At 31.7% G+C, this 115,343-nt stretch carries 98 protein-coding genes, 2 tRNA genes and 1 riboswitch (1 of these 101 running past the window's edge); of the genes, 53 read left to right on the top strand and 47 right to left on the bottom strand.

The genetic code is table 11. From position 1 onward, the window contains the following. The 12 genes from FVF61_RS04270 to FVF61_RS04215 form a co-directional block, all read right to left on the bottom strand. Window positions 1-1,137: the 5' portion of an NAD(P)/FAD-dependent oxidoreductase gene (locus FVF61_RS04270; RefSeq protein WP_148453720.1), read on the bottom strand. 420 nt of this gene lie to the left of the window's left edge; the window shows 1,137 of its 1,557 coding nt (coding positions 1-1,137); its start codon is at window positions 1,135-1,137; its stop codon lies off the left edge, out of view. Between the two features lie 85 nt (window positions 1,138-1,222). After that, window positions 1,223-4,804: a M1 family aminopeptidase gene (locus FVF61_RS04265; RefSeq protein WP_148453718.1), complete on the bottom strand. Its 3,582-nt coding sequence runs from the start codon at window positions 4,802-4,804 to the stop codon at window positions 1,223-1,225. Window positions 4,805-4,825: 21 nt separating this feature from the next. After that, entirely contained in the window at window positions 4,826-5,710 is an 885-nt protein-coding gene (locus tag FVF61_RS04260; protein WP_148453716.1) for an ABC transporter ATP-binding protein, read from the bottom strand. Between the two features lie 198 nt (window positions 5,711-5,908). Next, a complete protein-coding gene (locus tag FVF61_RS04255) occupies window positions 5,909-6,811 on the bottom strand; it encodes an alpha/beta fold hydrolase (RefSeq protein ID WP_148453715.1) in 903 nt (300 codons plus the stop codon). 1 nt (window position 6,812) lies between these two features. Further along, window positions 6,813-7,778 carry a DUF6340 family protein gene (locus tag FVF61_RS04250; protein ID WP_233586688.1) on the bottom strand — a complete coding sequence of 322 codons (966 nt, stop codon included), beginning with the start codon at window positions 7,776-7,778 and terminating at the stop codon, window positions 6,813-6,815. Window positions 7,779-7,927: 149 nt separating this feature from the next. Beyond that, the gene (locus FVF61_RS04245) at window positions 7,928-8,836 is read right to left on the bottom strand and encodes a dihydrofolate reductase (RefSeq protein ID WP_148453711.1); all 909 of its coding nucleotides are present in this window, start codon (window positions 8,834-8,836) and stop codon (window positions 7,928-7,930) included. Between the two features lie 2 nt (window positions 8,837-8,838). Continuing rightward, window positions 8,839-9,357: an energy transducer TonB gene (locus tag FVF61_RS04240; protein ID WP_148453709.1), complete on the bottom strand. Its 519-nt coding sequence runs from the start codon at window positions 9,355-9,357 to the stop codon at window positions 8,839-8,841. Between the two features lie 15 nt (window positions 9,358-9,372). Then, window positions 9,373-10,197, bottom strand: a complete 825-nt coding sequence (locus tag FVF61_RS04235) for a thymidylate synthase (RefSeq protein WP_148453707.1) — start codon at window positions 10,195-10,197, stop codon at window positions 9,373-9,375. A 170-nt stretch (window positions 10,198-10,367) separates the two neighbouring features. Beyond that, on the bottom strand, window positions 10,368-12,080 hold the full coding sequence (locus tag FVF61_RS04230; RefSeq protein WP_148453705.1) for a nucleoside transporter C-terminal domain-containing protein: 1,713 nt from the start codon (window positions 12,078-12,080) through the stop codon (window positions 10,368-10,370). 17 nt (window positions 12,081-12,097) lie between these two features. Continuing rightward, complete coding sequence (locus FVF61_RS04225; protein WP_148453703.1) at window positions 12,098-12,715, bottom strand: bifunctional nuclease family protein; 618 nt, start codon at window positions 12,713-12,715, stop codon at window positions 12,098-12,100. A gap of 161 nt (window positions 12,716-12,876) precedes the next feature. Then, window positions 12,877-13,836, bottom strand: a complete 960-nt coding sequence (locus FVF61_RS04220; RefSeq protein WP_148453702.1) for an electron transfer flavoprotein subunit alpha/FixB family protein — start codon at window positions 13,834-13,836, stop codon at window positions 12,877-12,879. 22 nt (window positions 13,837-13,858) lie between these two features. Continuing rightward, window positions 13,859-14,605 (bottom strand): electron transfer flavoprotein subunit beta/FixA family protein, encoded by a 747-nt coding sequence (locus FVF61_RS04215; RefSeq protein ID WP_148453700.1) that lies wholly within the window; start codon window positions 14,603-14,605, stop codon window positions 13,859-13,861. 161 nt (window positions 14,606-14,766) lie between these two features. Between FVF61_RS04215 and FVF61_RS04210 the strand changes: the two genes are divergently transcribed. Together FVF61_RS04210 and FVF61_RS04205 are read left to right on the top strand one after the other, a co-directional pair. Beyond that, a complete protein-coding gene (locus FVF61_RS04210; protein WP_148453698.1) occupies window positions 14,767-15,744 on the top strand; it encodes a pyruvate dehydrogenase complex E1 component subunit beta in 978 nt (325 codons plus the stop codon). A gap of 64 nt (window positions 15,745-15,808) precedes the next feature. Continuing rightward, the gene (locus tag FVF61_RS04205; RefSeq protein ID WP_148453696.1) at window positions 15,809-18,310 is read left to right on the top strand and encodes a DUF5686 and carboxypeptidase-like regulatory domain-containing protein; all 2,502 of its coding nucleotides are present in this window, start codon (window positions 15,809-15,811) and stop codon (window positions 18,308-18,310) included. Window positions 18,311-18,313: 3 nt separating this feature from the next. On the opposite strand, the gene FVF61_RS04200 is transcribed toward FVF61_RS04205, so the two are convergent. Continuing rightward, complete coding sequence (locus tag FVF61_RS04200; protein ID WP_148453694.1) at window positions 18,314-20,539, bottom strand: M1 family metallopeptidase; 2,226 nt, start codon at window positions 20,537-20,539, stop codon at window positions 18,314-18,316. A 196-nt stretch (window positions 20,540-20,735) separates the two neighbouring features. Next, window positions 20,736-21,464, bottom strand: coding sequence for a hypothetical protein (locus tag FVF61_RS04195; protein WP_148453692.1), 729 nt, complete (start codon window positions 21,462-21,464; stop codon window positions 20,736-20,738). Window positions 21,465-21,611: 147 nt separating this feature from the next. Here FVF61_RS04195 and FVF61_RS04190 point away from each other — a divergent pair, with 147 nt between their 5' ends. Both FVF61_RS04190 and FVF61_RS04185 read left to right on the top strand, forming a co-directional pair. Then, window positions 21,612-22,139 carry an inorganic diphosphatase gene (locus FVF61_RS04190; RefSeq protein WP_148453690.1) on the top strand — a complete coding sequence of 176 codons (528 nt, stop codon included), beginning with the start codon at window positions 21,612-21,614 and terminating at the stop codon, window positions 22,137-22,139. Between the two features lie 118 nt (window positions 22,140-22,257). After that, a complete protein-coding gene (locus FVF61_RS04185) occupies window positions 22,258-24,705 on the top strand; it encodes a sodium-translocating pyrophosphatase (RefSeq protein WP_148453688.1) in 2,448 nt (815 codons plus the stop codon). A gap of 68 nt (window positions 24,706-24,773) precedes the next feature. On the opposite strand, the gene FVF61_RS04180 is transcribed toward FVF61_RS04185, so the two are convergent. Further along, a complete protein-coding gene (locus FVF61_RS04180) occupies window positions 24,774-25,388 on the bottom strand; it encodes a deoxynucleoside kinase (protein ID WP_148453686.1) in 615 nt (204 codons plus the stop codon). 6 nt (window positions 25,389-25,394) lie between these two features. Then, a complete protein-coding gene (locus tag FVF61_RS04175; protein ID WP_148453684.1) occupies window positions 25,395-26,171 on the bottom strand; it encodes a hypothetical protein in 777 nt (258 codons plus the stop codon). Between the two features lie 161 nt (window positions 26,172-26,332). Here FVF61_RS04175 and FVF61_RS04170 point away from each other — a divergent pair, with 161 nt between their 5' ends. From FVF61_RS04170 to FVF61_RS04155, 4 genes are all read left to right on the top strand, one after another. Further along, window positions 26,333-27,205: a GLPGLI family protein gene (locus FVF61_RS04170; protein WP_148453682.1), complete on the top strand. Its 873-nt coding sequence runs from the start codon at window positions 26,333-26,335 to the stop codon at window positions 27,203-27,205. 54 nt (window positions 27,206-27,259) lie between these two features. Beyond that, window positions 27,260-29,965 (top strand): TonB-dependent receptor, encoded by a 2,706-nt coding sequence (locus FVF61_RS04165; protein ID WP_148453680.1) that lies wholly within the window; start codon window positions 27,260-27,262, stop codon window positions 29,963-29,965. Window positions 29,966-30,160: 195 nt separating this feature from the next. Then, window positions 30,161-31,717 (top strand): M20/M25/M40 family metallo-hydrolase, encoded by a 1,557-nt coding sequence (locus FVF61_RS04160; protein ID WP_148453678.1) that lies wholly within the window; start codon window positions 30,161-30,163, stop codon window positions 31,715-31,717. A gap of 199 nt (window positions 31,718-31,916) precedes the next feature. After that, window positions 31,917-31,998, top strand: a tRNA-Tyr gene (locus tag FVF61_RS04155). 456 nt (window positions 31,999-32,454) lie between these two features. Here the strand turns inward: FVF61_RS04155 and FVF61_RS04150 are convergent. The 3 genes from FVF61_RS04150 to metK form a co-directional block, all read right to left on the bottom strand. After that, entirely contained in the window at window positions 32,455-34,740 is a 2,286-nt protein-coding gene (locus FVF61_RS04150; RefSeq protein ID WP_148453676.1) for a DUF2357 domain-containing protein, read from the bottom strand. Between the two features lie 3 nt (window positions 34,741-34,743). Further along, a complete protein-coding gene (locus FVF61_RS04145) occupies window positions 34,744-36,339 on the bottom strand; it encodes an MrcB family domain-containing protein (protein WP_148453674.1) in 1,596 nt (531 codons plus the stop codon). A gap of 216 nt (window positions 36,340-36,555) precedes the next feature. Next, window positions 36,556-37,809 (bottom strand): methionine adenosyltransferase, encoded by a 1,254-nt coding sequence (metK, locus tag FVF61_RS04140; RefSeq protein ID WP_148453672.1) that lies wholly within the window; start codon window positions 37,807-37,809, stop codon window positions 36,556-36,558. A 276-nt stretch (window positions 37,810-38,085) separates the two neighbouring features. Next, window positions 38,086-38,211, top strand: a riboswitch (SAM riboswitch). 122 nt (window positions 38,212-38,333) lie between these two features. Here metK and FVF61_RS04135 point away from each other — a divergent pair. The 7 genes from FVF61_RS04135 to FVF61_RS04105 all read left to right on the top strand — a co-directional run bounded on the left by FVF61_RS04135 (window position 38,334) and on the right by FVF61_RS04105 (window position 47,722). Beyond that, complete coding sequence (locus FVF61_RS04135; RefSeq protein WP_148453670.1) at window positions 38,334-39,509, top strand: trans-sulfuration enzyme family protein; 1,176 nt, start codon at window positions 38,334-38,336, stop codon at window positions 39,507-39,509. Further along, window positions 39,496-40,578: a homoserine dehydrogenase family protein gene (locus FVF61_RS04130; protein ID WP_148453668.1), complete on the top strand. Its 1,083-nt coding sequence runs from the start codon at window positions 39,496-39,498 to the stop codon at window positions 40,576-40,578. The genes FVF61_RS04135 and FVF61_RS04130 overlap by 14 nt, the downstream gene beginning before the upstream one ends. Window positions 40,579-40,584: 6 nt before the next feature. Further along, on the top strand, window positions 40,585-41,610 hold the full coding sequence (locus FVF61_RS04125; RefSeq protein WP_148453666.1) for a homocysteine S-methyltransferase family protein: 1,026 nt from the start codon (window positions 40,585-40,587) through the stop codon (window positions 41,608-41,610). Window positions 41,611-41,620: 10 nt separating this feature from the next. After that, on the top strand, window positions 41,621-44,734 hold the full coding sequence (locus FVF61_RS04120; protein ID WP_148453664.1) for a vitamin B12 dependent-methionine synthase activation domain-containing protein: 3,114 nt from the start codon (window positions 41,621-41,623) through the stop codon (window positions 44,732-44,734). Between the two features lie 155 nt (window positions 44,735-44,889). Beyond that, on the top strand, window positions 44,890-45,846 hold the full coding sequence (gene metF, locus FVF61_RS04115) for a methylenetetrahydrofolate reductase [NAD(P)H] (protein ID WP_148453662.1): 957 nt from the start codon (window positions 44,890-44,892) through the stop codon (window positions 45,844-45,846). Between the two features lie 34 nt (window positions 45,847-45,880). Further along, window positions 45,881-46,972, top strand: a complete 1,092-nt coding sequence (locus FVF61_RS04110; RefSeq protein WP_148453660.1) for an acyloxyacyl hydrolase — start codon at window positions 45,881-45,883, stop codon at window positions 46,970-46,972. 3 nt (window positions 46,973-46,975) lie between these two features. Continuing rightward, the gene (locus tag FVF61_RS04105) at window positions 46,976-47,722 is read left to right on the top strand and encodes a head GIN domain-containing protein (protein ID WP_148453658.1); all 747 of its coding nucleotides are present in this window, start codon (window positions 46,976-46,978) and stop codon (window positions 47,720-47,722) included. 1 nt (window position 47,723) lies between these two features. On the opposite strand, the gene gldA is transcribed toward FVF61_RS04105, so the two are convergent. Beyond that, window positions 47,724-48,620, bottom strand: coding sequence for a gliding motility-associated ABC transporter ATP-binding subunit GldA (gene gldA / locus FVF61_RS04100; RefSeq protein WP_148453656.1), 897 nt, complete (start codon window positions 48,618-48,620; stop codon window positions 47,724-47,726). A gap of 276 nt (window positions 48,621-48,896) precedes the next feature. Here gldA and FVF61_RS04095 point away from each other — a divergent pair, with 276 nt between their 5' ends. The 12 genes from FVF61_RS04095 to rlmN all read left to right on the top strand — a co-directional run bounded on the left by FVF61_RS04095 (window position 48,897) and on the right by rlmN (window position 62,376). Then, on the top strand, window positions 48,897-49,721 hold the full coding sequence (locus tag FVF61_RS04095) for a prephenate dehydratase (protein ID WP_148453654.1): 825 nt from the start codon (window positions 48,897-48,899) through the stop codon (window positions 49,719-49,721). Continuing rightward, window positions 49,721-50,863 carry a pyridoxal phosphate-dependent aminotransferase gene (locus FVF61_RS04090; protein ID WP_148453652.1) on the top strand — a complete coding sequence of 381 codons (1,143 nt, stop codon included), beginning with the start codon at window positions 49,721-49,723 and terminating at the stop codon, window positions 50,861-50,863. Before FVF61_RS04095 ends, FVF61_RS04090 begins: the two co-directional genes overlap by 1 nt. Window positions 50,864-50,867: 4 nt before the next feature. Continuing rightward, entirely contained in the window at window positions 50,868-51,719 is an 852-nt protein-coding gene (locus tag FVF61_RS04085) for a prephenate dehydrogenase (RefSeq protein WP_148453651.1), read from the top strand. Between the two features lie 10 nt (window positions 51,720-51,729). Next, window positions 51,730-52,812, top strand: a complete 1,083-nt coding sequence (locus FVF61_RS04080; protein ID WP_148453649.1) for a bifunctional 3-deoxy-7-phosphoheptulonate synthase/chorismate mutase type II — start codon at window positions 51,730-51,732, stop codon at window positions 52,810-52,812. Between the two features lie 71 nt (window positions 52,813-52,883). After that, window positions 52,884-53,831 (top strand): ribosome small subunit-dependent GTPase A, encoded by a 948-nt coding sequence (gene rsgA / locus FVF61_RS04075; RefSeq protein WP_148453647.1) that lies wholly within the window; start codon window positions 52,884-52,886, stop codon window positions 53,829-53,831. A 106-nt stretch (window positions 53,832-53,937) separates the two neighbouring features. Beyond that, window positions 53,938-54,390, top strand: coding sequence for a D-aminoacyl-tRNA deacylase (gene dtd / locus FVF61_RS04070; RefSeq protein WP_148453645.1), 453 nt, complete (start codon window positions 53,938-53,940; stop codon window positions 54,388-54,390). Between the two features lie 75 nt (window positions 54,391-54,465). Continuing rightward, window positions 54,466-56,367 (top strand): DUF3857 domain-containing protein, encoded by a 1,902-nt coding sequence (locus FVF61_RS04065; protein ID WP_233586686.1) that lies wholly within the window; start codon window positions 54,466-54,468, stop codon window positions 56,365-56,367. Between the two features lie 7 nt (window positions 56,368-56,374). After that, window positions 56,375-58,402 carry a DUF3858 domain-containing protein gene (locus FVF61_RS04060; RefSeq protein ID WP_148453643.1) on the top strand — a complete coding sequence of 676 codons (2,028 nt, stop codon included), beginning with the start codon at window positions 56,375-56,377 and terminating at the stop codon, window positions 58,400-58,402. A 2-nt stretch (window positions 58,403-58,404) separates the two neighbouring features. Then, on the top strand, window positions 58,405-58,731 hold the full coding sequence (locus tag FVF61_RS04055; protein WP_148453641.1) for a nucleotide pyrophosphohydrolase: 327 nt from the start codon (window positions 58,405-58,407) through the stop codon (window positions 58,729-58,731). A 4-nt stretch (window positions 58,732-58,735) separates the two neighbouring features. After that, the gene (locus FVF61_RS04050; protein WP_148453639.1) at window positions 58,736-59,965 is read left to right on the top strand and encodes a 3-phosphoshikimate 1-carboxyvinyltransferase; all 1,230 of its coding nucleotides are present in this window, start codon (window positions 58,736-58,738) and stop codon (window positions 59,963-59,965) included. A gap of 103 nt (window positions 59,966-60,068) precedes the next feature. Continuing rightward, complete coding sequence (gene queA, locus FVF61_RS04045; protein WP_148453637.1) at window positions 60,069-61,118, top strand: tRNA preQ1(34) S-adenosylmethionine ribosyltransferase-isomerase QueA; 1,050 nt, start codon at window positions 60,069-60,071, stop codon at window positions 61,116-61,118. A gap of 217 nt (window positions 61,119-61,335) precedes the next feature. Continuing rightward, window positions 61,336-62,376, top strand: coding sequence for a 23S rRNA (adenine(2503)-C(2))-methyltransferase RlmN (gene rlmN / locus FVF61_RS04040; RefSeq protein ID WP_148453635.1), 1,041 nt, complete (start codon window positions 61,336-61,338; stop codon window positions 62,374-62,376). Between the two features lie 52 nt (window positions 62,377-62,428). Here rlmN and FVF61_RS04035 read toward each other — a convergent pair whose 3' ends face one another. Continuing rightward, complete coding sequence (locus FVF61_RS04035) at window positions 62,429-63,250, bottom strand: T9SS-dependent choice-of-anchor J family protein (protein ID WP_148453633.1); 822 nt, start codon at window positions 63,248-63,250, stop codon at window positions 62,429-62,431. Window positions 63,251-63,407: 157 nt separating this feature from the next. Here FVF61_RS04035 and FVF61_RS04030 point away from each other — a divergent pair, with 157 nt between their 5' ends. The 4 genes from FVF61_RS04030 to FVF61_RS04015 all read left to right on the top strand — a co-directional run bounded on the left by FVF61_RS04030 (window position 63,408) and on the right by FVF61_RS04015 (window position 66,916). Next, on the top strand, window positions 63,408-64,385 hold the full coding sequence (locus FVF61_RS04030) for a polyprenyl synthetase family protein (protein ID WP_148453631.1): 978 nt from the start codon (window positions 63,408-63,410) through the stop codon (window positions 64,383-64,385). A gap of 129 nt (window positions 64,386-64,514) precedes the next feature. Next, window positions 64,515-65,078 (top strand): RNA polymerase sigma factor, encoded by a 564-nt coding sequence (locus FVF61_RS04025; protein ID WP_148453629.1) that lies wholly within the window; start codon window positions 64,515-64,517, stop codon window positions 65,076-65,078. Continuing rightward, window positions 65,065-65,805 (top strand): hypothetical protein, encoded by a 741-nt coding sequence (locus FVF61_RS04020; RefSeq protein WP_148453627.1) that lies wholly within the window; start codon window positions 65,065-65,067, stop codon window positions 65,803-65,805. The genes FVF61_RS04025 and FVF61_RS04020 overlap by 14 nt, the downstream gene beginning before the upstream one ends. A gap of 28 nt (window positions 65,806-65,833) precedes the next feature. Beyond that, window positions 65,834-66,916, top strand: a complete 1,083-nt coding sequence (locus tag FVF61_RS04015) for a porin family protein (protein WP_148453625.1) — start codon at window positions 65,834-65,836, stop codon at window positions 66,914-66,916. A 118-nt stretch (window positions 66,917-67,034) separates the two neighbouring features. Here the strand turns inward: FVF61_RS04015 and FVF61_RS04010 are convergent, their stop codons facing one another. After that, the gene (locus tag FVF61_RS04010) at window positions 67,035-67,313 is read right to left on the bottom strand and encodes a hypothetical protein (protein ID WP_148453623.1); all 279 of its coding nucleotides are present in this window, start codon (window positions 67,311-67,313) and stop codon (window positions 67,035-67,037) included. 357 nt (window positions 67,314-67,670) lie between these two features. On the opposite strand from FVF61_RS04010, the gene dnaG reads away from it, so the two are divergent. Next, entirely contained in the window at window positions 67,671-69,629 is a 1,959-nt protein-coding gene (gene dnaG, locus FVF61_RS04005; RefSeq protein WP_148453621.1) for a DNA primase, read from the top strand. On the opposite strand, the gene FVF61_RS04000 is transcribed toward dnaG, so the two are convergent. Continuing rightward, entirely contained in the window at window positions 69,626-70,255 is a 630-nt protein-coding gene (locus FVF61_RS04000) for a response regulator (RefSeq protein ID WP_148453619.1), read from the bottom strand. The genes dnaG and FVF61_RS04000 overlap by 4 nt on opposite strands. Before the next feature lie 90 nt (window positions 70,256-70,345). Next, window positions 70,346-71,134: an NAD(+) synthase gene (nadE, locus tag FVF61_RS03995; RefSeq protein ID WP_148453617.1), complete on the bottom strand. Its 789-nt coding sequence runs from the start codon at window positions 71,132-71,134 to the stop codon at window positions 70,346-70,348. 93 nt (window positions 71,135-71,227) lie between these two features. On the opposite strand from nadE, the gene gldB reads away from it, so the two are divergent. Together gldB and gldC are read left to right on the top strand one after the other, a co-directional pair. After that, complete coding sequence (gene gldB, locus FVF61_RS03990; RefSeq protein ID WP_148453615.1) at window positions 71,228-72,190, top strand: gliding motility lipoprotein GldB; 963 nt, start codon at window positions 71,228-71,230, stop codon at window positions 72,188-72,190. Continuing rightward, window positions 72,190-72,522 carry a gliding motility protein GldC gene (gene gldC / locus FVF61_RS03985; RefSeq protein ID WP_148453613.1) on the top strand — a complete coding sequence of 111 codons (333 nt, stop codon included), beginning with the start codon at window positions 72,190-72,192 and terminating at the stop codon, window positions 72,520-72,522. Before gldB ends, gldC begins: the two co-directional genes overlap by 1 nt. Window positions 72,523-72,568: 46 nt before the next feature. Here gldC and aqpZ read toward each other — a convergent pair whose 3' ends face one another. The 14 genes from aqpZ to FVF61_RS03920 form a co-directional block, all read right to left on the bottom strand. Beyond that, on the bottom strand, window positions 72,569-73,258 hold the full coding sequence (gene aqpZ, locus FVF61_RS03980) for an aquaporin Z (protein ID WP_148453611.1): 690 nt from the start codon (window positions 73,256-73,258) through the stop codon (window positions 72,569-72,571). A 147-nt stretch (window positions 73,259-73,405) separates the two neighbouring features. Beyond that, window positions 73,406-74,206, bottom strand: coding sequence for a DUF2490 domain-containing protein (locus FVF61_RS03975; protein WP_148453609.1), 801 nt, complete (start codon window positions 74,204-74,206; stop codon window positions 73,406-73,408). Window positions 74,207-74,540: 334 nt separating this feature from the next. Beyond that, on the bottom strand, window positions 74,541-74,852 hold the full coding sequence (locus tag FVF61_RS14315; RefSeq protein ID WP_233586684.1) for an alkaline phosphatase family protein: 312 nt from the start codon (window positions 74,850-74,852) through the stop codon (window positions 74,541-74,543). Window positions 74,853-74,958: 106 nt separating this feature from the next. After that, window positions 74,959-75,951, bottom strand: coding sequence for a sulfatase-like hydrolase/transferase (locus FVF61_RS14310; RefSeq protein ID WP_233586681.1), 993 nt, complete (start codon window positions 75,949-75,951; stop codon window positions 74,959-74,961). Between the two features lie 55 nt (window positions 75,952-76,006). Continuing rightward, window positions 76,007-77,167: a DUF6515 family protein gene (locus FVF61_RS03965; RefSeq protein WP_148453607.1), complete on the bottom strand. Its 1,161-nt coding sequence runs from the start codon at window positions 77,165-77,167 to the stop codon at window positions 76,007-76,009. A gap of 30 nt (window positions 77,168-77,197) precedes the next feature. Then, a complete protein-coding gene (locus FVF61_RS03960; protein ID WP_148453605.1) occupies window positions 77,198-77,923 on the bottom strand; it encodes a DUF2092 domain-containing protein in 726 nt (241 codons plus the stop codon). A 54-nt stretch (window positions 77,924-77,977) separates the two neighbouring features. Then, on the bottom strand, window positions 77,978-78,556 hold the full coding sequence (locus tag FVF61_RS03955) for a DUF4136 domain-containing protein (RefSeq protein ID WP_148453603.1): 579 nt from the start codon (window positions 78,554-78,556) through the stop codon (window positions 77,978-77,980). Window positions 78,557-78,654: 98 nt separating this feature from the next. Further along, window positions 78,655-79,932 carry a rod shape-determining protein RodA gene (rodA, locus tag FVF61_RS03950; RefSeq protein WP_148453601.1) on the bottom strand — a complete coding sequence of 426 codons (1,278 nt, stop codon included), beginning with the start codon at window positions 79,930-79,932 and terminating at the stop codon, window positions 78,655-78,657. Beyond that, on the bottom strand, window positions 79,932-81,791 hold the full coding sequence (gene mrdA, locus FVF61_RS03945; RefSeq protein WP_148453599.1) for a penicillin-binding protein 2: 1,860 nt from the start codon (window positions 81,789-81,791) through the stop codon (window positions 79,932-79,934). Before mrdA ends, rodA begins: the two co-directional genes overlap by 1 nt. Next, window positions 81,791-82,294: a rod shape-determining protein MreD gene (gene mreD, locus FVF61_RS03940; RefSeq protein ID WP_148453597.1), complete on the bottom strand. Its 504-nt coding sequence runs from the start codon at window positions 82,292-82,294 to the stop codon at window positions 81,791-81,793. The genes mrdA and mreD overlap by 1 nt, the downstream gene beginning before the upstream one ends. Continuing rightward, complete coding sequence (gene mreC / locus FVF61_RS03935) at window positions 82,287-83,108, bottom strand: rod shape-determining protein MreC (RefSeq protein ID WP_148453596.1); 822 nt, start codon at window positions 83,106-83,108, stop codon at window positions 82,287-82,289. The genes mreD and mreC overlap by 8 nt, the downstream gene beginning before the upstream one ends. 6 nt (window positions 83,109-83,114) lie before the next feature. Beyond that, window positions 83,115-84,143 carry a rod shape-determining protein gene (locus FVF61_RS03930; protein WP_109681297.1) on the bottom strand — a complete coding sequence of 343 codons (1,029 nt, stop codon included), beginning with the start codon at window positions 84,141-84,143 and terminating at the stop codon, window positions 83,115-83,117. Between the two features lie 169 nt (window positions 84,144-84,312). After that, a complete protein-coding gene (gene purH, locus FVF61_RS03925) occupies window positions 84,313-85,845 on the bottom strand; it encodes a bifunctional phosphoribosylaminoimidazolecarboxamide formyltransferase/IMP cyclohydrolase (RefSeq protein WP_148453594.1) in 1,533 nt (510 codons plus the stop codon). A gap of 166 nt (window positions 85,846-86,011) precedes the next feature. After that, window positions 86,012-86,464: a GAF domain-containing protein gene (locus FVF61_RS03920; protein WP_148453592.1), complete on the bottom strand. Its 453-nt coding sequence runs from the start codon at window positions 86,462-86,464 to the stop codon at window positions 86,012-86,014. 90 nt (window positions 86,465-86,554) lie between these two features. On the opposite strand from FVF61_RS03920, the gene xrtF reads away from it, so the two are divergent. The 7 genes from xrtF (at window position 86,555) to FVF61_RS03885 (ending at window position 92,101) form a co-directional block, all read left to right on the top strand. Continuing rightward, entirely contained in the window at window positions 86,555-87,100 is a 546-nt protein-coding gene (xrtF, locus tag FVF61_RS03915; RefSeq protein ID WP_233586678.1) for an exosortase family protein XrtF, read from the top strand. Next, window positions 87,097-87,525 carry an exosortase F system-associated membrane protein gene (locus FVF61_RS03910; RefSeq protein WP_148453588.1) on the top strand — a complete coding sequence of 143 codons (429 nt, stop codon included), beginning with the start codon at window positions 87,097-87,099 and terminating at the stop codon, window positions 87,523-87,525. Before xrtF ends, FVF61_RS03910 begins: the two co-directional genes overlap by 4 nt. A 57-nt stretch (window positions 87,526-87,582) precedes the next feature. Then, a complete protein-coding gene (locus tag FVF61_RS03905; protein WP_148453586.1) occupies window positions 87,583-87,996 on the top strand; it encodes an HYC_CC_PP family protein in 414 nt (137 codons plus the stop codon). Window positions 87,997-88,073: 77 nt separating this feature from the next. Then, the gene (locus FVF61_RS03900; protein WP_148453584.1) at window positions 88,074-88,802 is read left to right on the top strand and encodes a heavy-metal-associated domain-containing protein; all 729 of its coding nucleotides are present in this window, start codon (window positions 88,074-88,076) and stop codon (window positions 88,800-88,802) included. Next, window positions 88,799-91,036, top strand: a complete 2,238-nt coding sequence (locus tag FVF61_RS03895) for a TonB-dependent receptor plug domain-containing protein (RefSeq protein WP_148453582.1) — start codon at window positions 88,799-88,801, stop codon at window positions 91,034-91,036. The genes FVF61_RS03900 and FVF61_RS03895 overlap by 4 nt, the downstream gene beginning before the upstream one ends. A gap of 31 nt (window positions 91,037-91,067) precedes the next feature. Next, the gene (locus tag FVF61_RS03890; RefSeq protein WP_148453580.1) at window positions 91,068-91,424 is read left to right on the top strand and encodes a heavy-metal-associated domain-containing protein; all 357 of its coding nucleotides are present in this window, start codon (window positions 91,068-91,070) and stop codon (window positions 91,422-91,424) included. 71 nt (window positions 91,425-91,495) lie between these two features. Further along, entirely contained in the window at window positions 91,496-92,101 is a 606-nt protein-coding gene (locus FVF61_RS03885) for a hypothetical protein (protein ID WP_148453578.1), read from the top strand. Between the two features lie 86 nt (window positions 92,102-92,187). Here the strand turns inward: FVF61_RS03885 and groL are convergent, their stop codons facing one another. The 8 genes from groL to miaB all read right to left on the bottom strand — a co-directional run bounded on the left by groL (window position 92,188) and on the right by miaB (window position 100,373). Next, window positions 92,188-93,819 (bottom strand): chaperonin GroEL, encoded by a 1,632-nt coding sequence (gene groL, locus FVF61_RS03880; protein ID WP_148453576.1) that lies wholly within the window; start codon window positions 93,817-93,819, stop codon window positions 92,188-92,190. A gap of 104 nt (window positions 93,820-93,923) precedes the next feature. Further along, complete coding sequence (locus FVF61_RS03875) at window positions 93,924-94,199, bottom strand: co-chaperone GroES (RefSeq protein WP_148453574.1); 276 nt, start codon at window positions 94,197-94,199, stop codon at window positions 93,924-93,926. Between the two features lie 142 nt (window positions 94,200-94,341). After that, on the bottom strand, window positions 94,342-94,707 hold the full coding sequence (secG, locus tag FVF61_RS03870; RefSeq protein WP_148453572.1) for a preprotein translocase subunit SecG: 366 nt from the start codon (window positions 94,705-94,707) through the stop codon (window positions 94,342-94,344). Between the two features lie 5 nt (window positions 94,708-94,712). After that, complete coding sequence (locus FVF61_RS03865) at window positions 94,713-95,645, bottom strand: tetratricopeptide repeat protein (RefSeq protein ID WP_148453570.1); 933 nt, start codon at window positions 95,643-95,645, stop codon at window positions 94,713-94,715. Between the two features lie 4 nt (window positions 95,646-95,649). Next, window positions 95,650-96,159 carry an LptE family protein gene (locus FVF61_RS03860; protein WP_148453568.1) on the bottom strand — a complete coding sequence of 170 codons (510 nt, stop codon included), beginning with the start codon at window positions 96,157-96,159 and terminating at the stop codon, window positions 95,650-95,652. Between the two features lie 90 nt (window positions 96,160-96,249). Further along, on the bottom strand, window positions 96,250-97,620 hold the full coding sequence (locus FVF61_RS03855; protein WP_148453566.1) for a DUF7507 domain-containing protein: 1,371 nt from the start codon (window positions 97,618-97,620) through the stop codon (window positions 96,250-96,252). Window positions 97,621-97,664: 44 nt separating this feature from the next. Next, the gene (locus FVF61_RS03850; RefSeq protein ID WP_148453564.1) at window positions 97,665-98,927 is read right to left on the bottom strand and encodes a sigma-54 interaction domain-containing protein; all 1,263 of its coding nucleotides are present in this window, start codon (window positions 98,925-98,927) and stop codon (window positions 97,665-97,667) included. After that, a complete protein-coding gene (miaB, locus tag FVF61_RS03845) occupies window positions 98,928-100,373 on the bottom strand; it encodes a tRNA (N6-isopentenyl adenosine(37)-C2)-methylthiotransferase MiaB (protein ID WP_148453562.1) in 1,446 nt (481 codons plus the stop codon). 162 nt (window positions 100,374-100,535) lie between these two features. Here miaB and FVF61_RS03840 point away from each other — a divergent pair, with 162 nt between their 5' ends. The 8 genes from FVF61_RS03840 (at window position 100,536) to FVF61_RS03805 (ending at window position 111,073) form a co-directional block, all read left to right on the top strand. Beyond that, window positions 100,536-101,300, top strand: coding sequence for a hypothetical protein (locus tag FVF61_RS03840; RefSeq protein WP_148453560.1), 765 nt, complete (start codon window positions 100,536-100,538; stop codon window positions 101,298-101,300). A gap of 142 nt (window positions 101,301-101,442) precedes the next feature. Further along, window positions 101,443-103,947, top strand: coding sequence for a type I DNA topoisomerase (gene topA / locus FVF61_RS03835; RefSeq protein ID WP_148453558.1), 2,505 nt, complete (start codon window positions 101,443-101,445; stop codon window positions 103,945-103,947). Window positions 103,948-103,974: 27 nt separating this feature from the next. Beyond that, entirely contained in the window at window positions 103,975-105,141 is a 1,167-nt protein-coding gene (locus FVF61_RS03830; protein WP_148453556.1) for a formimidoylglutamase, read from the top strand. A 169-nt stretch (window positions 105,142-105,310) separates the two neighbouring features. After that, on the top strand, window positions 105,311-106,675 hold the full coding sequence (porK, locus tag FVF61_RS03825) for a type IX secretion system lipoprotein PorK/GldK (protein ID WP_449404193.1): 1,365 nt from the start codon (window positions 105,311-105,313) through the stop codon (window positions 106,673-106,675). A gap of 61 nt (window positions 106,676-106,736) precedes the next feature. Next, on the top strand, window positions 106,737-107,375 hold the full coding sequence (gene porL / locus FVF61_RS03820) for a type IX secretion system motor protein PorL/GldL (protein ID WP_148453552.1): 639 nt from the start codon (window positions 106,737-106,739) through the stop codon (window positions 107,373-107,375). 56 nt (window positions 107,376-107,431) lie between these two features. Next, window positions 107,432-108,982, top strand: a complete 1,551-nt coding sequence (porM, locus tag FVF61_RS03815) for a type IX secretion system motor protein PorM/GldM (protein WP_148453550.1) — start codon at window positions 107,432-107,434, stop codon at window positions 108,980-108,982. Between the two features lie 49 nt (window positions 108,983-109,031). Further along, complete coding sequence (porN, locus tag FVF61_RS03810; protein WP_148453548.1) at window positions 109,032-109,931, top strand: type IX secretion system ring subunit PorN/GldN; 900 nt, start codon at window positions 109,032-109,034, stop codon at window positions 109,929-109,931. Window positions 109,932-110,023: 92 nt separating this feature from the next. Then, window positions 110,024-111,073 (top strand): NAD(P)/FAD-dependent oxidoreductase, encoded by a 1,050-nt coding sequence (locus tag FVF61_RS03805; RefSeq protein ID WP_148453546.1) that lies wholly within the window; start codon window positions 110,024-110,026, stop codon window positions 111,071-111,073. On the opposite strand, the gene FVF61_RS03800 is transcribed toward FVF61_RS03805, so the two are convergent. Next, entirely contained in the window at window positions 111,063-111,440 is a 378-nt protein-coding gene (locus FVF61_RS03800) for a DUF983 domain-containing protein (RefSeq protein WP_148453544.1), read from the bottom strand. The two genes, FVF61_RS03805 and FVF61_RS03800, sit on opposite strands and share 11 nt — an antisense overlap. Before the next feature lie 85 nt (window positions 111,441-111,525). Here FVF61_RS03800 and FVF61_RS03795 point away from each other — a divergent pair, with 85 nt between their 5' ends. From FVF61_RS03795 to FVF61_RS03780, 4 genes are all read left to right on the top strand, one after another. After that, entirely contained in the window at window positions 111,526-113,430 is a 1,905-nt protein-coding gene (locus FVF61_RS03795) for an ABC-F family ATP-binding cassette domain-containing protein (protein WP_148453543.1), read from the top strand. Between the two features lie 116 nt (window positions 113,431-113,546). Continuing rightward, window positions 113,547-114,368 carry a leucine-rich repeat domain-containing protein gene (locus FVF61_RS03790; protein WP_148453541.1) on the top strand — a complete coding sequence of 274 codons (822 nt, stop codon included), beginning with the start codon at window positions 113,547-113,549 and terminating at the stop codon, window positions 114,366-114,368. A 66-nt stretch (window positions 114,369-114,434) separates the two neighbouring features. Continuing rightward, the gene (locus FVF61_RS03785; RefSeq protein WP_148453539.1) at window positions 114,435-114,617 is read left to right on the top strand and encodes a CPXCG motif-containing cysteine-rich protein; all 183 of its coding nucleotides are present in this window, start codon (window positions 114,435-114,437) and stop codon (window positions 114,615-114,617) included. 120 nt (window positions 114,618-114,737) lie between these two features. After that, window positions 114,738-114,810 (top strand) — tRNA-Met (locus tag FVF61_RS03780). Window positions 114,811-115,343 lie beyond the last annotated feature (533 nt).

Raw genomic sequence — 115,343 nt, 5'->3', positions numbered from 1 at the left:
CTGGTATTCTAAACCTTTTAAAACACCAAAGTGTTCGTATTTTGGGAAATCTCTTTCTACATTTAATTCTACTACTATGCCAGAATTTGCAAATTGGTTGTTTCTTCTAGATGGAGACATGCCATTTACAACTACTTCGCCATTGGCAGTAGCTGCTGGAACTATAAAGCCTCCAGGACACATACAAAAAGAATACACACCTCTATTGTTTACTTGTTGTACCAAACTATAGGAAGCAGCCGGAAGTAATTCGTCTCTTTGTCCAGTACAATGATATTGAATAGAATCTATAATATGCTGTGGGTGTTCTACACGAACTCCCATGGCAAAAGATTTCGCTTCTAAAGCTATTTTCTTTTTATGTAATAGATAATAAATATCTCTTGCCGAATGTCCAGTTGCAAGAATCACACGATTTGCTGAGAGTTCCTCGCCATTAAGTAATTGGATGGCTTGAATTTTATTGTTCTTGATTTTAAAATCGGTTACACGAGTTTCAAAATGCACTTCTCCACCATATTTTAAAATGGTTTCACGAATATTTGTAACCACTTTTGGGAGTTTGTTAGTGCCAATATGTGGATGAGCATCAACAAGAATTTGGTCTGTAGCTCCATGAAAAACTAGGTTTTCAAAAATGCGTCTTACATCGCCACGTTTTAAACTACGTGTATACAATTTCCCATCGCTATATGTTCCTGCTCCACCTTCGCCAAAGCAGTAATTGGAATCTTCGTTAACAAAATGGTCTTGATTGATAGCTTTTAAATCGCGACGTCTGTCTTGCACATTTTTACCTCTTTCTAAAACAATGGGTTTAAAACCTAACTCGATACAACGTAAAGCAGCGTATATACCTGCTGGACCAAAACCAATAATATGTATGGGTTTAGCTTTAGAAACATCTTTATAATCGAAGGTGTATTCTGATTTTTCTGGAACTGGTTCGTTAATGTAAACAGCAACCTTATAGTTTAAAATTATTTTGGGCTTGCGTGCATCGATAGATTTTCGAAGCACTTTAATGCCAGAAATTTTATCTCTGGACATGCCTAAGTTTTCAGCAGATTTAATTAAAAGAATATTTGGAATTTTTTCTTCTTTTAAACTAATACGTAACTGAAGATCTTTTATCATGTGGCAAAATTAAGGAATATTAAAATAAATAAACACCCTAAACCAGATTCATGATTTAGGGTATTTTGAAATTGTTTAAAAAATACTAATCTTCTAATTTTAAACTTTTAATATTATCGTTATATACACGATCTATTAATATATGTCTTGGGTCAATTGCAGCTTTAACAGGTAGTGAATCTAATTGAACTGTGATTGAGGATTTATCTTTGTTAAATTTCACGCGTTGTTGTTGGTATAGCCTGTTCTCATCATTATCCATAAAGAAACCAATATCAATCCAATCGTTAATGGCAACTTTTGTTTCGTTACCAAGACTATCCGATTTCACTTTTGAACTTTCAATTTCCATGGTTACTTCAAACTTACCATTGTCTAAAGTCTTATATGTTGCATCTATTAATCTATTGTCATAAAGAGTTATTTCTTTAAACCAATCTTTAATTATATAGTTTAATGAATCTGGTACTTGTGGTTCTAAATAGCGTAAGAAGTCATATGAACTTGGATAAGGAGGTCCATTGTAACGGTATTCTTCTAGAAAGCCTTTCATTGCAGTATTTACACTGTCTTCACCAATATAATCTTGTAACGCATATAAAATAACACTTCCTTTTCCATAGTGAATATAGCCTTGATTTTCTACTTGGTATAAAGGCAATTCTTTTTCGCGTTCGCCACTTCGTCCGCGTAAATAGCGATCGTGATTATATTTAAGAAATTCTCGCATTTTCATAGGATTTTCATTAATGCTTTTTAAGGTCATTAATGCAGAATATTCAGAAAAGGCTTCACTAAGCAAAGTGCTCCCTTGCATATAGGCTCCAATAACTTGATGTGCCCACCATTGGTGAGCCATTTCATGCGCTATGACTTCATCGACAATATTGTTTTCAGTTTCGTCTTCTAAATTGATTATAAAACCAATGGCTTCAGAATAAGGCATTGTTCCTGGGAATGCTTGTGCAAAAGAGGCATAACGTGGAAACTCTATAATACGACATTGCTTATGAAAATATGGTCCAAAATTTTTGGTGTAATATGCTAATGAGCGCTCAATAGCATCTAACATCATTTCTACGTTTTCAGGATGCTTTTTATCATAATAGATTTCAAGATCTATACCATTCCATTTTCGTCTTGCTATTTCAAATTTTGCTGACATAAATGAATAGAAATTTAAAGAAGGCGTGTCGGTTTTATAATGGTAATAATTACGTCCATTTTCTTCCCATTTTTTTATTAAAGAACCAGGTGCAATTGCTGTTTGTTCAACAGAAGTTGAAACTACGGTTTCAACATCAATAAAATCTGATTGTCCATTAAAAATATAATTACCCATATGCAATTCGGTAACACCTGCTGTAAGTTCTGGCATGCGTTCTTTTTCAGGGAGGTCGTATTTTTTACGTGTATTATTATCGCCTATTTCATAACCATCATTATAACCCATAGTTGGTAGAATAGCATTATTATTAAAGAATGTACCATTCTTAACAATCATTGTATTCCCTTGACCATTACTAAATCCTTTTGTAATGTATTTGTTATTTACAGTCATAGTTATTTTTTCTCCAGGTTGTAAAGGAGGACTCAATTTGTAGATTGTAAACAAATAGGTTGTGTCTTTGTAAACGGCCTTTGAATTAGGTATAATTAACTTGGTGTCCCAACCTTCATTATTATAAAAATGAAGTGAATCAATAGGTTTATCAGAAGCATTGGTTAATTCTAAATCGGCCTTGACATGAATATCTCTTTTATTAGGAAAAATATCTATGTAATACTTTGCATCTGTAACTTTAGGAGATATAACTTCTCTGTACTTGCCATATTTTTTTTCGTATTCAGCTGATAATTGTTCTAAGTTATCACTCGAGAGGTATGGATTTAAAATTTGTGTATTATAATAAACAAATGCTGCTACACTTAACCAAGCAACTGCTGTAATAAGTATAACACCTCTATAACTTTTAGGCACTTCCTTTCTTGCTGTTTTTATGCGATTCCACAATGAGTTTTTAGAACCTCTACTCCATAAAGCACCTGCAATTAATAATCCTAAAAGGGATAATAGAATCCAATATAAATTAAACCATAATGTGCTTTTTAAACCAGGTCCAAAGGCATTCATATCTGAATAGAATACAGAAGCACTTCCTCCAATATTTAACATATTAGAAGTGATGTCTAAAATATTCAAGACTATACTCCAAACTAATAAAACAAGTATAGATATAAAGTAACCAATGTATTTATTACTAGAAAGCACTTGAATCATAATCATAATACCTCCAAAAATGATGTATAGCGCAAGATTTTCATAGAAGAAATCTAATAGATAGACATCTAATTCAATACGTGTAAATCCATGAAGAAGCTGATAAACAATTGCAATGCCAATAAAAAATAAGTTTAAAATTGAAGTAATACAAACAAGTGATAAGGCTTTAGCTGCCATGGATATAAACGATGTGTGTGCTGTAGCATCAACAACCTCATTTATTTTATAATCCCTATCACGCCATATTAATTCACCACTAAAGAATATGAGAATAATGATGGTAAAGATATTTGTATTGCCTTTAATTGAGTCTATAAGTTTGTAGGTAAGTGGATAAGATTGAAGCCCAAAATATTCAAATCCGACACTTAAATCTGCAACTAAAATGATAATACAGAATAAAAATAATATTTTAAAAGTGATGCTCTTTACAATGCTCAAGAAGTTGGTGTAAAAGAAGCTCTTGAATTGAATCCAGTTCGTATTGGCATTAAATGAAGGATTTAATTTTGGTAAAGTAAAAACCGTTTCTTTTTCCGATTTAGATACTTTCTCCTTCTTAATTTTTTTATTTTTCTCTTTAAAAGAAAAACTAAAATAAGAGATTAATAAAATAATAATTCCAACACTAGTCCAGATTAATCGATTCCAAAACAGTACACCAGAAAACCCAGGACTAACTGTGTTTTTTTCAGCTGGTGTAAAATATTTGGTTTCAATAGCGTAGGTGTTAATACCGAATACATCTGATAAAGCAGCAATAGTTTCGTTATCAACATCAGACATTAACGAACCGGAAACTATGTAAGTTATAATAATTAACAATCCACCTACAAAAGAAATAACTGTGCTTTTCCATTTATTTGCCATGGCAAAAATGACAGCTCCAGCGAGAAACATGTTCGGTAAGACAAACAATAAGTAGTTGTTTACAAAGGTTTCAAGGTAAAATGGGCCAAAGCGTTCTACATCAATCCATCCAAAAATTGTATTCATATAAGTACCTATGAGAACACCAATAAAAACACCTATAAGTGGTAAAGTTGAAACGACTAAAGCGCCAAAAAAACGACCAAAAAAGTATCCTGATTTGCTTAAAGGGGTTGTAAATAGAATTTCATTAAACTCATTATTATGGTCACGTAAGGCTGCATTATTAAAAAAAGCAACAGCCATTAATAAACTAAATATGCAAAAAATAGTCACATGAAGTGTAATCGTATATGGCGAATTTCTATAGACATTACCAATTGCTCCTCCAACCTGTACGTTATCACTAACTGTTGCAAAGAACTCCATTAATGCTAAGAAGAATATAAAAATATACACCATTGGTTGTCTAAGTGTATATTTTAATTCCGATAAAAAGAATGTTTTAAACATGATTAAAATGGTTAGTAAAGATTAAACAAGTACGTTAGATGTGTTGATTTTAGAAAAGAAAACATCCTCTAGGTTAGGTGTTACTTGTTCAAATCCATTTTGTGGATTTTCTTCACTATATATGTGAATTAGAGGTCTTCCAGCAACCATTTTGTTAGAGATAATTTTGTACTCGTTCGCATAGGTTTCAAGTTCGTCTCTGTTCACAATTTTTTGGAATACTTTGCTTCTTAAGTCATCAATTGCGACTTGTGGAGATCCATGAAAAACAATTTCTCCCAAGTTCATTATGGCCATATTCGTGCATAATTCTCTTACATCGTCAACAATATGGGTTGAAAGAATAACTATAACATCTTTGCCAACATCGGCAAGTAAGTTATAGAATCGGTTACGTTCACCAGGATCTAAACCAGCAGTAGGCTCATCAACAATAATTAATTTGGGGTTTCCAATAAGTGCTTGAGCAATACCAACGCGTTGTTTCATACCACCAGAAAATCCTTTGACAGATTTATTGCGCTTGTCGTATAAATTAACTTTGTCGAGTAAATATTTTACCAACTCTTTTCGTTCTGATTTATTTATTATGCCTTTCAAAATAGCTAAATGAGTCAATAATTGTTCGGCAGTAATTCTTGGATAAACACCAAATTCTTGAGGTAAGTAGCCTAAGACTTTACGTAATTCTGCTGGTTGATTTAGAATGTCAATATCATCTAAAGTGGCACTTCCATAATCGGCATCCTGCAGTGTCGCAAGTGTTCGCATTAATGATGATTTTCCCGCGCCATTTGGTCCTAAAAGGCCAAACATGCCGTTCTCTAGTTCTAAACTAACATTATCTAATGCTTTAACACCATTAGTATACGTTTTTGATAAATTACTGATTTTTAATGTACTCATTGAAAGGCGATTTTTGGTTGGTTAATGTAAATAAGACGACATATAACAAAAAACGTTACATGATAGCTGTTGTCTCGACAAGATACTACTTTATATATTAGACGTAATTTATAGATAAATGGTTGCCTGAATGAAGAATGAAATACCTGTATTTAACCTTAGTGTATTGAATGCAATTTTAGTAAAATGTAATATTTATTACTTGTTAGATAAAAACGCTTCTATAGCTTGATAGTAAATTTCTGGTTGCTCCAGCCAACCATAATGAGCGCATTTATCTATAAAAACTAATTGAGAATTTGTTAATAGTTCATGTGCTGATTTAGCAATGGAAACATCCATAACGTCTTGCTTTCCTTGAATAATTAGAACAGGCTGTTTAAAATTTTTATAAGCTTCAGTACAATTAAAATCAATGGCTCTTATGTTTTGCCAGATCAAAGTATTTATTGTTCTGTTTCCTTGAGTTAAACGTTCTGCTATAATAGGTGTATGCTTTTTATCATAAATATAAGCTGGAGCTAAATATTTTCCCCTGTTGTATCTAGCTTGATACGTTGTGTCTCCTTGACTAATTTGCCTGTTCCAATAGTTTAGAGAATCACGTTCAGTTTGACTAAGCTTAGATAGTAAATTTAGATTTCTTGTGATGCTTAAATCATAACCACCAGAACCTGAAAGGATTAAAGCTTTAATGTTTTCATAATGTTTAGAAACATAATATGATGCTAACATACCACCAAATGAATGCCCTAAAACAATCCATTGTTTAAAATTAAAATGATTGCGTATAGCTTCAATATCTTTTACCATGAGATCCATAGTCATGGTTTTTGTACTGACTTCAGAAATGGTAGAATTACCTGTTCCTCGTTGATCGTATAAAATAGCAAGGTTGTTTTTTCCTAATTCTTTAGCCAAAGACGTAAAACCTTCGCTATTCATTCCTGGACCACCATTGATAATTAGAATGGGTTCGCCTTGGCCATAAGTGGTAATATGTAAATTTCCATCTGGAATTGTAATGTTATAAGTGGATTGTGCTATTCCATTAAAATAAGTCGAAAGTAAAAGAAACACATATATACATTTGTTTGCCATATTATTGTGCTTGTTCTTGTAGCTTAATGTTTGTGGTTTGTCTATTTCTAAGAATTTTTAGATATCTCAATGCATTTTTGTCTTCGTAATCTGTGTATGATTTAGAAGCCCATGTTATTGCTGATTCCAAATTGCCATTTATTTCATTAATAATAGCCATGTTATAGCATGCTCGACCAGCAATTTTACCTTTAGGATTGTTCAGTTCCTGTTCCCATAATTCTGCTGCACCATCCCAATCACCAGTTTGAGCACGACGTTTACCAATCTCAAAATTTTCTGTACCTTTTACATAATATTGTCTGGTTACGCGAATTTTAAATGGGTAGGTTCTGTTTACATAATCCTGACCAATCTTTGTGCTTTCCTGTAATAGCGCTTCTTTTCTGCCAATAATGGCTTCAATGGCTTTAGAAGGGTTAATGCCTTTGCCTATTGAAGTAATCCATCTGTCTGTAACTATTTCGTCTCGAATAATTTTATTGACATTATCATAAATACGAAAACCTGCTTTTATATTGGTATTAATTGTTGCTTCATGTTCTATCATGGGTATTTTTATACCAAAAGCATTTAGCTGTTCAACAGTTCTAGTTTTGTATGAGATATTTGCATCTGTATCGTAAAATGATAAAGAGACTATAGCATCTATATTGTTTTCAGTACATAAATTATTTACTGTTCCCCATGTTAAGGCACTTGGGAAAATTCCCATACCTGGATTTTCTATTTTATCAGACGATACCATTTTAATGGTACTATATTGTTCATCTTTTTCTAAGACATCCATAATGCCTTGAAGGGTATAATTAGCACCTATTATGTCTAGATTCTTTCCTTCAATCGAAAAAATTTGATCAATATTATCTAGTGGTTTGTTTTTGTCTGATGCCAAACTTCGATTTAAAAGACCTATGTTTTTAATAGTAGATGGAATATAAACAGGAGCAGGTTCTGTTACACTCATGGTTAAATTATTCATAGATTGGCATGAAAAAAGAAGTAAACCAAATAATAATATAATTGTAAATATGTTAAAACGAAACTCTTTCATAAGGCTTAGATTTGGGATTCTAATTTAGCTAATGTAGTGAATTGTAATTAATTAACTGTTTTTTACTTGCGTAAATAGGTAATAAACGAAAAGTCGTACTGGTGATTTTTGTCTTTAGCATGATAGGTATTACTAGTTTCTTTCCAGATATTTGAATCTATTTTAGGAAAGGAAGTATCAGCCTCAAAATTTTCATGAACTCTAGTAAGCTCAATTTTATCAGCAAATGGCATGGCTTGTTTGTAAATTTCACCTCCACCAATAACAAATGGTTGTTTGTCTGACTTGGCAGCATCGAAAGCATCTTCCAGATTATTAACCAAAATCACACCAGAAGGCACTTGATAATTTTCTTGTCTGGAAATTACAATATGTATTCTGTTTGGTAAAGGTTTTGGAAAACTTTCAAACGTCTTTCTTCCCATTATAATATGATGTCCATTGGTAAGCTTTTTAAAGCGTTTTAAGTCGTCACTTAAATGCCAGATTAGTTGATTGTTTTTTCCAATAGCATCATTTTCTCCAGCAGCAACTATTAAAGTTATTTCAGATTTCTTCGAGGTTGTTTTTGTTATCGGAGTTTTTTTTTCGGTTGGAAGAGGATGTTCTTTATCTACTTGCTGTTGAAGTTTAGCAATACGTGTTTTTTGTTTTTCAACCAATTTATTCAGTTGTTCTTGCTCCCAAGTATCACCTAAGAACTTGTGAGTAAAATATACGTTGAAAGCATGATATAAAAATATTAAAAGCCAAGCAATAATAGCGTATACAAACCAATCTATTCCAAAAGGTTTCAAGGTTTCACCAACTCCAATAACCAGACTTGCAACAATCATTGCTACAGAGCCAATTAAAAACAATACAAAATGTATGTACAGGCTCTTTTTTTGCTTGATACGTTTTTGAGCTGTTTTAATTAACTCTAATTGCTCTTTATCTATTAATGGTCTATCTTTTTTCTTTCCGAACATGTTTAACTTTTGTTGTTTTGTTTATCAAGTTTTCTTTGTTCTTTTTTTGATAATGGTTTTTTGTTTTCTATAGTAAATACTATTGGTAAAGTGTAAGGAACTACAACTGCTTTTCCACGAAGATAACCTGGTTTTTCTAAATCTGGAATTAGTTTTATTACCCTTAAAGTTTCTTTCTCTAGTACTTTATGAGGTGCATTTACTTTAATATCTTTAATTTCACCATTAACACCAATTTTAAAGAAAGCCATAATTCTAACTTTACCTTCGGGTAAATTCAAATTTCTAGCTATGTTAATGTTGAAATTTCTACTTACTATACTAGATATTTGCGAGCCCATACATTGCTTAAGAGCTTGGTTTCCCATGTTCTCATCGCAACCATGATATACAGGAACTTGTTCAATAATGGCAAAAGGGACTTCTGCAGAATCTTGAATAGAATCTAATTCTTGAATGTTTTCCTGTGTAAAAGAAATTAAGCTAGTAAAAAAAAGTAATAAGAATATATTAAATTTCATGATTTAGATTTTAAATTATATAGCAACAACTCCTTTAATGTGTGGATGCGGATTGTAATTTACTAATGTGAAATCTTCAAATTTGAAATCGAAAATATCTTTTACATCAGGATTAATAATCATTTTTGGTAATGTTTTAGGGTCTCTAGATAACTGTAATTCTAACTGCTCTATATGATTGTTGTAGATATGAGCATCTCCAAATGTGTGGATAAATTCTCCAGCTTGGTAGCCACAAACTTGTGCCATCATCATGGTAAATAAGGCATATGACGCAATATTAAAAGGTACTCCTAAAAAAATATCTGCACTGCGTTGATATAACTGACAAGATAGTTTTCCATCTGCTACATAAAATTGAAAAAAGGCATGGCAAGGAGGAAGTGCAGCTTTTCCGTTAGCTACATTCTCGCTAAAACTTTTAGACGTGTCTGGTAAAACTGAAGGATTCCAAGCAGAAACTAACATACGTCTGCTATTTGGATTCTTTTTTAAAGTGTCGACTATTTCTTTTATTTGATCAATCTCGTCGTTATTCCAGTTTCTCCATTGATGTCCATAAACAGGTCCTAAATCACCATTTTCGTCAGCCCATTCATTCCAGATACGAACGCCATTTTCAGTTAAATAATCAATGTTTGTATCCCCTTTTAAGAACCACAATAATTCATGAACAATCGATTTTAAGTGTAATTTTTTGGTAGTTACCATTGGAAAACCTTCGTTTAAATCAAAACGCATTTGATAGCCAAACACACTTTTTGTTCCGGTTCCAGTTCTATCTCCTTTTTCATTTCCGTTTTCTAAAACGTACTTAACTAGATCTAAATATTGTTTCATATTCACTTCCCACTAAAGCAGGAATCACTTTAAATTAAACTTAAAATTTTAGAAAATAAAAATAAAAAAAAGCTTCAAATCAAAAGGATAGAAGCCTAGTTTTATATTAAAAGTTATTAACTTATTATTATACTTACTAATAGTAATAATTTATCTGTGTCGATTTGCCACTAGCCGATTATCATTCCAGCAATAGTTGCAGAAATTAAAGAAGCAATTGTTCCGCCAATTAGGGCTTTCATTCCAAATTCTGATAAGGTTTTACGTTGTCCTGGAGCTAGGGAGCCAATACCACCAATTTGAATGCCAATTGATGCAAAGTTGGCAAAACCACAAAGCATGTAGGTAGCCATAATAATAGATTTATTATAATTTAAATGCACTTCGTTGGCAACGTTTTTCAAGTCGGCTAATTGTATATAGCCAACAAATTCGCTGGCTGCTAATTTTATACCTAACAATTGTCCCATCATCATAATATCTTCACTTGCCACTCCAATTAACCACATTAAAGGCGCGAAAATGGTTCCTAGAATAGCTTCAAGAGAAAGAGCAGGATAAGGTGTGTTTGCAGCCATCCATGTATTGATGATAGAAAAATCTCCAATCCAACCCAAAATACCATTTATCATAGCAATAAAAGCAACGAATACTAAAAGCATGGCTCCAACATTTACAGCTAATCTTAGGCCTTCTGTTGTTCCATTAGCAATGGCATCTAAGATATTTGATCCAATTTTTTCTGAAGATACTTCTACTTCAGTATTTATTTTTTCAGTTTGAGGATATAATATTTTTGATATAACAATTGCTCCAGGAGCAGCCATTACAGATGCAGCTAATAAGTGTTTTGCATAAACCAACCTTAAAGCAGGATCATCTCCTCCAAGAAAACCTATATATGCTGCAAGTACAGCTCCAGCAACAGTTGCCATACCTCCAATCATAACCAGAAGCATTTCACTTTTAGTCATTTTTTCTAGATAGGCTTTAATTAAAAGAGGCGCTTCCGTTTGACCTAAAAAGATGTTTCCAGCAACACTTAAACTTTCTGCTCCAGATATTTTTAAAAGCTTGGTTAAAAGCATGGCCATTAATTTAACGGCTTTTTGTATGACGCCTAAGTAAAATAAAACAGAAGTTAAAGCTGAAAAGAAGATGATTGTTGGAAGCACTTGAAATGCAAATATAAATCCAAAGGTATCCATGTCAACAACCAAACCTTCGAATAGGAACTTACTTCCAGCTCTTGTAAAATCTAAAATACTGATAAAAACTTGCCCTACAGATTCGAATGCGCTTTGAATAAAAGGTACTTTTAAAACACCAATAGCAATTAATAACTGAAATGCTAAACCAATTCCAACTGTTTTCCAGTTAATGGCTTTTTTGTTAGAACTGAATAAAAAAGCCATAAATATTAATGAAATCATTCCTAATACACCTCTCCAAAGACTGTTAAAAGAAAATCCTTCACTAGGTTTTATGCTATTTTCAGTTCCTTCAGCTATGGCTTCGTTAAAGGATGTTTTTGCACTTGAAAAAAAGTAGGTATAATCTCTTTCTTTAAAAACTAATGTGGAATCTGTAAGTTCATTAATTCTGTATCTTTTTACAGAATCAGAAGGATTATTATAATAAAATACCAATAGATTGTTTTGGTAGATATAATCGCCATATGCTTGGATTGAATCTGAGCTAACTGAAAACCTGAAGACTCCTTCATTAAGTTCTAAAGCGTCAGTGTTTTTATTAACAGTTAGATTTTTACCAGTTTGATCTTGAATGCTTTCAAGTTGCCAATTTTTTTCTATTTCTTGTGCTTCTATGGTTGAAGTAATTCCGAAAAAAACAGCAAAAATTGCTAGTAAAAATTGTTTCATCTGTAAGGTTTGGTTAGTTATCGCTTAGAAATTTCATCACGAATCTTTGCAGCTTTTTCATAGTCTTCATTGGCTACAGCTTCATCTAATAAATTATGAAGTTCGTCAAGCGTTTTACTTTTGTAAATATTTTTTGTAGTTCCGGTTTCTAATTCTTCTGCAATAAAATCATCCACTAAAACGCTGTCTTCTTCGTCTTCTTCACCTTCTTTTTTAGGATTCACTTTTAAATAAATTCCAGCTTTATCTAAGATGTTTTTATAAGTGAAAATAGGAGCGTTAAAACGAAGGGCTAATGCTATAGCATCGCTAGTTCTGGCATCAATAATTTCTTCAATTTTATCTCTTTCGCAGATTAAACTGGAATAAAAAACACCATCAACTAATTTATGAATAATGACTTGTTTGACTACAATATCGAACCGATCTGCAAAGTTTTTAAATAGATCGTGTGTTAGTGGTCTAGGAGGTCTAATTTCTTTTTCAAGAGCAATAGCAATAGATTGAGCTTCGAAAGCACCAATAACAATAGGTAATTTTCGGTCACCATCTACTTCATTTAAAATAAGTGCATAGGCACCATTTTGCGTTTGACTGTATGAAATTCCTTTGATATTAAGACGTACTAAACTCATAAAATTTTAAAAAACAAAGAACCGTTTAAATTAGGACTTTACCAACTGCTTTAGTCATATTTAAAGATTTTGATATTTTGATTTTACAAAACCTGAGCTGTTATTGTAGTAAATACGTAATTTAAACAGTTCTTAATAACTATACAAGTTAAAAAAAATATTTATTGCTGAGCTTTAAAAGCTTTCAATTTTTCAATTAATTTAGGAACTACTTCAAAAGCATCACCAACAATTCCATAATCTGCTGCTTTAAAGAAAGGCGCTTCTGGATCTGTATTGATAACTACTTTTACTTTACTAGCATTAATTCCTGCTAGATGTTGAATGGCTCCAGAAATACCAATAGCAATGTATAAATTAGAAGCTACAGGTTTCCCAGTTTGTCCTACGTGTTCGCTATGTGGTCTCCAGCCTAAATCACTTACTGGTTTAGAACATGCTGTAGCAGCACCTAACACAGAAGCTAATTCTTCAACCATTCCCCAGTTTTCAGGGCCTTTAAGTCCACGACCTCCAGATACAACTATTTCTGCATCTGCAATAGTTACTTTTCCTGTTACTTTGTCAACAGATTCAACTTTAACTCCTAATTCTGGGATTGAAGGTGAAAAATCTTCAGCAGTTGCACTTCCTGAATTTTCTTTAACTCCAAAAGCATTTTTAGATACTGCAACTAATTTTACATCTGTATTAATAGATGTCATATTAAAAGCTTTATTAGTAAAAGCTGTTCTTTTAACTGTAAAAGGAGAGATGCTCGATGGAGCTTCAACTACGTTCGATGCAAAACCTGCATTTAAATCTATAGCCAATAGAGGAGCTAAATATTTGCAATCTGCACTAGAGCTTACTATTACCACTTTGGATTCTTCTTTTGCTGCTGCTTGAGCTATTACATTGGCATAACCATTTGCGTTAAAAGATTCTAATTGCGAGTTGTTTACTTTTAAAACTTTATCTACACCATGATTTCCTAGAACAGACGTGTCTTCTGCATTAATAGTAATGGCTGTAACAGTTGTTCCCATTTGGTCTGCAACTGCTTTGGCATAAGAAGCAACTTCTAAAGCTGTTTTTTTAAATTTTCCTTGTTCGGATTCTGTATATACTAAAACTGACATTGTTTTTAATTTTGTATGATTATTAAATCACTTTTGCTTCGTTATGAAGTAAGTTTACTAATTCTTCCACATTATCTGCATCCACTAATTTAACAGCACCTTTTGGAGCTGGTTTTTCAAACTTCACAGATTCAGTTTCAGCACTTGCATCAATTGGTTCAAGAACATTTAATGGTTTTTGTCTAGCCATCATAATCCCTCTCATATTCGGAATACGTAAATCACTTTCTTCTACTAACCCTTTTTGACCACCAATTACAAGTGGAAGAGATGTAGAAACAGTTTCTTTTCCACCATCAATTTCACGAGCAGCTGTTGCATTCGTTCCTTCAACTTCAAGGCTAATACAATTATTCACAAAATTTGCTTTTAATAAACCAGCAAGCATTCCTGGAACCATTCCTCCATTATAATCAATAGATTCACGACCAGCAATTACCAAATCGTAACCACCATCTTGAACTACTTTTGCTAATTGTTTTGCTACTGCAAAACCATCTGTAGCAGCTATATTTACTCTAATAGCTCCATCTGCTCCAATAGCCAAAGCTTTACGTAAAGTTGGTTCAGTTTCAGGACCACCAACGTTCACTACATCAACACTTGCTCCTTGTTTTTCTTTGAACCACATAGCACGAGTTAGGCCAAATTCATCATTCGGATTGATTACAAATTGAACACCATTTGTGTCGAATTTTGTGTCTCCTTCAGTAAAATTAATTTTTGAAGTCGTATCAGGTACATGACTAATACATACTAATATTTTCATATCGGAATTCTTATTTAAATATGTGTAATTATTTTGAGGTTACGAAGTTAATTATTTTATTCTGAATATTTACTATGCGTGCATAATAAATTTTAAATAATTCTTTTTAATAAAGTCTTTGATTTATTGTTATTTTTGCTGTCTATATAAAAGTTATACAAATGAAAACAATTCAATTTAGAGAAGCTATATGTGAAGCCATGAGCGAAGAAATGCGCAGAGATGAGAGCATTTACTTAATGGGAGAAGAAGTAGCTGAATATAATGGTGCTTACAAGGCATCTAAAGGTATGCTTGATGAATTTGGTCCCAAACGTGTTATTGATACTCCTATTGCTGAGCTAGGTTTTGCTGGTATTGCTATTGGTTCTACCATGACTGGAAACAGACCAATTGTAGAGTATATGACCTTTAACTTTTCTTTAGTTGGAATTGATCAAATTATAAATAATGCAGCCAAAATAAGACAAATGTCTGGTGGACAATTTAAATGTCCAATTGTATTTCGTGGGCCAACAGCTTCTGCTGGACAATTAGCTGCAACACACTCTCAAGCTTTTGAAAGTTGGTTTGCTAATACGCCAGGTTTAAAAGTAGTTGTGCCTTCAAATCCTTACGACGCAAAAGGACTTTTAAAATCTGCTATTCGTGATGACGATCCTGTTATTTTTATGGAAAGTGAGCAAATGTATGGAGATAAAGGCGAAGTGCCTGAAGGCGAATATACCATTCCATTAGGAGTTGCTGAAATTAAAAGAGAAGGTAAAGATGTTACTATCGTTTCTTTTGGAAAAATTATAAAAGAAGCTTATAAAGCTGCAGATGAATTAGAAAAAGAAGGTATTTCTTGTGAGATTATTGATCTTAGAACGGTTCGTCCTTTAGATAAAGAAGCCATTTTAACTTCGGTTAAAAAAACAAACAGATTAGTTATTTTAGAGGAAGCTTGGCCTTTTGGAAATGTGTCTACAGAAATTACATACATCATTCAAGCAGAAGCCTTCGATTATTTAGATGCACCAATTATAAAAATTAATACAGCAGATACACCTGCACCTTATTCACCAGTTTTATTAGAAGAGTGGTTGCCAAATAGTGATGAAGTGATTAAGGCTGTAAAAAAAGTATTGTATAAATAAAAATTTATTATTTTAGATTAAATTGACTTCATTGGCAATATTGTTGATGAAGTTTTTTGTTAATATGAAGTTTAAGTTACTAGTTTTATTTTTTTTCTTTGGCATTGGCTTATTGTTTTCTCAAACAAAAGTTAGTGGTCATGTTTTCGATGAAAACAATGAGCCAGTAGCTTATGCTAATATCATTTTTAAAAATTCTTCACAAGGAACTATTACAGACGAAAACGGAAAATTTTATTTAGAATCTTCAGATACATGGAATACATTAATTGTCTCTTTTGTTGGATACGAAACCATAGAGTATCCTTTAAATAAAAAGGTAAATTACGAGCTTAAATTCACTATAAAAGAAGAAGCTGCTGCACTTAACGAAGTTTTAATTATTGCAGGAAAACAATCAAAAAAAGCCTCAGAAAATCCAGCCATTGTTATTTTACAAAAAATATGGGAGCGTAAACGGAAAAATGGATTAAGACAGTTTAAACAATATAATTACGATAGATACGAAAAGGTAGAGTTTGATATTAATACTATTGATAGTGCTTTAATAAACGGTAAACTGTTTAAAGGCATGGAGTTTGTTTTTGAGCATGTAGACACTTCAAGAGTAACAGGAAAAACGTATCTCCCATTTTTTATTAATGAAGAAGCTGCAAAAGTGTATGGAGATAATATTTTAAAGAAAGAAAAGGTAGAAATAAAAGGAAATAAAAATTCTGGATTTGAAAATAACCAAGCCATTATAGATTTTGTAAAAGATTTATATTCAGAATACGATGTCTATGATAATTACTTAAAATTTTTCGATAAAAGTTTCGTAAGTCCCATTTCTAGAACTGGAATAAATACTTATAACTATGTGCTTGCAGATAGTGCCTTTATTGATAATAAGTGGTGCTATAATATTATATATTATCCAAGGCGTAAAAACGAATTAACATTTAAAGGAGATTTTTGGGTTGCAGATACCACCTTTGCAATTAAGGATATTAATATGCATGCCTCAAAGAGTGCTAATATAAATTGGGTAAAAGACATTTATATTGAACAAGAGTTTGAAGTATTAAACGATTCCGTGTTTTTAGTAAAACGCGACTATTTTATGTCTGATTTTACATTAAACAAAAAGGAAGAATCACGAGGTATTTATGGCAAGCGTACCACACTTTATAATAACTATGAATTTAATAAAGTAAAGAAAGAAGGGTTTTATAAAAAAGAAGTTTTCGATTACAATAAGGATGCTTATAATAGAGATGATGCGTTTTGGGATGAAAATAGAATGGAAGCCTTATCTAAAGACGAAAAAGGTGTTTACAAAATGCTAGATACCTTAAAAACAGTTAGTAAATTTAAAAGACTTTATAATTTGGGCTCTATTTTATCTTCAGGATTTATAGAAATTGATAAATGGAATATAGATATAGGACCTATTTCATCAACTTTTGGATATAATGATGTAGAAGGTTTAAGAATGAGAGCAGGCGCAAGAACCTATTTCGGTCAAAATGATTTATGGCGAGCTCAAGGATTTTTAGCTTATGGATTTAAAGATAATAAGTTTAAATATGGGCTTTCTGCTAAGTGGTTAATCAACAAAGAAAATAGATTAATTATTTCTGCAGGTCATAGGCGAGATATCGAGCAAATAGGAGCTAATTTAACAAGCTCTACAGATGTTTTAGGAAGAAGCTTAGCTTCCAACGATGTGTTTTCTGTAGCACCAAATGATAAACTTACTAATATTAATTTAGGGGCTTTAGCTATAGAAATGGAGCCATGGCAGAATGTGGTAATTAGAGTTGGCGGAAGTTATCGAACTTTATCTTCAGCTTCATCATCATTTAGTTTAGATTATGTAGATCCAGAATCTCCAACAGGTATTTCGTCTGAAATACAACAGTTTGAAAGTACCTTTTCAGTAAACTATTATCCACAAAGAAAAATGACTGGACATGGTGTTGAAAGATTGAATGCCAATGATGATTATGCATCGTTATTTACTCAATTTAGTGTAGGCACAAAAGATTTTTTTAATAGCGATTTTGATTATACGAAAGTGCAGTTTTCTTATATTCAACCATGGCAAATTGGTGGACTTGGTCAGCTTAAATCTACTTTTGAAGCAGGAAAGACTTTTGGAGATGTACCTCTTGGATTGTTAAGTATAGTTCCTGGAAATCAGTCGTATTTTTCATTTTACAAGTCTTTTGCTCAATTAGATTATTACGAGTTTGTCACAGACACCTATGTGGCTTTGTTTTTAGAACACAATTTTAATGGTAAGTTCTTTTCAAGAATTCCTTTTTTAAGAAAATTAAATTGGCGTGAAATTGTTGGAATTCGTGGTGTTTGGGGAGATTTATCTGACAGTAATATAGCATTAAGCAGTCCTACAAATATTCCTTTGTTGGCTCCAAACAAAGAAATTTATTACGAATACAGCGTTGGTGTTGGAAATATATTCAAACTCATGAGAATAGATTTTAACTTTAGAGGAAATTATTTTGATAATCCAGGAGCCAGAGATTTTGGAGTATCTATTAATTTCGGATTTAGATTCTAAACTCTAATTCTTGCTTTTTTCTTTAAAAGCATCAAAATCTGAAGCTGATTCAACTTTTGGAAAACTATTATTTTTCATATCTGTATCGGCAAATTCAAAATTAGGATCTAAATTTATTTCTGCTACCTCTTTTTCTTTTATGAATGTTTTGCTTATTTCATATTCATTTAAACGCCAAACTTCAGCAGGTAATTTGTCAATTTCTTTTGTGCCATCTATATAAACCCATTCTATTGTTAATGGCATTACCAATCCACCAATGTTCTTAATGGTTAATTCGTAAATATTCTTACCAGATAATTGTTTTCTAACTTCAGGCTCATCAAGTCTTGATAAAAAACCTCCATAGCTATTCTCTGAGGTTGGAGTCATAGTTATAACTTCTGGACCTCCAGAAAAATCGGCTGCAATAGTTTCAGTGCTTTCCCCTTCAATTTTAAAGGTTGTTTTTTTATGTTGGTCTTCAATATTCAAATCGTCTTCATACACTTTAAACCATTTCACACTTGAAAGTTCCATATCTACTTTATCTGTAGTAAAAAACCAACCTCTAAAAAACCAATCTAAGTCTGTTGCTGTGGCATCTTCAAGGGTTCTAAACAAATCTGCAGGATTTGGATGCTTGTATTTCCAACGGTTGGCATATTCTTTAAATGCCTGGTCAAAAAGTTCAGGGCCAATAATAGACTCTCTTAGCATTTGTAGTCCAACAGTGGGTTTCTGATAAAAATTAGCACCAAATTGCATTAATAATTCATTGTCTGATGTGGTCATGATTGGTCTTAAAATATTTTGGTCGCCACTCATAAATGGTACAATGTCTTTAGGTGTGGAGCTATGAAAATCAGGATATTTTTCAGCAACTGTCCTTTGGTGTAAATAGGTGTTTAAACCTTCGTCCATCCACATCCATTTTCTTTCGTCCGAACTCACAATCATAGGAAACCAATTGTGCCCAACTTCATGTATAATGGTTCCAATCATACCAGCTTTGGCTCTGTCGCTTATTTTGCCATCTTTTGGTCGTCCACCATTAAAACTAATCATTGGGTATTCAATTCCAATATTCGATGTGTTTACAGAAATTGCTACAGGATAAGGATATTCGAAAGTTGCTTCAGAATACACTTCCAAGGCAGCTACGATGGCTTTAGTAGACTCTTCACTCCAAACAGGTAAGCCTTCTTTTGGATAGTAAGACATAGCCATAGTAACATGATCTGAAAATTGATGTGCTTGCGCATCCCAAATAAATTTTCGAGAAGTTGCAAAAGCTACATCACGAACATTTTTAGCATGAAATTTCCAGGTTTTTAATTTAGTCGCTTTTGTTTTTTCGTTTTTAGTAGCTTCTTCTGGAGTAATAATCAATACAGGTTTATCGAAGGATTGTCTAGCTTCAAGCATTCTCTTTCTCTGGTCTTTAGTTAAAACGGTTTCAGAATTTTGTAATTCTCCAGTAGATGCTACTATGTGATCTTCAGGAACCGTTATTTCAACTTCATAATCTCCAAATTCTAGTGCAAATTCACCTAAACGCTGAAATTGTTGATTCTGCCAACCTTCGGTATCATTATAAACAGCCATTCTAGGAAACCAATGTCCAAGTAAGTAGACTGTATTATTATCTTCAGGGAAATATTCATAGCCTTCTCTAGAAAGTAAGAACATACTTCTGTCTGTAATTGGATAAGACCAAGCTAAAGAAAAACTTATGTTAGAACCAGATTTTAAAGGTTGGTTAAGCATGACTTTCATCATGGTATTATTTACATAAGAGGTCATGTCTTTGCCAGCAGTATCCTTAATATATTTTATAGTATATCCAGCAGGAAATTCTACTGCTCTTGTTAAAAACTGCATTTGCCTCGAGCTTATAGAATCTTGAACACTACCAAAGACCTCACCAAAATCTTCGTTTCCTTTTTTGTTAACGTTTTGTTCTAACTGTATCCAGATATAATTTAAGTCGTCTGGAGAATTATTATAATATGTAATGGTTTCTTCACCAGATAACACATTGTTTTTTTCGTCTAATTCAACTTTTATTTTATAATCGGCTCTTTGTTGCCAATAGTCTTTTCCAGGAGCTCCACTTGCAGTTCTATAGGTATTTGGTGGAGAAATCATGTTGTCTATAGGTTCAAATTTTCCTTGCCAAGGCTGTGTTTGAGCTATTAATGTTGAAAAACTGAAAAGTGACACGAGAAGGATTAATAAGTGTTTCATGCTGAGAAGGTTGGTTTTATTTTGATTGATACAGCAAGATATAAAAATTTTGAAAGAAGATATTTATTTTAACAGATTGATATTAGGAATTTAAGAAGAGACTTCCTTTAAGGTGAAAATTTCACCAACTTGTTTCAAGATTGTTTTTTCAATTAGCTTAAAATTGCTTGGTTTACTCAGTTTCTAAAACGAATTTTTATGATATCCAAGTGTTTATTATTTTATCTATGACCCATTTGCCTTCAATACTTTTTTTAATAAAAATTCTTACTCCGTAACCGTTTAAAGGAGCCATTGTGTAACCAGCATTTATAACTCCAAATTTTTTTGTTTTGTCAAATAAAATTCTTGAAAACCCTATGGAAGCTATAATGTTAAAATCATATTTAGACTGCCAAAATTTACGTCCTTTAGGAAATTTGGATTGATATTTGAACTTTACTATTTTATTATTTGGTTTTAATTTTGATAAATCAATTTTAAATCCAGTTGATAAATTAAGAGAATCTACCTCCATTGATTTTAATGCAAAATGTTTAATCAATTCCGATTTGTCATTTTCTTCATATTGTGTTAAGGAGTCTTGTACTATCAAATATACAAAAGTAGAATCTCGCTGAATTGAATCTTTTTTCAATTCCCAGTCATATATTCCTTTTTTATATTCATTTGTTTTTTTCCATTCTTCGATAGCTTTCGTGTAATCATTGTCCCTATTATTGTTGTAATTTTCAAAAAATTCTGGAGGAGGTGGAGGAGGCATCAATCGATTATCATAATAGATAGAGTCTAAAATAGTAGGAAACATCTCGTAAAATACAATTTGTTCAAATTCCGTTTCAGACAGAGATGTTTCTTGTTTACAATTCCAAAAGATTGAAGTACAAACTAAAGCAAAAATTATTGTAGAAAGGGTTTTTTTCATATGTGTGGAATTGCTATACTAAAACCTGATTTAAATGACTTTAATCTCTATTAAACTAAGTTAACCAAAAAAACAACAAACTCAAATCCATTTTAGTTGCCCAAACCCAAACACTTACGTACCTTTGCAGTCCTAAAAAAATTTAAGATGACAAGTAAAGGGAAATTAACGTTCGATGTATTGATTGAAATACCAAAAGGGAGTAGAAATAAATACGAATACGATTTCGAATTAAAGAAAATACGTTTCGACAGAATGTTGTTTTCATCTATGATGTATCCAGCAGATTATGGCTTTATTCCTGAAACCTTAGCCTTAGATGGAGACCCATTAGATGTTTTGGTAATGGGTGGAGAACCAACCTTCCCAATGTGTGTGGTTGAGGTAAAACCAATAGGCGTGTTCCACATGGCTGATGAAAAAGGACCAGACGAAAAAGTAATTTGTGTTCCAGTTTCAGATCCAATCTGGAATAGTTTGAACGATTTATCTGATATGAATCCACATCAAATTAAAGAAATAGAACACTTCTTTCAAGTGTATAAAGACTTAGAAAAAAAGAGAGTCGATGTTGGAGGTTGGGGAAATGCAGTAGAAGCTTACGACATCCTTAATAAATGTGTGGCTCGTTACGAAAATAGCGACCATAAACTAAAAGGAGATTTTACTATTTAAAAGAACCCTTTATCGAATAACTTAAAAACCCTTTTGCATTACATGTAGAAGGGTTTTTAAATGTAAACCGATTTTGTTACATTTGCGCTGCTAAAAACTAAACAAACAATAAAATAATATGGAATCAATGATGATTTATATGCCAATTGCAATGGCACTTTTAGGATTAATTTATATGATCGTAAAGAAATCTTGGGTTATGAAACAAGATGCAGGAGATGGAAAAATGAAAGAAATTTCAGATCATATTTACGAAGGTGCTTTGGCATTCTTAAATGCTGAATATAGACTATTAGCAATCTTTGTAGTAATAGTAAGTGTTGCTTTAACAGCAGTATCTTTTATAGTACCTACAACACATTGGCTTATAGTAGTTGCCTTTATTTTTGGGGCATTCTTTTCTGCTTTCGCTGGAAATATTGGAATGAAAATAGCAACAAAAACAAATGTAAGAACAACACAAGCTGCAAGAACTAGTTTACCAAATGCACTTAAAATTTCTTTTGGTGGTGGAACAGTCATGGGACTTGGAGTTGCTGGTTTAGCCGTTTTAGGTTTAACTTTATTCTTCATAATTTTCTTCTGGTTCTTTATGGATAGTTCATGGACAAACACCATGGATATGACTATTGTTCTTGAAACATTAGCTGGTTTCTCTTTAGGAGCTGAATCTATTGCCTTATTTGCTCGTGTTGGTGGAGGTATTTATACAAAAGCTGCTGATGTTGGAGCCGATTTAGTTGGTAAAGTTGAAGCTGGTATTCCAGAAGACGATCCAAGAAATCCAGCTACTATTGCAGATAACGTTGGAGATAACGTTGGTGATGTTGCTGGAATGGGAGCCGATTTATTTGGTTCTTATGTTGCAACTGTATTAGCTGCAATGGTTCTTGGAAACTATGTTATTAAAGATATGGGTGGCATGATTGACGATGCCTTTGGAGGTATTGGACCAATCTTATTACCTATGGCAATTGCAGGTGCTGGAATTATTATTTCTGTCATTGGTACCATGTTAGTGAAAATTAAAAATAACGATGCTAAAGAGGCTCAAGTTATGGGAGCTTTAAATGTTGGTAACTGGACATCTATTGGTTTAGTTGCTATCTCATGTTTTGCTTTAGTAACTTGGATGTTACCAGAAACTATGAAAATGAATTTCTTTGGAGAAGGATTGCAAGAAATTTCTTCAATGCGTGTATTCTATGCCACTTTAGTTGGGTTGGTTGTTGGAGCAGTTATTTCTTCGGTAACTGAATATTATACAGGTTTAGGTAAAAAACCAATATTAAATATTGTACAACAGTCAAGTACAGGAGCTGGAACAAATATTATTGCTGGTTTAGCAACAGGTATGATTTCTACATTTCCATCTGTATTATTGTTTGCTGGAGCTATTTGGGCTTCATATGCATTTGCTGGATTTTATGGTGTGGCTTTAGCTGCTTCAGCTATGATGGCAACAACTGCTATGCAGTTAGCTATTGATGCTTTTGGACCAATCTCAGATAATGCTGGTGGTATTGCTGAAATGAGCGAACAAGAGCCAATTGTTAGAGAACGTACAGATATATTAGATTCAGTAGGTAATACTACTGCTGCAACAGGAAAAGGATTTGCTATTGCTTCTGCAGCTTTAACATCGTTAGCATTATTTGCTGCCTATGTAACCTTTACAGGTATCGATGGAATAAACATCTTTAAAGCACCTGTTTTAGCCATGTTATTTGTTGGTGGAATGGTACCAGTAGTATTTTCTGCTTTAGCAATGAATGCTGTAGGAAAAGCTGCTATGGAAATGGTAGAAGAAGTGCGTCGTCAGTTTAGAGAGATTCCTGGAATTATGGAAGGAACTGGGAAACCACAATACGATAAATGTGTGGCTATTTCTACGGAAGCATCTTTAAAAGAAATGATGTTGCCAGGTTTATTAACTATCGGATTTCCTTTAGTCATTGCTTTTGTTCCAATGATTTTTGGAATGAATAATATGGCAATTGCTGAAATGTTAGGTGGTTATATGGCTGGTGTTACAGTTTCTGGTGTGCTTTGGGCCATTTTCCAAAACAATGCTGGTGGAGCTTGGGATAACGCTAAAAAATCTTTTGAAGCTGGTGTAATGATTAACGGAGAAATGACTTATAAAGGTTCTGAAGCTCATAAAGCTGCAGTAACTGGAGATACTGTTGGTGATCCATTTAAAGATACTTCTGGACCATCAATGAACATCTTGATTAAATTAACCTGTTTAATTGGTTTAGTAATTGCACCAATATTAGGAGGTCATGCTGTTGAAGACGGAGTTGCTTTAAATGAAGTAATTGAAAAAACTGAAGTACTTAAGAAAGTTTACGTTGAAATGGAAGTTGAAAACGATGATATAGCTAAAGCTGTAGTTAGTACAACGACTATTGAAAATGGTGAAACTACTGTAGATGAAAGAGTAATTACTGGTACTTTAGAAGAAGTTAAAGCTAAAGTGGAAGGATTAAAAGAAGGTGCTTCGGCTATTAAAGTGAAATCTAATGTTACTGAGCTAGAACTAGAAGAAGAGATTATAAAATAAATGAGTTTTAAATAATTGAAATAAAAAAGCCACGCATTGCGTGGCTTTTTTATTATAATAAATAGAGATTAAAACAATCCGTTAATCTCAGCGTCAATTCTATTTATAATGCTTCCTAAGTCTTCAGGATTAGCAACAAAATCTAAATTATCTACATCAATAATTAATAAGTTTCCTTTATTGTAACCATGTATCCAAGCTTCATAACGTTCATTCAATCTACTTAAATAATCAATGCTAATAGAGTTTTCGTAATCACGACCTCTTTTATGTATTTGAGATACCAGATTAGAAATTGAACTGCGTAAATAGATTAATAAATCTGGACCTTGAACAAAAGATTCCATTAAATCGAACAACGATTTGTAGTTTTCAAAATCTCTATTTGTCATTAATCCCATAGCATGAAGATTTGGCGCAAAAATATGAGCGTCTTCATAAATGGTTCTGTCTTGTATGATGTCTTTTCCACTCTCTCTAATTTGAGCTACTTGACGAAACCTACTATTTAAAAAATACACTTGCAAATTAAAACTCCAACGTTCCATTTGGTTGTAAAAATCGTCTAGATATGGATTATCTACAACATCTTCTAATTGAGATTCCCATCTATAGTGTTTAGCAAGTAAATTTGTAAGTGTGGTTTTCCCAGCACCAATGTTTCCGGCTATTGCAACATGCATAAGTTTTTATTTATTTAGTTGGAATTTGTGTAAATTTTTTGAATCGTAAATATACAAGGTTTCATTGGTTACTAAAAACTGTTTTGTTAACAATTCTGGAGTTTTAATAAATTGAAATACTTGTTCTGTTTCGTTAAAATAATAAAGGTTATTTTCCTTTGTAAGATAAACGTGCTCATTATCTTCTATTATTGATGTAAACCCTTCATTTTTAACTTTATAAACTAAACTTCCAAAGTAGTTATATTTATAAAGAAATTTTTCGGTTAATATCCAGCAATAATTATAATTGCTTATTAAATCTAAAGCTTCAGATTGAGTTGGTAATGTAGTTGCTAAGGTATTATTAGATTTATAATTAAATAATTCTAATTGCTGATTATCTTGATTAAATAACCACAATGCATTATCATTTGCTGTTGAAACAAAAGACACATTTCTATAGACATCTAGCATGTTAAAATCTATTTTAATTATTTCAGCAAATCGGTTATCTAATATTATTGCTGTATTAAAATCTTCGTAAAACATGGTGATTTTTAATGGATTAAAACTATTAGCGGTCGTAATTTTACCATATTGTACATTGCTATAAGAATAGTTTCTGTTTTCTTCAAGTTTAAATAAGGTATTGTGTTTTATAAAATAAACAGTTCCAAAATTATCAATGCCAACTATAGATTCAGCATCAAAAGGTGTTTTAGAAACAAAAGTAGTTTCTATTGATTCTTGACCAAATGTAGAAAAAGAGACAAAAAATATGAAGAATATAAATGTTTTCATTTGCGAATTGAAAAGTACGAAATTCCAATTAGTTATTAGTTTAAATTCTATAATTCAAAAGCTATAATTAAATTATTTAAGAAAATTTTAAATGAATCTTTTAAACTAAATGCTACTTTTAGAGTCTTAACTAAAAGTTTAATATACTGACAACTAATATAATGAATTTTAGATCTCACCATTTTAAAGCAATTACTGTATTCATATTTGTTTTAACTACATCTTTTTCTTTTTCGCAACAAGATTTTCAAGGGAAAGCCACGTACTTATCTAAAACAACCATAGATATGGATAATTTTGGAAGAGGAGACATGAGCGAAGAACAAAAAAAGCAAATTGCTGAGCGCATGAAAAGCATGCTTGAAAAAACGTATTTCTTAGTTTTTAATAAAACAGAGTCGACCTATAAAGAAGAAGAAAAGCTAGATACTCCAGGCCAAAGTAGTGGATTTAGAATGATGATGGGAAACTTTACAGGTGGTGCACAATACAAAGATGTAAAAGAGAATGTGTTACTTCAGGAACAAGAATTTTTTGGAAAGCAGTTTTTAATTAAAGATTCGCTTCCAAAATTTGAATGGAAGATGAGTGGAGAAACTAAACAAATTGGGCAATATGCTTGTTTTAAAGCAACTGCTACAAAAAAGGTGGATGCTATGGATTTTAGAAGCATGAGAAGAAAAAATAATGATGATGCATCTAAAAAAGAGACAGATAGCACTAAAACAAAAGATGTTATGGATGAAATAGAGGTGCCAGAAACTATTGAAGTTACAGCTTGGTACACCATGCAAATTCCAGTAAACCAAGGTCCTGGTGAATATTGGGGTTTGCCAGGATTGATACTTGAAGTACATGCCGATAGAACAACTATTTTATGTTCTAAAATTGTATTAAATCCTGAAGATAAAGAAGACATTAAAAAACCAGAAAAAGGAAAGGAAGTTACTCAAGAAGAATATAACGACATCATGAAAAAGAAAATTGAAGAGATGCGAGAAATGTATGGAGGAAGAGGACGTGGAGGACATTGAACAGGTAGAGGTCATTAATTTCTAACTATTTAAAAATCAATCAAAATATTCTAAATGAAGAATAAAATAACGCTACTTTTTATATTAGTGGTTTGTTCTACTTTTGCCCAAGTAAAAATTGAAGGTATCGTTAAAGATAGCATTGGGAACCCCTTAGAACTAGCCAATATAGTAGCCATAAATCAGGAAACCAATAATATGGATGCTTATGGCATTACTAACGATATTGGTAGATACAAACTAACTCTAGAAAACAATTCAAAATATAAAATTCAAGTGAGTTATATTGGGATGAAATCGGCCGATGAACTTATTGAAACTACCACCGAAAATATTTCAAAAGACTTTATGCTTCAAAACGATAATGCTTTAGATGAAGTAGAACTTACTTACGAAATGCCTGTAACTATAAAAGGAGACACCATTGTTTACAATGCAGATTCTTTTAAAGATGGTACCGAAAGGAAACTAGAAGATGTACTTAAAAAATTGCCAGGAGTTGAAATAAATGATGATGGCGAAATAGAAGTTGAAGGGAAAAAAGTGTCTAAAGTTATGGTCGATGGAAAAGATTTCTTTGATGGCGACTCTAAATTAGCTTCCAAAAATATTCCATCGAATGCAGTTGATAAGGTTCAAGTTTTAAAAAATTATTCAGAAATAAGTCAGTTAAGTTCTGTGACAAACAATCAAGACAATGTGGCTATTAATATTAAACTTAAAGAAGGGAAAGAAAACTTTTGGTTTGGTACAGTCACAGCTGGAGGAGGTGCAACAACCGATGAAGGTTTGTATTTAGTTCAGCCTAAACTCTTTTATTACAGTCCAAAATTAAGCATCAATGTTATTGGTGACATGAATAATATTGGTGAATTGGCTTTTACACGTAGAGATTATTTTAATTTTTCCGGAGGTTTTAGAATGCCAAGTCGTAAAAGTGGTACAAGTATCGATTTAGGTAATAACGATTTGGGTTTTTTAACGCTTCAAAATAATAGAGCCAAAAGCATTGTCTCTAATTTTGGTGCAACCAATTTTAGTTATTCACCTAAAGAAACACTAGATATTAGTGGTTTTGCCATCTATTCAAATAGTAAAAACGAATTACAAGAATACGATGAAATTGTTTATACTGACCCAGAATTAGGTATTCCTGACGAGACAACCCAAAGTAATACCATACAACGAAGTGATTTAGGTTTGGTTAAACTTAGTGTTAAAAACAAGCCTAATAGTAACAATCAGTTAGATTATGATGTGTTGGGACGATTTTCAAAAGAATCGCAAGAACAAAATGTGTTTTCTTCAGTTTTAGGGAATACAGATATTAATGAAGAATCCAGTCCATTTAGTGTTAAACAAAGCCTTAATTATTATTATACCTTAGACGAAAGCAATATTTTTTCATTAGAAATACAATCCTTAATTCAAGACGAAGACCCTTTTTATAACGCCATATTGGAAGATAAAGACAACTACAATACTGTTGCAGATGTTATTGGTTATGATACCACACAATCAAATTACAATGTAGCTCAAGATAAGCGTGTTAAATCAAATCAGTTAGATGGAAAAATAGATTATTGGAATGTGTTAAATAATAAGAGTAATATCAATGTTACATTAGGAACCATATATAGCAATCAAAAATTTACGTCTGAATTATTTCAATTTTTAGATGATGGTTCAGAATTTTATCCAACACCAACAGAAAATAATGGCTTGGCAACAAATGATATTAGCTACAATTTTACAGACTTGTATTTGGGACTTCATTACACTGTAAAACTAGGTAAATTCACACTTACTCCAGGACTTTCAGCACATGCCTATCATGTCAATAACACGCAATTTGGAGACAAGTATAAAGATAATTTCTTTAGAATCTTACCAGATTTCGATGCTAGAATTCAATTGAAAAAAAGTGAACAGTTAATCTTCAATTATACCATGCAGACACAATTTACAGATGTTACAAATTTTGCTCGTGGCTATGTAATGAATAATTACAATTCGTATTTCTATGGAAATCCAGAACTGGAAAATGCAACGGCACACAATGTTAATCTAACCTATTTTAGTTTTAATATGTTTAATTATACCAATGTATTTGCTAATGTAAATTATAGAAAAAGCATCGATCAAATTAGAAATATCACCAATTTCGAAAGTGTTATTAGAGAAAGTTCGCCTTTTAATTCTAGTTATGCAGACGAGTCACTTTCTGCAAGTGGTAAATTTCAAAGGTCTTTTGGGAAGTTTAGAGGAACTTTAAATGGGAATTTCACTTATACAAAATTTAATCAGTTTATTCAAAACACACCTTCTGTAAACGAAAACTATTCGCAAATCTATGGAGCCGAATTAAGAACCAACTTTAAAAAAGCTCCAAATGTAGAAGTAGCATATCGATACACCATTCAAGATAACGACCAAGGCTCAGGTAGAAGTAAGTTTTATACCAAAGCGCCAAGTATTGAATTCGATGCATTAATTTGGGACAGTGTAACTTTTAGAACATCTTATGCTTATAATAATTTTAGCGATGAAGACAGAACCATAAACACCTTCGATTTCTGGGACGCATCCTTAGCATACAGGAAAGATAAAGATGCCAAATGGGAATTTGAACTTAAAGCAACTAACCTGTTAAACACCCAATCGCAAAGTCAAAGTAACACAAGTAATATTTCGGTAAGCACAACAGAATATTTTATTCAGCCAAGATACCTTACAGTTAGAGCTATTTATTCGCTTTAAAATTATGGCGTTTCTTTTGGGTTTATTAACCCAAAAGTCAGGCTTTCAGCACTCGCTTTTTTGTGGCTATAGTCACAAAAAGAGCTCAATCCACTGCTTCCATCCTTAACGCAAAACCATTTCAATTTGAAATGGATTTATTGTAGAATAATTTGTATTTTGTTTAACTAAAAAATTAAACCAAACCAATTAGATATGAAAAAGATTTTCAAATTATTCTTAGTATCTGTCCTTCTACTTACAAATTACAGTTTTCAAGCACAAGAGCAAGATCCAGTAGTAAAAAACATTATTGACGAAGCCACAAACAATTCGCAATTAGAGATTCTAGCTCACGAATTATTAGATGTTATTGGACCACGATTAGTTGGGACGCCACAAATGCAACAAGCTAACGATTGGGCTGTAGCTAAATATACCAAATGGGGCATTTCAGCAAGAAATGAACAATGGGGAGAATGGAAAGCTTGGGAAAGAGGCATCACACATATTGACATGCTAGAGCCACGAGTGCAAACTTTAGATGGCATGCAGTTAGCATGGAACCCTAGTACTGGACCAAAAGGTGTAACTGCTCAAGTAGTAACTATCCCAACCATAAAAGATTCTTTAGCATTTCAAAGCTGGATGAAAAGTGTAAAAGGCAAATTTGTAATGACGTCTATGTATCAACCTACAGGTCGTCCAGATTATAACTGGGAAGAATTTGCAACTGAAGAGTCTTTCGAAAAAATGAAGAAAGAAAGAGACTCTTTAGAAAAAGAATGGCGAGAAAACATGGAACGTACAGGTTATGGCAGACGCGAAATTAGTCAAGCCTTAGAAGAAGCTGGAGCAGCTGGAATCATTTCATCTTATTGGTCCAAAGCTTTTGGCTCAAATAAGATATTCAGTTCGAGAACGAAAAACATTCCAACGGTAGATATGGAGTTGGAAGATTATACCATGTTATACAGATTGGTAGAGTATGGTAACAAACCTGTGGTTAAGATTGTAGCGGAATCTAAAGATTTAGGTGTTGCACCAACCTATAATACCATTGCAGAAATAAAAGGTTCTGAGAAACCAGATGAGTATGTGGTACTTTCAGCACATTTCGATTCTTGGGATGGAGGCACAGGAGCCACAGATAATGGCACAGGAACCTTAGTGATGATGGAAGCTATGCGTATCCTTAAAAAAGTATATCCAAACCCAAAGCGTACTATTTTAGTTGGACATTGGGGAAGTGAGGAGCAAGGATTAAATGGGTCTAGAGCGTTTGTGGAAGATCATCCAGAGATTGTAAACAACACGCAAGCCATGTTCAATCAGGATAACGGTACAGGACGTGTGGTGAATCTTTCAGGAGCCGGATTTTTACATTCTTACGAGTATTTATCTAGATGGTTAGAAGCCGTTCCAAAAGACATTACCCAACATATTGAAACCCATTTTCCTGGTTCTCCAAGTGGAGGAGGCTCTGATAATGCTTCGTTTTTAGCAGCAGGTGCACCAGCTTTTAATTTAAGTTCTTTAAGTTGGTCTTATTGGAATTATACGTGGCATACCAACAGAGATACCTACGATAAAATTGTGTTTGACGATGTAAGAAGCAATGCTATTTTAACAGCTATTTTGGTGTACATGGCCTGCGAAGATCCAAACAGAACTTCAACAGAAAAAATTGTTTTACCAGTAGATTCTAGAACAGGAGAACAACGTATTTGGCCAGAACCACGTTCGCCAGAACGTAGAGGAGGATTGGATTAGAATCCAAAAAATCTGAACATAGTCAGTTCGAGTGATTTTTTTTGAAAAAAAAATTGTATCGAGAACTTTTAAATTACTATTAAAAACTCATAATGAAAAACTAAATATATCATTATGAGTTTTTTGTGTTTTAAGATTAAAAAAGTGAGTGTTTTTAGTAAAATAATTTAAAAACTATAATATATTTGTACTCGGTTTTGGGGAGATACTCAAGCGGCCAACGAGGGCAGACTGTAAATCTGCTGACTACGTCTTCGCAGGTTCGAATCCTGCTCTCCCCACGAATAAATACAAAAAGCAAGCAAAACATAAAGCTTGCTTTTTTGTTTTGTGTTTTTTTGTATTTTCAAAGCGTCGCTTTGCAGGATCAACGGAGTTAATCCTTCTTTTACTCACAAGTCTATTTTATATAACTAAAAACAAACTGCGAGAGCCGTTTGATTTTTCAATTTCCAAAAGTGTTTAGCAGAATCAACGCAGTTCATCCTCTTTTTCACTCACAAGCATATTTATAAAATGGCATTAAGTAAAACAGGATTTCTCAATATGCATGTTTTTTAAGTGTTTTAATTTGTAGGAAAAAACGCTGGCTTCCATAGGAAAGGTATAGGAAAGGTATGGGAAAGCCATAAGGAAGCTATTGGATAGGCATAAAAAATGACCCGTTATAAAATAGCTATACAGATTAATAAATAAATCCTAATATAACTATACAACTATATTTAATAATTTGTTGACTAATTATTCACTTTTACTTTCATAAGCTCTGTCATTGTCACGGAAAATGGCAAACCAGAGCCTCTGCCTTGCTTGTGTTTGTCTAATTTAGTTATGTCCCACTTTTGATTTTGCAACTCAACATCTGAAACCTCTTCAACTTTGTATACTAAATAATAATCTTGAGAAGGTTCAGTAGGATAACCTTTGTCTAATAATGTCTTTTTCGAAAAAACTCTAGGACCTGTTTCAGTAATTTTAAACAATCGACTTGTTTTTGTTTCTCCAGTAGAATGTAATAGCAAATATCTAGCACCAGCTTCACCTGGACCTAATCTTAAAGAACCTCTTTTACTATCGGCTCTTGCATTGTATAAGCCGCTTTTTATTATCCAATTCAAATTTTCTGTTTTATAAAAACCTACAAGAACAAATGTTTCATCAGGTATCAAATTACGATTCTCACCAAAGGTCTCAGGCAATGCTTCATTTACTTCATTTTCCTTATTTGGTTTATTCTTATAAACGTCATAAGTTCTAAATGCAATTCTTTCACGTTGGGAAGCTCTATTTACAAAGTGTTTAATAACCTCTAGAATGAAAGACTTAAGTTCACCAATGCCGCTATCATTTTTTGATGGCCGAACTGGGAAAGCGCCTAAACCAGGTATAATTTCGTGAAATCCTTTTCTGTTTAGTGATTTATCTCCTGGATATAAAACGTAGGCACCACCAGTTCTTCTAATGGCATCTTTATAAGCATGCATTTTTATTAAATCTGCATTTTTATAAATTCCTTTCCTATTTTCAGTTTTTTCTTCATCTAAATCTTTTACCGTATTCTGTTCTATAAAATCGGTTAGATTGGCTATTTTATATTTAGCATCAAAATGCACATGCACGATTAATTCTTGTTTTTCAGCTTCACCTTCAGAAATGCCGAATGGCCAGAATGAGAGTGTGTAATCAGGTCTTAATGTTGTTGTCCAACTTCCTGAATCAGGATATTTTTTCTTGCCACTAAATGATCGGTTATAGTTAAATTGAACGTTTAATTTTCTGTTGTCTGTTTCGAAGACACCTTTTAATGCCGTAAATCTTCCTTGTTTTATTCGAAGATTAAGACCATTGTCAGATTCTTCAATCAAATCAGAAATATCTTTTGGGTTTATTTCGAATAGTTCTTGAAACAAGTCTAATAATTTAAAGAAAAGCCAATATTCATAGAGTGTGGCAATATCTTTTTTACCAGCTCCATAAACATCTTCTCCACCTTTCCAAATTAATTTGGCAGCCAATTCAAACATCAACCAAGTTCTTAATATTTCTCTATATCCTTCCTTACGCTGGAGAATAGGACTATTAAGTTTTAAAGTGGTTGGTCTAGAAATATCTTTAAAAATAGTATGATGTAGCTGTGATTCTAATTCATTGATTAATAATGAAGACTCTTTGTCAAGTTTTGAATCTTTAGCAGCAGCTTTATTGATATCTGCACAAAACTTTAAGAATGTTTCTAAAGCATGTTTAATGAAACGATTTTCGGGTGTATCAACAGAATCAGTTTTACGCACACTCGTAATTCTTTCAGGTAGCGTTTTAAGCCCATATTTCTTTAAATGATGTTGATTGGGAAGGGGAGTTCTTTTCCCACTTTTTACAAGCTCCTTCATGTTTGTGTTAGAAAATCTTCTTACACTTCTAATATCTTTTTGTTCATGTGTTTCAGACCATTTTGTAACTGGTGCTGTGACTACCCTATGAACAGCATCCTTAAATTCTGTTGAACTAATTATAGATTTAATAAAGGCAAATTTTTGATAAAGCGTTTGACTATCTTTTAAATAGTCTACATCAAAATGATGAGATACTGGAGAATTAGACTGTAATAGTAAATCAGTACATTTCTCAGTGATAAGTTCAAGCATATCTCGATAATCATCTCGATAACCTGATTTAACAGATTGTACTTCTAACTCTATTGAATTACACTTTTCTTGATTACCCTTTTTTAAGAGAGGAATTTCTAGTGTTCCAACGTAAATATTTGGAGATATGGTACCTATATTACAATGCCTTTTATGTTGTTGAATGATATTCTCGCCTACATTTCCTAACATAAATTGGGCATCACTAATTTCATAGTCATAATAGCATCCTTCAATCAGCTGAAATCGAGCTTCATTATTCTCAAGAGCTGTATCAAGAGCATCAAAACAGGTTCCATTTCTTCTGGAATTAATCCAAAGTTTTAATCCTTTTTGAACAGAGTCTAAGTTAATTTTTATTTCAACTAATTCTTTCATTACTTAAGCTTCTGCATAACTTGCAAATCCATTATCTATAGCTCCTTTATACATTCTTGCAATTTTCTCTAAAGACAAAGGATACAACACTTCTTCGTTTGTAAAATCGAAGTCTTCTTTCCTAAACTTATCTAAGACAGTTTTACTATCCTTAACACAGAAACCACCTAAAGTTTCCAGAATAGGAGCCAGTTTTCTTCTTGAACCATGAAGCTTTGGAAGTAACTTTTGCATGATGGCAATATCTATCTTCTCAGAAGATCTTAATTCATTGTTTAAAGTGCTTAATTGATTAATCAATCTCAGAATTTCAGTAGCACTTCTATATCCAAACTCGGCTCCCGTTTTTTGTAATTCACCAAAGAAGTTAAGAAGTGTTTTATTAATTTCATCTCTGTCATTAGTAGTGAAAGATTTATTAGTTGATAGAGTAATAAAGTCTTGAGCCATATTTGCTCCTTTCCCTAGCAACGCTTTCATGTTGAGAATATTTGCAGCAGCAAGGAAGCCTTTCATTTCGTTATGATTAATACGAAACTCTATAGTATTTGCTCTATCTAAAACTTTTGGACTAAACATATTTGTTGTTTCGTCAATATTTACCGTACCTATAATAAACAGGTTTGATGGTACTTTAAGTTTTGAAGGAACGCCATTTTCCACAGTACCTTCAGCAAAAAGAGGGATTTCTTCATTCGATTCCATAACACTAAGAAAATCTGCAAAATACCTTTCTACATGGCTCAAATTCATTTCGTCTAATATCAGAAAATGAGGCAATTCAGGATTTGAATTTGCTTGCATTATCAAGTCGATTACACCATTATCTGGCTTTACATACTCTTCAGGTTTTAAAGCATTAGGATATCCTAACAAAGGTTCTCGATTGGTCCAATCTGCACCTACTGGAATAATGCGATACTGATTTTCTTCTTGACAAATCCATTGCACAAAAGCTTGTGCCAACTTAGTTTTTCCAGAACCAGAAAGCCCTGTTAAAATGACAAATGGTTTTGTTAATAGGGAACTGATAAAACGAGTAATGAGTTTGTCACTATAAAGCAACCCTGATTTTTTGCAATCTTGTATAAATTCTAAAACAGAAAAAGCTACTGAATTCTTCATGACAGGTTTTACATTTCTTAGACTTTTAATTTTGGCGTGTTTATATTGTTCAATTATTTGTTCTAAATCTTGTTCAATCAAGTTTTTATTTAATGATTCTAATAGGTTGTAGACTTTAAATACGAATGACGTTCCATATCTATCAGGTTTTTGATTGTAGTTTTTTATGAAATACTCATTTATTGTTTTTTTATTTTTAATATCCCATTCCATTTCAGGTTCATTAGTTTCACTAACTCCATATGCTAGAATAAGAATGTCAAATTCTTTATAATAAAGATAAACGGGGTAAATACCTTTACTAGTTGTATTTGGTTCTATTAAAAAAGAGATCCAAGGAATTCTTGCTATGTTTCCTTGACCAAAACTAACTTTTACTTTAGTTCCTAAATATTCAGATAAAAAATGCTTTGTTTTTAAATTTTCAGTTTTTGCTTGAGTCAAAAACTTATTTAATTGATTAAAATATCCCATTAATAAAAAATTTTATTAGCCAATTAGAACTAGTATTTAAGTGTACAAAATAGGAATAATATTTATTGTCTCATAATATGAGTGCAAAAACAATTATATAGTTTAAGGGATACGGAAAGGAAACAAGATTGCCCTATTTTTTTAGCACAAACCCAAATCAAAAAAGCTCCATAAGGGATGTTATGGAGCTTTTAATATGATATAAAAAACTATAAATTATAACCCAAAAGCCGTTTTTACTTTATCTACATAATCCAGTTTTTCCCAAGTAAATAATTCCACATCCAATGTTACGGATTCGCCATTTAATTGGTCGAAGGTTTTAGTAATGGTTTCGTTTTGTCTTCCCATGTGACCATAGGCAGCTGTTTCGCTATACATAGGCTGGCGAAGTTTTAAACGCTCTTCTATGGCAGCTGGGCGCATGTCGAAAATTTCAGAGACTTTTTTGGCAATCTCGCCATCAGTCATGTTAAACGGACAGGTACCATAGGTATCTACAAATATTCCCATAGGTTCTACCACACCAATGGCGTAACTTACCTGTACCAATACTTCTTCGCAAACGCCTGCAGCTACTAAGTTTTTTGCAATATGTCTGGTAGCATAGGCAGCACTTCTATCTACTTTAGAAGGATCTTTTCCAGAGAAAGCACCACCACCATGAGCGCCTTTTCCACCATAGGTGTCTACAATAATTTTACGGCCTGTTAACCCTGTATCTCCATGAGGTCCACCAATCACGAATTTTCCTGTTGGATTGATATGGTATTTAATGCTATCGGTAAATAAGGCTTGTAAGTTTTCTGGTAATTTGGCAACTACTCTAGGGATTAAAATCTCTATAATATCTTTTCTAATTTTTGCCAGCATGGCAACTTCATTATCGAAATCGTCGTGCTGTGTAGAAATTACAATGGCATCTATGCGTTGTGGTACATTATCGTCGCTATATTCTATAGTTACCTGACTTTTAGAATCTGGACGTAAGTAGGTGATGTCTTTGTTTTCTCTTCTTAAAGCCGCTAATTCAATAAGCATTCTGTGTGCTAAATCTAAAGCCAAAGGCATGTAATTTTCGGTTTCGCTGGTAGCATAGCCAAACATCATTCCTTGATCTCCAGCACCTTGCTCTTCTTTACTGGTGCGATCTACACCGCGACTGATGTCTTCGGACTGTTCATGGATTGCAGAAAATACACCGCACGAGCTACCGTCAAACATATAGGCACCTTTTGTGTAGCCAATTTTATTAATAGTATCACGTGCAATTTTCTGAACGTCTAAATAGGTGTTCGATTTTACCTCGCCAGCCAATACCACTTGTCCTGTGGTCACTAAGGTTTCGCAAGCTACTTTTGATTCGGGATCAAAAGCTAAAAAGTTATCGATTAAAGCATCGCTAATTTGGTCTGCTACTTTGTCTGGATGTCCTTCAGAAACACTTTCAGAAGTAAATAAATAAGACATATACTAGTTTTTTTAATTTATAAATTATGAAAAAAAAGTGATTGCATTAATTGCTAGAGGAGTAGACTGTTACTGCTTTAGCATTTTTGTTTCTGCTGAAATTTTTTCAGCATGAGAGGTTGCAATCAGACAAATTTTTCCTCTTAATATTTGAAATGCAAATGTAAAAAAATTAAATGGATGGCAAGTTAATTTCAAATTTTAATCACAAATAATTTGGAATTTAACTTTTTGTGTTGCAATATTTGTGCTCACAAAGTTCAAAAACTTACTGAAATGTTATCAAGAAAGGTGGAGGGATTAGACCCTATGAAGCCTTAGCAACCCTTAGTTCTATACTATGAAGGTGCTACATTCTACTTAATGTTCGATTCATTTATCGAATTATTGGATAGATAACTTAAACGAAATTACTCATCTGTGATTTCAATTTTCTTTTTAACATTTTTCTATTAGGTACGCTTCTAAGGAGGCTTATTTGACTTTTGGTTTAATCTATTAATTAACTCAAAAAAACTAGAAAAATGAGTGCAACAAACATTATCCATTCCATTCCAAGCGATCCATTAACAGGCGCTATTTCGGTACCAGTGTACCAAACATCCACCTTTATTCAGGAAGCTCCTGGAGTAAACAAAGGCTTCGATTATGCACGAAGCAACAACCCAACCAGAAAAGTTTTAGAAGACGTGGTAGCACAACTTGAAGGAGGTCATTCTGGTTTTGCTTTTGCAACAGGTTTAGCAGCAATCGATTCTGTTTTAAAATTATTATCTGCTGGCGACGAGATTATTGCTGTAGATGATATCTATGGAGGAGCTTACCGTTTATTTACGCATGTTTATGAAAAACTAGGGATTAAAGTTCACTATTTAGATACAACAGATGCTGAAAATGTTGCTAACAAAATTAGTAGCAAAACTAAATTGGTTTGGATTGAATCTCCAACAAATCCTACGTTAAAAGTGTCTGATATTCAAGAGATATCTAAAATTGCAAAAAGTGTGAATGCGCTTTTAGTGGTTGATAACACGTTTGCGAGTCCAATTGCCCAAAAACCCATTTCACTTGGTGCAGATATTATCATCCATAGTGGTACCAAATATATTGGAGGACATTCCGATTTGGTTGCAGGTTTGGTGGTGGCGAAAACCCAGGAATTATCAGAGAAAATCAAATTTATACAAAATGCTTCTGGTGGTATTTTAGGACCATGGGACTGCTTTTTAACCATTCGAGGAATTGAAACCTTAGAACTTCGATATAAAAAACAATGCGACAATGCCTTTGCTGTGGCTGCTTTTTTAGTAAATCATGAAGCAGTAAAGGATGTGTATTTCCCAGGTTTAGTTTCACATAAAAATCATGAGATTGCAAAGCGTCAACAAAACGGTTTGTTTGGTGGTATTGTGTCGTTTACACTTAAAGAGGATACACAAGAAGCCGCCAATCAATTTGTAACAAACACCCATTATTTTAAACTTGCTGAAAGTCTTGGAGGTGTCAAAAGTTTGTTGTGTCATCCACCACAAATGACGCATGCATCGATTCCTCGTGAAAAACGTTTGCAGTCAGGGATTAAAGATTCGTTGATTCGATTGTCTTGTGGGATTGAAGATTCTCAAGATTTAATACATGATTTAAGTCAGGCTTTTAAAGCCATTAATAAAACTAAAGAAGCAGGTTATGTCAAACAGTAAGACCCTACATGTGGTTATTTTTGGAATAGGGAATGTAGGTAGCACCTTAATTAATCAAATTCAAGCTGCCAAAACTCAATTGCAATTGCAACAGCAATTAAACATTCAAATTCCAGTAGTTACAAATTCGAAGTTGGCTTTTTATAATGAATTTGGATTAGCAAATTCTTGGCAATGCGATTTTGAAAATGCTTCCATACCTTATAAAATTGAAGACATTTTAGCTTTTGTAAAAAAGCATCATTTTCAAAATTTAGTAGCTATTGATGCAACTGCATGTAAAAATTTTGTTCAGAATTATATACCATTAATTGAAAACGGATTCCATATAGTATCGGCAAATAAGGTTGCCAACACTTTAAGTTTTGAATTTTATGAACAACTAAGACTGACTTTAAAAAAACACCAAAAGTCATTTTTATATGAAACCAATGTTGGTGCAGGATTACCTGTGATAGAAACCATAAAGCGATTGTATGATTCTGGCGAACAAATACAGAGAATTCGTGGTGTTTTTTCAGGTTCCTTAAGTTATATCTTTAATGAATTCTCTTCTGAAAGTGTGTCCTTTTCTGATATTTTAAAGCAAGCATCACATTTGGGCTTAACAGAGCCAGATGCTCGAGAAGATTTATCAGGAAATGATGTGGCTAGGAAACTATTAATTTTGGCCAGAGAGCTTCGAATAAAAACAGAGTTACACGATGTTTTAGTTGAATCTTTGGTGCCAAAAAAGCTCAATGGGAAAACAACAGTTCATCAATTTAAAAGTAGAAGCAAGGAATTGGATCTTCCATTTCAAAAGCGAAAACAAAACCTTTTAGAAAATCAGGTATTGCGTTATGTTGGCGAATTAGATGTGGTTAATAAAAAGTTAGAAGTGAAGCTTATTTCAGAAGAGAAAAACTCTGCTATTGGACAGTTAAAAGGAGCAGATTCGGTTTTTGAGATTTATTCGGAATCTTATCAAGAATTTCCGTTGGTGATACAAGGAGCTGGAGCCGGAAAAAGCGTCACTGCTAGAGGTTTGTTTTCAGATATTGTAAAACTGTCAAATAGTTTAAATTAAAAAATTATGAGTGACATAAAGGAAGAAATACAAAAGCGCATTTTAGTTCTCGATGGTGCTATGGGAACCATGTTGCAGCGCTATAAATTTACAGAAGAAGATTTTAGAGGCGAACGTTTTAAAGATTATCCAACATCGTTGAAAGGAAATAACGATTTGTTATCGCTCACACAACCTGAAGCTATTGCAGAAGTGCACCGTTTGTATTTTGAAGCCGGTGCAGATATTGTAGAAACCAATACCTTTTCAGGAACTACTATAGCCATGGCAGATTACAATATGGAAAATTTGGTCTACGAACTCAATTATGAATCTGCTAAAATTGCCAAAAAAGTAGCCAATGAATTCTCCAAAGCAAATCCAGAAAAACCACGATTTGTTGCTGGAAGTATTGGTCCAACAAATAAAACAGCTAGCTTATCGCCAGATGTTAATAGGCCGGAATTTCGAGCCATTACATTCGACGAATTAAGAATTGCCTACAAACAGCAAGTTGAAGCTTTAATAGATGGAGGTGTAGATGTGCTTTTGGTTGAAACTATTTTTGATACCCTAAATGCGAAAGCTTGTTTATTTGCCATTGAAGAAGTAAAAGAAGAGCGCCTCATTGATATTCCAATAATGGTATCTGGAACTATTACAGATGCTTCAGGAAGAACCTTATCTGGGCAAACAGTTGAAGCTTTTTTAACTTCTATTTCGCATATTCCATTATTAAGTGTTGGGTTTAATTGTGCTCTTGGAGCAGAACAATTGCAACCTTATTTACAGCGTTTATCTAACGAAACAGAGTTTTTTACATCAGCACATCCAAATGCAGGATTACCAAATGCCTTTGGAGAATATGATCAATCTCCTAAAGAGATGCAGCAATTTATTGAAGACTATCTAAAAGATGGACTTATTAATATTATTGGTGGCTGTTGTGGTACAAATCCAGAGCATATAAAAGCGATTGCTGAGGTGGCTAAAAAGTATAAACCTAGAAAGAGCCCATCCCTAAATCCCTTCCCAATAGGAAGGGACTTTTAAAGTTATAATTATGAATAAACACCAAAGATATTTAACATTGTCTGGTTTAGAGCCTTTAGTTGTAACACCAGAAAGTAATTTTATTAATGTAGGTGAGAGAACCAATGTAACTGGATCTCGTAAATTTTTACGTTTAATAAAAGACGAAAAATATAACGAAGCTTTAGAAGTAGCAAGACATCAGGTGGATGGTGGAGCTCAGATTCTAGATGTGAATATGGACGAAGGGATGCTGGATGGGGTTTATGCCATGACGAAATTCTTGAATTTAATTGCTTCCGAACCAGATATTTCTCGAATTCCTATCATGATAGATAGCTCTAAATGGGAGATTATTGAAGCAGGATTGAAAGTGGTTCAAGGGAAATCGGTTGTAAATTCTATCAGTCTAAAAGAAGGTGAAGAAGCCTTTATTCATCATGCAAAATTGGTAAAGCGTTATGGAGCAGCTGTTATTGTTATGGCATTTGATGAGGAAGGTCAAGCAGATACTTTAGAACGTAGGATAGAAATTTGTAAACGTTCTTATGATATTTTGGTCAATAAAGTGAAATTTCCAGCACAAGACATTATTTTCGATCCTAATATTTTTCCTGTAGCTACAGGAATGGAAGAACACAGAAAAAATGCCATGGATTTTTTCAATGCAGCCAAATGGATCAGAGAAAATTTACCTTATGCGAATGTTTCAGGAGGCGTTAGCAACGTGTCTTTTTCATTTCGAGGAAACGATACGGTTCGCGAAGCGATGCATGCCTCTTTTTTATATCATGCCATTCAACACGGAATGAATTTAGGCATTGTCAATCCTGCCATGTTGGAGGTGTACGACGAAATTGATAAGGAATTATTAGAGTTAGTTGAAGATGTGTTTTTTGATAGAAGAGAAGATGCCACAGAACGTTTGCTAGATTATGCTGAAACAGTAAAAGGAAATAAAAAAGATGTTGAAGTTGCCGTTTTAGAGTGGCGAAAAGAACCCCTACAAGACCGTATCACACATGCCTTAGTAAAAGGGATTGATACTTTTATAATTGAAGATGTTGAGGAAGCACGTTTAGCTTCTGAGAAACCTATTGAAGTTATTGAAGGTCATTTAATGATTGGAATGAATGTGGTAGGTGATTTGTTTGGTAGCGGAAAAATGTTCTTACCACAGGTGGTTAAATCGGCTAGAGTTATGAAAAAAGCTGTGGCTTATTTGCAACCATTAATTGAAGAGGCAAAAAAAGCCCCTAAATCCCCAAAGGGGACTTTTCACTGGAAAACTGCAGATCCATTGCTATATGATTTGTTAAAGAATTATGCTAAAAAAATGCGTAATCAACCTACAGAAGCTGAAGCGCTGCTTTGGGATTTGTTAAGTGGTAAAAAACTTGAAGGATATAAGTTTAGAAGACAACATATTATTGGAAGTTATATTGCAGATTTTATTTGTCTGAAGAAAAATTTAATCATTGAAATAGATGGTTCCATTCATCAATTACCAGAAAATAAAACATCAGATGAAGAAAGAACCAAATGGTTGGAAAATGAAGGTTATAGAGTTGTTCGTTTTACAAATAATGAAGTGCTTTCAAATCTTGATTTTGTTTTAGAACGTATAAAGATTGAGTTGGAAGTTTCTCCTTTGGTGACGGAAGAAGCTAGATATGCAGGAAAAATTTTAATGGCAACAGTAAAAGGCGATGTGCATGATATTGGAAAAAATATTGTAAGTGTTGTTTTAGGTTGTAACAATTATGAGATAGTCGATTTAGGTGTTATGGTGCCTCCAGAAAAAATCATAGAAATGGCCATCAAAGAGAAAGTTGATATTATTGGATTAAGTGGTTTGATTACACCTTCATTAGATGAAATGGCTTATGTTTCCAAAGAAATGGAAAAGAAGAATTTGGATATTCCGTTAATTGTAGGTGGAGCCACAACTTCAAGAGCCCATACGTCTGTTAAGATTGCTCCAAACTATAATCATACTGTGGTTCATATTAATGATGCTTCGAGAGCAGTAACCGTTGTTGGAAATTTGCTTCAGAAAGACAATAAAGTATTCAAAGAACAAATTAGAGAAGAGTACAATGCCTTTAGAGAGCAGTTTTTAAAACGTACTAAGAAAAAAGTATACCTGACAATTGAAGAGGCAAGAAAAAATAAATTTCAAATAGATTGGAATGCGTCTGAAATTGTAAAACCAAAACAATTAGGGACTCAGATTATAGAAGATTTTGATTTAAGAAAACTTGAAGAATATATCGATTGGAGTCCATTTTTTAGAAGCTGGGATTTACATGGTAAATATCCAAATATATTGGAAGATGATGTTGTTGGAGAACAAGCTAAAGAGCTGTTTAAAGATGCTAAAGTTTTACTCAATCGTATTTTCAATGAAAAACTCCTGAGAGCTAAAGCTGTTTTCGGTCTATTCTCTGCAAATACTGTTAATGATGACGATATTGAAGTTTCAGTTGAAAACTGTCATGATGAGCTTGTCAAAGCATCTCAAAAAAGCAAATTTAAATTTCTTACCCTTCGTCAGCAATCTAAGAAAGCATCAGGAAAACCAAATTTAGCTTTAGCCGATTTTATTGCTCCCAAAGACACAGGGAAGCAAGATTATATAGGTTGTTTCTGTGTTTCAACTGGTTTTGGAACTGAAGCATTAGCAAAAGAATTTGAAAAAAATCATGACGATTATAACGCCATCATGATAAAAGCCCTCGCAGACCGTTTAGCTGAAGCCTTTGCCGAATATTTACACAAAGAAGTAAGAACTAATTATTGGAATTATGCTCAAAATGAAACATTAACTAATGAAGATTTAATTAAAGAAAACTATAAAGGCATTCGTCCAGCTCCTGGTTATCCTGCATGTCCAGATCATTTAGAGAAAAAGACCATTTGGAAATTATTAGCTGTAAAAGAAAATATAGGAGTTGAATTAACTGAAAGTTTAGCTATGTGGCCAGCAGCAAGTGTTAGTGGCTACTATTTTGCCAGTCCTGAAGCTAAATATTTCGGACTCGGAAAAATAAAAGAAGATCAGGTAAAAGATTATGCTAAACGTAGAAGTATTTCTGAAGTTGAAGCTGAAAAGTGGTTGAATCCTAACCTAAGCCTATCCTAGCCTTCCCAAAGAGAAGGCACAAAATGAACATGGTTTTGTAGCTGGTTAAAGTTATCAGTAAATGGACAAATTGTAAATAGAAAATATTGCTAGTTAAATACAGTATCAGAATTTAAAAAAATAAAAAGTCCTCCTATGGAGGATTTAGGAGGCCTATGAAAGTAACAGAACACATAAAAAAAGCAAATGGAAATACACAATTTTCATTTGAGATTTTACCACCTTTAAAAGGACAACACATCCAATCTGTTTTTGATAGTATTGACCCTTTAATGGAATTTAAACCTCCATTTATTGATGTTACCTATCATCGAGAAGAATATGTTTATAAAGAACTTGAAAACGGATTGCTGCAAAAAAAGGTAGTTAAAAAACGTCCAGGAACGGTTGGAATTTGTGCAGCTATTCAAAACAAATATCATGTAGATGCTATTCCGCATATTTTATGTGGTGGATTTACAAGAGAAGACACAGAAAATTTCTTGATTGATTTAGATTTTTTAGGAATCAATAATGTTATGGCTTTACGTGGCGATGCTGTAAAAACAGAAACTTATTTTAGAGCAGAAAAAGAAGGTCACAACTATGCAAGTGAGTTGGTAACACAAATTTCAGAGTTAAATAGTGGAAGTTATTTAGATGAAGAACTTCTTAATACTTCAGCCACCAATTTTTGTGTCGGTGTAGCTGCTTATCCAGAAAAACATATGGAAGCACCAAGTTTGGATAGTGATATACATTTCTTGAAAAAGAAAATTAAAAATGGTGCAGAATATATTGTTACTCAAATGTTTTTCGACAATCAGAAGTTTTTCGATTTTGTAAAAAAATGCAGAAAAGAGGGTATAACTGTTCCTATTATTCCTGGTTTAAAACCTATAGCAACGAAAAAACAACTAAACTTAATTCCACATCGTTTTCATGTAGATTTACCAGAAGAATTAATACTTGAAGTGGTAAAATGCAAAGACAATAATCAAGTAAGACAATTAGGAATTGAGTGGTGTATTGAGCAATCTAAAGAGCTTCAAAAAGCAGGAATTCCAGTTCTCCATTACTATTCTATGGGAAAAAGTGATAATATAAAAGCCATAGCATCGCAGGTATTTTAAATATTCTGCTATTTTTGCTTCACAAATTAAATAAATGAGGCAATTATTAACCTGCTTGTTGTGTCTGTATTTTGGTTTTGTTTTTTCACAAGAAAAGCAAAACAAATCCTATTTCGATGTAAATTATTTTACAGGTAATATTGCCTTGCATAATGACGACATACTTCATTTAATAAAAGGGCATCCAGAAGGTGTTATTTTAAGTTGGAACAAAAAAACGTTTGGTGAAAAAGATTGGGAACAGCGTTATGGTTATCCAGATTGGGGTGTTTCTTTTGCATACCAAGATTTAAAGAATGAAGTTTTAGGAGATAATTATTCGCTATATGCACATTATAATTTTTACTTTATAAAACGTCATTTGATGTTACGTATTGGTCAAGGATTGGCTTACAATACAAATCCATACGATAAAGTAGATAATCATAAAAACGTAGCTTTTGGAACGTCTATTTTAAGTGCCACCTATTTAATGATTAATTATAAAAAAGAACGATTGTTTGATAGATTTGGAATTCAAGCTGGTTTGTCATTACTACATTATTCTAATGCCAATATAAAAGCGCCAAACACCAGTGTAAATTCCATAGCTTTTAATATTGGTGTAACTTATAATTTAGATGAGGAAAACCCAGAATATATTAAGACAGTTACCAAAGAAAAATTCACACAACCTATTAAATATAACTTAGTTTTTAGAAGTGGAATAAATGAAAGCGATGTTGTTGGAAGTGGTCAATATCCATTTTACATACTTTCGGCTTATGCAGATAAACGTCTGGCTCGAAAAAGTGCAGTACAATTAGGTGCAGATGTTTTCTTTTCTATGTTTTTAAAAGAACTTATTTATTACAAATCGGTGTCTTTTCCTGAAGAAGATGTCTCAGGAGATGAAGATTATAAACGTGTTGGTGTTTTTGCTGGGCACGAATTATTTATCAATAAAATGTCTTTAATAACACAAATAGGCTATTATGTTTATTACCCATATGATTTTGAAGGAAGAACTTATCTTAGAATTGGGATGAAACGTTATTTTGGCGAAAAAATATTTGGAGCGATTACTTTAAAATCTCATGGAGCTAAAGCTGAAGCTGTTGAGTTTGGTGTTGGAATAAGATTATAAAATATGAAAAAAATACTTTACATATTAGTTTTTGCAGTTTTATTTTCTTGTGATAGCGAGGACGCCATTGATTGTTTCCAGAAATCAGGAAATATAATTCAACAAGAGGTTGTAGTTGAACCATTTGAAAAAATTCTTGTCAACAGAAACATAGAATTGATTTTAAAAGAAGCACCAGAATTTCATGTTTTAATTGAAACTGGAGAAAATTTAATGAATGATGTTGAAGTAGAAGTGGTTAACAACCAATTAAGATTAACAGATAACAACCATTGTAATTATGTTAGAGATTACGAACCAACAAAAGTATATGTTTCTGCTCCCAATATTACAGATATTAGAAGCTCGACACAATTTGATATTTCATCAGATGGCGTTTTAAGCTATAACAATTTAAAATTGTTTTCTGAAGATTCTAATTATACAGGAACAATTACTGTTGGAGACTTTAGATTGCAAGTGAATACGAATATCTTAAGAATAACAGCTAATAATATCTCTTCTTTTTATATCTCTGGACAAACAAATAATTTAATTGTTGGTTTTTACTCTGGAGTTGGTCGTTTTGAAGGGGCTAACCTAGAAGCTCAAGAAGTAGAAATTTACCATAGAGGAAGCAATGATATGATTGTAAATCCGCAACTATCATTAACAGGAGAATTACGAGGCACAGGAGATTTAATTTCAAAAAACAATCCACCCATAGTAGAGGTTGAACAGTTTTATACTGGAGAACTTATTTTTGATTAATTTAATTGTTTGTCAAATCCCTAAACAGACTCTCTAAACTCGCGTTTTTCTGATTTAATTGAAGAATTTTTAATTGATTATCATGCGCAAAATCAAATACATGAGAACGCATATCTTCAGCAGTAGAAAAGGTTATTTCATAAACAAAATCATGCGTGTTCAAAACATGTTTTACTTTAGGAAGTTTCATTAAAAATGCATCTTCCACACGATAATCAAATTCCACAATAACAATTTGTTCTTGTCCTTCACGAAGCTCTTTTAGTTTTTTGTCTGCCACTATTTCACCATTATTGATAATAATTACTCGGTCGCACATAGCTTCAACTTCTTGCATGATATGTGTAGAAAGAAAAACGGTTTTTTCTTTCCCAATATTCTTAATCAAATTTCTAATGTCTACCAATTGGTTTGGGTCTAAACCTGTAGTTGGCTCATCTAAAATTAAAACATCTGGATTGTGTAATAAGGCATTGGCCAAGCCAACACGTTGTCTATATCCTTTAGATAGCTGTCCAATTTTTTTATGAGCTTCTGGAGTTAAACCTGTAAGTTGAATCACTTCTTCAATTCGGTTTTTATCCACAGCATACACTTGCGCATTAAAAGCTAAATATTCTCTAACATATTGTTCTAAGTACAATGGATTGTGTTCTGGCAAATACCCTACACTTTGTTGTACCTTTTGTTTATTAGTTATAACATCAAAGTTGTTTACTTTAGCTAGACCATCTGAAGCATTAATATATGTAGTTAGAATTTTCATCATGGTCGATTTTCCTGCGCCATTTGGTCCTAAGAAACCAACGATTTCTGGTTTGTTAACCTTAAATGATACATTATTCAACGCTTTTTGTGACCCGTAAATTTTTGTGATGTTCTCTACTTCTATAGACATAAAATGCTTAGTTTTTTTGTAAAAATAACTAATTCATAAATGTTTTCTATTAAAAAATTGCCTTTACGTTTTGTTTTTTCATTTTATTAGCTACTTTAGCAATCTGAATATGAAAGCAACATTAAATTTTGCATATTACAACTGGCATTATTTCTTTTTTAATAAAAGAAACGAGACCCTGTACATGTAATTTTTAATTAATAATACACGTTTAAAAAGTCTCGATATATATCGAGACTTTTTTTTTGTAATGAATTTTAAATTAGAATAAACGTTTTGATAAAAACAGTAGCTATACAAGGTGTTAAAGGATCGTTTCATCATATTGTGTCTCAGCAATATTTTGGAGACCAAATAATTGTAAAAGATTGTTTGACTTTTGATGAGGCAGTACATAGCCTGATTACAGGGAAAACAGATGCAGTTGTTATGGCTTTAGAGAACTCAATTGCTGGATCTATCATTCCAAATTATGCATTGATTGATCATCATAATTTGCATATAGTTGGAGAGCATTATTTAGATGTGCAACATCATTTAATGGCTTTACCAAATCAATCTATAGACGATATTTTTGAGGTATACTCGCATCCAATGGCCTTATTGCAATGCAAAGAATTCTTTAGAAAGCATTCACGTATCAAACTCATAGAAGATAAAGATACAGCTGAAGTTGCGCAACGTATTCAAAATAAAAGTTTAAAAGGAGTTGCAGCAATTGCCAGTAAATTAGCTTCAGAAATATTTGAATTGAACATTATTTCTGAAAGCATTCAAACCATAAAACATAACGAAACAAGATTTGTAATTGTTAAAAGAGAAAATCACGAAATCCCAGAAGAAGAAATTAACAAAGCATCCATAAAATTTGAATTAGAGCATAAAAGAGGCAGTTTGGCAACTTTACTCAATGTTATGAGCGATTGTAAATTAAATTTAACTAAAATACAATCTTTACCAAAAATTGAAACCCCTTGGAAATATGCCTTTTTTGTTGATGTTACTTTTAATGATTATGAAGATTATAAAAAGGCTAAATCTATTATAGAAATTATGTCAGAAGCATTTAAAATATTAGGTGAATATAAAAACACAAAATAATGATTGAAGCAGCAAATAGATTGCAAACCATTGAAGAATACTACTTTTCGAGGAAACTTAGGGAAGTTAGATTGTTAGAAGCTAATGGTAAACCAATCATAAATTTAGGGATTGGTAGTCCAGATTTACAGCCTCCACAAAGTGTCATTACAGCTTTAAATAATAGTTTAACTGATGCTCAGGCTAACCAATACCAAAGTTATCAAGGTTTGCCTGAATTGCGCGAAGCTATTGTTAGTTTTTATAGAGACCAGTTTCAAGTGTATTTAAGCCCAACTACAGAGGTGTTACCACTTATGGGAAGTAAAGAAGGGATTATGCATATTTCTATGGCTTTTTTAAATCCAGGAGATCAGGTGCTTATTCCAAATCCAGGATATCCCACTTATGCATCGGTTACAAATTTGGTTGGAGCCGAACCTGTTTTTTATGATTTAAGCGAAGCTATTAGCTGGTTACCAGATATAGAAAAATTGGAAGAACAAGATTTGTCTAAAGTGAAAATCATGTGGATTAATTATCCACACATGCCAACAGGAGCTGTTGCAACCGAAGCTTTTTTTACACGTTTGGTTGCATTTGCCAAAAGACATCATATTTTAATTGTTAACGATAATCCTTATGGATTTATTTTGAATGATATTCCTCTAAGTATTTTAAGTATTCCTGGAGCGAAAGATGTTTGTTTAGAACTTAATTCTTTAAGTAAAACATTTAATATGTCTGGTTGGAGAGTAGGCATGGTATTAGGAAAATCAGACTATATAAATCATGTTTTAAAGGTAAAAAGCAATATGGATTCTGGTATGTTTTATGGTATACAAAAAGGAGCCATTGAAGCTCTAAAGTGTTCCAAATTATGGTATGTAAGTTTAAATAATGTGTATGAAGAAAGACGAAAATTAATCTGGAAATTAGCAGATAGTTTAAACTGTACGTATGATAGAAATGCTTCAGGATTGTTTGTTTGGGCTAAAATTCCACCCTTTTTAAAATCGGAAGAATTTATCGATTTATTATTAAAAGAGCATGAAATTTTTATAGCTCCAGGAACTATTTTTGGAGGTCAAGGTGAAGGGTATGTTAGGTTTTCACTTTGTGCATCAACAGATATCATAGAAGAAGCTATCGCAAGAATTTAATAAAATGAAACATATATACATTATAGGAGTTGGGTTAATTGGAGGAAGCATCTCTAAAGATATTAAGAAATTAAATCCTGAAATCACCATTCATGGAATCGATAAGAATGACTCACATTTAGAAGAGGCAATATCTTTAAATTTAATTGATGAAAAAGCAACTTTTGAAGATTTATATAAAGCCGATTTAGTTATCGTTTCTATTCCAGTGGATGCTACCGAAATCTTATTGCCAAGCATTTTAGATAACGTATCGGATGATGCGTTAGTTATTGATTCTGGATCGACTAAAGCTAGTATTTGTAAAGCTGTTGAAAATCACCCGAAAAGACGAAATTTTTTAGCAACGCATCCCATAGCAGGAACCGAATTTTCAGGACCAAAAGCAGCCATAGAAGGCTTGTTTGAAAACAAAACAAATATCATTTGTGAAGTAGAAAAAACAGCTTTTAAATTGCATGAACGCGCTTTAACTATTTTCAAAATTATGGGTATGAATATACGCTATATGAATCCGGAAGCACACGATAAACACATAGCATATGTATCGCATTTATCTCATATAAGTGCCTTTATGCTTGGAAAAACTGTAATTGAAAAAGAAAAAAACGAACGTGATATTTTCGATTTGGCTGGAAGTGGATTTGCTTCAACCGTTAGATTGGCAAAAAGTTCCCCAAATATGTGGACACCTATTTTTAAGCAGAATAAAACAAATGTCATAGAAACCTTAGATGAGTATATAAGCAATCTAACTAAATTTAAAGAGTATATGGAAGCAGATAAATTTGATGATATTTTTAATGACATGGAAAACATAAATCATATTAAAGATATTTTAAACGGAATAGCATAAAGAAAAGATTATGGAAAATAAAAAAGAATTAAGAAACTGGTTAAATGCATTCAATTTAGAACATCCTTTAGTGATTGCTGGACCTTGTAGTGCAGAAACAGAAGAACAAGTTTTAACCATTGCACATCAATTAAAAGAAAGTGATGCTACTGTTTTAAGAGCAGGCATTTGGAAACCAAGAACACGACCAGGAAATTTTGAAGGCGTAGGAGCTTTGGGTTTAAAATGGTTGCAAAAGGCCAAACAAGAAACAGGACTATTAATTTCTACTGAAGTTGCCAATGCCAACCATGTGGATTTAGCCTTGCAACACGATGTGGATGTTTTATGGATTGGAGCCAGAACAACTGTTAGTCCGTTTATAGTTCAAGAAATTGCTGAAGCCTTAAAAGGAACTGATAAAATTGTTTTGGTAAAAAATCCTGTGAATCCAGATTTAGCTCTTTGGTTAGGTGCTGTTGAAAGACTTCATACATCAGGAATAGAGAACTTAGGAGTTATTCATAGAGGGTTTTCAACCTATGAAAAAACCAGATATAGAAATAATCCGGAATGGCAATTGCCAATCGATTTGCAAAATAGGTTTCCAGATTTACCACTTATTTTAGATCCTTCGCACATAGCTGGACGTAGAGATATTATTTTCGATTTATGCCAAACAGCTCTTGATTTAAATTACGATGGGTTGATGGTGGAAACCCATCATAATCCAGATAAGGCTTGGAGTGATGCGTCTCAACAAATTACACCTGAAACGCTAATTCAATACACTAAAGATTTACGAATTAGAAAAGAAATAGGCGAAGCAGCAGAATTTCAAAACAAAATAAACACGTTTCGTACACAAATAGATGTTATTGATCATCAATTAATTGAAATGATGGGGAAACGTATGAAAGTTGCAGATGATATTGGATCGCTTAAAAAATCTCATAATGTGGCCGTTTTACAGACTAAAAGATGGAATGAAATATTAGGAAAAATGATTCTTCAAGGGGAAGAGAAAAACCTAAGCGAAGAATTTATTTTAAGAGTTTTTAAAGCCATTCATCAAGAATCTATCAATCATCAAGAAAAGATTATTAATAGTTAAATGTAAATAGATGAGGTCATTATTTACGAATCTCTTTTTAAATATAAATTAATAGTGGCATCTTTGTAGTAATGACAGGAATCGTATATAAATCTACTGGAAGTTGGTACACTGTAAAAACAGATTTTGGTGCTACTTATCAATGCCGAATCAAAGGAAAGTTCCGAATACAAGGTATTAAAAGCACCAATCCTATTGCTGTTGGCGATCGAGTAGATTTCGATTTAGATACAACCAATAATGAAGAAACCGTAGGTATTGTAACACATATACACGATAGGAAAAATTACATTGTTAGAAAGTCAGTAAATCTTTCAAAGCAAACTCACATTATTGCTTCAAACATCGATCAGGTTTTTTTGTTGATTACTATTGATAACCCACCAACTTTTACAAGTTTTATAGACAGGTTTTTAGTAACAGCTGAGGCCTATTCTATTAAAACCATTTTACTATTTAATAAAATAGATACCTATAACGAAGAGACCCTTAATGAAGTGAAGTATCTAGCTCATATTTATAGAAAAATAGGCTATGAATGTATAGGTATTTCGGCAACTACGGGAAAAAATATTGATAAAGTAAAAGCTTTGATGCAAGATAAGGTAAGCATGTTTGCTGGCCACTCTGGTGTTGGAAAATCAACTTTAGTAAATGCTATAGAACCGGAATTAGATTTAAAAACCAAAGCTATTTCCAGTCAGCACATGCAAGGACAACACACAACTACTTTTGCCGAAATGTTCGATTTAAGTTTTGGTGCCAAAATTATTGATACACCTGGAATAAAAGGTTTTGGGGTTGTAGATATGGATAAAGCTGAAGTTGGCGATTACTTTCCTGAATTTTTTAAACTTAAACAAGACTGTAAGTTTAACAATTGCATACATGTAGACGAACCTAAATGTGCTGTAAAGGAAGCTTTAGATCAAGACGAGATTGCTTTTTCGCGCTATAGAAGTTACATTCAAATTCTTGAAGGGGAAGATGAGCATTATAGAACTGATAATTGGGAATAAGCCCCATTGTCCTTCGGACATTTCCCCAAAGGGGAAAATATTAAATAATATTTATTGTGGTAGATTACAAATTAAAATAAAATCCTATTTAGAAATCTAGATACTTATGAAAGCCGTCATTCAAAGAGTAATAAAAGCAAGTGTGACTATTAAAGGGAAACAAGTTGCTTCCATATCAAATGGTTTACTTGTTCTACTTGGTATTATTGATGAAGACACTACTGAAGATATTGTATGGTTATCCAATAAAATTGCAAATCTCAGAATTTTTAATGATAACAATGGCGTAATGAATCAATCGTTAATTGATGTTCATGGAGATGCTATTGTTGTTAGTCAATTTACACTGCATGCAAATACCAAAAAAGGGAACAGACCAAGTTATATAAAAGCTGCCAAACCAGAAATTGCCATTCCACTTTATGAAGCTTTTATAAAACAATTGGAGCTGGATATAGGGAAGTCAGTTCAAACAGGAGAATTTGGAGCAGATATGAAAGTAGCACTTATAAACGATGGACCTGTAACGATTATTATTGATACTAAAAATAAAGAATAAGTCAATTAAATTTAATTAGAGCTTTGTTTTTTCAGAATTAAGTCTATTTTTGAGATAGAGAAAAGAAGTACCTACATGAATAAAATAATACTTTTAGTACTCTCCTCACTAATTTATACACAAATAGCAGCACAGGATGAACATTTATTTCAAGTAAATTCCATCCCTTTAGAACTTAGAATAAAATCAAATGCCGTTGTTAGGTTTAACAATGTTCATATTGAAGTTCTAGCCTACAACAAATTTGTATTTACCAATAAAAGAATCATCACAGTTTTTAACAAAGAAGGGGATTATAAAATTGGCGCTTATCAGCATTACGACGAAAATATTAACATTCTAGATCTTGAAGTACGAGTTTACAATTCGCATGGAAAAGAAATTAAGAAGATTAAAAAGAACGATTTTAAAGATGTAAGCGCTGTTCCTGGTGGTACTCTGTATTCAGATAGTCGCGTAAAGTATTTAGATTACACACCTATTAATTATCCTTACACCATTTTATTTGAAACTAAAGTTGTTTATCATTCCACAGCCTTTATACCTAGCTGGAGGCCCATTGAAGGGTTCTATATTAGTACTGAAAATGCGGAATATAAAATTTCTAATTCGTCTGGAATTCCTATTAAAATAAAGACTTCAAATTTTGAAGATTTCAATATTGAAAAACTTAGTGATTTTCATTTTAAAGCCAATCATTTAAAATCTATAGAACCAGAAGCATTCAGTCCTGATTTCAAAACATTTGCTCCTTATTTAAAAGCAGCATTAACAGAATTTGATATGGAAGGCGTTAAAGGCGTTAATAACGATTGGGTGGATTTTGGATTATGGATGAACAACAGCTTGATAAACGGAACACAAGAACTACCTCAACATGTAAAAAACACCATTAAACAACTTACTGCAACTGCCAATACTGATATGGAAAAAGCTAAGATTGTTTATGAGTATATGCAGAATAAAACACGTTATATAAGTGTGCAAGTTGGCATTGGAGGCTGGAAGCCTATGGATGCACAAGATGTAGACAGGCTTGCTTATGGCGATTGTAAAGCCTTAACAAATTATACACAAGCCTTATTAAAAGAGGTAGGAGTAGCTTCATATTATACCATAATTTACGGGGATAATAAATTATTAGATATAGATAAAGATTTTTCAGCTACACAAGGCAATCATGCCATTTTATGTTTGCCAAATAATGAAGATTATGTCTGGTTAGAATGCACAAGTAAAACTAGTCCATTTGGTTATACGGCTAATTTTACTGACGATAGAGATGCTTTAATTATAACACCAGAAGGTGGAAAAATAGTTCGTACTAAAATTTATTCTGCCGAAGAAAATTTACAAGAAATAGATGCCAATATTTTTTTAGATGAAACAGGAAATATTTTAGCAGATATTAAAATACAATCTAAAGGATCTCAGTATGGAGACCATGAAGGCATACAAAACACGACTTTAAAAGAACAGGAATTATACTATAAAGATGATTTCTGGGATGATTTAAACAATTTGGAAATTCTTAATATGAGTTTCAATAACAATAAAGATAGTATTGTTTTTACTGAAGATGTCAAAGTTAAAATACCTAAATACAGCTCTAAAGCAGGAGATAGGTTGTTGTTTCAACCCAACGTGTTTAATAAATTAACAATGACTCCTACTAGGTATACCCATAGAAAATTACCTTTTGTTATTGAACGTGGATTTACAGATATTGACACTTATCAAATTAATATTTCCAACATATTAAAAGTAGAAGCAATTATGGAGCCTGTATCAATACAAAACAAATTTGGTTCATATACTTTAAGTATAACTGAAGTGAACAATATAATTACATATAAACGTGAATTAATATTAAACAAAGGTTCTTACACAAAAGAAGACTATCAAGAATTTAGAGATTTTTGTTTAAGTATTAAAAAGCACGACAACTCCAAAATAGTATTTAATTCTAAAACCTAACTAACCTATGAAAACTGCCCTTTTTTTAGCATGTGTGTTTACAATGCAAGTATCCATTGCCCAAGATTATAAATTTGGAAAAATAAGTAAGGAAGAACTTCAGGAAACATCAGACCCTACAGATCCAGAAGCAAATGCAACTGTATTATACAGAAGCCAAGAAATTAAATTTGAATATATTGAAAGTAAAGGATTTGTACAGAAAAATGATATTCATGAACGCATAAAAATATATAATAAAGACGGCTTTGATCAAGCAACCAAAGTAATAAAACTTTATAATGAATCTAATGAATTAGAAGAAAGTTTAACAGGATTTAAAGCATATACATATAATTTAGAAGGGAATAAAATAATAGATGATAAATTAAAAAGCGATGGTATTTTTGAAGAAGAAACTAATAGATATTGGTTGTATACTAAATTCACCATGCCAAATATTAAAGAAGGTTGTGTTATTGAATATAAATATACAATTGAATCAGAACTAATTAGAATAGATGATATTGAGTTTCAACAAGAAATACCTATTAGAAAATTGGACTTTAAAATGGTAACTCCAGAGTTTTATAACTATAAAAAATATCCAAATGTTAGAGCGTTATATTACCCTTCTCTCAAAGAAACATATAATCAGAAAACAGTTTCTTTATCAGGGGAAAAGCAAACTTCAATTGAACATTTTAGTGGTAGAAGAGAAGCTCGTTCAGACTTCAGTAGAAATGAATGGAACTATAGAGAAAACATTATTACGTCTAATTTAGATAATGTCCCAGCATTGAAAAGTGAAACACATGTGTCAAATATAGATAACTATAGAGCAGTTATGAAAATGGATTTAAGCTTTATCAAGTACCCTGACCAAATGCCTAAAAATTACGCAACCAATTGGGAAGAAGTAACCAAAACCATTTACGATAGTAACGATTTTGGAGAACAGTTAAAAAAATCAGGCTATTATGGAGACGATTTAAATATAGCCATTTCTGGTGCTACAGACCCAATAGAGCAAACTTATAATATTTTTAACTTTGTTAAAACCAAAGTAGAGTGGAATGGACTTCATGGTTATTATACAGATTTAGGTGCTAGACAAGCGTATAAGCAAGGCGCTGGCAACATAGCAGACATTAATTTAATTTTAACTGCCATGTTACGTGAAGCTGGACTAGATGCAAACCCAGTGTTAATTAGTACTAAAGATAATGGTGTGCCATTATTTCCTACCAGAAGTGGTTTTAACTACGTTATTTGTGCAGTTAACACAGCTCAAGGCATGATACTTTTAGATGCTTCTAAAAGTTATACAAGTTTAAATGTTTTACCAGTTAAAGTATTGAATTGGCAAGGACGTTTAATACGAAGAGATGGTAGTTCAGACTGGATTAATTTATCTGTTCAAGAGCCTTCTAAGGAAATAGTTTCTTTAAATATTAAACTTAATGCAGATTTATCAGCAACAGGAAAAGTTAGAAATCAATACACAGACTATAGTGCATTAAACTACAGAAATACCTTTGAAAGTTATTCTAAAGACGATCTGGTTAAAGAAATAGAATCTGAAAATGGTTTGTTACAAGTATCAAATATTGAAGTAGAAGATATGAATGTTCCTATAAAACCTGTACTTTTATCTTATGAATATGACTTAGAAGAAGCTTTAGAAAAAATTGGAGATTCTTATTATTTTTCGCCATTGCTATTTTTAAAAATTAAAGAGTCACCTTTTAAACTGCAATCAAGAAAATACCCTATAGATTTAGATTTTCCTACTTCAAGAAAGTATATGGTAAATATTATGTTGCCTGAAGGGTTTCAAGTTGAATCTTTGCCAGAAAACGAAAAATTACAGTTTAATAATACTGAAGGAGAGTTTACATATTTAATAAGAGAGAATGGCTCGATGTTGCAATTGGTAATTACGTTAGATTTAAATAATACCTTAATTTTACCAGCAAATTATGAGCAGTTTAAACAGTTTTTTGAATTATTAGTAAACAAACAAGCTGAAAAAATTGTTCTTAAAAAAGTGTAAGAATGGATATAAAAAACTCACAATTAATAGTTGATACTTGGATTAAAGAGCATGGCGTTCGTTATTTTAACGAATTGACAAACATGGCTCAATTAACTGAAGAAGTAGGAGAAGTTGCCAGAATTATTGCCAGACGTTATGGCGAACAAAGCGAAAAGGAAAGCGATAAAGACAAAGATTTAGGCGAAGAATTAGCCGATGTGGTTTTTGTGGTTTTATGTCTTGCCAACCAAACAGGAATTGATTTGCAAGCATCCTTCGACAAGAAAATGGACAAAAAAACCAAACGCGATCACGATAGGCATCACAACAACGAAAAGCTAAAATAGGTTCATGAATTTAAAACTTGAACAATCAACAATCAACAATCAACAATCTAAAATCCAGATATCAGGTTCTAAAAGCGAATCTAATAGGATTTTATTGTTACAGGCTTTTTATCCAAAGATTGAGATAGAGAATTTGTCAAATTCTGATGATTCGCAAGTGATGTCTGAAGCATTAACAACTTCATCACATATTATCGATGTGCATCATGCTGGAACAGCTATGCGCTTTTTAACAGCGTATTTTTCTATTCAAAATGGAAGAGAGGTTGTTTTAACTGGTTCAGATAGAATGAAAGAGCGTCCTATAAAAATCTTGGTCGATGCGCTTAGAACTCTTGGAGCAGATATACGCTATATGGAATCTGAGGGTTTTCCACCTTTAAAAATAAACGGAAAAAGCTTGACTCAAAATAAGGTCACTTTAAAAGCGAATGTTAGCAGTCAGTATATTTCAGCTTTATTACTAATTGCTCCTAAATTAGAAAACGGACTTGAACTTACTTTAGAAGGAAAAATAACATCAGTTCCTTATATTCATATGACTCTAAGTTTACTTAAAGAGGTAGGTATTGAAACTTCTTTTATAGAAAATATTATTAAAGTGTCTCCTAAATCATCCATTAGCAATCAAAAATTAATCATCGAATCAGATTGGTCATCTTCCTCTTATTTTTATAGTATTTTGGCTTTAAGTGAGGTTGGGACAAAAATCACTTTGTCATCATACAAAGAACATTCCTTACAAGGAGATTCTGTATTAGCTAAAATTTATCAGCAGTTTGGCGTAACAACAACGTTTTTTAACAATCGTATTAAAATTCAGAAAAGGGCAAATATCAATCAAAAGACTTTCATAGAAATAGACTTGTCAAATGCTCCAGACATTGCCCAAACTATAGCAGTAACCTGTTTTGCATTAGGATTAGAATGTTATTTAAAAGGACTTCATACATTAAAAATTAAAGAGACCAATAGACTTTTAGCGCTTAAAATTGAAATTGAAAAATTAGGAGGTGAAGTTTCTATTACAGAAGACAGTTTGTCTTTAAAAGCCTCAAAAGTAATAAAAAGTCAAGTGGCCATAGACACCTATAACGACCATAGAATGGCTATGGCATTTGCACCATTAGCACTTAGAACCTCACTTATAATCAACGCTGCCGAAGTAGTATCAAAATCGTATCCAGGTTTTTGGACAGATTTAAAAAACATCGGATTTCAGATATCTGAATAATAATTGCTTAAATACTTGACAACCCCTACTTTCAGATTGTATATTTGCAACCTTTGTAAAAAACAAAACACTTTCATTTTAATTTAAAAATTGATAGAAACACATGAAATTATCTCATTTTAATTTTAACCTTCCAGAAGAATTATTAGCAGAATATCCATCAGAAAACAGAGATGAATCTCGTTTAATGGTTTTAAATCGTGAGAAACAAACCATCGAGCATAAAATGTTTAAAGACCTTATAGATTATTTTGATAAGGATGATGTCATGATTCTTAATAACACCAAAGTATTTCCTGCTAGACTTTTCGGTAATAAAGAAAAAACTGGAGCAAGAATTGAAGTGTTTTTATTAAGAGAATTAAACGAAGAACAACGTCTATGGGATGTGCTTGTAGATCCAGCTAGAAAAATTAGAATAGGAAACAAATTATACTTTGGAGAAGGCGAATCTTTAGTTGCAGAAGTTATTGATAATACAACCTCTAGAGGAAGAACCTTACGTTTTTTATATGATGGTTCTTATAGAGATTTTCGTTTAAAACTAAGAGAATTAGGAGAAACACCACTTCCTAAATACATTAAAAGAGAGGTAGAGCCAGAAGATGAAGAGCGTTACCAAACCATTTTTGCTAAAAACGAAGGAGCTGTTGCAGCACCAACTGCAGGACTTCATTTTTCTAAGCATCTTTTAAAACGTTTAGAAATTAAAGGTGTTAATCTGGCAGAAGTTACATTACATGTTGGTTTAGGCACATTTAATCCAGTTGAGGTTGAAGATTTATCTAAGCACAAAATGGACAGCGAAGAAATTATTATTAAAAAAGACGCTGTAGATATTATTAATACTGCAATAAAAAATAGAAAACGAGTATGTGCTGTTGGTACAACTGCTATGCGTTCTATAGAGAGTTCGGTGTCATCAAGTGGCACATTAAACGAGTTTGATGGCTGGTCTAATAAATTTATTTTTCCTCCTTACGATTTTAGTATTGCTAACTGTATGATTACTAATTTCCATACACCAAAATCAACTTTATTAATGATGGCTTCGGCATTTGCTGGACATGATTTTATTAAAAAAGCGTATGATGAGGCAATTAAAGAAAAGTATAAATTCTATAGCTATGGTGATGCTATGTTAATCATCTAGTGTTATAATTAAAAATAATAAGCCTCTAATTTAGAGGCTTTTTTTATTTCTGTGCATGCCTTACCGTCGTAATACTTCGGTAAGTCGTGCTTTCGCTAGTCGCTTTATTGTAAACAAAAAGAGCTCCAACAATAGCTCAATCACTCAAGCTAAATCTAAATACTATTCCCTGATTACTAGCAACAAATTCCTAAATAACTATTACTTTTGCAAACACATGGAAACAAAAAAGAAAGACATACGAGCTTTAACAAAAGAGCAATTAAGAGACTTCTTTATAAAAGAAGGAGATCAAGCTTTTCGTGGCAATCAAGTGTATGAATGGTTATGGAGCAAAGGCGCTCATACCTTTGAGGATATGACAAATATCTCGAAAGAAACCAGATACATGCTTGAAGACCATTTTGTTATAAACCATATTCATGTAGATACTATGCAAAAAAGTAACGATGGCACTATTAAAAATGCTGTTCGTTTACATGATGGATTAATTGTAGAATCTGTTTTAATTCCTACCAAATCTAGAACAACAGCTTGTGTTTCCAGTCAGGTTGGTTGTAGTTTAGATTGTAGGTTTTGCGCAACTTCTAGATTAAAGCGTATGCGAAATTTAAATCCGGACGAGATTTTCGACCAAGTTGTCGCCATAGATAGAGAAAGTAGATTATATCACGACAGACCCTTAAGCAATATTGTTTTTATGGGTATGGGAGAGCCTCTCATGAATTATAACAATGTATTAAAAGCCATAGATAAGATTACTTCAGACGAAGGTTTAGGTATGTCGCCAAAACGCATTGTTGTTTCAACTTCTGGCGTGCCAAAAATGATAAAAAAAATGGCAGATGATGAAGTGAAATTTAAACTCGCTGTGTCACTTCACTCAGCCATCGATGCCGTTCGAACATCTATCATGCCTTTTAATGAGAATTTTCCATTAGCAGATTTACGAGAAGCTTTGGAGTATTGGTATGCCAAAACAAAAAACAGAATTACCTATGAATATGTGGTTTGGAAAGACATAAATGACAAGAAGAAAGATGTAGATGCTTTAATTGCCTTTTGCAAGTTTGCCCCAAGTAAAGTGAATTTAATTGAGTACAACCCAATTGATGATGGCGAATTTCAACAAGCAAATTCTCAAGCTATAGATATGTATGTCTCTATGCTTGAAGCAAACCATATTACAGTAACTGTAAGACGGTCTAGAGGAAAAGATATAGATGCTGCTTGTGGGCAGTTAGCAAATAAGAGTTAAAAAAAAAGCTGCCTTTGTAGACAGCTTTATATTTATTTTTTATTCACTTTATTTAAAAAGCAATTTTCTTTCTAAATACAGCATTAGTTAGTGGATTTGTAATTTCAATAATGTAGATACCTGTAGTAAGTTTAGTAGCATCAATGGTATGTGTTTCGTTATTAGTTTTACCCTCTAATACTAGTTGACCAGTTATATTTATAAGCTTATAATTTACTTCACTATTAATATTATAAATTGAGATATAATGATTGTTACATGCAACTTTATACCTGTTTGGCTCTTCAAATTCATCAATACTTAAAGTTTGAGCGCTAACAGTAACATCATCGACTGATAAGAAATCTTGATCTGAACAATCCCAATGTCTAAAAGCAACATAAACTTGAGCCTCACCAGCTAGATCAGAAATATCAAATGTATGATTAACTGGTGTTCCTGTGTTTCCTGCATCACCTAGAGTTTCAGTCATGGAAGTTGCCGAATTTACCAAGACACTAATATCATTTGTTGTGCCAACATGAACACTGTATTTTTCTTCATCCCATGTAGCTGCAGCAACTTGAGTAATCCATTCTAAAGTAATTGGAGTTGTAGCTGTAGATAAATCAATTACAGGAGAAACTACCCAGTTGTCTGGGTTTAATGGAATTTGTTGCCATGATCTAGATATTAAAGACACTGGTGTGATATAACCACCCATACCATCACCTACAGCAGGAATATCTCCCCAATTATTCCCATCGCCATCAGCATCAGTCACTGACCAATCTGAAATGTCTTCATCATTAAAATCGTCTGACCAAACAACAACTTGTGAGTTCATTGTAAAGCATAAAAAAACACATGCAACTAATAATGTAAAATTTTTCATAAATAAGGGTATTTATTTGGTTAATAGATGTTTAAATTAATAAAAATAAATGATTTTTATTAATTTAAAATTGATTATTTTCTAAATATATATGCAAGAATAGATTATCATATACATTTTTAGTACGTTTGTTATTAATATTTATCATCCTTTTCTGTTGAAAATTGTAGAACAAATAAAACAACCCATTGATTACGAAATGGAGCTTTTTGAACAAAAGTTTCAACTATCCATGTCTTCTAAAGTGGCTCTTCTTAATAGAATTACACATTACATTGTGAATAGAAAAGGAAAGCAAATGAGACCTATGTTTGTGTTTCTAGTTGCCAAAATGGTGTCTAATGGAGAAATTAGCGAACGAACCTATCGAGGAGCTTCTGTTATTGAGTTAATTCATACTGCTACTTTAGTTCATGACGATGTGGTAGATGAGAGTAACAGACGTCGAGGTTTTTTTTCAATCAATGCCCTTTGGAAAAATAAAATTGCTGTCTTGGTTGGTGACTATTTACTTTCTAAAGGTTTATTACTATCTATTGATAATAATGATTTCGATTTACTGAAAATTATTTCCATAGCTGTAAGAGAGATGAGCGAAGGTGAATTGCTTCAAATAGAAAAAGCAAGAAAATTAGATATTACAGAAGCTGTATATTACAATATTATTAGACAAAAAACAGCAACACTTATTGCTGCTTGCTGTAGCCTTGGTGCTGCTTCCGTAAAACCAGATTCAGACCATGTGGAACGTATGAGAAAATTTGGTGAGCTTATAGGGATGGCTTTTCAAATTAAAGACGATTTATTCGATTATGGTAAAGAAGCGATAGGCAAACCTACAGGAATCGATATTAAGGAGCAAAAAATGACTTTGCCATTAATTTATGTTTTGAATAAAGCAAATAAAAAAGATAAACGCTGGTTGATTAATTCAATTAAAAATCATAATAAAGATAAAATACGTGTAGCTGAAGTTATTAGCTATGTTAAGCTGCAAGGTGGTTTAGACTATGCCGTTTCTAAAATGAAAACATTTCAGGAAGAGGCATTACAAATGCTTCAAATGTATCCAGAATCTAATTACAAAACTTCATTAGAGTTAATGGTTAATTATGTTATTGATAGGAAAAAATAATTTATAACTATTTTAATTTCAGATATTTATAATTAATGAGGCGTTTTTAAAAAAAAAAGCTAATTAATCAGGCAACCTTTTTCAAATATTCTTCGTCTATATAAATAGAAGCAGAACAAATATTTTTAAGTGAAAGTTATACAACTCTATAAGAATGAGGCTGAGCTTATTAAAAAAGCAATAAAAAACAATCGTGAAGCGCAACACGTATTGTTTGAATTGCATGCAGCTAAAATGTTGAGTGTTTGTAGATATTATATTAAAGATGTGCAACAAGCTGAAGAAGCCATGTTAAATGGTTTTTTTAAAGTATTTAAGAATCTTAAAAGTTTTAAAGCTGAAGGAAGTTTTGAAGGTTGGATAAGGCGCATCATGGTTAGAGAATCTATTTCGTTTTTACGACAACAAAAACATATTGAATTTCCAGTAGAGCAGATTGAAGAAACTAAAGATGATTTTAATCAAATCACTACTGAAATAGAGGTTGCCGAAATCCAAAAAATAATAGATTCTTTACCAGAAGGATATAAAATGGTTTTTGTAATGTATGCAATAGAAGGCTATAAACATGCCGAAATTGCTAAACTTTTACAAATATCAGAAGGCACTTCAAAATCACAGTTATTTAAAGCAAGAAAGCTGCTTCAAGAGCAAATTATTAAACGAAACAACGCAGGTTATGGCTCCAATTAAATTTGAAGAAAACATAAAAGATAAGCTGGAGAACAGAACTCTACAGCCTACAAGTCAAGCTTGGAATACCCTTTCAAATAAATTAGATGCTGATGCTAAAAAGTCTTCTAAGAAAATTGTTTGGTGGCTTGGAATTGCTGCAAGTTTGGTAGGTATTCTATTTATGGTTAACATTTTTAATAGCACATCTGATATCAACAATAGTGAGTCTATTATAGTAAATACAGAAGACCAAAAGGGTGAGAATTTTCAAGATAAAAGTATCAAAGAGTCTAATCTAACTAAAGTTGTAATTGAAGATTCAAAAACTGAAATAGAACATCTAGTAGAAATGAATACAACTTCTAAAAGCCTTACAAATAATGTAGTTGTTAATAAAAAGAATCAAATAAATAAAGGGAGCATTACTGAGGTTGAACCGAATGTTGAATCAGAAATTGTAATTGACAAACCAATTTTAGTATTATCTACATCAGAAGTTGAATTAGCTCAAAATGAAAATCAAGAGAGTATTAAAAAAACGAAAACAAATATCGATGCTTTATTAAGTAAAGCACAGCAAAATTTAACTAACAAGAACCATATTAAATCGTACTCTATAGATCCAGATGCATTGCTTCAAGACGTTGAACAAGATCTAGACGAATCTTTTAGAGCAAAGGTATTTGAAACTATTAAAACAAATTACAAAAGGGTAAAAACTGCAGTTGCCGAACGTAACGATTAACAATTCATCCATTAAAAAACAAACAGTTATGCAAACAATTACTAAGTACTTAGCACTTATAGTGCTAACATTGGCTGTGCAATTAATCACTGCACAGGAAAACACAAACGAAGAAAAGATAGAAGCTTTACAAGCTCAGAAAGAACAAGTTGTAAATCAAGAAAAAGAATGGCTTAGAACAGAGGTTGAAGCCATAGACGAGCAATTATTTAATGACGAAATTTCACAAGAACAAGCAAATATTCTAAAAGAAGAATTAGCAACCAAGCATGCTTTAAATATTGAAAACAGATTGGCAATTATAGATAATAGAATTTCGTTATTAGAACGAAATGAACATGTGCCATATGATACAGGAGCAAATTTAGAAGGTTTTACAATAATTCTAGGAAAAGATAAAGACTCTGATGAGTTTGATACTGGAAGCCTTTATATTGGTCCACAAAAAAGAAAAGAACCAAAAAAATATGATAGACGTACTACAAGCGATTTAGTATTTGCTATAGGGTTTAATAATGCCATAATTGAAGGTCAATCTTTAAACGATTCTCCATACAAAATAGGTGGATCTGGATTTGTAGAGTTAGGTTGGGCTTGGAAAACCAGATTACTAAATAACTCTAATGCTATTCGTTTAAAGTATGGAATTTCTTTTCAGTGGAATAAATTAGATATAAAAGATAACAAGTATTTTCAGGAAGTAGATGATGTTGTTGCTTTAGAAGAGTTTCCTTTAAATCTTGACAAATCTAAGTTTAGATCTACTAATTTAGTTATTCCTGTACATTTTGAATTTGGACCATCTAAGAAAATAGAAAAGGAAAATTACTTTAGATATTCAACTTACAAAAAATTTAAAATAGGAGTTGGTGGATATGGTGGATTTGTGTTACAATCCATGCAGAAATTAAAGTATGATGATGCCAATGGCGATTTTCAAAAAGATAAAATTAAAGATTACAACACTAATAATTTTGTATATGGTCTAAGTTCTTATATCTCTTGGGGACACGTTGGAATATATGCTAAATACGATTTGTCGACTATTTTTAAAGATCAAGCCATAGACCAAAACAATATATCTTTAGGGATAAGATTTGATATGGATTAGTATAAGTAGTTAATTGAATTTAGACCTTTCAGGTTTTCAAAACCTGAAAGGTTTTTTTATAGTAAAATTGAGACGTCAAAATTTAATGTATTTTTTTAAGGTTTAATAGAGCTAATTATTATTTGTAATTAGAAACCCATAGCAGTTTTGAACTCATTGTATTTTTTGTATCTTCATTAATCTCAAAAGATTTTATTTGTTTATTTACTCCAGTAATTGCTCCAGAAAATAAGGATGATTCTCCTGCATCCCGGCAAACTCTAGTAGCTATTCCTACAATTGTACCTACGCTAGCGCCTAAACCAGCGTATATTAAAACATTATGACCTGGAATATGCTTTGTTTTTATTATTCCTATGTTATTTAATGGAATCTCCTTACGTTTATTATTTTTCATAAATTAGGATATAAGAATCATCGACATGATGCAATTTTCCTTTAGCAATTTTATTGCCTTCAATATCGTAAACACGAATAAATATTTCCTAGTTTTTCTCTTTAACATCTTGAGCTTTAACGTTAATAGATATGAGGATTACGAGTATAATGTTTAAAGATTTCATATTGCTTTAATTTTTAAAAAAAAAATGAGTAACATTATGTTATGCGTAGAAAGAGTTTATTTAAGATACAAAATAATCTTTATTAATAATATTTAAAAATGGTTTTCAAAAGGATTATTTTAAACACAATAAGTTTTATTACTTTTACCATTCGATGTAAATTGTATTTCCGAAACCACTAATTTTTTAAATTGATATCAAAATCCACCATAGATCAAGTCTTTGAAACTGCTCGAGTAGAGGAGGTTATTGGCGATTTTGTCCAACTTAAAAAATCTGGTAGTAGTTTTAAAGGTTTAAGTCCGTTTAGTGATGAGCGTTCTCCAAGTTTTATGGTGTCTCCAGTAAAGCAAATCTGGAAAGATTTTTCAAGTGGGAAAGGAGGGAATGTGGTAGCCTTTTTAATGGAGCATGAACATTTTACCTATCCAGAAGCTATTAAATATTTAGCAAATAAATATAATATTGAAGTTGAAGAAACAGAGCAAACAAGCGAGCAAAAAGAACAAGCAGACGAAAGAGAAAGCTTGTATTTAGTGAGCGAATATGCCAGTAAATATTTTCAGAAGATACTGCATAAAACAGATCAAGGTAAAGCTATTGGTTTAAGTTATTTTAAAGAACGAGGCTTTACTGAAGAAACTATTAAAAAATTTCAATTAGGTTATTCTTTAGATGAATGGCAAGCCTTTACAGATGAGGCTTTAAAACAAGGTTATAAACTAGATTATTTAAATAAAACTGGAGTTACTATTGTTAAAGATGAAAAGCATTTTGATAGATTTAAAGGACGAGTGATGTTTCCTATTCGAAGCATGAGTGGACGTGTTTTAGGTTTTGGAGGTCGTATTTTAATAGCCGATAAAAAAGCAGCAAAATACTTAAACTCTCCTGAAAGTGATATCTATCATAAAAGTAAAGTCCTTTATGGTATTTTTCATGCCAAACAAAGTATTGCTAAAGAAGATAATTGCTATTTGGTTGAAGGATATACAGACGTTATTCAGTTTCATCAAAAGGGAATTAAAAATGTAGTATCTTCATCAGGAACAGCCTTAACTCCAGAACAGATAAGACTTATAAATAGATTAACAAAGAATATTACAGTGCTTTTTGATGGTGATGCTGCCGGAATTAGAGCATCTTTAAGAGGTATCGATTTAATTCTGGAACAAGGCATGAATGTTAAAATTTGCACCTTTCCAGAAGGCGAAGATCCAGATAGTTTTGCCAAGCAAAATACTTTGGAAGAACTAACGGTTTATTTAGAAGAACATGCACAAGATTTTATTCAGTTTAAAGCATCTATGTTGTTTGAAGATTCTAAAAACGATCCCATTAAAAAAGCTGATACTGTAAGAGATATAGTTAATAGTATCTCTAAAATTCCAGATAGAATTAAACGTGAAATTTATATCCAAGAGTGTTCTAAAATCATGGATATTAGCGAAGGTGTCTTGTATAGTACTTTAGCACAGATGTCCAAGAAAGATTATCAAGACGCTAATAAACAATACAAAGAAGAGCAAAAAGCATTCGAGGTTATAAAAAACCAACAAACCAGAAAGAAGGTTGATGTTCAATATGAATTAGAACGAAAGATTATTCAAATTCTATTGCTTTACGGAAATAGAACTGAAGATTTTGAAGATTTAATTTTAAAAGAAAATGAAAAAAATGAACTTATTTTAGAACCAGTAATTCATCAATCAAAGGTATTTGAAAAGATATATTTAGACCTTCAAGAAGACGAAATGGAGTTTACAAATTTAAAGTTTAAAGAGCTGTATTATAAAATTATAGATACTTTAAATCAGAACCCAGAATTTGCTTTAGAAAGTTTTGTAAATGATGAGGATGCTGAAATTGTAGCTGAAATGACTACTATTTTAATGGAAGAAGAGCGTTATTCTTTATCCAACTGGAATAGAAAAAACATTTTCCCAAAAGATAAATCAGATTCTATATCTCAATTGGTTAGTGAAACTATATTGAGTTTGCGCTGCTTTTTAATTAGTAAGAAAATTGAAGAATTAAGTCTTGAAACAAAAGGAGATATTGAAAGACAATATAAAGATATTTTAGAAGAAGTGGTAGGCTATAAAAAATTGGACAATTTACTATCTAGAAAACTAAATAAGCCACTTTAAATTTCCATTAATTTTGCTCTATTAATTAAGTCTACAATATTCTCTACGTGTAGTTTTTTCATCAATCTCGCTTTATAAGTACTTACTGTTTTTTCGTTTATTTCTAATTCCTGTGCAATTTCTTTATTTTTTTTGCCAACAGAAATTAGTTTTAAAACTTCAATTTCTCTAGTTGAAAGTTTTTTATAAAGAGAACCAGAAGATTTAGTTACTCGTCTTCCAAATGCTAGTTGATTTGCTAGGTTATTACTTAAATAGGTGTCACCTTCAGCAACTTTCATGATGGCTTCTTTAATAGTAATTATATTTGCTTGTTTAGATAAATAACCTGATGCGCCAGCTTTTATAGTATTAAGAGCATAAATTTCTTCTGGTTGCGAAGTAAACATAAGCACTTTTATATTTGGATATTCTTTAGAAAGTCTTCTTAATGCTGTAATACCGTTTAATTTAGGTAAATCAATTTCAGATAAAATAACATCAGCATTTTCTTGTCTAAGAAAATCAAAAATAGCTTCTCCATTGCTTATTCCTCCTACAACCTTAATGTCATTAGACGCAACAAACAGAAGTTCAATTCCTTTTCTAATAATGGGGTGACTATCAACAACCAACAGTTTTATCATCTTAAAGAGTTTTAAATATCTTTACTGTCGAGGCAAAAAGTGAAACATATTAAGTAAAGATAGTAAATTTCTGTCGAATTTTAAATATTATTATTTTAAATTACTAGGAACCACACAAATAGGAATTGGATTCATTTTGTGCTGATTATTAGAGTTATAACGACTGTAAATTTTAAAAACTTCCTTTTCTCTACCAGAAAAATCAGATTCTTTTTTATTATTTTCAACCATATTCATAGCCCATTCTAATTCAGGATAAGAAGCACCAATTTGATCTTCATCACTTCTGGCATCTCCAAACAAACCATCGCTTGGAGCTGCTTTCATGATAGATTCTGGTACATTTAAGATACTTGCAATTTCATAAACTTCAGATTTTAACAAATCTGCAATAGGGCTTAAATCAACTCCTCCATCTCCATATTTTGTATAAAAACCAACTCCAAAATCTTCAACTTTATTTCCTGTGCCAGCAACTAATAATTTTTTTAAACCAGCATAATAGTACAATGTAGTCATGCGTAATCTAGCTCGAGTATTAGCTAATGCCATATCTACAATAGCTTGTTCGCCATCTAATGATATTTCAGTTTTAAACTCTTCAAAAACCGGAGTTAAATCTGTTCTAACATCTTTAACATTTATAAAGTGATTTTTTAATTGTTTAATATGTTCCTGAGCTCTAGACACATGGCTTTCTGCCTGATGTATTGGCATTTCAATACATAACACATCTAATCCTGTTTTTGCACATAAGGTAGAAGTAACGGCAGAGTCTATTCCTCCTGAAATACCTACAGCAAATCCATTAACTTTTGCGTTAATAGCATATTCTTTAAGCCAGTTTACTATGTGTTCTACTACTTTTTCTGTTTGCATTTTAAATGTATTTTAAACAAAGAATACTACCTTTGTCGAACAAAAATAAAGGAATCGCTTTATTAATAAAAATTAACACCCTTTTAGTTTTATATGAAACAACGTATTTTAATGTTTTTAATTTTAATTTCAATTTTTTCTTGTAGAAAGGATAATGGTGTTGAAAATGACATTTCAAAAATTAAAGTAGATTATATTATTGAAAGATTTGATATAGCTTTTGGTAAAGCCACAGTCTCTAATTTACCAGATTTAAAAAAAGCATATCCGTTTATGTTTTTTGAAAAGTATCCGGATTCTTTTTGGATTGCTAAAATTAACGATACACTCCAGCAGGAATTAACATTCGAAACTAATAAGATATTTTCAGAATTTAAAGAAGAAAATATAGAAATTAATAAGCTTTTTCAGCATCTTAAATATTATTTTCCTGAGTTTAAAACACCAAGGGTTATAACAACAACGTCTAATGTTGATTATAGAAATAAAGTGATTGTAACAGATACTATTGTGTTAATCTCATTAGACACTTATTTAGGAAGTGATCATGAATTTTATGAAGGTATTCAGCAATATTTAAGACAAGATTTTAATAGAGATCAAATAGTTGTTGATCTTGCTGGAGCTTATGCAGATAAATTTATATTTCAGCAGCAAAACAAAACCTTATTAGACGAAATGATTTATTTTGGAAAGCAACTTTACTTTAAAGATCAAGTTATTCCATTTAAAACTGATGCTGAAAAAATAGGTTATACAAATGAACAATTAGAATGGGCAAAATCTAACGAAATAGAAATCTGGCGCTTTTTTATTGAAGAAGAATTACTATTTAGTACGGATTCTAAATTACCAAACAGATTTATAAATCCTGCTCCCTTTTCAAAGTTTTATTTAGAAGAAATTGATAAAGAATCTCCAGGTCAAATAGGAAAATATATGGGTTGGCAAATAGTTAAAGCCTATATGGAAAGAAACGATGTTTCTTTTAAAGATTTACTTCAAGCCGATCCTAAAGACATTTTTAATTATTCAAATTATAAACCAAAAAAATAATGGCACATATAAAATCGACTATAGAATTAACGGTTGAGTTAGACGATAATAGAATTCCCGAAAAATTATCTTGGACTGCAGATGATGGAGGCATAAACAATGAAGAAGCTAAAGCTATGTTATTGTCTGTTTGGGACAGTAAAGCCCAAGAAACTTTAAGAATAGATTTATGGACAAAAGATATGCCTGTAGATGAAATGAAGTTGTTTTTTCATCAGACATTAGTGGCTATGAGTGATACATTTCATAGAGCTACTCAAGATGAAAAAATGACAGCAACCATGAAGGATTTTTGCGATTATTTTGCTGAAAAATTAGAATTAAAGAAATAAAAAAAGGCACTATTATAGTGCCTTTTTTTTATAAATATATTTTTTATTAGTCTTTGTTAGGAGCCATAAATTTATATACCAAACCAGCCAGAATAGCACCAACTATTGGAGCTACCCAAAATAACCATAATTGACCTGTAGCCCAATCTCCTACAAATAATGCCTGACTTGTACTACGTGCAGGATTAACAGATGTGTTAGTAACCGGAATACTAATTAAATGAATTAATGTTAGGGCTAAACCAATAGCTAATCCAGCAAATCCTGGAGACGCATTTTTATGTGTTGCACCAAGAATTACAATTAAGAACATAAATGTCATTACAACTTCTGTAACCAATGCAGAAGTCATGTCGTAACCCATAGGAGAATGTTCTCCGTAACCATTAGCAGCAAATCCATTTGAAAGACTAAAACCGTCTATACCACTTGCAATTAAATATAGAACTCCAGCACCAGCAATACCTCCTAATACTTGAGAGATAATATATCCAGGTAACTCTTTGCTATCAAAGCGTCCTCCCATCCATAAACCAATGGAAACAGCCGGATTAAAATGAGCTCCAGAAATATGACCTAAAGCATATGCACCAGTTAAAACAGTTAGACCAAATGCCAATGCGACACCTGCAAAGCCAATACCTAATTCTGGAATGCCAGCAGCTAATACAGCACTTCCACAACCTCCAAGCACAAGCCAAAAGGTCCCAATAAATTCTGCTAATAATTTTTTCATGTTTTTTAATTAGTTTAGTTAGTAATTTAAAGTTATGATTGTTAGTGATTTATAATTGAAGATACAAAAAAATTGTTTTAAAAAGCTAAATATTATTTTGTCTTTGGTTGTTATTTACACAAATTATTAATTATAGTCTATTCGATATTAATTTGATTCTTGCAATTGTTTTAATTTTGCTTCTTTTGATTTATTTTTTAAATGCCCGTTATAGACACGTAATCTTAAAATAAATTCGCTAGAGTTATTACTGGTTTGTGTTGTGTTTTTAGTTTCATTATAGATTAAAAACAATTCATATTTCCAATTGTTTTTAAGTTGATATCCAATTCCAGGAGAGATTCGAGTTAAATCGTTATTTTGATTTGATTTTTTTAAGTTTATAAACATTTCTACGCTTAAAGGAAAATATAAGCCTTCTGTAAATTTAACAAGGTGTTTTTTCCATTTCAATACTGTTGAAATTTGATATCTAATTCGATATCCTGAGATCCAACCAGAATTATTAAAAGCATTTTGGAATCGTTCTTCTAACCTAATATAATTAACTAGATTTATGTTTTTTATGGTTGGAATAATAAATTTAAAACCTTGTATAAATCTAATTTCCAGGTTGTTATCAGCATCGTTATTGTCTATAAAAATGACTCCGGAACCTAATTCAAACGATTCAATCAAAGGTTTTTTTATGTTTACGAACCCTATATGTTTTTTATGGGAAAAAGATAAAGTAGAAATGGCTAAAAATTTATTATAAACCTTTGGTGATACTTTTCTATAACCTATTTCTGTGTTTAATATTTTTGTGCTATCAACTAGGTTTTTAAAATTATAATCTAACCATATTTGGGTGTTTACTTTTACGTCTTGGTTGGTAATACTGTCTTGAGCTTTTGTATGAAAGCTAAACAAAGCAATCCATATTAAAAGTAGATGTTGGTATTTCATTTTGTTTTAACTCTTTTATATAAAAGATACGATTACAAAGAATTAAAATTAAACTATTAAAATGAGGCATCAAAAAAAATATTGTGAGTCTTAAACAAAAAATATTTATTATATAAAAATCTAAACATTAGAACAGGGTTTACTTAAATTGAAAAAAAATAAAGGCAATCTATAAAGCCTGCCTTTTTTATTAGGGATAGATTGTATTAATTACTCCTCATGACCATATCTTCAATTTGTTTTTCCACTTTAGTAAGACTCCAATCGCCAGCTGTTTGGCTAGGAGGGAATTCTACAAAGGTGCTTAAGAAATTAAACGCATAACTTTGTATTGCTATATATAAGACCGGTCTATATACCAATCATAATAGGTATTAGAACCTTCTAGTGCTTTTTCAAATGGGTCTCTTCTTAAGTTAAATATGTAAGGAGCTCTTAATACAACAAAAGGCTCAAGCCATATTTGTAGTTGGTGTGCTCTATTCACTTGGAACATGGCTTTCCAGTCCCCATAACGCAAAGCAGCTATAGATCCAGCATCATTTACATAAATAAAACCTTCTCTTGGAGATTCTTTTACTTTACCAGTTAAATAATCTAATTGATTATACCCATCGATGTGATTTTTATAAGATCTGCCATTCAAGGTTACCCCTTTTTTAGCTTTTACAACAATATCTGGTTCTCCTGCTATAGCCGCAAAAGTTGGCAGCCAGTCTTCGTGTGCTACAATGCCGTTTAAAGTAATACCTTCAGGAAAATGACCTGGCCCATCTTACAAATGCAGGAACACGGTAAGCACCTTCCCATGAACTGTTTTTTTCACCATGAAATGGTGTTGTACCTACATCTGGCCACGTATTATAGTGAGGTCCATTATCTGTAGAATACATAACTACTGTATTATCTGCAATACCTAATTCGTCTAAAAAGTCTAATAATTGTCCAACATGCATGTCATGCTCTATCATACCATCAGTATATTCATCATTTCCTTCATGACGTCTATCTTCTTTTACATGTGTTCTAAAATGCATACGAGTTCCATTCCACCAAACAAAGAATGGTTTGCCTGATTCAACTGCTTTTTTAATAAATTTTTTAGTTGCTGCTACACTCTCATCATCAATAGTTTCCATACGTTTTTTGGTAAGTGGTCCTGTATCTTCTATACGTTGTCCACCTTTACCATCTGACCATGAGTGTAAAACACCACGAGGGCCAAATTTTTCTTTAAATGTTCGACCATCTTTTAATACCATGTCACTTGGGTAATCAAAATTTTCTGGCTCTTCTTCAGCATTTAAGTGATATAAGTTTCCAAAAAATTCATCAAAACCATGTATAGTTGGAAGATGCTCATCTAAATCACCTTGATGGTTTTTACCAAATTGACCAGTGGAATACCCTTGACTTTTAAGAACTGTAGCCATGGTTACATCGGTTTTTTGCCATCCTTCTTTAGCGCCTGGCATACCTACTTTGGTCATACCAGAATGAACTGGTACACTTCCTCCAATAAAAGCAGCACGTCCTGCTGTACAACTTTGTTGCGCGTAATAATCTGTAAAACCTATTCCTTCTTTTGCTATACGATCTATGTTAGGTGTTTTGTAGCCCATCATTCCACGATTATTGTGGCTAATGTTCCAAGTTCCAATGTCATCTCCCCAAATTACTAGAATATTTGGTTTTTTTGTGCGTTTACTGAAAATACTATTAGCATTAATAAAATAAAAGCACAAATTGTTTTTATATTATTCATAGATTATTTATTCGTTAGATTTTTGTTTTCTTAATTTATTCTTTCTTTACTTCTACAATTTCATACATGTTTTTGCCATCTATTTGAATTGGTTGGTAGTATGTTTCTCCAAATTGAACATAAGTAACTTCGCCAATTTTCACTTCTTCTCCACCTTCAGGTAGATTAGGTACAATAGTTCCAGCTGTTGCAGGTACAACAATATAACCATCTTTATTTTGTTCATAGAAAGCACCACCATAATAATAGTTTGTTGTATTATTAACTTCTACTTTTTCTGCTTCTTTAGGAATATCTGAAACTTGAGCTCCTACAGGAGCTTGTACGGCTACAAAGCCATCTTCAGTTTTTAAATAATAGGTGCCATTTTCGTAGTGATATTCATCGTCGTCATCGTTACTATCATTGACAATACTGACGATAATGGCTGTAGTTGCTAGAGTAGTTACAAAATATCCCCAAGGATGATAATATGGTCCCCAATAAAACGGTCTATAAGGATGGTAGTAATACGGTCTGTGACAATAATATCCATAACCTCCATAACGATAAGGTGGTCTTGAATAATGAGCATAACTAGGTCTTACATAAGTGTTTCTATTGTTTATTGTTACATTTCTACTATTGTCAATATTTATGTTTCTATTACCACTATTAATATTATTACCTCTGTTGCCATTTCCAATGTTACTTTTGTCTCTAGCAGCATCCCCTCTATTAATACTCTTATCTTTAATGTTAGATGTTTTTCGATTATTGGTATTTAATTTAGGTGCAGAATTATTACTTGTTCTATCTCCAACTTTAGATTTATCTCTAGAAGGGGTATTTGTATTTACTGGTCTTGTACTTTTGTTCGGGATATTACTTTTGTTTCTATTTGAAAAATCTCGACTATTATTTTTAGTATGTCCACCATTAATAGATTTAGAAGGTGTTCTAGATGGCGTAGTTGTATGTGATGGTCTACTTGCAGGTCTAGTATTAGTTGCAGGTCTAGTTGTGGCTCTATTGTTAGTAGGTCTACTTGCAGGTCTTGACATTGAATGACCTCCACCTCTTGACATGGAATGGCCTCCACCTCTTGAAGCGCCATGTCCCATTCGTTGCGCTAATAAATCTGAAGGGAAAGCTAATGCTAAAAAAACTAATATTATTCCTAATCTGTGTTTTATATTGAGTCTATTTGTTGTCATGATATTTTAAATTTAACTTATATTGAATAACTACTTTTTTAGAATACTTATTAATCTAGCTGTTGGAGGTGCAAAAAAAGAAAATACCGAGTCTGGAATTGTAGGATTTATAGACCAATTACTAAAATTAGATTCGTATTGCAAATTAGACTTGTTTTTGTATATTATTACAAAGTGTTTCGGTAATAAATACGTTTCGTTAGAAATCCATAATTGTACATTTAGATCTTTATTAATTGCCATAATATGGTAACATTCTTCTTCATCTATTACTTTCTTACCAAGATACTTTATAGAATCGAATTGATCCATCATGTCATCTGTAAAAGAAGGGTAGAAAAAATCTGCTGCTGGAAATTGAAAGTCATAATTTGCGTGCATTTCATCTATCATTTCAATAGTTGTTTCTGGAGCTTCTAGGGTTACATAATTGTTTTCGTCGAAAGAATAATAAGTAACAAATTCGCCATCAAACCAATACCCTTTTTTGCCTTCAGTGCCTTCTGTTCTAATTAAAAGTTTATTTGGACCTGAGAAAGAAATAGTGCTAGTTGAATACTGTTTTTCAATATTGTTATCATCATCAAATTTGTCGATAGAATTATTTAAATCGAATGTAACCGATTCTAAATCACCAATCACATCACTCATTTTATCTAAAATGAAGATGGCTGTGGAATCCATGTCTTTTGTTTCTTGAGATATACCTAATAAAGGTATCAAAAATAAGCTAAACGCAATAAAAGTGCTTTTCATAATAATGAATTAAATAAAATAATTATGTTTAAAGTAATATGAGAATAATTAGGCCTATTTTTTAATTGGATTAATAGGATAGGACTTCATTAGTTTTGCTATTTTCTTAGGAGTAGATTTTACTCTTTTTTCAGGTTTTTCGTTTACTTCAGATGTTATTACACCTTGCCAAACAAGGCTTTTGCTCTTAGAATCGTACATGTCTACAACTAAGGTGCCTTCAAGATAATCGTTAGTGTCATAGGTTGTTGTTGCGCTACCCATTCCCATACCTACACCCATTCCCCAGCCCCAGCGACCTGCGTATCCCATGCCTCCATTAAATGAAGTATAGGCTGTTGTACTAGTTTTTTTATTCACAACAATATAAAGAGTAATAGCAGCATCTGCATCACCTTCAACTATTTGAATGCCTCGTTTAGAAAACTCGGAAGTTAAGGCATCAGTGATTCTTTTTTTGTCGAAATCGGTTAATTTTTTATCGCTATCTTTTTGCCAACCTTTGTAAGCAATGGTTTTGTATTTTGTGAAATCCGTACTTTTATCATAATCACTTTTAACTTGAGAGTAACTAATGCTTGTTAAAGAGATTATAAGAAGTATGAGAGTGAATTTTTTAATAGGATTTTTCATATTGTTTTTTTTAAATGATAAATTAAAATGTGATTAAAGTATCAAATAAAAATACAAAAAAATCTTATAAAGTTTATAAAAATTAAGTATTTAAAATATTACCACTCATTAATTCTATTTGAATCAAGCTTTATAAATATAAAAAGTAAGATTGTAAAACCCCAAAGACCTGATCCACCATAGCTAAAGAACGGGAGAGGAATCCCTATGGTTGGAATTAAACCCATAACCATGCCTATATTTATCATGAAGTGAAAGAATAAGATGGATGCTACACTATAACCATAAACACGACTAAATTGTGATTTTTGTAATTCGGCTAAATGAAGAATTCTTAATAATAGAAGAACAAATAAAATGACAACAAAAATGCTTCCTGTAAAACCCCATTCTTCTCCAACAGTACTAAAAATATAATCTGTATGTTGTTCGGGTACAAATTTTCCAGTAGTACGTGTGCCTTCTAAAAAACCTCTTCCAGTTAATCCTCCTGAACTAATAGCTTTCTCAGATTCATATAAATTATATAAAATGTCACGACGCATTTGAGCTATTTTGATAGGATCTTTTTCAAGTCTTAACCATAAACTTATTCTGTCTTGTTGATGAGGTTGAAGAATATTTTGATACAGAAACTTAATTCCAAAACTTAGAATAATACAAGCAATGATAACTGACAATGTTTTTAAAAACATTGGCTTTGACTTTCTCGTAAAATGATAAGCCAATATCATTATTGAAGTGGTTATAGCTGTTATTATTGCTCCAAATTTTAAAGATCCAACTGAAATACATACTAATAATAAAGCAATTATAAGATAAGCTTTAGGTAAGCCCTCTCTATATAAAACAAAAAAGAAGGAAGCATATACAACAGTACTTCCAGCATCATTTTGAAGTAAAATTAAAATAGCTGGAATAATTATTATTATACAAACTTGAATCTGATCTTTAAAAGTTCTAATATCTGTTTGTAAGTCACTTATATATTTAGCTACTGCAAGAGCTGTAGCTGCTTTAGCAAATTCGCTAGGTTGTATAGTCATGCCTCCAATGGCATACCATGATGTTGCTCCATTAACATTTTTCCCAAAAATGAATAACCCAATTAGAGATAGCATTGAAACAATGTAAATTATACTAGAAAACCTTTCATAAAATTTTGATTCTATTGAAAGAATTAGAATAATCAATCCGAAGGTTAAAATGATAAATACCAATTGTTTGCCATAAGGCTGAGTGAAATCTAAATAATCAATAGTTTCGCCAATATGCGAAGCAGACAGAATGTTAAGCCATCCAAACCCTATTAAGAGAAGAAAAATTATGATGGTCATCCAATCGAATTTAAAATGTCTGTTTGTTTCTCTATACATTATTTATTGATAGTAAAAGGTGTTCCAGAATATGGTTTGGCATATTCCTCTTCAAGGCTTTTTTCCAATACAAGTTTTTCCATTTGAGTAAGAGTTACTTCACCTTTTAAATATTTTTCAATCATTAAACTTGCAATTCTTCCAGCCCATCGAGCACCATAATATCCGTTTTCAACAAAAACCGCTATAGCAATTTTTGGATTATCTTTTGGTGCAAATGCTATAAAAATAGAGTGGTCTGTTAGTTGTGTTCTTTTGCCATCTATAATCGTAAAATTTTCAGCAGTTCCAGTTTTTCCACAAATGTCAATTCCAGGAACTTGTAAAAAATGAGCAGTACCATAATTGTAAACATCAAATAATCCTTGAATTACTGGATCAAAATGTTTTTCATCAATGGTAGTTTGTTTTTTGGTAGTAAATTTTTCATCTATTGTTTGACCATCAATATTTTTAATAATATGAGGTATAAAATAAAACCCTTTATTTGCTATTGCTGCTGTAACATTAGCTAATTGGATTGGAGTTACTAATACTTCTCCTTGCCCAATAGCATTTGAAATTATAGTAGTGGCTCCCCAATTAAAGTCTGGATACCATTTATCGTAATATGCACCATCTGGAATATTACCTTTTTTTCCAATTGCTAAATCGTAACCAAGAAAGTTTCCTAAACCAAAACTTTTCATATGGTTACTCCATACATCCATAGAATGACTAGCGTCTGGATACATATCAATACTTTTTCTAAACGCATTTGCAAAATACGAGTTGCAAGATTTGGCAATACCTAATACTAAATCGCGTCTTCCACCTCCACAATGACATCCCATAGTTCCTTTTCGACCATAATGATAAACTCCTGAACAAGATACTGTAGTTTGAGGGGTTATTGCATTTTCTTGTAATGCAACTAATGCTACAAGTGCTTTAAATGGAGAGCCTGGTTCGTGCATACGTAATAAACCTCTGTCTATTAAAGGTCTGCTTAGGGTGTCATTATATAATCTTGTAAAATTTTTGGAACGCTTTCTTCCAACCAATAAATTCGGATTGTAAGTAGGGGCAGAGATTAAGGATAATATTTCTCCAGTACTTGGCTCTATGGCAACTATACCACCATGTTTATTTTGCATGAGTTTTTCGCCATACTCCTGAAGTTTAGCATCTATGGATATGGTAATATCTTTACCTTGTTGTGGAATGGTGTCATAAATGCCATCTTTGTATGGTCCAATATCTCTATTAAATCTATCCTTTTGTATAAATTTTATACCTTTTATGCCTCGTAGCTCATTTTCGTAGGATAGCTCAACACCCTGTTTCCCTACTAAATCTCCCATGTTGTAATAAGGATCGTTATCAATTTGATATTGTGTGGCTTCTGCAATATATCCTAAAACATTTGCTCCAATAGTAGTTTGGTAATCTCTTAAAGAACGTTTTTGAATGTAGAATCCTTCATATTTTCTCATTTTTTCTTGTAAGGCTGCATAGTCTTCTTTAGAAAGATGCGATACAAATACTGAAGGTAATCTTGGAGAATAATGATATGATTTATTATATATTTTTATAAACTGTTCTTTATCAATTTTTAATAACGAACAAAATTCTAAAGTATCTAATGGCTTTACTTCACGAGGAATAATCATGACATCGTATGATGGTTGGTTAGATACTAATAATACGCCATTTCTATCGTAGACAAACCCTCTTTTAGGGTAATCATAAACTTTCCGGATGGCATTATCTTCAAATAAATTGTGTGCTTCAGAATTATAAACCTGAAGATAAAATAACCTTGTAATAAACGTAAGACCTACAATTATAATTAATATGAATAGTAAAAGTTGCCTCATTAATTTCTCCTGCTAAATATAATAGTTGTTAAAATGCAAAGTATAATAGTAAATATACTGGAGAATAACGTGTTTTGGAGTATTAAAATTATTTTTGAAACGTTAAAAATTTCTAATGAAAATAAAATAAAATGATGGATTACTGTTAATATAGTAAAGTAAGTAAGCTTAGATCCAAACTCTACATTTCCAAACTTCATGGTTTGATGATCGTAAACTGCACCAAATGAAAATTTCAAAACATAAGGTCTCAAGTATGCGATTGTAACTGATGCTGCAGCATTAACTCCACCAGAATCTAAAAACAAGTCTATAGTTAAACCTAATAAGAAACTGAGAAATATAAATACGACTCTATTGTTTTTTAATGGATATAATAGAATAAATAAAATATATAAATAAGGGTTTAAATAACCTAGAAAATTAATGTGGTTTAATACCAATACTTGCAATAAAACAAGAATAATAAATCGAAAAGTATGCGTAAAAATAATACTATTCATTGGTATTATTTATTAATGTGTTTAACTCTTCGGCATCTTTATTCTCAATGATATAGACATGTTCAATACTAGTCATATCATTAAATAATTTGACATGTATGGTATAAAAATTTTCAGCAGCATCTAACTGATAGCTATCTATTATTCCAATAGGAATGTTTTTAGGAAAAATAGTAGAACGTCCAGAAGTTACAACTGTATCACCTTTAGTTAATGGTGCAATTTTTGGAATTTCGGTTAATTGAATGAATTCTGGAGATTTTGTATTCCAGACTAATGATCCGAAGTGATTCGATTTTTTCAATTTTGCACTTATTCTACTAGTAGTATTTAAAATAGAAATTACTGTTGCGTATTTATTACTTGTATTATCTATAATGCCTACAATGCCTTTTGAAGATATAACTCCAAAATCTTGACGTATACTATCTTTTTTACCTTTGTTAATTAAAAGCACATTATTACTTAAAGAATAGCTATTTTTAAATACGATTGCTGGATAAAATTTATAAAAAATACCAGAATAAGAGCTGTCTATAAAAGTCTTATTTATCGTATCTGTCTGATTAAAAAGTATAGATTTTAAGTTACTGTTTTCTTCCTGAAGGATTTCGTTTTGAGTTTTTAAATTAACATATTCATTAATATCATTTACAGATTTGTAAATGCCTCCAGTTAAAAAATTTGCTGAATTTATAAATTTACTTTTATGATATGAATGCGATTGAATGGTGAACACCATGGCAATTGAAAACAACAATAAGTATAACAAAAATGCTTTGTTTCTTATAATGAAGTTTATTATTTGCTGCATGTTAAACTATTTTATCAAGACGCTTTTGTATTTAGGTAAGTTTTTTAGAGTGATTCCAGTACCACGAACTACAGCACGTAAAGGATCTTCAGCAATGTAAACAGGTAAGTCTGTTTTTTGAGACAAACGTTTATCTAAACCTCTTAACATCGATCCACCACCTGCTAAATAAATACCTGTATTATATATGTCTGCAGCCAATTCTGGAGGCGTTTGTGACAATGTTTCCATAACTGCATCTTCAATACGTAATATAGATTTGTCTAAAGCCTTTGCAATCTCTCTATAAGAAATATTAACTTGTTTTGGTTTCCCTGTTAATAAGTCACGACCTTGAACACTCATGTCTTCTGGAGGAAGTTCTAAATCTTCAGTGGCAGCACCAATTTGAATTTTTATTTTTTCAGCAGTACGTTCTCCAACATATAAGTTGTGTTGGGTACGCATGTAATAAACAATATCATTAGTAAAAACGTCTCCTGCAATTTTAACCGATTTATCGCAAACAATACCACCAAGAGCAATAACAGCAATTTCGGTAGTTCCACCACCTATATCTACAATCATGTTTCCTTTTGGCTGCATAATATCTACACCAATACCAATAGCAGCAGCCATAGGCTCGTGAATTAAATAAACTTCTTTGCCATTAACACGTTCTGCACTTTCTTTTACTGCTCGCATCTCAACCTCTGTAATTCCTGATGGAATGCAAATAACCATACGCAAGGCAGGAGTAAAGAATTTCTTTTTTAACGCAGGAATATTTTTAATGAACATGCTTATCATTTGTTCACTAGCATCAAAATCTGCAATTACTCCATCTTTTAATGGTCTAATGGTTTTAATGTTTTCATGTGTTTTTCCTTGCATCATGCTGGCTTCCTTACCAACAGCAATTATTTTTCCAGAAATTCTATCTCTTGCTACAATAGAAGGGCTGTCTACTACCACTTTATCATTATGAATGATAAGTGTATTTGCAGTTCCTAAATCTATTGCTATTTCCTCGGTTAGGAAGTCAAAAAATCCCATGCGTTTATGTTGTTTATTTGAGGTTTGTTATTCAATCTTGTAAATGTAATAAAAGTTACGCAATATTTATCTTTGGTTTACTTTTTGATTCTTATTATTTGAAAAGTTACTTGTATCATAAATCAAAGATCTAAACTTCAAAAAAGAGATTCCTATTATCATAGGTTTTTTAATGTTTAAAATGTCTTGTTCCTGTAAACATCATTGCCAAATTATTTTCATTACAATAATCAATACTCAGTTGATCTTTGATAGAACCTCCTGGTTGAATTACTGCTGAAATTCCAGCATGATCTGCAATCTCTACACAGTCTGGAAACGGAAAAAAGGCATCACTTGCCATAACAGCTCCTTTTAAATCGAATTTAAAAGATTGAGCTTTATGAATGGCTTGATTTAACGCGTCCACACGACTGGTTTGTCCAGTGCCACTAGCACATAATTGTTTGTTTTTTGCTAATACAATGGTGTTCGATTTGGTATGCTTGCAAATTTTTGATGCAAATATTAAATCTTCTAACTCACTTTCTGTAGGTTTATTGTTTGTAGCATAAGATAAATCTGCAATGCTATCTGTTTTGTTGTCTCTATCTTGAACCAAAACACCATTTAAACAGGTTCTAACTGTTGTTTGAGGTAAGTCGATATCTTTTAGGATTAATAAAATTCTATTCTTTTTTCCTTTTAATACAGCTTCAGCTTCAGTAGAAAATGATGGAGCAATAATCACTTCGCAAAATAAATTATGAATTTCTTCAGCAGTTGCTAAATCTATTTCCGTGTTGCTAATTAAAATACCTCCAAAAGCAGAAACTGGATCTCCAGCTAAAGCCGCTTTATAAGCTTCAAGAACAGTGTCTCTTTGTGCAAATCCACAAGCGTTGTTATGTTTTAAAATAGCAAACGTTGGCGCTTCACCTTTAAACTCGTTCATTAAATTCACAGCAGCATCCACATCAAGCAAATTGTTATAGCTTAATTCTTTTCCATGAAGTTTGGTAAAGATGTCGTCGAAATTTCCAAAGAAAAACCCTCTTTGATGAGGATTTTCGCCATAGCGCAATACTTGGCCTTGAGTTTCACTAATTTTTAAAGTCGCAATCTCATGATTTTTATTGAAATAGTTAAAAATAGCCGAATCGTAATGCGAAGATACGTTGAATGATTTTGCAGCGAATTGTTTTCTGTCATCTTCAGATGTTTCTCCGTTTTTAGCTTGAAGTAATTCTAAAAACTCGCTGTAATCTTCAACTGAAGACACACAAACTACATCTGCATAATTTTTAGCAGCTGCTCGAATTAAAGAAATGCCACCAATATCAATTTTCTCAATAATATCTTGATTGTTAGCTCCAGAAGCAACTGTTTTTTCAAAAGGATATAAATCTACAATGACTAAATCGATTTGAGGGATTTCAAAATCGATCAACTCTTTTACATCACTTTCGTTATTTTGTCTGTTTAAAATACCACCAAACACTTTTGGGTGCAACGTTTTTACACGACCACCAAGAATGGAAGGGTAGGACGTAACATCTTCAACAGGCACTACTGGAATGCCTAAATCTTTAATAAATTTTTCTGTTCCACCAGTCGAGTAGATAATTACATTTTGGTGGTGTAATTGTTTTACAATAGGTTCTAATCCGTCTTTACTGAAAACAGAAATTAAAGCCGATTTAATGGTTTTGTTGTTGCTCATTTTAGTTGTGTTGTGTGTAAACATTCTTTTTAAAAACGATATATTTTCATTGTAGAATGTTAGTTGCTTTTTATGAGTGCAAAAGTAGGTATTTCAATCAAAATAAACTTAGTAACACAAGCTAAATACATGCGTTTTTTCAACTTAAACTAAAAGTTATTAACAACTAAAGAATAGTTGCCACTTTCTCACAGACAAATTCTAAAAAACGCTCGTCTGCTTCTGTAAATGGATCTGGCGTATTAGAGTCTATATCAATTTGTCCAATATTTTCGCCATTTACAAAAATAGGAATTACAATTTCAGCTTTTACTGTAATACTACAAGCAATATAATTGTCTTGAGCTGCAACATCAGGAACCACAAAATTTTTGTTGCTAACAGCTACTTGCCCACAGATACCTTTCCCAAAAGGGATAATGGTATGGTCTGTAGGTTCGCCAACATAAGGCCCTAATTTTAATTCGTTTTTATCACCATTTTTAAAATAAAAACCAACCCAATTGTAGTGTGGAATTTCAGATTCTAGAAGTTCGCAAATGTTTTTTAACCGTTCGTCTACCGTTTTAGTTGATGAAATAATAGTTTCTATTTGTGGTTTTAGTGATGTAAAAGTCATTGTTTAAAAATTTTTAGCAAAAGTATTTAAAATGGGAGCATTCTAACATCTTATTTGTATAATTTTAACGTCGTAATTAATATTATTTTTTTGAAAGAACTTATTTTAAAATATAAAACGGTTATCAAATTCATCATCACTTTTATTTTGGTGTATACTGTTTTGACATTTTCATATAAATTGTATTTGCAATATGGTTCTAGTGAAACCTATTATCCTGATTATATGACTAATTTGGTGGCCAAACAAAGTAAAGAATTGATTGAAAGCTTAGGTTATCAAGCAGAAATTGTTCCTCATCCAAATGAAGCTTCCATGAAGCTAATTATTAACAAGAAATATGTTGCCAGAGTTATTGAAGGTTGTAATTCGGTAAGTGTTATAATTTTATTTGTATCTTTTATTATAGCTTTTACAGGCAAGTTTAAAACCACCTTCTTTTATTTATTGGCAGGAAGTGTGTTAATTTATATAGCTAATCTAGTGCGAGTTGTAATTTTATCTATTGGGTTGTATCATTATCCTTGGCGAAAGGATATTTTGCATACCGTTATTTTTCCTGCCATTATTTATGGCATGGTTTGTTTGCTTTGGCTTTTTTGGGTGAATAGGTTTTCTTATCGTGAAAAAAAATGAATAAGCTCTTAAAATACATAGCATTTTTTGTTTTGGTAGGTTTGTTGGTGCTGATTCGAATTTTTGAAGAGCAATTATTCTACGACCCATATTTGGCATTCTTTAAAAGCGATTATTTGTATATAGATTCTCCAAGGCAAGAAGTTTTTAAATTAGTATCATATACAACGCTTCGTTATGTTTTAAATACTGTCATTTCCCTTGGTATTTTGTATGTGCTTTTTAAAGACAAAAGCGTTATAAAGTTTTCGATATTGATTTATTCAGTAGCTTTTTTAATATTTATATCTATGTTTCTATATTTTGTAATCAACCCAAAACAAGAAGATTATTATTTGTTTTTTAATGTAAGACGCTTTTTAATTCAGCCACTTATTGCTTTATTACTTATTCCAGCTTTTTATTATCACAAACAACGAATATAAATGTTAATCCTTTGAAAAAATGGTTTGATTCATATGCTTTTTTTGTAAATTTGTCCAGTGATAAGAGCATTTTTACATAAAACTTTTTCAGTAACATTAGCTTACTTGGTATTATTTTCAACTCTATCCTTTACAGTTGAAAAGCACTATTGTGGCGAAAATTTAGTGGATGTTGCTATTTTTACCAAAGTAGATACTTGTGGAATGGATAAGGAATCGGTTGTAGCTACTAGTTTAGAAAAAAAGCATTGTTGTAAAGATGAAATTCAAATTGTTAAAGGTCAAGATAAATTAAAAAAATCTTCTTTTGAAGACCTGCAATTTGAACAACAGTTATTTCTTAGCACATTTGTTTATTCTTATATCAATCTATTTGAAGGCTTACCAGAACTGGTAATACCTCATAAAGATTACTCTCCACCCAATCTGATTACAGACATACAAGTTCTCGATCAGGTTTTCATTATTTGATTTTTAGTTTATGCTGTTCCTTTAATTATTGAAGGAATAAATCTTACACTATTTTTTAATCAAATATAATTTCAAAAATGACACATACATATCACGTTGCAGGTATGACCTGTAATAATTGCAAAAAATCGGTTGAAGAAGCCTTGCAAAAACTTGATAAGGTTTCTAAAGTAGAAGTGAGTTTAGAATCTGAAGAGGTTACCATTACAATGGACTCTCATATAGAAACTCAAATTCTAAAAAATGCATTACCAAACAAATATACGTTGACAGAAAATGAAACAAAAAACGTATTTAAAAGTGCTGAACCTAAAGAGGAAGAATCAACTTTAAAACAACTCTTTCCTTTATTTTTAATTTTAGGTTACATAACTGTATCATCAGTTTTATTGAATATAAAACCATTCGATTGGAATGGATTTATGATGGATTTTATGGGCTTATTTTATATTGTATTTAGCTTTTTTAAACTTTTAGATTTAAAAGGCTTTCCACAATCATTTAGAATGTACGATCCTTTGGCAAAAGTTATTCCAGCTTATGGATGGATCTATCCATTTATAGAAGTTGCTTTAGGTCTTTTATTTTTAATGCGTTTTCAAGTAACTTTTGCTTTAATACTCACTATTATTGTTTTAGGAATTACCACTATTGGTGTAACTAAAACTCTATTAGACAAGAAGTCCATTCAATGTGCTTGTTTAGGAACGGCATTAAAACTACCTATGACAAAAGCTACTTTTATTGAAAATACCATCATGTTAATCATGGCAATTAGTATGCTAATTAAAACTGTTCAGTTATGAGAAAATTAGCCATTTTATTAGTTATTATTCCTGTTTTTACTTTTTCACAAGAAAAATTAAAAGGAATGATTATGGAAGTAAATGAACAAAGCAAGCATGTTCCAGTAGCAGGAGCTAATGTGTATTGGTTAGATACAACCGTTGGTTCCATTACCGATTTTGAAGGGAAATTTACCATTCCATACAAGCCAGATTATAAAAAATTAGTGGTAAGTTTTGTAGGATACAAAACAGATACACTAACAGTAAAAAACACAGATCATATTCACCATATTTTGCAATCTACAAGCAGTTTAGATGAAATAGTATTAACTACCAGAAAACAAGCCACTGCTAAATCCTATTTGTCTTCACAGAACATAATGAATGTAAGTAGTGATGAACTTTTAAAAGCAGCTTGTTGTAACCTTTCGGAAAGTTTTGAAACCAATCCATCTATAGATGTAAATTTTGCCGATGCTGTTTCCGGAACCAGACAAATTAAAATGTTGGGTTTAACTAGTCCTTATATTTTAATAACTACCGAAAATATTCCATCCATTCGTGGCGCTTCGCAAGCGTATGGGTTGAGTTTTATTCCAGGTACTTGGGTTGAAAGCATCCAAATAACTAAAGGAAGTGGAAGTGTTGTAAATGGTTACGAAAGTATAGCTGGACAAATAAATACCGAATTAGTAAAACCTAAAACTGATAATTCACTTTTTGTAAATTTATATGCAGGAAGTAATGAAAGGTTAGAATTGAATACACATTTAAACACTAAGGTATCTGATAAATGGGATACTGGATTGTATATACATGGAAATACTCATAATAAAAAACATGATGTAAACGACGATGGATTTATGGATATGCCAATCTATAATCAAATAAATGTGATGAATCGTTGGCAATATACCAATACAGAAAAAGGTTTGGTAAGTTTTTTTAATGTGAAATATTTAAATGATAGCAAACAAACTGGTCAGGTGGATTTTGATCCAGATATAGATAAATTAACAACCAATGCTTGGGGAGGAGAAATAGATACCCAACGTTTTGAAGCAGCAGTAAAGTTTGGTTATGTAAATCCAGAAATTCCTTATAGAAGTTTAGGAGTGCAAAGTGCTTTTAGTTGGCATGAACAAGAATCTTATTTTGGATTAAATATTTACGATATAACACATAATAGTTTATATGCAAATGCTATTTATAATTCAATAATTAGTGATTCTCGTCACAAAATTAAAACTGGATTAAGCTATACATACGATCATTATAAAGAATTGGTAAGCAATACAAAATATGAAAGAACAGAAGCCTCTATAGGTGGTTTTTTTGAGTATAATTATGATAACCTAGATAAGCTAAACCTTACAGCTGGAGTTCGCATTGACAATCATAATTTACTTGGTGTATTTATTACTCCAAGAGTTCATGCTCGTTATACACCTTGGGAAAAATCGGCCATAAGAGCTTCTATTGGTAGAGGAAAACGTAGTGCTAATATTTTTGCTGAAAATCAAAATATGTTTGCAACTTCTAGACAAATAAATATTGTGAATTCCGGAGGGGATATTTATGGACTCGATCCAGAAATAGCATGGAATTATGGAATTTCTTTATTGCAAGGATTTAATTTATTTGGTAGAAAGGCAGATGTGGCATTAGACTTTTATAAAACCGATTTTAAAAATCAAATTGTGGTTGATTATGAAAATCCTCAAGCAGTTAGTTTCTACAATTTAGATGGCGAAAGTTATGCCAATAGTTTTCAAATTGAATTTAATTATAATCTGTTTGAGCGTTTCGATTTACGCATGGCTTATAAATTCTACGATGTAAAAACTCAATATAACTCGGGATTATTAGAAAAACCATTAACACCACAACATCGTTTGTTTGCAAATGGATCTTATGAAACTAAGTTGAAATCTAATGGAGCTCAATGGAGATTTGATGCTACTTATAACTGGTTAAGCGAGCAGCGTTTTTCTTCAACAACCACAAATCCTATCGCATATCAAGTTCCAGAATACTCGCCAACAGTAGGAACTTTAAATGCTCAAATTACAAAAGTGTTTTCACATAAATTTGAAGTTTATGTTGGAGGAGAAAATATCACCAATGTTAGACAAGAAAATGCTATTTTAGCACCAGACGATCCGTTTGGTTCATATTTTGATACCACCTTTGTATATGGTCCTGTTTTTGGAAGCATGTATTATGCAGGATTACGATTTAAAATAGAATAAGAAAATAAGTATAAATTAAAAATGAATTAAAATGAAAAAACTAGGAATATTATTAGTGATGTTTGTTAGCATGACAGCCTTTTCACAAAACAAAAATGCTGTAGCTTCTATTGAAGTTGATGGTGTTTGTAACATGTGTAAAGAACGAATTGAAAAAGCATGTATAAAGACCAAAGGTGTAAAGTCTGCAACTTGGAATGTGGAAACACATGAACTTAAACTTTTTTACGATGAAAATAAAACTGATTTAAAAACTATTCAACAAAATATCGCTGCTGTTGGACATGATACACATGATATAAAAGCAACAGATGAAGCTTATAATAGTGTGCATGATTGCTGTAGATATAGAGAAGAATCTGTAGTTGATGATCATAAAAATGATTAATAAACATAAAAAAGTCCGAACAAATGTTTGGACTTTTTTTATATTGCATCTTTAATAACTAACCAAATCTCATGAATAAAGTACTTTTTATTTTAACGTGTTTATTTGTTTCAAACACTTTTTCGCAAACTGATTTTATAATTACAGTTAACAATCAATCTCATGAAATTGCATTAGATGAAGATTATGATTTTAAAGTTGATGGAAAAACCATTCAAATTTCTGTAAAAGAAAAAGACACATTATTCTACAACGACCCTTTTTTTAGTTTTAAATATTCAAAAAAACATAAAATATCAAAAACTGAAATAGATATTGGGATTGAGCAAATTATGTTAATGACTGCTGGAGGATCTGGAATTATTATCCAAAAATATGATTCTTTTAACCCTACAATGATGCAGGAAATGATGTTGAATGAAGTAACTAAAGAAAGCGTGTCCTATGGCTATACTATGGAAAGAAAAGATTATGACAAAACTTTAAATTCCGGTGATGAGCTTAGAATTCTTAAAGCAGATTTAGAATATAAAGGAGAATTAGAAGTTTATGAAATTTCTGCTGTAGGTAAAAAAGATGAAGGTATTTTAATTATGACTATGAATTTAGGTGGAGATGGAAATAATGAAGGTGAAGACATGATAAATCTATTATGGGATACTATGATTATTAATTAGTATTCTAAAAGGATTATAATAATAAAAAACGCCTCAATTTCTTGAGGCGTTTTTTATTATTATAAATTATGTGTCGAGACTTTCGACTACATCATGCCAGGCATGCCACCTCCACCCATTGGAGGCATAGCAGGAGCATCTTCTTTAATATCTATTAATGCGCATTCTGTAGTAAGTATCATTCCAGCAACAGAAGCTGCATTTTCTAATGCAATTCGTGTTACTTTTTTAGGATCTATAATTCCAGCTTTAAGCATATCCACGTATGTTTCTGTCTTAGCGTCAAAGCCAAAAGCAGCTTTTCCTTCCATAACTTTAGCAACTACAACACTTCCTTCTCCACCAGCATTTTCAACAATGGTACGTAAAGGAGCTTCAATAGCACGAGCTACAATTTGAATACCAGTAACTTCGTCTAAATTTTCGGTTGTAATTTTTTCTAGGACAGATTTTGCTCTTACTAGAGCAACACCACCACCAGCAACAATACCTTCTTCAACAGCAGCTCTTGTTGCATGTAAAGCGTCATCCACTCTGTCTTTTTTCTCTTTCATTTCAACCTCAGAAGCAGCACCAACATAAAGTACAGCAACACCTCCAGCTAATTTAGCTAAACGTTCTTGAAGTTTTTCTTTATCGTAATCGCTTGTTGTAGTTTCAATCTGGGCTTTAATTTGGTTAACTCTAGCTTTAATATCTTTTGCATCTCCAGAACCATTGACTATTGTTGTATTGTCTTTGTCAATTGTAATTGTTTCTGCAGTACCTAACATGCTTAAATCGGCATTTTCAAGAGAGAAACCTCTTTCTTCCGAAATAACAACTCCTCCAGTTAAGATAGCAATATCTTCTAACATAGCTTTACGTCTGTCTCCAAATCCTGGTGCTTTTACAGCAGCAATTTTTAATCCACCACGTAATTTATTAACTACTAATGTAGCTAAGGCTTGACCTTCAACATCTTCAGCAATAATTAATAATGGACGACCAGATTGAGCAACTGGTTCTAATATTGGAAGAATTTCCTGTAAGTTAGAAATCTTTTTGTCAAATAATAAAATGTACGGATTCTCTAAATCGGCAATCATTTTATCAGCATCAGTTACAAAGTAAGGCGATAAGTAGCCTCTGTCAAACTGCATACCTTCAACAACGTCCACATATGTGTCAGTTCCTTTAGCTTCTTCAACAGTTATTACACCTTCTTTTCCAACTTTTCCGAATGCTTTAGCAATTAAATCGCCAATAGTATCATCGTTATTTGCAGAAATTGAAGCTACTTGTTTTATTTTTTCAGAAGAATTACCAACTTGTTTTGCTTGTTTCTCAAGATCTTTAGTAATAGCTTCAACTGCTTTGTCTATACCACGTTTTAAATCCATAGGATTTGCACCTGCAGCTACGTTTTTTAAACCTTCTTTTACAATTGCTTGTGCAAGAACGGTAGCTGTTGTTGTTCCATCACCAGCTAAATCGTTGGTTTTAGAAGCTACTTCTTTAACCATTTGAGCTCCCATGTTTTCAAGCTCATTATCTAATTCTACTTCTTTAGCTACTGTTACACCATCTTTTGTTACTTGTGGAGCACCAAAGCTTTTACTAATAATTACGTTTCGACCTTTTGGTCCTAAAGTTACTTTTACTGCATTTGCTAATGCATCTACACCACGTTTTAGTCCGTCACGTGCTTCAATATCAAATTTTATATCTTTTGCCATCGTTAAAATTTTAATTTTAGCGTTTCCACGAAAGTGAAAATCTATTTGTTTTTAGTTTTATTTTTTGAAAATTAATTAGATTCCTGCTTTCGCAGGAATGACAATTAAATAATTGCTAAGATGTCGCTTTCACGCATCATTAAATAATCTTTTCCTTCAAGTTTTAGTTCTGTTCCAGTGTATTTTCCATAAAGAACAGTATCTCCAACTTTTACTGTCATTGGTTCGTCTTTAGTACCTTTACCAATAGCCATAACTTTGCCTTGTTGAGGTTTTTCTTTGGCATTATCAGGAATGATTATTCCAGATGCTGTTTTTGTTTCAGCTGCTACAGGTTCGATAAGAACTCTATCTGCTAATGGTTTAATGTTTAAACTCATATGTATATATTTTAATTAATTTAAGTTAACGCTTTAGCGTTGTGCTAAAAATGTGCCAATAGATTAAGACTGACAAATTTTCATTTAATAAAAAATGCCAACTGAAATAGTTGGCATTTATCTTATTTTTAAAACAAACTTGTTATTCTGATTCTGCTGGAGTTTCAGCATTGTCAGTTGATTGTTCTGGAACTGTCGCAGCTGGTGTTGCAGGAACAACAGGTTGTGTAGTAGCTTCAGTATCTAAAGCTTTAGAATCTATGACACCTGTTCCTCTGTTGATTGCTACATTAGAAAGCAAAATTAATACTAACATTAAGGTTGCTAAAGTCCAAGTACTTTTGTCTAAAAAGTCTGTAGTCTTTTTTACACCTCCAAGTTGTTGTGTTCCACCACCACCAAATGAAGAAGATAATCCTCCACCTTTAGGATTTTGAACCATAATTACTACTACTAGTAAAAAGGCTACAACGACTATTAATGCTAAAAATATTGTAAACGTACTCATTGTTATTAATTGTTATGTTCTTGTAATTTTTTTATTGCCTTAATTTGGTCTGCAAAGAAACCACTTTTTTCTGGATATTTCAAAATTAATATGTTGTAAGATTGAATTGCTTTTTTGTAGTTCTTTTGTTCCACATAAATTCGTGCTAAAGTCTCTGTCATTAAAGATTCTGGTTGAATCATTTGTTCTTCAGCAAGGTTTGTGTTTTTAGAAGAAGGCGTTTTAGGTTTTAATTTAGGATTCTCAATAATAAACTTTTCTATTAAATCGAACTTTTTTTCTCTTTCTAAGGATGCTAATTCTAAATCACTTTCAACATCATTTGTTTCTTCTCTTTCAATAGGTTTGAAGCGAGTTAATTTTAGCCATTCGTTAAAGGAATGTGTTTCGTTATGATGAAATTGAAGTGGTTTGCCTAAATTTAAAACGGTATCTGGTGTAAGATCTTCTTGAAGAGTTATTTTTTTTGTTGAGTTTTCAATTTTTTCTGACTCGTCTAATTTGAAATTAGCAATTTCTGTTCGTTTTATTTTTGGCTGAAATAATTCAGGATCAAGTACACCTGTAGTATCTTTAATTTGTTGCTTTAAAGCCTCGTCTATAGATACGCTTTTGTTTACCGAAATATCTTCAACATCTACAGGGATATCTTTTAGATATGCTGTGTTTTGTTTAATAAATTGCGAAATTTCATTTTGAAGAAATTCTTTTGATGTAATAAAATCGAATAAAATACTTCTATCAGTCGTGTAAGCAGCAGTTGTTTTTAATTCTTGATTGTATTTAAAACTTTCTTTGTTTTTTAACCCTTTAAGATAGAGTGCACGAGCCGATTGAAAATAAGGGAATTCTTCAGTGATTGTTTTTAATTCTAAAGTATGATCTGCCGTTACTTGTTGCGGATTTTGAAGAACGTATATAAACTCTTTTTGATTCATTTAGTTACCACTTTGCTAGTGTTGCATTAAAAATATCTTGAGTTAATCTCTCGAAAATTTCTTCAATGGCTATTACTTTTTGAGCTCCAACTAGATTGGCGTCTCCTTCATAGTCGTAGAAAAAAGAAAAGCGTTGTTCCATATCATCTTCTTCATTTTTTCTATTATAAAAACGAACATTTACAGAAATAGTTAATTTGTTTTGAGCAGCTGTATTATTTGCTGTTGCTGTAGTTGGCGAAATTCTATATTCTGTAATTTCACCTTCATAAACTAAATCGCCACCAGAAGTTACTAATTCTAAATTGGTTTGGTTTAATAGCAAATCTTGAAGTGCTAGTGTAAATTGTCTATCTAATCCAGGCTCTACTAAAATAGCATCATTTCTAAAATAATTAACTTGAAAAGATTTAGTGTCTGAAGAGATAGATGCACCAGTAAATGAATATGCTCCACAACCAATTAATGTTAGGGTTGAAATGATTAATATACTGTATAATACTATTTTTTTCATTCTCGTTTTTTTGAAAAATAAATTTATAGGGAGTTCAAATTTAATTCTTTATATACAAGTAGCTCATAAAGTTTTCAAAAAAATATTTTTTTAATCTGGAATGGTATCTCCTTGGTAGTAATAATTGGCAAAAAGCCTTTCATATTCCAGACTACCTGCATAATAACTTTGAATAGTTGATTCGATAGGCAATTCTAAATCATTAAAATTGTAAGACCAAATATTTGATGAAGGCTCTATTTCTGGAATACTTGATTGTAAATTGTTTTGAGACCAAATTACTTTATAGTTGAAATTATTGTCTAAAATATTAAGATTTTTAAGAAAATCAAATAACATTTGTAGATTGTTTGAATCTGTATATACTGGATTAATTGAAGAAAAATGAACGTAAGTAATATCATCATTTTCGTTATATTCTGCTATGACATTTATTCCATCATGACCAATAATACCATCGAGAAGAACGTTACAATAGGTGTATTCTTCGGTGTAAGACTCTGTAACAGTATTGTAAACTGAATTATAACTGTAATTACAAAAATCTGTGAAACTATTAACAGAGCTTTCAGAAATCAAAAATTTTAAATAACCAATTTCAGTATAAATCAAATCACCATCTTCATAGGTGCTTTCAAAATAAGAATCTTCATCATAATAAAATTCTTCATCTGTATTATAAATGTAATTATGGTTGCCAATACTGGTGACTCTATCATCAGTATCATAAGATATTTCATGTGAATTCAATACTGTGCCTAGTAAGTCCGTTTCCTCTATAATTGTAATTTTTCCTTCAGAATCATATTCAAAAATGAGGCTCAAATTTGCTCCAATATCGCTGAATTTGTAGAAATCACCTTCTTCGTTAAAAGCATATTTAGTTCTAATATCACCTGAACTATTGAGTTCGTGATATTCTGAAATGATTAATGGGTCAAATTCAATAATATTTACTGTTGGGTCGTTTGAGTCGTTACCATCATCATCATTCCCATTATCACTAGTGTCATTAATTTCAGTTCCATTTGGGGTTGTACCATTGGCTATAATGCTATTAGATATGCCACCAGCATCCACATCGCTTTGTGTAATGGTATAGTTTGCTGTATAATTGGCAGTCTCTTCAACTAATAAAGTTCCATCTTCACTATTTGCATCTGAATTAACAAAACTAATAGCAGAATCTAATGATAAGGAACCACCATTATTATCTGTTAAATTATAGGTTAGGTTGATATTGTTTAAAGTAACATCTCCAGTATTTTTAACAGATATGGTATAGGTTAAAACATCATCTACACCTAAAAAGTTATTTTCATCTGTAGTTACTTCAATAGTATTTGTGACTTCAAGAGAAGGATTTTCATTAGGTTGAGATTGTGATGTAGTTGCATCGTCATCATTACCACAGGAAGAAATTATTAAAAAGCAGAAAAGATAGTACAGTGATTTTTTCATATGAGAACTGATTTTTAGCTTTTTAAAGATACAAAAAACTTAATCTATAAATCGAACTGCTTAATTTTTCTGTATAAAGTACGTTCACTTATGCCAAGTTCTGCTGCTGCTAATTTGCGCTTTCCGTCGTGACGATCAAGCGATTTTTTTATCAGTTCTAATTCTTTATCGTGTAAAGATAGGGTTTCTTCTTCTTCAATTTCTTCAGCAAAGTGATATTTGTCTTGATGTTCTTCATTAGGTTCTATGTGGTTTGAAGATTTTTCGGGAATAGATAATACTTCTAAGTCTTCAATAGCAGAATCTTCTATATCTTCATCTTCTCCATAAATTTTTTGAATTAAACCTTCATGATCTTTTTGAACCTCTTTAGCATTGCCACTTTTCATGAGTTCCATGGTCAGTTTTTTTAAGTCGTTCAAATCACTTTTCATATCGAACAATACCTTATATAAAATTTCACGTTCGTTACTAAAATCGCTTTCAGCTTTAGATGTGTTTATAACGGCTGGTAAATTACTGCCTTCATTTGGTAAATAACCTTGTAATGTTGAAGCATTAATAGTTCTATTTTGTTCTAAAACAGAGATCTGTTCGGCAACATTTCGTAACTGTCTAATATTACCACTCCATCTATATTTTAAAAGTAAAGTAATAGCATCATCAGTTAGTTTGATAGTTGGCATTTTGTATTTTAAAGCAAAATCGCTAGCAAATTTTCTAAACAGTAGGTGGATGTCGTCTTTTCTGTTTCTTAAAGGAGGTAAATGGATTTCAACTGTACTTAACCTGTAATACAAGTCTTCACGGAATTTTTCTTTTTTAATAGCATCAAACATGTTAACATTTGTGGCTGCTACAATACGTACATTGGTTTTTTGAACCTGACTTGAACCTACTTTTATAAATTCGCCATTTTCAAGAACACGTAATAAACGTACTTGAGTTGTAAGAGGTAATTCGCCTACTTCATCTAAAAAAATAGTGCCTCCATCTGCAACTTCAAAATAACCAGAACGCGTTTGTGTTGCTCCAGTAAAAGCACCTTTTTCATGTCCGAAAAGTTCGCTGTCTATAGTGCCTTCTGGAATGGCACCACAGTTTACTGCAATATATTTTCCGTGTTTTCTATGTGATAGTTGATGTATGATTTTTGGAATACTTTCTTTACCAACACCTGATTCTCCAGTAACTAATACCGAAATATCTGTTGGTGCTACTTGTATTGCTTTTTCTATGGCACGATTAAGTTTGGGATCGTTGCCAATTATTCCAAATCGTTGTTTTGTTGCTTGAATGGATTCCATTTAATTATTATTCGAAAGTTCTAATGCTTCGCCAATTAGTGTTGCACTTGTGCAATGGGTTACTTTTACGTTTACTAAATCTCCAATTTTATAATTTGCTTTTGGAAACACAGCTACTATGTTTTGAGATGTTCTTCCAGACCATTCTGAATCCGATTTTTTAGATTCTCTTTCTATTAAAACTTCAACAGTAGTGTTTAAATATTCTTTTGTTTTAATCTCACTATGTTCACGTTGTCTTTGAACAATTTCTGCCAATCTACGTTTTTTAGTTTCCTCAGGAACATCATCTTCCAATTTTCTTTCAGCAAGAGTTCCAGGTCTTTCGGAATAAGTAAACATATAACCAAAATTATATTTTACATAATCCATTAAACTCAAGGTGTCTTGATGGTCTTGTTCTGTTTCTGTTGGGAAACCAGCAATTAAATCTTGACTTATAGAACAACTTGGAAGAATGCGTTTTATATTGTCAATTAACTGGAAATATTCTTCACGAGTATGTAAACGGTTCATTTCCTTTAAAATTCTATTACTACCACTTTGAACTGGTAAATGGATATGCTTACATATGTTAGGGAATTTTGCCATAGTTTCTATAACATCCAAGGTTAAATCCTGTGGATTAGATGTAGAAAAACGAATTCGCATTTTTGGCTGTGCTTTAGCACACAATTCAAGTAAATTAGAAAAATTAACTGCAGTTGCTTTTTGAATTTCACTAGCATTAACAAAATCTTTCTTCAATCCTCCACCATACCAAAGGTAACTGTCCACATTTTGACCTAAAAGCGTAATTTCTTTATAGCCTTTAGACCATAAATCATTGACTTCTTCTAAAATACTTTGAGGATCACGACTTCTTTCACGTCCTCTTGTAAATGGAACCACACAAAAGGTACACATGTTGTCGCAACCACGAGTAATAGATACAAATGCCGAAACACCATTTGTGTTTAAACGAACAGGAGAAACATCTCCATAAGTTTCTTCTTTAGAAAGAATGACATTTATAGCATCTCTTCCATCTTCAACTTCTGCAAGTAGATTTGGTAAATCTTTATAAGCATCTGGACCAACAACTAGGTCTACAATCTTTTCTTCCTCAAGAAATTTGCTTTTTAAGCGTTCAGCCATACAGCCTAATACGCCAACCTTCATTTTCGGATTAGTACGTTTTACAGCATTGTATTTTTCTAATCTTTTTCTAACAGTTTGTTCTGCTTTATCACGAATAGAACAAGTATTTACTAAAACTAAATCTGCATCTTCAAGAGATTGTGTGGTGTTATAACCTTGATCTGAGAGTATAGAGGCAACAATTTCACTATCACTAAAATTCATAGCACATCCATAACTTTCTATATAAAGTTGTTTCGTGTTATTCTCTTTATTTTCTATAACTAAGCTTTCGCCTTGTTTATTTTCGTCAATAATCTTTTCCATATGTATTTCCCACACAAGTGGAAATGTTATTTTATATAAATTGTCAATAAGCATGCAAAGATACAATTATTTTGAGTAAAGTGACAAAGTGGCAGTGTGTAATTTATTATTTGAATTGATAAAAAAATAACTACCTTTAAATACTAATCAAAATTATATAAGATGCAATTTTCAGAAATTCAAGTTAGAATACAGAATGCAAAAGCTTTAGACTTTGGCGATATTTTTAGTAAGTGTATTGAACTCTTTAAGAAAGTATGGGTTCAAGGTTTGGTAATGTTGTTATTAACGATGGCAATTTTACTTCCATTTTATTTAATTATGTATTTGCCATTAATTGGTGCTGGCTTTTTAGAAACCGGATATTCTAGTTATTCTGGCTATAACGACGATTTTAATATTATATTAATGATTCCTTTCTTTATTTTTATCTTAATATTTTCATTTGTAGCAATGGTTATTAGCTTTGGAATGAAAGCGTCTTTTTATAGAATATGTAAGCTAAAGGATTTAAATGAAGCAGGATCTGATGATTATTTTTATTATTTAAAAAGACCATATTTAGGAAAAGTAATAAAATTAGCTTTATTAACTTTTGCAATTACTTTAATAGCTACTATGCTTTGTGTAATTCCTATAATATATGTTATTGTTCCAGTTACTTTAATGAATGTGATATTTGCATTTAATCCAGAAATGTCTGCAACAGAAATAGTGAAAACTGGTTTTGATTTAGGAAATAAAAAATGGCTAATAACTTTTGGACTTATAATTATCTCAGCTATTTTGGCTCAGATAGTAGGAATGCTTATGTGTCTTATTGGTGTTTTTGTTACAGCCTCATTTTCATATTTACCAGTTTATTTTATTTATAAAGAATCTGTTGGTTTTGAAAACTCAAACGAGACAACAATTAATAAAGAATGATACATTCAATATTTACTTATCAAAAAGCCTGATTATTCGGGCTTTTTTAATGCCTATAATTGATGTTTTTAAGATTGAATAATTTATAAATTAGGAAGATAAATAATTTTTCACATACATTTGTAGCCTTAAAAAATCAAACATGGCGAAGAATTTAGTAATAGTAGAGTCACCAGCAAAGGCCAAAACCATTGAAAAATTCCTTGGAAAAGATTTCAAGGTAGAATCTAGTTTTGGACATATTGCAGACTTGCCTTCTAAAGAGTTAGGAGTAGATGTAGATGGAGATTTTAAACCTAAATATGAAGTTTCTAAAGATAAAAAAGCAGTTGTAAAAAAACTTAAGGACTTAGCTAAAAAAGCCGAAATGGTTTGGTTAGCAAGTGATGAAGATAGAGAAGGAGAAGCTATAGCTTGGCATTTGGCAGAATCTTTAAATTTAGATAAAGAAAAGACTAAACGTATTGTTTTTCATGAAATTACTAAATCGGCAATTCAAAAAGCAATTGAAAACCCAAGAGGTATTGATTACGATTTGGTAGATGCACAACAAGCTCGTCGTGTTTTAGATAGAATTGTTGGTTACGAATTGTCTCCTGTGCTTTGGAGAAAAGTAAAAGGAGGGTTGTCAGCTGGGCGTGTACAGTCAGTTTCTGTTAGATTAATTGTAGAACGCGAACGTGAAATTCAAGATTTTAAACCTGAAGCATCATATAGAATTGATGCTGAATTCTCTAATGAAGAAGGTCAAGCTTTTAAAGCTAAACTTCCAAAGACATTTGCAACTAAAAAAGAGGCTCAAGTATTCTTAGAGAAAAATGCTAAAGCTAGATTTAAGGTTGCAGACTTAGAAAAAAAACCAGCTAAAAAGTCGCCTGCAGCACCATTTACAACTTCTACCTTACAACAAGATGCATCTAGAAAATTATATTTTTCAGTAAGTAAAACCATGACCATGGCTCAACGTTTGTATGAAGCAGGTTTGATTACTTATATGAGAACCGACAGCGTTAATTTATCTGATGAAGCTAGAAAAGGGGCACAAGCAGCCATAGAAAGTGCCTATGGAACTAAATTTAGTAAGCCTAGAAATTATAAAGGAAAAACAAAAGGAGCACAAGAAGCGCATGAGGCCATTCGACCTACAGATTTTTCATTACATTCAGTAGATATCGATAGAGATCAAGCAAGATTATATGATTTGATATGGAAACGTGCTATTGCATCTCAAATGAGTGATGCTGAACTTGAAAGAACTAATGTTAAAATTAGTGCTTCAACCCATAACGATACATTTTCTGCAAATGGTGAGGTAATAACTTTTGAAGGGTTTTTAAAAGTGTATCTTGAAGGAACTGATGATGAAGATACGGAACAAGAAGGCATGTTGCCAGTAATGAAAACCAACGAATCGCTTCTAAATAATTATATAACAGCAACAGAACGTTACACACGTGCACCATATAGATATACGGAAGCCTCTTTGGTTAAACAATTAGAAGAATTAGGAATTGGTAGACCATCTACGTATGCGCCAACTATTTCTACAATTCAAAATAGAAATTATGTTGAGAAAGGTACAGTAGAAGGTGTTGAACGTAATTATTCACAGTTAACATTAAAACAAGGTCAGGTAAAAGACAAAATGTTAACAGAAAAAGTAGGTTCTGATAAAGGAAAATTAGTTCCAACAGATATTGGAATGATTGTTACTGATTTTTTAGTAAATCATTTTGAACATATATTAGATTACAATTTTACGGCAAAAGTTGAAGAAGATTTTGATGATATTGCTGAAGGAAAAGTTGATTGGACTAAAATGATGAAAGACTTTTATAAAGATTTTCATCCTACAGTAGAAGATGTTCAAGAAAATGCAGATAGAGAATCGGGAGAAAGAATTCTAGGAACAGATCCAAATACTGGACGTCAAGTTAGTGTGCGTTTAGGTAAATTTGGACCTATGGTACAATTAGGAACGGCAGAAGAAGAAGAAAAACCACAATTTGCAAGTTTATCTCCAGACCAACAACTTAATACTATTACATATGAAGAGGCTATGGATTTATTTAAACTTCCAAAACACCTTGGAAAGTTTGAAGGAGAAGAAGTAGAAGTAAATAATGGACGTTTTGGTCCTTATGTAAAATTTGGAAAAGCATTTGTATCTTTACCTGCAGGTGTAGACGCCTTAAGTGTAGAATTAGAAGATGCTATTGTTTTAATTAAAGAGAAACAAGAAGCAGATGCACCAATTTATACCTATCAAGGATTGCCAGTTCAAAAAGGAAAAGGACGTTTTGGGCCATTTATAAAATGGAACAACATGTTTATTAATGTGAATAAGAAGTACGATTGGGATAATTTATCTGATAGAGATATCATAACATTGATTGAAGATAAAATTCAAAAAGAAAAAGATAAATTGATCCACCATTGGGAAGCTGAAGGTATTCGTATAGAGAAAGCACGTTGGGGAAGACACAACATTATTCAAGGAAAAATAAAAATTGAATTACCAAAGACAGTCGATGTGTCTGAAATGACATTAGAAGAAGCTAAGGTTATTATAGAAGAAAAAGCGCCTAAGAAAAAAACGGCTAAAAAGAAAGTTGCTAAAAAGAAAACAACTACTAAAAAGAAGTAAAAACATAAAAACGACAAGAATTACCTAATGAATTTTAATTTTCTATCGCCAGTTTCAGATTCGGTATTAGCGCATAATGAGTTACTATCTCAACAAACTTTAGGAAAAAAAATTAAAATTCATTCAAAACAATTAGGTATTCCTGAATTAGAGAATGTTCAATTAGCAATAATAGGTGTTCTAGAAAACAGAAACGACATTAATTATATAGGGGAAGAATTTAATTTAGATGAAATTCGAAAATCCTTATATACGCTCTTTCCAGGTAACTGGCATAAAACCATTGCAGATTTAGGAGATATTAATAAAGGTGAGTCTGTTGAAGATACTTACTTCGCATTAAAAACAACCATTTCTATTTTAGTTCAGAAAAAAATCATACCTATTATAATAGGAGGAAGTCAAGATTTAACATATGCTAATTATCGAGCTTATGATGACATAGCTCCAATGGTTAATATTGTAAATGTCGATTCAAAATTCGATTTAGGCGATTCAGCAAAGCCAATCAAGAACGATAGTTTTGTTGGAAAAATTATTTTAGATAAACCATATAATCTATTTAATTACGCTACAATTGGTTATCAGACCTATTTTAATTCTCAGGAAGAAATAGATTTAATGGACAAGTTATATTTTGAATCTTATAGATTAGGACAAGTTTCAAAAGATATTACATTAGTAGAGCCTGTTTTAAGAGATGCTAATATTGTTAGTATAGATTTAAATTCAGTAAAAGCTTCTGAAGTTAGTTCAAGACAAAAAACATCTCCTAATGGATTAGATGGAAAAGAAATTTGTGCTATTTCTAGATATGCTGGAATAAGTAATAAAGTATCGTCTATTGGAATATATGAGTATAAACCTTCAAAAGATAATAATATAACCTCTATGCTAATAGCACAAATTATTTGGTATTTTATTGAAGGTGTCAATTTTAGAGTAAAAGATGATGATTTTTTAAACGATGAGAGCTATCAAAAATTCATTACCTTAGTAGATGATCAAGAACTTATCTTTTATAAAAGTAAAAAAACACAACGTTGGTGGATTGAAATTCCTTTTTTATCTGAAATAAATAATAAATTAAAAAGACATACGTTATTACCATGCATGCATCAAGATTATATTGACGCTTGTAATAATAAGTTACCAGACCGTTGGTATAAAGCATTTCAGAAGAATTGTCTGTAGATAATACTGTTTTAATGCGCATTTCATCGTTAAAATGCACTTTTTTTACGATGAAACGTAAAATTTTTTTAAAAAAAGTTGTTTTTTTGAAAATATATAGATATGTTTACGCTCTTAAAATTTTTTTAAGACAAATTATAAAATTATTAACCTCGAGTTTTCTATGGATATGAAGAAGTTTATTTTATTAACCGCAGTTTTAACGTTGTTAGCTAGTTGTGGCTCTGGGGACAGAGGTGAGCTAGTTGGAGTTAAAGGAAAAAAATGGCATCCTGAAAAGCCCTATGGTATGGAATTAGTACCAGGAGGCGCTTTTATTATGGGTAAAGCAGACGATGATCTTGCTGGTATTCATGATGCGCCATCTAAAACAGTAACTGTAAGGTCTTTCTATATGGACGCAACAGAAATTACAAATAGCGAATATCGCCAATTTGTTAATTGGGTAAGAGATTCTACTATTAGAACTAAATTAGCTATACTTGCTGATGAAATAGGGGAAACTCCTGGAAATGGTGGTATTGGTGAATTTGCGTTTAGAGATGCAGATCCTGAAAATATGACTGTTTATGAAAAATACATGTATGATAATTATAGTGGCTTAGGACCAACTGGATATGAAGGAAGAAAGTTAAATAAAGATATAGATTTAATTTTTGATACAGAAGACTATCCAGATGAGTATTATGCTGAAGTTATGGATACTATGTATATACCTCTTGAAGAATCTTATAATGGACAAAGAACTTGGGATGTAACTAAGTTTAAGTTTCAATATTCTTATATGGATATTGAAAAAGCAGCCAAAGACAGATCTTTAAAAAGAAAAGATGTTATTGTTAAAGAAGAAGTGGAAATTTATCCAGATACTACTACTTGGATTAGAGATTTTGCTTATTCATATAACGAGCCTATGCATAATGATTATTTCTGGCATGATGCTTATGGAGATTATCCTGTAGTAGGAGTGTCTTGGACTCAAGCTAAAGCTTTCTGTCAATGGAGAACCATGAATAAAAATGCCTATCAGAAAGATAGAAAAGCAGCTTTTGTAAATTCATTTAGATTACCATCTGAAGCAGAATGGGAATATGCTGCAAGAGGAGGTCTGCAAGCTGCAACTTACCCTTGGGGTGGACCATATACTAAAAACGACAGAGGTTGTTTTATGGCGAACTTTAAACCATTAAGAGGAGATTATGCAGCTGATCAAGCACTTTATACAGTAGAAGCTAAATCTTATGAGCCTAACGATTTTAACTTATATAATATGGCTGGTAATGTTTCAGAATGGGTAAGTGCATCATACGATCCTTCTTCTTATGAATACGTTTCAACTATTAATCCGAGCGTTAATGATGTTAATAATCAACGTAAGGTTGTACGTGGAGGATCTTGGAAAGACGTTGCATATTATTTAGCAGTTAGTTCAAGAGACTACGAGTATGCTGATTCAGCAAGAAGTTACATTGGCTTTAGAACCGTTCAAGATTACATGGGAACTGAAGTAACTAAAAACGCAAAAAACAGATAACAACAATTAATATTAATCTACTTAAGTAAACTAACTTAACTTAATCAAAAAAACTAAAATTATGGCACAATCAAGAGCATTTAAGAAATTTATGACCATGTCTTATGGTTTCGGAGCATCCATTGTAATTATTGGAGCATTATTCAAAATTATTCATTTTGAAATAGGACCATTAACAGGAAACGTCATGTTAACTTTAGGTCTTGTAACCGAGGCAATTGTATTTGCAATATCTGCATTCGAACCAGTAGACGATGATTTAGATTGGTCTTTAGTATATCCTGAATTAGCTGGAGGAATTGGTAACAAAAAAGAACAACCTAAAGATGCTGAAGGTTTATTATCTAAAAAATTAGACAGTTTATTAAAAGAAGCTAAAATTGATGCTGAATTAATGACAAGTTTAGGTGACAGTATTAAAAACTTCGAAGGAGCTGCTAAAGGCATTAGCCCAACTGTAGATTCAATAGCTGCAACTAAAAAATATGGTGAAGAACTTTCTTTAGCTGCTGCACAAATGGAATCTTTAAATAGTTTATATAAAGTGCAATTAGAAAGCGTAAATCGTCAAGCAACTATAAATGAAGAAGCTGTAGAAAACGCAACTAAATTAAAAGAACAAATGCAATCTTTAGCATCTAACTTATCTTCATTAAACGGAGTTTATGGAGGAATGTTATCTGCAATGACTAAGCACTAATTAGTTTAATTTAACTAATTATTAATTTAACAATTAACGAAAAAAACTAATTAGAAATGGCAGGAGGAAAATTATCTGCAAGGCAGAAAATGATTAACTTGATGTATTTAGTGTTTATAGCCATGCTTGCACTTAATATGTCGAAAGAAGTGCTATCGGCATTTGGTTTAATGAACGAAAAGTTAACCGAATCTAACGAAGCAACTTCAGAAAGAAATGATGCATTCATGCAAGGTTTAGCAGAGAAAGTATCAGAACAGCCAGCGAAATACCAACCTTTAAAAGCTCAAGCAGATCAAATAAATGCATTGGCAAATAATTTTAATTCATATTTAGAAGGATTAAAAGGACAAATGACTTCAACAGTTGATGATCCACAAGATTATGAGATCATGGACAAAGGTGATTTCCTTGATGAGCACTTCTTTATTGGCGATAAATTAAAGCCAGAAGGTCAAGAATTTATGGATCAAATTGCAACTTATAGAGATGGTGTAGTTGCTGTGTTGAATACAAATCCAGATATGGCAGGTATTGCTAAAGATGTTGAAAAGAAATTTTCTACAGATCCAGTAACTAATAGAGATGGAAATAAAATTGATTGGTTAAGCTACCATTATAAAGGATTTCCATTAGTTGCTTCATTAACTAAAATGACTCAGTTACAAGCAGATGTTAAAACAACAGAATCTGAAGTATTATCATCTATGTTAGCTGGAAAATTAAAAGTAGAAGCTTCATTAACAAACTTTGATGCTATTGTTGTTCCAGATAAAACAGCCTTTTTCTCTGGCGAGAACTTTACTGGAAGAATTATCTTAGGTAAAAACGATAAAACATTAAAAGCAGATAAAGTTGTAATTAATGGGACCGAACTTTCAGAAGAATCTATGCAAGCAGGTCAAACCTTATTAGATTTCCCTGCTGGTCCAGTTGGAGAAAGAGAAATTCAAGGAGAGTTTCAATTCAAAGAAGGCGATTCAATTATATCTATTCCAGTTAAAAGTACATACGCTGTAGTTCCTAAACCAAATTCTGCAACTATTTCAGCAGATAAAATGAATGTGGTTTATCGTGGTGTAACTAACCCAATGACTATTTCTTTTGCTGGTATTTCAGATAATAATGTATCTGCAAGTGCGCCAGGATTAAGTAAAGGTTCAGGAGTAGGGAAATACAATATGAATCCAGGAACAGGAAGAGAGCTTACTATTAATGTTACAGGTACTTTACCTAATGGAGATAAAGTAAGTGATAAAGCTACTTTTAGAATTAAAGATATTCCTAAGCCTACTGGAACTATAAGTGGTCAAGATGGTATTGTAAAATTACCTCGTAACTCTGTAGAAATAGGCACTATTGGTGCCATGTTAGACGATTTTGATTTTGAATTACCAATTCAAGTAACATCGTTTAAATTTAAAGTACCTGGTCAACCTTCTGTTGATGTAAATGGAACAAAACTAAACGATCAAGCAAAAAATGCATTACGTAAAGCTAGACGTGGAGATAATGTTCAAATATTTGATATTAAAGCTCAAATTAGAGGAAACTCTTCTTATAAGCTAAAAGGAGTTTCAGCTGTTATTGTTGAGATTTCAAATTAATAGACATTATCATTTTAATTGATAAGCCCTAATAAATAAAATTGAAAAGATGAATTATAAAAGTTTTTTATTAACCGTTTTAAGCATATCGTTTGTGTCTGCTTCCTTTTCTCAGGCTAACATTTTAAATGCAAAAAGCCCTGATCAGATTGGTGTAAGAACTGAAGCTCAAAAAGCTGTAGATAACGACAAACCATTAGAATATGGTTATGTAGACGATAGAGACATTATGTTTTCTAAAATGACTTGGGAAAGAGTCGTTCTTGACGAACGAGTTAATTTCCCACTATACTATCCTGTAGATACAAATAATATTGGGTCTGATAGACGTTCTTTATTTGATGTTCTATGGAAAAGTGTAAAAGATGGTGATATAGAAAATATTTACGATGATTCTTATTTTACAACCAAACGTACATTAAAAGATATTAAATCGGCAATGTCTAAAATAGATACTTTAGATATTGGTTACGAGCAGTATAATGCCGATGGTTATGTAGATCCTGAGTATATTGTAAAACGTAATATTACATCTTACGATATCAGTGCATATTTAATTAAAGGACTTTGGTATTTTGATAAGCGTCAAGCCGAATTAAAATATAGATTGCTTGGTATAGCTCCTGCTGCACCAGACGTGAACTTTATTGATTCTGATGATGAAGCTAATAAAGAACCAATTCCATTATTTTGGGTATTTTTCCCTGATGCTAGAGATATTTTACACGAAGCAAAATCATTTAATAATGAGAATAGTGCTGTGCCTTTCTCTTATGATCATTTACTTAATTCTAGACGTTTTAATGGCTACATTTATAAAGAAGAAAATGTATATGGAGACCGTAAAGTAACTGAATACATTTCTGAAAACGCATTAATGCAACTATTAGAATCTGATAGAATTAAAGAAAAAATTAGAAACTTTGAATTAGATATGTGGGCTTACTAACTTTGCCATAATATATAGATTTAAATAAAAAACGCTCACTTATGGTGAGCGTTTTTAATTTTTTTAATTTTATCCAAAGTATCTTTGTTTTTATGAATGTAGATTATATTATAGTTGGTTGTGGTTTGGCTGGAATCGCTTTTTGCGAACATCTAATTGCTTCTAACAAATCGTTTGTTGTATTCGATAATCAATCGCAACAATCTTCAGTTGTGGCTGGTGGATTATACAATCCAGTAGTTTTAAAACGATTTACTTCGGTTTGGAAGAGTAAAGAGCAATTAGAAATTGCTCTACCAATGTATCAATCCATAGAAGAAAAACTTCAAATTAAAGTAGATTATAAGATTCCAGTTTATAGACGTTTTACATCTTTGGAAGAACAAAATAATTGGTTTGCAGCTTCCGATAATCAGTTACTATCAGCCCATCTATCATCTAAAATAATTAAAAACACAAATGAATATATTACAGCTGATTTTGGTTTTGGTGAAGTATTACATACTGGAAGAATAGATACAAATACTTTAATTTCTTCATATAAAAAATATCTTATTGATAACAATCAATTAATTGAAGAGGCATTTAATTATACGGATTTAAAATTTCTAAATACAGGTATTTCATATCAAACCATTTCAGCAAAACAAATTGTATTTGCTGAAGGATATGGATTAATAAGAAATCCATTTTTTAATTATTTACCATTAAAAGAATCTAAAGGAGAATTATTAACTATTCATGCTCCAGATTTGAATATTGATTATGTTTTAAAATCCAGTGTTTTTATTCTGCCATTAGGAAACGATTTATATCATATTGGAGCAACTTACAATTGGACAGATAAAACTAATAATATAACTCAAGAAGGTCGAGAAGAACTCTTAAATAAGCTTAAAACGTTTTTAACTTGTAATTTTGAAATAGTTGATCAAGTGGCAGGAATAAGACCTACTATTAAAGACCGAAGACCTTTAGTAGGCAAACATCCAGACAGAAATAATATGTATATATTAAATGGTTTAGGAACAAGAGGTGTTATGATTGGGCCTTATGTAGCTAAACAACTTTTTGATCATATAGAAAACAACTCAGAATTAGACCCAGAAATACAAATTAATCGTTTTAATTCTAAATCATAGTCTTGTCATAATGCATAAATATATTAATCCAAATATTTCTGGAAAGACGCATTATAATTGGACCAAAAATTATTAAAGTTCCAACTATAGCAATAAAAGAAGTTAATAAGCTACTTCCTAAAAATAAATAGCTGATGACAAAAGCAGCAACAGCAAAGGCTATTCCAACAGCATAACTAACATACATAGAACCATAAAAAAAAGAAGGTTCAATTCGATATTTAGTATGACAATGAGAACATGTTTCATTAATTTTTAAAACATCTTTTAAAACATAGGGGTTTTTATTCATGTACATGGATTCCTGATGGCATTTCGGACATGCTCCCGAAAGGATGCTATAAAGTTTACTTCCTTTTTTTATCATAATTAAAACTATTACTTTTGCGCTTTGTAAGATTTCACAAAATTAAAATTTTATTTAGTAACGCTCTGTAACAATAGTAACAAAAATGCTTAACATTCATAATCTTTCCATTTCTTTTCAAGGGGAATATTTATTCGAAGAAATTACATTCAAATTAAGTCCTGGAGATAGAATTGGATTAATTGGAAAAAACGGAGCTGGTAAATCTACCATGCTAAAAATTTTAGCTAAAGAACTAGAGCCGGATTCAGGTCAAATTGCAGCAGATAAAAACTTAAGTATTGGTTTTTTAAAACAAGACATCGATTTTGTTTTAGGTAGAACCGTTCTGGAGGAATCTTATGAAGCATTTCATGATATAAAAGCTCTTGAGGCAAGAATGGAAGAGATCAACCATCAATTGGTTGAGCGTACTGATTACGAAAGTGATGGTTATCATCAGATTATGGTTGATCTTAATGAAATTCAGCATCAATACGAAATTCTTGGAGGCTATAATTATCAAGGTGAAACTGAAAAAATTCTCCAAGGATTAGGTTTTAAACGGAATGATTTTGAAAAATTGACTGATACTTTCTCTGGAGGTTGGAGAATGCGTATAGAATTAGCAAAATTATTACTTCAAAATAACGATATTCTATTATTAGATGAACCAACGAACCATTTAGATATTGAGTCAATAATCTGGCTTGAAGGGTTTTTAAAGAACTATCCTGGAGCAGTGGTTATAGTATCTCATGATAAAATGTTTTTAGATAATGTTACCAATCGAACTATTGAGATCTCATTAGGAAGGATTTATGATTATAATAAACCATATTCTAAGTTTTTAGTGCTTCGAAAAGAGATTAAGGATCAACAATTAGCAACTCAGAAAAATCAACAGAAACAAATAGAGCAAACCGAAAAATTAATCGAAAAATTTAGAGCCAAAGCGTCCAAAGCAACTATGGCTCAATCTTTAATAAAAAAACTAGATAGAATAGAACGTATTGAAGTGGATGAAGACGATAATGCTGTAATGAAACTCAATTTTCCGGTTTCAATTGTGCCAGGTAAAGTGGTTATTGAAGCTCATAATATATCTAAAAACTATGATGATGTTAAAGTATTAAAAAATATTGATTTAACAATAGAACGAGATTCTAAAACAGCTTTTGTTGGGCAGAACGGCCAAGGTAAATCAACACTAGCAAAAATTATTGTTGGTGAAATAAAATATCAAGGCACATTAAAGTTGGGTCATAATGTTCAGATTGGGTATTTCGCTCAAAATCAAGCAGAGTATCTTGATGGAAACAAAACTGTTTTAGATACTATGATTGATGCAGCAAATGAAAAAAACAGAAGTAAAGTTAGAGATATTCTTGGTTCCTTTTTGTTTAGTGGAGAAGAGGTAGATAAATATGTAAGAGTTCTTTCTGGAGGCGAAAGAAACAGATTGGCATTAGCTAAATTATTATTACAGCCTTTAAATGTATTAGTCATGGATGAGCCCACAAACCACTTAGATATTAAATCTAAAAATGTATTAAAAGATGCTTTAAAGAAATTTGAAGGAACTCTAATTTTAGTTTCACACGATAGAGATTTTCTTCAAGGATTAACAAATAAGGTTTTCGAATTTAAAGATTATAAAATAAAAGAATATTTAGGAGATATTGATTTCTATTTACAACAAAGAAATGTTGAAAATCTTCGAGAAGTAGAAAAAAGAGAAGTTATAAAAGAGTCTCCAAAAGAAAGTAATAAACAATCATACGAAGAACAGAAGAAATTAAAGTCATTAAATAATAAATTGAGTAATCTAGAATCTAAAATTAATCAACTTGAAAAGGAGATTAAGGAAATGGATGTGGATTTAGCAACAAATTATGATAAAACGGTATCAAATACTGCATTTTTTGACTCTTATCAATCAAAAAAGAGCAAATTGGATAAATTAATGGCAGAATGGGAAGAAGTCCATGAAGAGATTGAAAACATCTAAATCATTGATTTTTAAGTTCATTACTTTTATTAAAATTGTGCATTTCATCGAATAAATTTGTTTATTATCCTATTTAAGTCTAATATTGTTAGAGATTAATCCCAAATCTATGCTATATGAAGACTATTAAACTTATAATTCTATGTTTTTTTGTTTCTGCATATTCTTTTGCAGAAGTAACTAAAAATGAGAGAGAAGCACTAATTTCTCTTTATAATTCTACTCAAGGAGATCAATGGAATAACACTTGGAATTTAGATGAACCAATAGAAAATTGGTATGGTGTAACTGTTGTAAACGATAAAGTAGTTGAACTTAATTTACATTTTAACAATCTTAAAGGGACAATTCCTTCTCAAATAGGAGATTTAATATACTTAAGAGCTATGAATCTTGGGTTTAACCATTTAAATGGAAAAATACCTTCTTCTATTGGTAATTTAACAAAACTAACTTCTTTAGAATTATTCATGAATAAGTTAGAAGGAGAAATTCCAAATGAAATTGGGAATCTTACATATTTAAGAACTTTAAAGTTATATAGTAATAGTTTATCAGGAGATATCCCATTAACTATTGGAAACTTAATAAACCTAAAGGAATTAATGTTAGGCAGCAATTTTTTAACTGGAAATATTCCAACTCAAATTGCTAATTTAAATAGGCTAGAAGTATTAAGTTTAATTGATAATAGGTTAAATGGAGAAATTCCAACAGAAATAGGACAATTAAGTCAATTAAAAGAATTAGTATTAGCAAGTAACGATTTAACAGGAACTGTTCCTTATCAAGTAACAAGCTTATCTCAATTAAGCACTTTTATGGTAAGTGATAATAATTTTGATAGAGAATATGTAAGTGTCATTGATGGCAATAGAGAGATGCCAAATGGATTATTAGAATTCGACTCAGAAACTGTAATTACAGATAACGATTAAGTATTAATTAATTGATATAAAAATTAAGACTGTCTGAAAAAGATGGTCTTTTTTTTATCTTTAAATATGAAAGAACATTTTTTTCAATGTCCATATTGTTGTGAAACCATTTCTATGCTCTTAGATAGCTCACAACTTGAACAAGAATATATTGAGGATTGTGAAGTATGTTGTAATCCAATTCAAATTAAAGCTAAGTTTGAAAATTTAGAAATTGTAATTTTTAAGGCAAATAGTCTTGAACAATAATTTTCTTTAAAATGTTCTTGTTATATCTAAAAAGCATTGTATATTTGCAGTCCTAAAATGATTGAATCGGCATTATGAACCGATAAGTTTAGAGCTAAAAAAATCATCTAGGAATTAAATCGCGGGATAGAGCAGTAGGTAGCTCGTCGGGCTCATAACCCGAAGGTCGCTGGTTCGAGTCCAGTTCCCGCTACTAAATGTAAATCGTTTGAAATCAATGGCTTTGTTTGCACAAAGCCATTTTTTATGACTTCTGTTTTAAGTTTTATATTTCAGGTACATGATTCAGTACATGATTTTACTATGAAACCCAACTAAAAACATATAATTTTAGTCAAATTGAAAAATTTGTATTGTGATATTTTTGTGATACAAATTGATATAAAAATTTTGTACCAATGATTTTGGTTACAAATGGCACCATTTTTAGCTGTTTTAGTGTCTAAAACTAATATAATTTATGTTTTTTACTGTTATTTATGTTATCACAAAATAAAAAGATTAATAGAGGGAAAACATAAAATGAATAAATTGCAACTCAATAATATTGTAAAGTATTTCTGAAATTTAGAAATTCATATTCATTATGGATTCAACTTTTTTACTTGATTGTTTTCGATTTTGGTTGTTTAAAATTCAAGAAAAAAAATCGCAAAAAGTAAGCAGTCTTTTTTAACTCAGTTCTTCTTAAGTTTACAATTCATTAAATTTATTAGATAATCAGAA

The sequence above is a fragment of the Xanthomarina maritima genome (genome assembly GCF_008084905.1).
GTDB lineage: Bacteria > Bacteroidota > Bacteroidia > Flavobacteriales > Flavobacteriaceae > Xanthomarina > Xanthomarina maritima.
This window is presented reverse-complemented; position numbering and strand designations above follow the sequence as displayed.

Bases quoted from the DNA above. Each gene is read 5' to 3' on its own strand.
- FVF61_RS04265 (WP_148453718.1), bottom strand. From the start codon at position 4,804: ATGTTTAAAACATTCTTTTTATCGGAATTAAAATATACACTTAGACAA.
- FVF61_RS04260 (WP_148453716.1), bottom strand. From the start codon at position 5,710: ATGAGTACATTAAAAATCAGTAATTTATCAAAAACGTATACTAATGGT.
- FVF61_RS04255 (WP_148453715.1), bottom strand. From the start codon at position 6,811: ATGGCAAACAAATGTATATATGTGTTTCTTTTACTTTCGACTTATTTT.
- FVF61_RS04250 (WP_233586688.1), bottom strand. From the start codon at position 7,778: ATGAGTGTAACAGAACCTGCTCCTGTTTATATTCCATCTACTATTAAA.
- FVF61_RS04245 (WP_148453711.1), bottom strand. From the start codon at position 8,836: ATGTTCGGAAAGAAAAAAGATAGACCATTAATAGATAAAGAGCAATTA.
- FVF61_RS04240 (WP_148453709.1), bottom strand. From the start codon at position 9,357: ATGAAATTTAATATATTCTTATTACTTTTTTTTACTAGCTTAATTTCT.
- FVF61_RS04235 (WP_148453707.1), bottom strand. From the start codon at position 10,197: ATGAAACAATATTTAGATCTAGTTAAGTACGTTTTAGAAAACGGAAAT.
- FVF61_RS04230 (WP_148453705.1), bottom strand. From the start codon at position 12,080: ATGAAACAATTTTTACTAGCAATTTTTGCTGTTTTTTTCGGAATTACT.
- FVF61_RS04225 (WP_148453703.1), bottom strand. From the start codon at position 12,715: ATGAGTTTAGTACGTCTTAATATCAAAGGAATTTCATACAGTCAAACG.
- FVF61_RS04220 (WP_148453702.1), bottom strand. From the start codon at position 13,836: ATGTCAGTTTTAGTATATACAGAATCCGAACAAGGAAAATTTAAAAAA.
- FVF61_RS04215 (WP_148453700.1), bottom strand. From the start codon at position 14,605: ATGAAAATATTAGTATGTATTAGTCATGTACCTGATACGACTTCAAAA.
- FVF61_RS04210 (WP_148453698.1), top strand. From the start codon at position 14,767: ATGAAAACAATTCAATTTAGAGAAGCTATATGTGAAGCCATGAGCGAA.
- FVF61_RS04205 (WP_148453696.1), top strand. From the start codon at position 15,809: ATGAAGTTTAAGTTACTAGTTTTATTTTTTTTCTTTGGCATTGGCTTA.
- FVF61_RS04200 (WP_148453694.1), bottom strand. From the start codon at position 20,539: ATGAAACACTTATTAATCCTTCTCGTGTCACTTTTCAGTTTTTCAACA.
- FVF61_RS04195 (WP_148453692.1), bottom strand. From the start codon at position 21,464: ATGAAAAAAACCCTTTCTACAATAATTTTTGCTTTAGTTTGTACTTCA.
- FVF61_RS04190 (WP_148453690.1), top strand. From the start codon at position 21,612: ATGACAAGTAAAGGGAAATTAACGTTCGATGTATTGATTGAAATACCA.
- FVF61_RS04185 (WP_148453688.1), top strand. From the start codon at position 22,258: ATGGAATCAATGATGATTTATATGCCAATTGCAATGGCACTTTTAGGA.
- FVF61_RS04180 (WP_148453686.1), bottom strand. From the start codon at position 25,388: ATGCATGTTGCAATAGCCGGAAACATTGGTGCTGGGAAAACCACACTT.
- FVF61_RS04175 (WP_148453684.1), bottom strand. From the start codon at position 26,171: ATGAAAACATTTATATTCTTCATATTTTTTGTCTCTTTTTCTACATTT.
- FVF61_RS04170 (WP_148453682.1), top strand. From the start codon at position 26,333: ATGAATTTTAGATCTCACCATTTTAAAGCAATTACTGTATTCATATTT.
- FVF61_RS04165 (WP_148453680.1), top strand. From the start codon at position 27,260: ATGAAGAATAAAATAACGCTACTTTTTATATTAGTGGTTTGTTCTACT.
- FVF61_RS04160 (WP_148453678.1), top strand. From the start codon at position 30,161: ATGAAAAAGATTTTCAAATTATTCTTAGTATCTGTCCTTCTACTTACA.
- FVF61_RS04150 (WP_148453676.1), bottom strand. From the start codon at position 34,740: ATGAAAGAATTAGTTGAAATAAAAATTAACTTAGACTCTGTTCAAAAA.
- FVF61_RS04145 (WP_148453674.1), bottom strand. From the start codon at position 36,339: ATGGGATATTTTAATCAATTAAATAAGTTTTTGACTCAAGCAAAAACT.
- metK (WP_148453672.1), bottom strand. From the start codon at position 37,809: ATGTCTTATTTATTTACTTCTGAAAGTGTTTCTGAAGGACATCCAGAC.
- FVF61_RS04135 (WP_148453670.1), top strand. From the start codon at position 38,334: ATGAGTGCAACAAACATTATCCATTCCATTCCAAGCGATCCATTAACA.
- FVF61_RS04130 (WP_148453668.1), top strand. From the start codon at position 39,496: ATGTCAAACAGTAAGACCCTACATGTGGTTATTTTTGGAATAGGGAAT.
- FVF61_RS04125 (WP_148453666.1), top strand. From the start codon at position 40,585: ATGAGTGACATAAAGGAAGAAATACAAAAGCGCATTTTAGTTCTCGAT.
- FVF61_RS04120 (WP_148453664.1), top strand. From the start codon at position 41,621: ATGAATAAACACCAAAGATATTTAACATTGTCTGGTTTAGAGCCTTTA.
- metF (WP_148453662.1), top strand. From the start codon at position 44,890: ATGAAAGTAACAGAACACATAAAAAAAGCAAATGGAAATACACAATTT.
- FVF61_RS04110 (WP_148453660.1), top strand. From the start codon at position 45,881: ATGAGGCAATTATTAACCTGCTTGTTGTGTCTGTATTTTGGTTTTGTT.
- FVF61_RS04105 (WP_148453658.1), top strand. From the start codon at position 46,976: ATGAAAAAAATACTTTACATATTAGTTTTTGCAGTTTTATTTTCTTGT.
- gldA (WP_148453656.1), bottom strand. From the start codon at position 48,620: ATGTCTATAGAAGTAGAGAACATCACAAAAATTTACGGGTCACAAAAA.
- FVF61_RS04090 (WP_148453652.1), top strand. From the start codon at position 49,721: ATGATTGAAGCAGCAAATAGATTGCAAACCATTGAAGAATACTACTTT.
- FVF61_RS04085 (WP_148453651.1), top strand. From the start codon at position 50,868: ATGAAACATATATACATTATAGGAGTTGGGTTAATTGGAGGAAGCATC.
- FVF61_RS04080 (WP_148453649.1), top strand. From the start codon at position 51,730: ATGGAAAATAAAAAAGAATTAAGAAACTGGTTAAATGCATTCAATTTA.
- rsgA (WP_148453647.1), top strand. From the start codon at position 52,884: ATGACAGGAATCGTATATAAATCTACTGGAAGTTGGTACACTGTAAAA.
- dtd (WP_148453645.1), top strand. From the start codon at position 53,938: ATGAAAGCCGTCATTCAAAGAGTAATAAAAGCAAGTGTGACTATTAAA.
- FVF61_RS04065 (WP_233586686.1), top strand. From the start codon at position 54,466: ATGAATAAAATAATACTTTTAGTACTCTCCTCACTAATTTATACACAA.
- FVF61_RS04060 (WP_148453643.1), top strand. From the start codon at position 56,375: ATGAAAACTGCCCTTTTTTTAGCATGTGTGTTTACAATGCAAGTATCC.
- FVF61_RS04055 (WP_148453641.1), top strand. From the start codon at position 58,405: ATGGATATAAAAAACTCACAATTAATAGTTGATACTTGGATTAAAGAG.
- FVF61_RS04050 (WP_148453639.1), top strand. From the start codon at position 58,736: ATGAATTTAAAACTTGAACAATCAACAATCAACAATCAACAATCTAAA.
- queA (WP_148453637.1), top strand. From the start codon at position 60,069: ATGAAATTATCTCATTTTAATTTTAACCTTCCAGAAGAATTATTAGCA.
- rlmN (WP_148453635.1), top strand. From the start codon at position 61,336: ATGGAAACAAAAAAGAAAGACATACGAGCTTTAACAAAAGAGCAATTA.
- FVF61_RS04035 (WP_148453633.1), bottom strand. From the start codon at position 63,250: ATGAAAAATTTTACATTATTAGTTGCATGTGTTTTTTTATGCTTTACA.
- FVF61_RS04020 (WP_148453627.1), top strand. From the start codon at position 65,065: ATGGCTCCAATTAAATTTGAAGAAAACATAAAAGATAAGCTGGAGAAC.
- FVF61_RS04015 (WP_148453625.1), top strand. From the start codon at position 65,834: ATGCAAACAATTACTAAGTACTTAGCACTTATAGTGCTAACATTGGCT.
- FVF61_RS04010 (WP_148453623.1), bottom strand. From the start codon at position 67,313: ATGAAAAATAATAAACGTAAGGAGATTCCATTAAATAACATAGGAATA.
- FVF61_RS04000 (WP_148453619.1), bottom strand. From the start codon at position 70,255: ATGATAAAACTGTTGGTTGTTGATAGTCACCCCATTATTAGAAAAGGA.
- nadE (WP_148453617.1), bottom strand. From the start codon at position 71,134: ATGCAAACAGAAAAAGTAGTAGAACACATAGTAAACTGGCTTAAAGAA.
- gldB (WP_148453615.1), top strand. From the start codon at position 71,228: ATGAAACAACGTATTTTAATGTTTTTAATTTTAATTTCAATTTTTTCT.
- gldC (WP_148453613.1), top strand. From the start codon at position 72,190: ATGGCACATATAAAATCGACTATAGAATTAACGGTTGAGTTAGACGAT.
- aqpZ (WP_148453611.1), bottom strand. From the start codon at position 73,258: ATGAAAAAATTATTAGCAGAATTTATTGGGACCTTTTGGCTTGTGCTT.
- FVF61_RS03975 (WP_148453609.1), bottom strand. From the start codon at position 74,206: ATGAAATACCAACATCTACTTTTAATATGGATTGCTTTGTTTAGCTTT.
- FVF61_RS03965 (WP_148453607.1), bottom strand. From the start codon at position 77,167: ATGACAACAAATAGACTCAATATAAAACACAGATTAGGAATAATATTA.
- FVF61_RS03960 (WP_148453605.1), bottom strand. From the start codon at position 77,923: ATGAAAAGCACTTTTATTGCGTTTAGCTTATTTTTGATACCTTTATTA.
- FVF61_RS03955 (WP_148453603.1), bottom strand. From the start codon at position 78,556: ATGAAAAATCCTATTAAAAAATTCACTCTCATACTTCTTATAATCTCT.
- rodA (WP_148453601.1), bottom strand. From the start codon at position 79,932: ATGTATAGAGAAACAAACAGACATTTTAAATTCGATTGGATGACCATC.
- mrdA (WP_148453599.1), bottom strand. From the start codon at position 81,791: ATGAGGCAACTTTTACTATTCATATTAATTATAATTGTAGGTCTTACG.
- mreD (WP_148453597.1), bottom strand. From the start codon at position 82,294: ATGAATAGTATTATTTTTACGCATACTTTTCGATTTATTATTCTTGTT.
- mreC (WP_148453596.1), bottom strand. From the start codon at position 83,108: ATGCAGCAAATAATAAACTTCATTATAAGAAACAAAGCATTTTTGTTA.
- FVF61_RS03930 (WP_109681297.1), bottom strand. From the start codon at position 84,143: ATGGGATTTTTTGACTTCCTAACCGAGGAAATAGCAATAGATTTAGGA.
- purH (WP_148453594.1), bottom strand. From the start codon at position 85,845: ATGAGCAACAACAAAACCATTAAATCGGCTTTAATTTCTGTTTTCAGT.
- FVF61_RS03920 (WP_148453592.1), bottom strand. From the start codon at position 86,464: ATGACTTTTACATCACTAAAACCACAAATAGAAACTATTATTTCATCA.
- FVF61_RS03910 (WP_148453588.1), top strand. From the start codon at position 87,097: ATGAATAAGCTCTTAAAATACATAGCATTTTTTGTTTTGGTAGGTTTG.
- FVF61_RS03900 (WP_148453584.1), top strand. From the start codon at position 88,074: ATGACACATACATATCACGTTGCAGGTATGACCTGTAATAATTGCAAA.
- FVF61_RS03895 (WP_148453582.1), top strand. From the start codon at position 88,799: ATGAGAAAATTAGCCATTTTATTAGTTATTATTCCTGTTTTTACTTTT.
- FVF61_RS03890 (WP_148453580.1), top strand. From the start codon at position 91,068: ATGAAAAAACTAGGAATATTATTAGTGATGTTTGTTAGCATGACAGCC.
- FVF61_RS03885 (WP_148453578.1), top strand. From the start codon at position 91,496: ATGAATAAAGTACTTTTTATTTTAACGTGTTTATTTGTTTCAAACACT.
- groL (WP_148453576.1), bottom strand. From the start codon at position 93,819: ATGGCAAAAGATATAAAATTTGATATTGAAGCACGTGACGGACTAAAA.
- FVF61_RS03875 (WP_148453574.1), bottom strand. From the start codon at position 94,199: ATGAGTTTAAACATTAAACCATTAGCAGATAGAGTTCTTATCGAACCT.
- secG (WP_148453572.1), bottom strand. From the start codon at position 94,707: ATGAGTACGTTTACAATATTTTTAGCATTAATAGTCGTTGTAGCCTTT.
- FVF61_RS03865 (WP_148453570.1), bottom strand. From the start codon at position 95,645: ATGAATCAAAAAGAGTTTATATACGTTCTTCAAAATCCGCAACAAGTA.
- FVF61_RS03860 (WP_148453568.1), bottom strand. From the start codon at position 96,159: ATGAAAAAAATAGTATTATACAGTATATTAATCATTTCAACCCTAACA.
- FVF61_RS03855 (WP_148453566.1), bottom strand. From the start codon at position 97,620: ATGAAAAAATCACTGTACTATCTTTTCTGCTTTTTAATAATTTCTTCC.
- FVF61_RS03850 (WP_148453564.1), bottom strand. From the start codon at position 98,927: ATGGAATCCATTCAAGCAACAAAACAACGATTTGGAATAATTGGCAAC.
- miaB (WP_148453562.1), bottom strand. From the start codon at position 100,373: ATGGAAAAGATTATTGACGAAAATAAACAAGGCGAAAGCTTAGTTATA.
- FVF61_RS03840 (WP_148453560.1), top strand. From the start codon at position 100,536: ATGCAATTTTCAGAAATTCAAGTTAGAATACAGAATGCAAAAGCTTTA.
- topA (WP_148453558.1), top strand. From the start codon at position 101,443: ATGGCGAAGAATTTAGTAATAGTAGAGTCACCAGCAAAGGCCAAAACC.
- FVF61_RS03830 (WP_148453556.1), top strand. From the start codon at position 103,975: ATGAATTTTAATTTTCTATCGCCAGTTTCAGATTCGGTATTAGCGCAT.
- porK (WP_449404193.1), top strand. From the start codon at position 105,311: ATGAAGAAGTTTATTTTATTAACCGCAGTTTTAACGTTGTTAGCTAGT.
- porL (WP_148453552.1), top strand. From the start codon at position 106,737: ATGGCACAATCAAGAGCATTTAAGAAATTTATGACCATGTCTTATGGT.
- porM (WP_148453550.1), top strand. From the start codon at position 107,432: ATGGCAGGAGGAAAATTATCTGCAAGGCAGAAAATGATTAACTTGATG.
- porN (WP_148453548.1), top strand. From the start codon at position 109,032: ATGAATTATAAAAGTTTTTTATTAACCGTTTTAAGCATATCGTTTGTG.
- FVF61_RS03805 (WP_148453546.1), top strand. From the start codon at position 110,024: ATGAATGTAGATTATATTATAGTTGGTTGTGGTTTGGCTGGAATCGCT.
- FVF61_RS03800 (WP_148453544.1), bottom strand. From the start codon at position 111,440: ATGATAAAAAAAGGAAGTAAACTTTATAGCATCCTTTCGGGAGCATGT.
- FVF61_RS03795 (WP_148453543.1), top strand. From the start codon at position 111,526: ATGCTTAACATTCATAATCTTTCCATTTCTTTTCAAGGGGAATATTTA.
- FVF61_RS03790 (WP_148453541.1), top strand. From the start codon at position 113,547: ATGAAGACTATTAAACTTATAATTCTATGTTTTTTTGTTTCTGCATAT.
- FVF61_RS03785 (WP_148453539.1), top strand. From the start codon at position 114,435: ATGAAAGAACATTTTTTTCAATGTCCATATTGTTGTGAAACCATTTCT.